General features: G+C 68.4%; 97 protein-coding genes, 4 tRNA genes and 22 pseudogenes (2 of these 123 cut by a window edge). 56 read left to right on the top strand and 67 right to left on the bottom strand.

What is annotated here, in order from left to right; genetic code table 11:
- From F1643_RS22705 to F1643_RS22690, 4 genes and pseudogenes are all read left to right on the top strand, one after another.
- Positions 1-220: pseudogene (locus F1643_RS22705) on the top strand (tetratricopeptide repeat protein); its annotated part reaches 527 nt to the left of the window's first position; the annotation flags it as partial.
- Between the two features lie 862 nt (positions 221-1,082).
- Positions 1,083-1,316: pseudogene (locus F1643_RS22700) on the top strand (hypothetical protein); the annotation flags it as partial.
- A gap of 108 nt (positions 1,317-1,424) precedes the next feature.
- Positions 1,425-2,387, top strand: a complete 963-nt coding sequence (locus F1643_RS22695; protein WP_255542560.1) for a tetratricopeptide repeat protein — start codon at positions 1,425-1,427, stop codon at positions 2,385-2,387.
- Positions 2,348-3,271 carry a hypothetical protein gene (locus F1643_RS22690; protein WP_255542550.1) on the top strand — a complete coding sequence of 308 codons (924 nt, stop codon included), beginning with the start codon at positions 2,348-2,350 and terminating at the stop codon, positions 3,269-3,271. Before F1643_RS22695 ends, F1643_RS22690 begins: the two co-directional genes overlap by 40 nt.
- On the opposite strand, the gene F1643_RS08525 is transcribed toward F1643_RS22690, so the two are convergent.
- From F1643_RS08525 to F1643_RS08505, 5 genes are read right to left on the bottom strand one after another with little or no spacing between them, the layout of a single operon-like run.
- Positions 3,243-4,049 carry a MetQ/NlpA family ABC transporter substrate-binding protein gene (locus tag F1643_RS08525; RefSeq protein ID WP_194912567.1) on the bottom strand — a complete coding sequence of 269 codons (807 nt, stop codon included), beginning with the start codon at positions 4,047-4,049 and terminating at the stop codon, positions 3,243-3,245. The two genes, F1643_RS22690 and F1643_RS08525, sit on opposite strands and share 29 nt — an antisense overlap.
- Before the next feature lie 28 nt (positions 4,050-4,077).
- Positions 4,078-4,746, bottom strand: a complete 669-nt coding sequence (locus tag F1643_RS08520; RefSeq protein ID WP_111069914.1) for a methionine ABC transporter permease — start codon at positions 4,744-4,746, stop codon at positions 4,078-4,080.
- Entirely contained in the window at positions 4,724-5,776 is a 1,053-nt protein-coding gene (locus F1643_RS08515; RefSeq protein ID WP_194912566.1) for a methionine ABC transporter ATP-binding protein, read from the bottom strand. Before F1643_RS08515 ends, F1643_RS08520 begins: the two co-directional genes overlap by 23 nt.
- Before the next feature lie 44 nt (positions 5,777-5,820).
- Positions 5,821-6,600, bottom strand: a complete 780-nt coding sequence (locus F1643_RS08510) for a MetQ/NlpA family ABC transporter substrate-binding protein (protein ID WP_194912565.1) — start codon at positions 6,598-6,600, stop codon at positions 5,821-5,823.
- A gap of 46 nt (positions 6,601-6,646) precedes the next feature.
- On the bottom strand, positions 6,647-6,847 hold the full coding sequence (locus F1643_RS08505) for a hypothetical protein (RefSeq protein ID WP_194912564.1): 201 nt from the start codon (positions 6,845-6,847) through the stop codon (positions 6,647-6,649).
- Between the two features lie 464 nt (positions 6,848-7,311).
- On the opposite strand from F1643_RS08505, the gene hisG reads away from it, so the two are divergent.
- The 4 genes and pseudogenes from hisG (at position 7,312) to F1643_RS08485 (ending at position 10,382) form a co-directional block, all read left to right on the top strand.
- A complete protein-coding gene (gene hisG / locus F1643_RS08500) occupies positions 7,312-8,082 on the top strand; it encodes an ATP phosphoribosyltransferase (protein ID WP_255542559.1) in 771 nt (256 codons plus the stop codon).
- On the top strand, positions 8,066-9,370 hold the full coding sequence (hisD, locus tag F1643_RS08495; protein ID WP_194912561.1) for a histidinol dehydrogenase: 1,305 nt from the start codon (positions 8,066-8,068) through the stop codon (positions 9,368-9,370). The genes hisG and hisD overlap by 17 nt, the downstream gene beginning before the upstream one ends.
- 35 nt (positions 9,371-9,405) lie before the next feature.
- Positions 9,406-9,892, top strand: a pseudogene (locus tag F1643_RS08490) (UPF0262 family protein).
- Between the two features lie 22 nt (positions 9,893-9,914).
- Positions 9,915-10,382, top strand: a complete 468-nt coding sequence (locus tag F1643_RS08485) for a low molecular weight phosphatase family protein (RefSeq protein ID WP_149222877.1) — start codon at positions 9,915-9,917, stop codon at positions 10,380-10,382.
- Between the two features lie 6 nt (positions 10,383-10,388).
- Here the strand turns inward: F1643_RS08485 and F1643_RS08480 are convergent, their stop codons facing one another.
- Positions 10,389-11,582, bottom strand: a complete 1,194-nt coding sequence (locus F1643_RS08480; RefSeq protein WP_255542549.1) for a PepSY domain-containing protein — start codon at positions 11,580-11,582, stop codon at positions 10,389-10,391.
- A 277-nt stretch (positions 11,583-11,859) separates the two neighbouring features.
- On the opposite strand from F1643_RS08480, the pseudogene F1643_RS24600 reads away from it, so the two are divergent.
- The 9 genes and pseudogenes from F1643_RS24600 to F1643_RS08445 form a co-directional block, all read left to right on the top strand.
- Positions 11,860-12,459, top strand: a pseudogene (locus tag F1643_RS24600) (hybrid sensor histidine kinase/response regulator); the annotation flags it as partial.
- A 106-nt stretch (positions 12,460-12,565) separates the two neighbouring features.
- Positions 12,566-14,290 carry an ATP-binding protein gene (locus tag F1643_RS08475; RefSeq protein WP_255542547.1) on the top strand — a complete coding sequence of 575 codons (1,725 nt, stop codon included), beginning with the start codon at positions 12,566-12,568 and terminating at the stop codon, positions 14,288-14,290.
- 114 nt (positions 14,291-14,404) lie between these two features.
- On the top strand, positions 14,405-15,304 hold the full coding sequence (locus tag F1643_RS08470) for a lytic transglycosylase domain-containing protein (protein WP_255542546.1): 900 nt from the start codon (positions 14,405-14,407) through the stop codon (positions 15,302-15,304).
- A complete protein-coding gene (locus F1643_RS22680) occupies positions 15,265-15,558 on the top strand; it encodes a hypothetical protein (RefSeq protein ID WP_255542545.1) in 294 nt (97 codons plus the stop codon). Before F1643_RS08470 ends, F1643_RS22680 begins: the two co-directional genes overlap by 40 nt.
- Before the next feature lie 169 nt (positions 15,559-15,727).
- Positions 15,728-15,946 (top strand): translation initiation factor IF-1, encoded by a 219-nt coding sequence (infA, locus tag F1643_RS08465; protein WP_012977999.1) that lies wholly within the window; start codon positions 15,728-15,730, stop codon positions 15,944-15,946.
- A gap of 25 nt (positions 15,947-15,971) precedes the next feature.
- Positions 15,972-16,601, top strand: coding sequence for a Maf family nucleotide pyrophosphatase (locus tag F1643_RS08460; RefSeq protein WP_194912559.1), 630 nt, complete (start codon positions 15,972-15,974; stop codon positions 16,599-16,601).
- Positions 16,598-17,836, top strand: coding sequence for a ribonuclease E/G (locus F1643_RS08455; protein ID WP_194912557.1), 1,239 nt, complete (start codon positions 16,598-16,600; stop codon positions 17,834-17,836). Before F1643_RS08460 ends, F1643_RS08455 begins: the two co-directional genes overlap by 4 nt.
- 30 nt (positions 17,837-17,866) lie before the next feature.
- Positions 17,867-18,130: a DNA gyrase inhibitor YacG gene (locus F1643_RS08450; RefSeq protein WP_194912556.1), complete on the top strand. Its 264-nt coding sequence runs from the start codon at positions 17,867-17,869 to the stop codon at positions 18,128-18,130.
- A gap of 118 nt (positions 18,131-18,248) precedes the next feature.
- Positions 18,249-18,324, top strand: a tRNA-Phe gene (locus F1643_RS08445).
- A gap of 92 nt (positions 18,325-18,416) precedes the next feature.
- Here F1643_RS08445 and F1643_RS08440 read toward each other — a convergent pair.
- From F1643_RS08440 to F1643_RS08430, 3 genes are all read right to left on the bottom strand, one after another.
- Entirely contained in the window at positions 18,417-19,181 is a 765-nt protein-coding gene (locus F1643_RS08440; protein ID WP_370540526.1) for a DUF3750 domain-containing protein, read from the bottom strand.
- 128 nt (positions 19,182-19,309) lie between these two features.
- On the bottom strand, positions 19,310-20,146 hold the full coding sequence (gene cysE / locus F1643_RS08435) for a serine O-acetyltransferase (protein WP_370540534.1): 837 nt from the start codon (positions 20,144-20,146) through the stop codon (positions 19,310-19,312).
- Positions 20,147-20,202: 56 nt separating this feature from the next.
- Positions 20,203-21,198, bottom strand: a complete 996-nt coding sequence (locus tag F1643_RS08430) for a helix-turn-helix domain-containing protein (RefSeq protein ID WP_194912553.1) — start codon at positions 21,196-21,198, stop codon at positions 20,203-20,205.
- 161 nt (positions 21,199-21,359) lie between these two features.
- On the opposite strand from F1643_RS08430, the gene pobA reads away from it, so the two are divergent.
- The 3 genes from pobA (at position 21,360) to F1643_RS21675 (ending at position 23,575) form a co-directional block, all read left to right on the top strand.
- Entirely contained in the window at positions 21,360-22,559 is a 1,200-nt protein-coding gene (pobA, locus tag F1643_RS08425) for a 4-hydroxybenzoate 3-monooxygenase (protein WP_194912551.1), read from the top strand.
- A 344-nt stretch (positions 22,560-22,903) separates the two neighbouring features.
- The gene (locus tag F1643_RS08420) at positions 22,904-23,314 is read left to right on the top strand and encodes a DUF2000 domain-containing protein (protein ID WP_194912549.1); all 411 of its coding nucleotides are present in this window, start codon (positions 22,904-22,906) and stop codon (positions 23,312-23,314) included.
- 9 nt (positions 23,315-23,323) lie between these two features.
- Complete coding sequence (locus F1643_RS21675) at positions 23,324-23,575, top strand: hypothetical protein (protein WP_206692405.1); 252 nt, start codon at positions 23,324-23,326, stop codon at positions 23,573-23,575.
- A gap of 685 nt (positions 23,576-24,260) precedes the next feature.
- Here F1643_RS21675 and F1643_RS22675 read toward each other — a convergent pair.
- The 13 genes and pseudogenes from F1643_RS22675 to F1643_RS08370 form a co-directional block, all read right to left on the bottom strand.
- The gene (locus F1643_RS22675) at positions 24,261-24,785 is read right to left on the bottom strand and encodes a helix-turn-helix transcriptional regulator (protein WP_370540533.1); all 525 of its coding nucleotides are present in this window, start codon (positions 24,783-24,785) and stop codon (positions 24,261-24,263) included.
- Positions 24,777-24,977: pseudogene (locus tag F1643_RS22670) on the bottom strand (AraC family ligand binding domain-containing protein); the annotation flags it as partial. The gene F1643_RS22675 and the pseudogene F1643_RS22670, both read right to left, overlap by 9 nt.
- Positions 24,978-25,294: 317 nt before the next feature.
- The gene (locus tag F1643_RS22665; protein WP_255542556.1) at positions 25,295-25,672 is read right to left on the bottom strand and encodes a helix-turn-helix transcriptional regulator; all 378 of its coding nucleotides are present in this window, start codon (positions 25,670-25,672) and stop codon (positions 25,295-25,297) included.
- A gap of 72 nt (positions 25,673-25,744) precedes the next feature.
- A pseudogene (locus F1643_RS22660) lies at positions 25,745-26,199 on the bottom strand (AraC family transcriptional regulator); the annotation flags it as partial.
- A 217-nt stretch (positions 26,200-26,416) separates the two neighbouring features.
- Positions 26,417-27,251, bottom strand: a pseudogene (locus F1643_RS08400) (ABC transporter ATP-binding protein).
- Positions 27,239-27,990: pseudogene (locus F1643_RS08395) on the bottom strand (ABC transporter permease). The pseudogenes F1643_RS08400 and F1643_RS08395 overlap by 13 nt, the downstream one beginning before the upstream one ends.
- Positions 27,991-28,021: 31 nt before the next feature.
- The gene (locus F1643_RS22655; protein ID WP_370540525.1) at positions 28,022-28,435 is read right to left on the bottom strand and encodes an ABC transporter substrate-binding protein; all 414 of its coding nucleotides are present in this window, start codon (positions 28,433-28,435) and stop codon (positions 28,022-28,024) included.
- The gene (locus F1643_RS22650; RefSeq protein ID WP_255542543.1) at positions 28,432-29,061 is read right to left on the bottom strand and encodes an ABC transporter substrate-binding protein; all 630 of its coding nucleotides are present in this window, start codon (positions 29,059-29,061) and stop codon (positions 28,432-28,434) included. Before F1643_RS22650 ends, F1643_RS22655 begins: the two co-directional genes overlap by 4 nt.
- A gap of 210 nt (positions 29,062-29,271) precedes the next feature.
- Positions 29,272-29,469, bottom strand: a complete 198-nt coding sequence (locus F1643_RS08385; RefSeq protein WP_255542542.1) for a DUF1330 domain-containing protein — start codon at positions 29,467-29,469, stop codon at positions 29,272-29,274.
- Positions 29,470-29,473: 4 nt separating this feature from the next.
- Positions 29,474-29,560, bottom strand: a pseudogene (locus F1643_RS22645) (DUF1330 domain-containing protein); the annotation flags it as partial.
- Between the two features lie 112 nt (positions 29,561-29,672).
- A pseudogene (locus F1643_RS08380) lies at positions 29,673-31,072 on the bottom strand (NAD(P)(+) transhydrogenase (Re/Si-specific) subunit beta).
- Positions 31,073-31,076: 4 nt separating this feature from the next.
- A pseudogene (locus tag F1643_RS08375) lies at positions 31,077-31,494 on the bottom strand (proton-translocating transhydrogenase family protein).
- Between the two features lie 26 nt (positions 31,495-31,520).
- A pseudogene (locus F1643_RS08370) lies at positions 31,521-32,668 on the bottom strand (Re/Si-specific NAD(P)(+) transhydrogenase subunit alpha).
- A gap of 385 nt (positions 32,669-33,053) precedes the next feature.
- On the opposite strand from F1643_RS08370, the gene F1643_RS08365 reads away from it, so the two are divergent.
- Positions 33,054-33,302, top strand: a complete 249-nt coding sequence (locus F1643_RS08365; protein WP_012973951.1) for a DUF2312 domain-containing protein — start codon at positions 33,054-33,056, stop codon at positions 33,300-33,302.
- Between the two features lie 22 nt (positions 33,303-33,324).
- Here the strand turns inward: F1643_RS08365 and F1643_RS24595 are convergent, their stop codons facing one another.
- The 4 genes and pseudogenes from F1643_RS24595 to F1643_RS08355 all read right to left on the bottom strand — a co-directional run bounded on the left by F1643_RS24595 (position 33,325) and on the right by F1643_RS08355 (position 35,886).
- Positions 33,325-33,456 (bottom strand): hypothetical protein, encoded by a 132-nt coding sequence (locus tag F1643_RS24595; RefSeq protein WP_370540536.1) that lies wholly within the window; start codon positions 33,454-33,456, stop codon positions 33,325-33,327.
- On the bottom strand, positions 33,411-34,397 hold the full coding sequence (locus tag F1643_RS24590; RefSeq protein ID WP_370540524.1) for an ATP-binding cassette domain-containing protein: 987 nt from the start codon (positions 34,395-34,397) through the stop codon (positions 33,411-33,413). Before F1643_RS24590 ends, F1643_RS24595 begins: the two co-directional genes overlap by 46 nt.
- A 61-nt stretch (positions 34,398-34,458) precedes the next feature.
- Positions 34,459-34,791 (bottom strand): annotated as a pseudogene (locus F1643_RS24585) (ATP-binding cassette domain-containing protein); the annotation flags it as partial.
- Positions 34,792-34,899: 108 nt separating this feature from the next.
- Positions 34,900-35,886: a BMP family protein gene (locus tag F1643_RS08355; protein ID WP_194912546.1), complete on the bottom strand. Its 987-nt coding sequence runs from the start codon at positions 35,884-35,886 to the stop codon at positions 34,900-34,902.
- Between the two features lie 270 nt (positions 35,887-36,156).
- On the opposite strand from F1643_RS08355, the gene F1643_RS08350 reads away from it, so the two are divergent.
- Positions 36,157-36,789: a LysE family translocator gene (locus F1643_RS08350; RefSeq protein ID WP_370540523.1), complete on the top strand. Its 633-nt coding sequence runs from the start codon at positions 36,157-36,159 to the stop codon at positions 36,787-36,789.
- Positions 36,790-36,808: 19 nt separating this feature from the next.
- On the opposite strand, the gene F1643_RS22640 is transcribed toward F1643_RS08350, so the two are convergent.
- The 3 genes from F1643_RS22640 to F1643_RS08330 all read right to left on the bottom strand — a co-directional run bounded on the left by F1643_RS22640 (position 36,809) and on the right by F1643_RS08330 (position 40,723).
- The gene (locus F1643_RS22640) at positions 36,809-38,179 is read right to left on the bottom strand and encodes a DUF308 domain-containing protein (RefSeq protein WP_255542540.1); all 1,371 of its coding nucleotides are present in this window, start codon (positions 38,177-38,179) and stop codon (positions 36,809-36,811) included.
- An 87-nt stretch (positions 38,180-38,266) separates the two neighbouring features.
- Positions 38,267-38,953 (bottom strand): outer membrane lipoprotein carrier protein LolA, encoded by a 687-nt coding sequence (locus F1643_RS08335; protein WP_194912542.1) that lies wholly within the window; start codon positions 38,951-38,953, stop codon positions 38,267-38,269.
- Positions 38,954-39,439: 486 nt separating this feature from the next.
- A complete protein-coding gene (locus F1643_RS08330; protein WP_194912541.1) occupies positions 39,440-40,723 on the bottom strand; it encodes a UbiH/UbiF/VisC/COQ6 family ubiquinone biosynthesis hydroxylase in 1,284 nt (427 codons plus the stop codon).
- Between the two features lie 397 nt (positions 40,724-41,120).
- Between F1643_RS08330 and glnK the strand changes: the two genes are divergently transcribed.
- Entirely contained in the window at positions 41,121-41,459 is a 339-nt protein-coding gene (gene glnK, locus F1643_RS08325) for a P-II family nitrogen regulator (protein ID WP_014189833.1), read from the top strand.
- A gap of 76 nt (positions 41,460-41,535) precedes the next feature.
- On the opposite strand, the gene F1643_RS08320 is transcribed toward glnK, so the two are convergent.
- Positions 41,536-42,099, bottom strand: coding sequence for a DUF2239 family protein (locus F1643_RS08320; RefSeq protein ID WP_194912540.1), 564 nt, complete (start codon positions 42,097-42,099; stop codon positions 41,536-41,538).
- A 116-nt stretch (positions 42,100-42,215) separates the two neighbouring features.
- Between F1643_RS08320 and F1643_RS08315 the strand changes: the two genes are divergently transcribed.
- From F1643_RS08315 to F1643_RS22630, 5 genes and pseudogenes are all read left to right on the top strand, one after another.
- Positions 42,216-42,572 (top strand): DUF4258 domain-containing protein, encoded by a 357-nt coding sequence (locus F1643_RS08315; RefSeq protein ID WP_194912539.1) that lies wholly within the window; start codon positions 42,216-42,218, stop codon positions 42,570-42,572.
- Positions 42,572-42,859, top strand: a complete 288-nt coding sequence (locus F1643_RS08310) for a hypothetical protein (RefSeq protein WP_194912537.1) — start codon at positions 42,572-42,574, stop codon at positions 42,857-42,859. Before F1643_RS08315 ends, F1643_RS08310 begins: the two co-directional genes overlap by 1 nt.
- 344 nt (positions 42,860-43,203) lie before the next feature.
- The gene (locus F1643_RS08305) at positions 43,204-44,460 is read left to right on the top strand and encodes an aminotransferase class I/II-fold pyridoxal phosphate-dependent enzyme (RefSeq protein ID WP_194912535.1); all 1,257 of its coding nucleotides are present in this window, start codon (positions 43,204-43,206) and stop codon (positions 44,458-44,460) included.
- Positions 44,461-44,713: 253 nt separating this feature from the next.
- Positions 44,714-45,139, top strand: a pseudogene (locus F1643_RS22635) (DNA translocase FtsK 4TM domain-containing protein); the annotation flags it as partial.
- A gap of 502 nt (positions 45,140-45,641) precedes the next feature.
- Positions 45,642-47,144: a DNA translocase FtsK gene (locus F1643_RS22630; protein WP_255542539.1), complete on the top strand. Its 1,503-nt coding sequence runs from the start codon at positions 45,642-45,644 to the stop codon at positions 47,142-47,144.
- Positions 47,145-47,446: 302 nt separating this feature from the next.
- On the opposite strand, the gene znuB is transcribed toward F1643_RS22630, so the two are convergent.
- Together znuB and znuC are read right to left on the bottom strand one after the other, a co-directional pair.
- A complete protein-coding gene (znuB, locus tag F1643_RS08290; RefSeq protein WP_194912532.1) occupies positions 47,447-48,232 on the bottom strand; it encodes a zinc ABC transporter permease subunit ZnuB in 786 nt (261 codons plus the stop codon).
- Entirely contained in the window at positions 48,225-49,025 is an 801-nt protein-coding gene (znuC, locus tag F1643_RS08285; protein ID WP_206692403.1) for a zinc ABC transporter ATP-binding protein ZnuC, read from the bottom strand. Before znuC ends, znuB begins: the two co-directional genes overlap by 8 nt.
- An 89-nt stretch (positions 49,026-49,114) precedes the next feature.
- On the opposite strand from znuC, the gene znuA reads away from it, so the two are divergent.
- Together znuA and dapB are read left to right on the top strand one after the other, a co-directional pair.
- The gene (gene znuA / locus F1643_RS08280) at positions 49,115-50,083 is read left to right on the top strand and encodes a zinc ABC transporter substrate-binding protein ZnuA (protein WP_194912529.1); all 969 of its coding nucleotides are present in this window, start codon (positions 49,115-49,117) and stop codon (positions 50,081-50,083) included.
- Between the two features lie 75 nt (positions 50,084-50,158).
- Positions 50,159-50,956: a 4-hydroxy-tetrahydrodipicolinate reductase gene (dapB, locus tag F1643_RS08275; protein ID WP_194912528.1), complete on the top strand. Its 798-nt coding sequence runs from the start codon at positions 50,159-50,161 to the stop codon at positions 50,954-50,956.
- Positions 50,957-50,986: 30 nt separating this feature from the next.
- Here the strand turns inward: dapB and F1643_RS08270 are convergent, their stop codons facing one another.
- The 8 genes and pseudogenes from F1643_RS08270 to F1643_RS22615 form a co-directional block, all read right to left on the bottom strand.
- The gene (locus tag F1643_RS08270) at positions 50,987-52,549 is read right to left on the bottom strand and encodes a response regulator (protein ID WP_194912526.1); all 1,563 of its coding nucleotides are present in this window, start codon (positions 52,547-52,549) and stop codon (positions 50,987-50,989) included.
- A 164-nt stretch (positions 52,550-52,713) separates the two neighbouring features.
- Positions 52,714-53,340, bottom strand: a complete 627-nt coding sequence (locus F1643_RS08265) for a LysE family translocator (protein ID WP_194912525.1) — start codon at positions 53,338-53,340, stop codon at positions 52,714-52,716.
- A 197-nt stretch (positions 53,341-53,537) separates the two neighbouring features.
- Positions 53,538-54,005, bottom strand: a complete 468-nt coding sequence (locus F1643_RS08260) for a hypothetical protein (RefSeq protein WP_194912523.1) — start codon at positions 54,003-54,005, stop codon at positions 53,538-53,540.
- 447 nt (positions 54,006-54,452) lie between these two features.
- Positions 54,453-56,219: a glycosyl hydrolase family 17 protein gene (locus F1643_RS08255; protein ID WP_194912520.1), complete on the bottom strand. Its 1,767-nt coding sequence runs from the start codon at positions 56,217-56,219 to the stop codon at positions 54,453-54,455.
- Between the two features lie 361 nt (positions 56,220-56,580).
- Positions 56,581-57,354, bottom strand: coding sequence for a ferredoxin--NADP reductase (locus F1643_RS08250; RefSeq protein ID WP_014189844.1), 774 nt, complete (start codon positions 57,352-57,354; stop codon positions 56,581-56,583).
- Positions 57,355-57,590: 236 nt separating this feature from the next.
- Positions 57,591-58,022, bottom strand: coding sequence for a DUF2083 domain-containing protein (locus F1643_RS22625; protein ID WP_370540522.1), 432 nt, complete (start codon positions 58,020-58,022; stop codon positions 57,591-57,593).
- A 127-nt stretch (positions 58,023-58,149) separates the two neighbouring features.
- Positions 58,150-58,419: pseudogene (locus F1643_RS22620) on the bottom strand (ImmA/IrrE family metallo-endopeptidase); the annotation flags it as partial.
- 475 nt (positions 58,420-58,894) lie between these two features.
- Positions 58,895-58,963: pseudogene (locus F1643_RS22615) on the bottom strand (hypothetical protein); the annotation flags it as partial.
- Positions 58,964-59,338: 375 nt separating this feature from the next.
- On the opposite strand from F1643_RS22615, the gene aceA reads away from it, so the two are divergent.
- The 3 genes from aceA to F1643_RS08230 all read left to right on the top strand — a co-directional run bounded on the left by aceA (position 59,339) and on the right by F1643_RS08230 (position 63,699).
- A complete protein-coding gene (aceA, locus tag F1643_RS08240) occupies positions 59,339-60,616 on the top strand; it encodes an isocitrate lyase (RefSeq protein ID WP_194912519.1) in 1,278 nt (425 codons plus the stop codon).
- A gap of 583 nt (positions 60,617-61,199) precedes the next feature.
- Positions 61,200-61,763 (top strand): DJ-1/PfpI family protein, encoded by a 564-nt coding sequence (locus tag F1643_RS08235; RefSeq protein ID WP_042697580.1) that lies wholly within the window; start codon positions 61,200-61,202, stop codon positions 61,761-61,763.
- 238 nt (positions 61,764-62,001) lie between these two features.
- Complete coding sequence (locus tag F1643_RS08230; RefSeq protein ID WP_194912516.1) at positions 62,002-63,699, top strand: methyl-accepting chemotaxis protein; 1,698 nt, start codon at positions 62,002-62,004, stop codon at positions 63,697-63,699.
- Positions 63,700-63,752: 53 nt separating this feature from the next.
- On the opposite strand, the pseudogene F1643_RS08225 reads toward F1643_RS08230, so the two are convergent.
- Both F1643_RS08225 and F1643_RS08220 read right to left on the bottom strand, forming a co-directional pair.
- Positions 63,753-64,666 (bottom strand): annotated as a pseudogene (locus tag F1643_RS08225) (prephenate/arogenate dehydrogenase family protein).
- Positions 64,667-64,778: 112 nt separating this feature from the next.
- The gene (locus F1643_RS08220) at positions 64,779-65,690 is read right to left on the bottom strand and encodes a hydrogen peroxide-inducible genes activator (RefSeq protein ID WP_194912511.1); all 912 of its coding nucleotides are present in this window, start codon (positions 65,688-65,690) and stop codon (positions 64,779-64,781) included.
- Positions 65,691-65,927: 237 nt separating this feature from the next.
- Here F1643_RS08220 and ahpC point away from each other — a divergent pair, with 237 nt between their 5' ends.
- Positions 65,928-66,491 (top strand): alkyl hydroperoxide reductase subunit C, encoded by a 564-nt coding sequence (ahpC, locus tag F1643_RS08215; protein WP_149222839.1) that lies wholly within the window; start codon positions 65,928-65,930, stop codon positions 66,489-66,491.
- 398 nt (positions 66,492-66,889) lie between these two features.
- Positions 66,890-68,485 (top strand): alkyl hydroperoxide reductase subunit F, encoded by a 1,596-nt coding sequence (ahpF, locus tag F1643_RS08210; protein WP_194912510.1) that lies wholly within the window; start codon positions 66,890-66,892, stop codon positions 68,483-68,485.
- Between the two features lie 224 nt (positions 68,486-68,709).
- On the opposite strand, the gene F1643_RS08205 is transcribed toward ahpF, so the two are convergent.
- The 4 genes from F1643_RS08205 to F1643_RS08190 form a co-directional block, all read right to left on the bottom strand.
- On the bottom strand, positions 68,710-69,075 hold the full coding sequence (locus F1643_RS08205; protein ID WP_194912509.1) for a hypothetical protein: 366 nt from the start codon (positions 69,073-69,075) through the stop codon (positions 68,710-68,712).
- A gap of 99 nt (positions 69,076-69,174) precedes the next feature.
- Complete coding sequence (locus F1643_RS08200; RefSeq protein WP_194912508.1) at positions 69,175-70,146, bottom strand: endonuclease/exonuclease/phosphatase family protein; 972 nt, start codon at positions 70,144-70,146, stop codon at positions 69,175-69,177.
- Between the two features lie 70 nt (positions 70,147-70,216).
- Complete coding sequence (locus F1643_RS08195) at positions 70,217-70,867, bottom strand: chemotaxis protein (RefSeq protein WP_194912506.1); 651 nt, start codon at positions 70,865-70,867, stop codon at positions 70,217-70,219.
- Positions 70,868-71,013: 146 nt separating this feature from the next.
- Entirely contained in the window at positions 71,014-72,495 is a 1,482-nt protein-coding gene (locus F1643_RS08190; protein WP_255542538.1) for a D-alanyl-D-alanine carboxypeptidase/D-alanyl-D-alanine-endopeptidase, read from the bottom strand.
- A gap of 123 nt (positions 72,496-72,618) precedes the next feature.
- Here F1643_RS08190 and F1643_RS08185 point away from each other — a divergent pair, with 123 nt between their 5' ends.
- Positions 72,619-74,481: an FHA domain-containing protein gene (locus tag F1643_RS08185; protein WP_194912500.1), complete on the top strand. Its 1,863-nt coding sequence runs from the start codon at positions 72,619-72,621 to the stop codon at positions 74,479-74,481.
- Positions 74,482-74,485: 4 nt separating this feature from the next.
- Here F1643_RS08185 and F1643_RS08180 read toward each other — a convergent pair whose 3' ends face one another.
- The 3 genes from F1643_RS08180 to F1643_RS08170 form a co-directional block, all read right to left on the bottom strand.
- Positions 74,486-75,733, bottom strand: coding sequence for an MFS transporter (locus F1643_RS08180; protein WP_206692402.1), 1,248 nt, complete (start codon positions 75,731-75,733; stop codon positions 74,486-74,488).
- Between the two features lie 338 nt (positions 75,734-76,071).
- The gene (locus F1643_RS08175) at positions 76,072-76,761 is read right to left on the bottom strand and encodes a hypothetical protein (protein WP_194912498.1); all 690 of its coding nucleotides are present in this window, start codon (positions 76,759-76,761) and stop codon (positions 76,072-76,074) included.
- A gap of 139 nt (positions 76,762-76,900) precedes the next feature.
- Positions 76,901-77,926 carry a sensor histidine kinase gene (locus tag F1643_RS08170; RefSeq protein WP_194912497.1) on the bottom strand — a complete coding sequence of 342 codons (1,026 nt, stop codon included), beginning with the start codon at positions 77,924-77,926 and terminating at the stop codon, positions 76,901-76,903.
- Positions 77,927-78,246: 320 nt separating this feature from the next.
- Here F1643_RS08170 and F1643_RS08165 point away from each other — a divergent pair.
- The 9 genes and pseudogenes from F1643_RS08165 to F1643_RS22600 all read left to right on the top strand — a co-directional run bounded on the left by F1643_RS08165 (position 78,247) and on the right by F1643_RS22600 (position 87,193).
- Positions 78,247-79,268: pseudogene (locus F1643_RS08165) on the top strand (amino acid ABC transporter substrate-binding protein).
- A 212-nt stretch (positions 79,269-79,480) separates the two neighbouring features.
- Positions 79,481-80,638, top strand: a complete 1,158-nt coding sequence (locus F1643_RS08160) for an amino acid ABC transporter permease (RefSeq protein WP_194912496.1) — start codon at positions 79,481-79,483, stop codon at positions 80,636-80,638.
- On the top strand, positions 80,635-81,795 hold the full coding sequence (locus F1643_RS08155; protein ID WP_194912495.1) for an amino acid ABC transporter permease: 1,161 nt from the start codon (positions 80,635-80,637) through the stop codon (positions 81,793-81,795). Before F1643_RS08160 ends, F1643_RS08155 begins: the two co-directional genes overlap by 4 nt.
- 22 nt (positions 81,796-81,817) lie before the next feature.
- Positions 81,818-82,560: pseudogene (locus tag F1643_RS08150) on the top strand (amino acid ABC transporter ATP-binding protein).
- 35 nt (positions 82,561-82,595) lie between these two features.
- The gene (locus F1643_RS08145; RefSeq protein ID WP_194912494.1) at positions 82,596-83,303 is read left to right on the top strand and encodes a response regulator; all 708 of its coding nucleotides are present in this window, start codon (positions 82,596-82,598) and stop codon (positions 83,301-83,303) included.
- A gap of 577 nt (positions 83,304-83,880) precedes the next feature.
- A complete protein-coding gene (locus F1643_RS08140) occupies positions 83,881-86,094 on the top strand; it encodes a methyl-accepting chemotaxis protein (protein WP_194912493.1) in 2,214 nt (737 codons plus the stop codon).
- A 41-nt stretch (positions 86,095-86,135) separates the two neighbouring features.
- On the top strand, positions 86,136-86,549 hold the full coding sequence (locus F1643_RS22610) for a hypothetical protein (RefSeq protein WP_255542537.1): 414 nt from the start codon (positions 86,136-86,138) through the stop codon (positions 86,547-86,549).
- Positions 86,470-86,832, top strand: a pseudogene (locus F1643_RS22605) (transporter substrate-binding domain-containing protein); the annotation flags it as partial. The gene F1643_RS22610 and the pseudogene F1643_RS22605, both read left to right, overlap by 80 nt.
- Before the next feature lie 91 nt (positions 86,833-86,923).
- The gene (locus F1643_RS22600) at positions 86,924-87,193 is read left to right on the top strand and encodes a hypothetical protein (RefSeq protein ID WP_255542565.1); all 270 of its coding nucleotides are present in this window, start codon (positions 86,924-86,926) and stop codon (positions 87,191-87,193) included.
- A gap of 67 nt (positions 87,194-87,260) precedes the next feature.
- On the opposite strand, the gene F1643_RS08130 is transcribed toward F1643_RS22600, so the two are convergent.
- The 6 genes from F1643_RS08130 to F1643_RS08110 all read right to left on the bottom strand — a co-directional run bounded on the left by F1643_RS08130 (position 87,261) and on the right by F1643_RS08110 (position 91,969).
- Positions 87,261-87,974 (bottom strand): ABC transporter ATP-binding protein, encoded by a 714-nt coding sequence (locus tag F1643_RS08130; RefSeq protein ID WP_194912492.1) that lies wholly within the window; start codon positions 87,972-87,974, stop codon positions 87,261-87,263.
- Positions 87,964-88,719 (bottom strand): ABC transporter ATP-binding protein, encoded by a 756-nt coding sequence (locus tag F1643_RS08125; protein WP_194912491.1) that lies wholly within the window; start codon positions 88,717-88,719, stop codon positions 87,964-87,966. The genes F1643_RS08130 and F1643_RS08125 overlap by 11 nt, the downstream gene beginning before the upstream one ends.
- Complete coding sequence (locus F1643_RS08120) at positions 88,716-89,738, bottom strand: branched-chain amino acid ABC transporter permease (RefSeq protein ID WP_194912489.1); 1,023 nt, start codon at positions 89,736-89,738, stop codon at positions 88,716-88,718. The genes F1643_RS08125 and F1643_RS08120 overlap by 4 nt, the downstream gene beginning before the upstream one ends.
- The gene (locus F1643_RS08115) at positions 89,735-90,604 is read right to left on the bottom strand and encodes a branched-chain amino acid ABC transporter permease (protein WP_194912487.1); all 870 of its coding nucleotides are present in this window, start codon (positions 90,602-90,604) and stop codon (positions 89,735-89,737) included. Before F1643_RS08115 ends, F1643_RS08120 begins: the two co-directional genes overlap by 4 nt.
- Positions 90,605-90,783: 179 nt before the next feature.
- The gene (locus tag F1643_RS22595) at positions 90,784-91,032 is read right to left on the bottom strand and encodes a hypothetical protein (protein WP_255542536.1); all 249 of its coding nucleotides are present in this window, start codon (positions 91,030-91,032) and stop codon (positions 90,784-90,786) included.
- Positions 91,033-91,036: 4 nt separating this feature from the next.
- On the bottom strand, positions 91,037-91,969 hold the full coding sequence (locus F1643_RS08110) for an ABC transporter substrate-binding protein (RefSeq protein ID WP_255542535.1): 933 nt from the start codon (positions 91,967-91,969) through the stop codon (positions 91,037-91,039).
- 340 nt (positions 91,970-92,309) lie between these two features.
- Here F1643_RS08110 and F1643_RS08105 point away from each other — a divergent pair, with 340 nt between their 5' ends.
- The 8 genes and pseudogenes from F1643_RS08105 (at position 92,310) to pcaG (ending at position 98,351) form a co-directional block, all read left to right on the top strand.
- Positions 92,310-93,170, top strand: a complete 861-nt coding sequence (locus F1643_RS08105) for a CoA transferase subunit A (RefSeq protein ID WP_194912485.1) — start codon at positions 92,310-92,312, stop codon at positions 93,168-93,170.
- Positions 93,170-93,979 (top strand): CoA-transferase subunit beta, encoded by an 810-nt coding sequence (locus F1643_RS08100; protein WP_194912591.1) that lies wholly within the window; start codon positions 93,170-93,172, stop codon positions 93,977-93,979. The genes F1643_RS08105 and F1643_RS08100 overlap by 1 nt, the downstream gene beginning before the upstream one ends.
- A 102-nt stretch (positions 93,980-94,081) precedes the next feature.
- Positions 94,082-94,225 (top strand): annotated as a pseudogene (locus F1643_RS08095) (3-oxoadipyl-CoA thiolase); the annotation flags it as partial.
- A gap of 212 nt (positions 94,226-94,437) precedes the next feature.
- Positions 94,438-95,235 (top strand): 3-oxoadipate enol-lactonase, encoded by a 798-nt coding sequence (gene pcaD, locus F1643_RS08090; protein WP_194912483.1) that lies wholly within the window; start codon positions 94,438-94,440, stop codon positions 95,233-95,235.
- A 14-nt stretch (positions 95,236-95,249) separates the two neighbouring features.
- Positions 95,250-95,648 carry a 4-carboxymuconolactone decarboxylase gene (gene pcaC, locus F1643_RS08085; RefSeq protein WP_194912482.1) on the top strand — a complete coding sequence of 133 codons (399 nt, stop codon included), beginning with the start codon at positions 95,250-95,252 and terminating at the stop codon, positions 95,646-95,648.
- 19 nt (positions 95,649-95,667) lie between these two features.
- Positions 95,668-97,041 carry a 3-carboxy-cis,cis-muconate cycloisomerase gene (locus F1643_RS08080; RefSeq protein ID WP_194912481.1) on the top strand — a complete coding sequence of 458 codons (1,374 nt, stop codon included), beginning with the start codon at positions 95,668-95,670 and terminating at the stop codon, positions 97,039-97,041.
- Positions 97,042-97,065: 24 nt separating this feature from the next.
- Entirely contained in the window at positions 97,066-97,788 is a 723-nt protein-coding gene (pcaH, locus tag F1643_RS08075) for a protocatechuate 3,4-dioxygenase subunit beta (RefSeq protein ID WP_194912480.1), read from the top strand.
- Positions 97,789-97,793: 5 nt separating this feature from the next.
- The gene (gene pcaG / locus F1643_RS08070; protein WP_194912478.1) at positions 97,794-98,351 is read left to right on the top strand and encodes a protocatechuate 3,4-dioxygenase subunit alpha; all 558 of its coding nucleotides are present in this window, start codon (positions 97,794-97,796) and stop codon (positions 98,349-98,351) included.
- Positions 98,352-98,568: 217 nt separating this feature from the next.
- On the opposite strand, the gene F1643_RS08065 is transcribed toward pcaG, so the two are convergent.
- The 5 genes from F1643_RS08065 to F1643_RS08045 all read right to left on the bottom strand — a co-directional run bounded on the left by F1643_RS08065 (position 98,569) and on the right by F1643_RS08045 (position 104,550).
- Positions 98,569-100,653 carry a methyl-accepting chemotaxis protein gene (locus tag F1643_RS08065; RefSeq protein ID WP_194912475.1) on the bottom strand — a complete coding sequence of 695 codons (2,085 nt, stop codon included), beginning with the start codon at positions 100,651-100,653 and terminating at the stop codon, positions 98,569-98,571.
- 331 nt (positions 100,654-100,984) lie between these two features.
- A complete protein-coding gene (locus F1643_RS08060) occupies positions 100,985-102,004 on the bottom strand; it encodes a TRAP transporter substrate-binding protein (RefSeq protein ID WP_194912472.1) in 1,020 nt (339 codons plus the stop codon).
- A gap of 65 nt (positions 102,005-102,069) precedes the next feature.
- The gene (locus F1643_RS08055) at positions 102,070-103,347 is read right to left on the bottom strand and encodes a TRAP transporter large permease (RefSeq protein WP_194912470.1); all 1,278 of its coding nucleotides are present in this window, start codon (positions 103,345-103,347) and stop codon (positions 102,070-102,072) included.
- A 34-nt stretch (positions 103,348-103,381) separates the two neighbouring features.
- Positions 103,382-103,963 carry a TRAP transporter small permease gene (locus F1643_RS08050; RefSeq protein WP_194912467.1) on the bottom strand — a complete coding sequence of 194 codons (582 nt, stop codon included), beginning with the start codon at positions 103,961-103,963 and terminating at the stop codon, positions 103,382-103,384.
- A complete protein-coding gene (locus tag F1643_RS08045; protein ID WP_194912466.1) occupies positions 103,960-104,550 on the bottom strand; it encodes a gluconokinase in 591 nt (196 codons plus the stop codon). The genes F1643_RS08050 and F1643_RS08045 overlap by 4 nt, the downstream gene beginning before the upstream one ends.
- 347 nt (positions 104,551-104,897) lie before the next feature.
- On the opposite strand from F1643_RS08045, the gene F1643_RS08040 reads away from it, so the two are divergent.
- On the top strand, positions 104,898-105,962 hold the full coding sequence (locus F1643_RS08040) for a LacI family DNA-binding transcriptional regulator (RefSeq protein WP_370540521.1): 1,065 nt from the start codon (positions 104,898-104,900) through the stop codon (positions 105,960-105,962).
- A gap of 37 nt (positions 105,963-105,999) precedes the next feature.
- Here the strand turns inward: F1643_RS08040 and F1643_RS08035 are convergent, their stop codons facing one another.
- Positions 106,000-108,048 (bottom strand): methyl-accepting chemotaxis protein, encoded by a 2,049-nt coding sequence (locus F1643_RS08035; RefSeq protein ID WP_206692401.1) that lies wholly within the window; start codon positions 108,046-108,048, stop codon positions 106,000-106,002.
- A 238-nt stretch (positions 108,049-108,286) separates the two neighbouring features.
- Positions 108,287-109,075, bottom strand: coding sequence for an SDR family NAD(P)-dependent oxidoreductase (locus tag F1643_RS08030; RefSeq protein ID WP_194912465.1), 789 nt, complete (start codon positions 109,073-109,075; stop codon positions 108,287-108,289).
- Between the two features lie 336 nt (positions 109,076-109,411).
- Between F1643_RS08030 and F1643_RS08025 the strand changes: the two genes are divergently transcribed.
- Both F1643_RS08025 and F1643_RS08020 read left to right on the top strand, forming a co-directional pair.
- Complete coding sequence (locus F1643_RS08025) at positions 109,412-109,804, top strand: hypothetical protein (protein WP_194912464.1); 393 nt, start codon at positions 109,412-109,414, stop codon at positions 109,802-109,804.
- A 162-nt stretch (positions 109,805-109,966) separates the two neighbouring features.
- Positions 109,967-111,171: pseudogene (locus tag F1643_RS08020) on the top strand (class I SAM-dependent RNA methyltransferase).
- A 163-nt stretch (positions 111,172-111,334) separates the two neighbouring features.
- Here the strand turns inward: F1643_RS08020 and F1643_RS08015 are convergent.
- The 5 genes from F1643_RS08015 to F1643_RS07995 all read right to left on the bottom strand — a co-directional run.
- Positions 111,335-111,410: transfer RNA gene (locus F1643_RS08015), tRNA-Glu, on the bottom strand.
- A 60-nt stretch (positions 111,411-111,470) separates the two neighbouring features.
- Positions 111,471-111,546: transfer RNA gene (locus tag F1643_RS08010), tRNA-Glu, on the bottom strand.
- 67 nt (positions 111,547-111,613) lie between these two features.
- A tRNA-Glu gene (locus tag F1643_RS08005) sits at positions 111,614-111,689 on the bottom strand.
- A 43-nt stretch (positions 111,690-111,732) separates the two neighbouring features.
- Complete coding sequence (locus tag F1643_RS08000; RefSeq protein WP_194912463.1) at positions 111,733-112,767, bottom strand: low specificity L-threonine aldolase; 1,035 nt, start codon at positions 112,765-112,767, stop codon at positions 111,733-111,735.
- A gap of 18 nt (positions 112,768-112,785) precedes the next feature.
- Positions 112,786-112,955, bottom strand: the 3' portion of a protein-coding gene (locus F1643_RS07995; RefSeq protein ID WP_194912462.1) for a hypothetical protein. 163 nt of this gene lie beyond the right edge of the window; only the last 170 of its 333 coding nucleotides appear in the window; its start codon lies beyond the right edge, outside the window; the stop codon is at positions 112,786-112,788.

The raw sequence follows: 112,955 nt of genomic DNA, 5'->3' as shown, positions 1-112,955 counted from the left end.
CCCCGGCCATGCCACCGCCCTGACCAATCTCGGCGTCGTGCTGAAGGAGACCGGCCGCACCGGAGAGGCCGAGGCCGCGCATCTGGAGGCGCTGCGCCTCGCTCCCGGCGATGCCGAAACCATGGTGAACCTCGCCCTGCTGCGCGAGGCCCAGGGCCGCGGCGACGAGGCGGAAGCGCTGTACGGCCAAGCGCTCGCCCTGTCTCCCGGCTTCGCGCTGGCGCGCTGGAACCTCGCCCTGCGGCTGCTCGGCAAGGGGCGGCTGGCGGAGGGGTGGGACGAGTATGAGGCGCGCTTCGCCTCCCGCCGCGTTTCGGCCGGGCGCAGCTTCACGCTGCCGCCCTGGGACGGTGCCACTGATGATGCAGCGGGCGGGCGCCTGCTGGTCTGGCGCGAACAGGGGCTGGGCGACGAGTTGATGTTCGGCACCGCCCTGCCCGACCTCGCCGCCGGGATCGGGCCGGGCAATCTGGTGGTGGAGGTCGATGCCCGGCTGACCGGGCTGGTCGGCCGCGCCCTGCCCGGTGCGACCGTGCGGGCGCAGACGGCCGATCCCACCGATGCGGACGCTCATCTGGCGATGGGATCGCTGCCGCGGCGGCTACGGCCGGCGCTGTCCGCCTTTCCCGACCGGCGCTCCTGGCTGGCGCCCGACCCGGCCCGGCTGGCGGACTGGCGGGACCGGCTGGCGGCGCTGGGGCCGGGTCTGCGCGTCGGCATCTGCTGGGGCAGCCAGAACACGGCCGGCGAGCGCAAGGCCTCCTACACGACGCTCGCCGATTGGGCTCCGCTGCTGACCCTTCCCGGCCTGATCCCGGTCACCCTGCAATATGACGGGCGCGAGGCGGAGATCACCGCGGCCGAGGCGCGTCTGGGCCTGCGCATCCACCGATGGCCGGACACCGACCTGAAGAACGACCTGGAGGGGGTGGCGGCGCTGATCGCCGGCCTCGACCTCGTGGTGACGGTGGCGAGTTCGGTGGGCGAGTTGGCGGGCGCGCTCGGCGTGCCGGTCTGGCGCTTCGGTCCGTCCGGCGACTGGACGGGCGCTGGGCAGCGCGGTGCGGCCCTGGTTCCCGTCGATGCGGCTGTGGAGCGCGCGGCCCGGCGAAGGGTTGGCGGACGTGCTGATCCGCATGGCGGCGGAAATGCGCCGTCTGGTCCCTGCCCCGCCCATCGCCGACTGGCTGGCCGAAGCGCGGGACCTGCACGGGTCCGGCCGCTGGCCGGAGGCGGAGAAGGCCTATCAGCGCATCCTCGACCAGGGCGGCGAGGTTCCGGCGGCGCTGGAAGGCTACGGCCTGCTCGGCCATCAGGCCGGCCGTCCCGACATCGCCGTCACCCTGCTGACCCGCGCCATCGCGGCGGAACCGACCGCCGGCCGCCACAAGCGCCGCGCCCTCGCCCACCAGGAGATGGGGGCGATGGCCGAGGCCGAGGCGGACTGGCAGGCCGCCGCGTCCCTCGACCCCGACGATGTGGAGGCGCTCGGCAATCTCGGCGCCCTGCGCCTGACCCGCGGGGCGGGTGGTGAAGCGGCGGAGGCGACCGACGCGGCTCTGCGCCTCGCCCCCTTCCATGCCGGGCTGTGGGCCAATGCCGGGCTCGCCCGGCAGGCGATGGGCGGCGACGGCGTGCCGTTCTTCCGGCGGGCGCTCGCCCTCGATCCCGCATTGGCGGAGGCTTGGACCGCCCTGTCGGCCGACGCCCTGCGCGACGCGGCGCGTGCCGTCGAGGCGGAGCGGGCGGCGAAGCGGGCCTTGCGCCTGCGGCCCGGCGACCCGTCGGCGGTCGGCAATCTCGGGCTGGCGGCACTGGCGCTCGACCGCCCGGCGGAGGCGGTGGCGCATCTGCGCCTGGCGCTCCAGGGCCGTCCGGGCGACCTCGGTACGATCGGCAACCTCGCGCTGGCGCTGGAACGCGCGGGCGACGGCACCGCGGCGGGGCTGGCATGGTGGCGGGTGATCCTGCTGGCTCCCGGTATCGGTGCCGGCTGGGCCGGGCTGGCCGACCTGCGCCAACGCCAGGGTCGGTTGGATGCCGCGCTGAAGGGCTGGGGCCGGGCGCTGGCGCTGGAGCCGCGGCGGGCGGAGTGGCGCTACAATCTGGGCAACGCCCTGCACGCCTCCGGCCGGCCGGAGGAGGCGGAGGAGGCCTATCGGCAGGCGGTGGAGGACGACCCGAGCCTGACGCTCGCCGCCTTCAACCGCGGCTATGCGGCGTTGGCGCGGGGGAACTCGATGCCGGCTGGGCCGGGCTGGAGGCCCGCTTTGCCGCCGGGCAAGCCTTGCCCGACCGCCGGTTCCGCATTCCCGCCTGGGACGGCGGCGATCCGGCAGGAAAGACCGTGCTGGTCTGGCGCGAGCAGGGGGTGGGCGACGAGCTGATGTACAGCGCCTGCTACGCCGACCTGATCGCGCGGGCGGGGCGGGTGGTTGTGGAATGCGAAGCGCGGCTGGTGGATTTGTTCGCGCGCTCCTTCCCGCAGGCGGTGGTGCGGGCGGCGACGGCGGATCCGATGGACGCGGATTGCCACGTCCCGGCGGGGTCACTGCCGTTGCGGCTGGGTTGGGGATTGGGCGGCTTCCCGCCGCGGGAGGGATGGCTGCGGGCGGACGCGGCGGCGGTCCGGCGGTGGCGGGGGTGGTTGGGGGGATTGGATGAGTTCGGCAGCGATTGCCCCACCCCTACCCTCCCCCGCTGGGCGGGGGAGGGGATCAAGCGCCTTTTCGGGAGAGCGGTGGCAGTCCCTCCCCGCCCAGCGGGGGAGGATAGGTGGGGGCCTAACTCCGCATTGAATATAGGCCTCTGCTGGCGCAGCGGCCTGCGCAACGCCTTGCGCGACACCAACTATGCGCCGCTGACCGACTGGGCGCCGATCCTCACCCTGCCCGGCCTGCGCCTCGTCACCCTTCAGTACGACGACTGCGAAGCCGAACTCATCGAAGCGGAAGAAACCTTCGGCATCGCCATCCACCGCCCACCGCTCGATCTGAGGAACGACCTGGACGCCGCCGCCGCCCTGACCGCGGCGCTGGACCTCGTGATCTCCGCCGGAACGTCGGTGGCGGAAATGGCCGGCGCGCTGGGAGTGCCGGTCTGGCGGATCGGGCCGGCGGGGGACTGGACGGCGCTCGGCACCGGCTGCCGGCCCTGGTATCCGTCGATGCGGCTGGTCTGCCCGAATGCGGGCGAGACGCTCGGCGACGCGCTGGGCGCCGCCGGGCGTGCTCTCAACAGCCTCAGAACGCGGGAACCACGGCGTTCTTGAACTTGGTGAGGATGAACTCCTTCACCTCGGGGCTGTTGTAGGACTTCACCAGCTTGGCGACCCAGGGCTTGTCCTTGTCGGCCTTGCGCACGACGATGACGTTGGCATAGGGGCTGTCGGCGTCCTCGCGGGCGATGGCGTCCTTGACCGGGTCGATGCCGGCCTCCAGCGCGAAGTTGGTGTTGATGGCGGCGGCAGTCACGTCGTCGAGCGAGCGCGGCAACTGGGCGGCGTCCAGCTCGACGATCTCCAGCTTCTTCGGGTTCTCGACGATGTCGATCGGCGAGGCCTTGAGGGTACCGCCGTCCTTCAGCTTGATCAGCCCCTTGGCCTGCAGCAGCAGCAGGACGCGGCCACCGTTGGTCGGGTCGTTGGGGATGGCGAACTTGGCACCGGCCGGCAGCTCTTCCAGGCTCTTCACCTTCTTGGAATAGATGCCGATCGGATAGACCACCGTCTTGCCGACGCTGACCAGATCGAAGCCGCGGTCCTTCACCTGGTTGTCCAGATAGGGCTGGTGCTGGAAGCTGTTGGCGTCCAGATCGCCGCCGGCCAGCGCCTGGTTCGGGATGACGTAGTCGGTGAATTCCAGGATCTGGATGTCCAGCCCGTCCTTGGCGGCGATGGGCTTCACCGCTTCCAGGATCTGGGCATGCGGGCCGGCGGTGACGCCGACCTTGATGGTCTCGGCGCCAGCAGTCTCTATGGACGCACCGAAGGCGATGGCCATGGTGGCGGCGCCGGCCAGCAGGGAAGCCAGCGAACGGAAGCGCAGCATCTCGAACACTCCTCGGTTTCTTATGGGGTCAGGATTTCAGATTGCGTTTGTTGACGCGGCGGGCGATCAGGTCGCCCGTCGATTGGACGATCTGCACCAGCACGATCAGCACGATGACCACCGCCAGCATCACCTCCGGCAGGAAGCGCTGGTAGCCGTAGCGGATGCCGAGGTCGCCCAGGCCGCCGCCGCCGACCGCACCGACCATGGCGGAATAGCCGATCAGGCTGACCGCCGACAGGGTCAGGCCGGCGACGATGCCCGGCAGGGCTTCCGGCAGCAGAACCTTGCGGATGATCTGGAACGGCGTGGCGCCCATCGCCTGCGCCGCCTCGACCAGACCGCGGTCGACCTCGCGCACCGCATTCTCCACCACGCGGGCGATGAAGGGCGCGGCGGCGACGGTCAGCGGCACGATGGCGGCACTGGTGCCGATGGAGGTGCCGGCGATCAGCCGGGTGAAGGGGATGATCGCCACCACCAGGATGATGAAGGGGGTGGAGCGGGTCATGTTGACCACCGCCCCCATCACCTTGTTGAAGGCGAAGTTCTGCAGCAGCTCGCCCCGGCCGGTGACGGCCAGCATCACGCCGATGGGCAGCCCGATCAGCGTCCCGATGGCGCCCGACACCGCCACCATGTGCAGCGTGTCGATCAGCCCCTTGATCAGCAGGTCAATGATTTGCGGGGAGAGCATGGCCCAACACCTCGACGCCCAGATTGTTCTCTTTCACCAGTGCGATGGCGGCATCGACCTTGGCCGTGTCGCCCAGCGCCTCCACCACCAGCGTGCCGAAGGGGGCGCCCTGGATCTCGTCGATCTGGCCGTGCCAGATGTTCAGGTCCAGGTTCAACTGGCGGCTGATGGCGCTGATGACCGGGGTGGTCGCCTTCTCGCCGGTGAAGGTGATGCGCAGCACCGGGTTGCTCCCCAAGCCGGGCTGGGGCGACAGCCGGTCGCGCAGGCTGTCGGGAATCCCGCGGTTGATGACGGGATCGACGAAGCTGCGGGTGGTCGGGTGCCTGGGATGGGCGAAGATGTCGAAGACCGGCCCCTGCTCGATCACCAGCCCGCCTTCCATCACCGCCACCTTGTGGCAGATCTCCTTGATGACGGCGATCTCGTGGGTGATCAGCACGATGGTCAGGCCGAGCCGCCGGTTGATGTCGCCCAGCAGATGCAGGATCTGCGTCGTCGTCTCCGGGTCGAGAGCGGAGGTCGCCTCGTCCGACAGCAGCACCTTCGGCTTGCTGGCGAGCGCGCGGGCGATGCCGACGCGCTGCTTCTGCCCGCCCGACAGCTCCGCCGGATAGCGGTTGCGCTTGTCGGCCAGCCCGACGAGGTCGAGCAGCGGCTCCACCGTCCGGCCGATCTCCGCCTTGGCCATGCCCGCCAGTTCCAGCGGCAGCGCCACATTGTCGAAGACGGTGCGCGAGGACAGCAGGTTGAAGTGCTGGAAGATCATGCCGATGGAGTGACGGGCCTGCCGCAGTTCCGCCGCCGACAGGGTGGTCATCTCCACCCCGTCGACCGTGACGCTGCCCGAACTCGGGCTTTCCAGCAGGTTGACCGTGCGCAGCAGGGTGGACTTGCCGGCACCCGACCGGCCGATGATCCCGAAAACCTCGCCGCGTCCGATGGTCAGGTCGATGTCGGCCAGCGCGTGGACGGGAGCCCCGCCGCCGCGGGCGGCGTAAGTCTTGCGAATGTTTGTTAGCGTTATCATCTTTTATTCGGCAAAGGGGGACGTCCTGCGTCCCCCCAGCCCCCTCACCAAGTCGGAATGATGGAACCGTTGAAGCGCGTTTCGATAAACTGCCGCACTTCGGGCGAACGATACAGCGCAATGAAGCGCTTGATCGTCGGGTCTTCCATGCGATCCTTGCGGACCGCCCAGACCAGGTTCCATTTGGACTGGTCATCCTCCAGCACCAACGCCTTCTTCGGCTCCAGCCCGGCCAGCACGGCATAGTTGAGGGTGATGACCGACGCATCCACGTCGTCGAGCGAGCGCGGAAGCTGGGCGGCGTCCAGTTCCACCAGCTTGATGCCCTTCGGGTTCACCACGTCGGCGATGGTGGTGTTCAGCCCGGCGCCGTCCTTAAGCCCGATCACGCCGGCCTTGGCCAGCAGGAACAGGGCGCGGGCGCCGTTGGTGGGGTCGTTGGGGATCGACACCGACGCGCCCGGCTTCAGGTCGGCCAGCGCCTTCACCTTGCTGCTGTAGACGCCCATCGGCACCACGACGCTCTTGGCGACGGAGATGATGTCGTAGCCGCGCTGCTTCACCTGGTTGTCGAGGAAGGGCTGGTGCTGGAAGTTGTTGGCGTCGATGTCGCCGGCCTGGAGCGCCGCGTTCGGCATGTTCCAGTCCGTGAACTCGATCACCTGCGCCTCGATGCCCTCCTTGGCGGCCAGCTTGGCGGTGAATTCCAGGATCTCGCCATAGGGGCCGGCCGACACGCCCAGTTTCAGCGGGGCGGCGACTGCGGCGACGGAGGAGGCGAACAGGCCGGCGGCGACGGCCACCGACATCAGGATGCGCTTCATCGGGACTTTCCTCAGGGACGTTGGCGGCAGGTTTCTTGATGCGGGCTCAGCGGCGCCGGGTTTCGGGCAGCCGGCTGTAATGCTGGTGGGCGGCGCGCTGGGCCTGTCCGACATTGCGGAAGACGCGGCGGTCGAGATCGCGGAATGCCCAATCGGACACGAAGAAGGTGAAGCCGCCGCGTTCGGCGACGACGATGCCGGCGGACCGGCCCTGCACTTCGATGGCGTAGGCGTTGGCGTGGGACATGGCGAAGGACTCCCCTCGGCGCGGCAGGCCCTCGACGGATGCGGGGCGGCGGCGCGGATACTCGGATCGGGCGGATGTGCGGGATGGGCGCTGTGTCTTGGGGCCGCGAAATCAGCGGCAACACAGGCCCTGGCGCATCATGCAGGCCGGGAAAGCGGTCCGAGGCACGGATGGGGGAGCGGGAACTCGCGATGTCATTCCGGTCTCTCCTTCTTGAAGAGGTCCACGACCGGTATCGTGGCGCTTTAGCGTTTGGTGACGCGGCGCAAGCTGCAGAAGTCAAATTGCCGCGGGATGCCCCGGTGGGCGTCCATGGGTTTTTATCTACCCTTTCAATGGAGTTTGGTCAAACCCATTTTTGTGTTTTGTGTGAAATTCCTAATTCAGCGCATTTCCTCCGTAAAACCTCCGCGGGGCGACAGCGACAGGTGACGGGCGCGTGGAATGTGCTATCTATCGCGTCGATGGTTCATCCGGGGCCTGCACACCGCCCCGGCGAGCGAAGCGAGGAGAGTGTTTTGTCCGCCGATCCCAGTCTCCAAGGGGTGACGGCCGCCACGGTGGCCGCGCCGGTCGACGACCAGCTGGTGCTGGCCCTGCCCAAGGGCCGCATCCTGAAGGAGCTGCGCCCGCTGCTGTCCCATGCCGGCATCCATCCGGAGCCGGCCTTCGACGACGACAAGAGCCGGCTCCTGCGCTTCGCCACCAATGTGCCGAACCTCAGCATCATCCGCGTCCGGTCCTTCGACGTGGCGACCTTCGTCGCCTTCGGCGCCGCCCATCTGGGCGTGGCGGGCAACGACGTGCTGATGGAATTCGACTATCCGGAGATCTATGCGCCGCTCGACCTCGGCATCGGCGCCTGCCGCCTGTCGGTCGCCGAGCCGGTGGAGATGATGGAGGGCGACGATCCGTCGCGCTGGAGCCATGTGCGCGTCGCCACCAAATATCCGGAGGTGACCAAGCGCCACTTCGCCGCCCGCGGCGTCCAGGCCGAATGCGTCAAGCTGAACGGCGCGATGGAACTGGCCCCGACACTGGGCCTGTGCCGCCGCATCGTCGATCTGGTCTCCACCGGGTCGACGCTGAAGGCCAACGGGCTGGTGGAGGTGGAGCATATCGCCGACGTCACCTCGCGCCTGATCGTCAACCGCGCTGCCTTCAAGACGCGGACGGCCGAGATTTCTCAGTGGATCGACAAGTTCCGGGAGGCGGTGAATGCCCGTCAGGCTTGATATTCGCGACGCGGACTTCGCCGCCGGGTTCGAGGCGCTGCTGCATGCCAAGCGCGAGGCAAGCGAGGATGTCCAGACGCTTGTCGCCGGTGTCATCGATCAGGTCCGCACGCGCGGCGACGATGCCCTGATCGACTACACCGCCCGCTGGGACCGTCAGACCCTGACGGCCGACACCCTGCGCATCGGCCAGGACGAGATCGACGACGCCACGGCCAAATGCTCGGCGGAAACGCTGGAGGCGCTCGACCTCGCCGCCGCGCGGATCGAGGAATTCCACCGCCGCCAGATCCCGGAGGTCACCGACTACCGCGACGCCGCCGGGGTGCGGCTGGGCGCGCGCTGGACCGCGGTCGGCGCCGTCGGCCTCTATGTGCCGGGCGGCACCGCCTCCTACCCGTCCTCGGTGCTGATGAACGCCCTGCCGGCCAAGGTCGCCGGCGTGGAGCGCGTGGTGATGGTGGTGCCGACGCCGGACGGGGCGATCAACCCGCTGGTGCTGGCCGCCGCCAAGCGCTGCGGCATCGACGAGATCTATCGCATCGGCGGCGCCCAGGCGGTCGCGGCGCTGGCCCACGGCACGGCGACGATCCAGCCGGTCGACAAGATCGTCGGCCCCGGCAACGCCTTCGTCGCCGCCGCCAAGCGTCAGGTCTACGGGCTGGTCGGCATCGACAGCATCGCCGGCCCGTCGGAAATCCTGGTGGTGGCCGACGGCCGGAACGATCCGGCCTGGATCGCCATGGACCTGCTGTCGCAGGCCGAACACGACACCTCGGCCCAGTCGATCCTGATCACCGACGACGCCGCCTTCGCCGACGCGGTGGCATCGGCGGTCGAGAAGCATTTGGAGACGCTGCCGCGCACGGCAATCGCCGGCGAGAGCTGGCGCGAGCATGGCGCCATCGTGCTGGTCGGCGACCTGATGGCCGACGCGCCGGCCCTGGTCGACCGGCTGGCGCCGGAGCATCTGGAACTGGCCGTCGAGGATCCGGACGCGCTGGCGGCGAAGATCCGCAATGCCGGCGCCATCTTCCTCGGCCGTTATACGCCGGAAGCCATCGGCGATTACGTGGCCGGGCCGAACCATGTGCTGCCGACGGCACGCAGCGCCCGCTTCTCCTCCGGCCTCAACGTGCTGGACTTCATGAAGCGGACGACCTTCGTCGCCTGCGACGCCGAAAGCCTGCGTGCCATCGGCCCGGCGGCGGTGACGCTGGCGATGGCCGAGGGGCTGGAGGCGCATGCGCGCTCGGTCGCGCAGCGGCTGCCGGGTTACAAAGACTAAAGGCGATAAATCCGGGATTGCGGGGGAGGCGGGGCGTGACGACGGCGAAAAGCAAGCGGCGCATCACCCATGTGACGCTCGACGAGCGGAGTGTCGTCCGCCACAAGCCCGAGGTGGAGCATGAGCGCGCCGTCGCCATCTTCGACCTTCTGGAAGACAACGAGTTCTGTCCCTGCGAGTTCGTGGGAGGACGGGCCGTACCATCTGCACCTGTCGATCGAGGACAACCGGCTGGTCTTCGACATCCGGCGCGAGGACAACAGCGAACTCGACCGGCTGATGCTTCCGATCACCGGCTTCCGGTCGATTGTCCGCGATTACTTCCTGATCTGCGAGAGCTACTACGCCGCCATCAAGCGGTCGACGCCCTCGCAGATCGAAGCCATCGACATGGGCCGCCGCGGCCTGCACAACGAGGGGTCCGAGATGCTGCGCGAACGGCTGGCCGGCAAGGTGGAGATGGACCTGCAGACCGCGCGCCGGCTGTTCACGCTGATCTGCGTCCTGCACATTCGCGGCTGACGGGCACGGGCGGCGCAAGGCCATGGCGGCGACCCCGGTCCTCACCCCCCTGCCGGTGACGAGCGTCCTGTTCGCCTGCACCTACAACATGATCCGTTCGCCGATGGCGGCGGCGATGATGCGCCATTACCACGGCACGCGCGTCTATGTGGATTCGGTCGGCGTCCGCGAGGGCGACGAGGTCGATCCCTTCGCCGTCGCGGTCATGGAGGAGATCGGCATCGACCTGTCCAAGCACCGCTGCCGCACCTTCGAGGATCTGGAAGACACCAATTTCGACCTGATCGTCTCGCTGTCGCCCGAGGCGCAGCACCGCGCCATCGAGATGACGCGGACCATGGCCTGCGATGTGGAGTTCTGGAACACCTTCGACCCCACCCTGGTCGACGGCACCCGCGACGCCATGCTGGAAGCCTACCGGCAGGTCCGCGACGGACTGCTGGCCAAGGTCAAGCAGCGCTTCCCGCTGACCCGCGGACCGACGGTATAACGGCGGTCAGCCGGCTCGCACAGGCCGCGTCCGCTTCTTCTGCCGCCAGCGCACCACCCCGGTGACCAGAAGCAGCGCGGGCAGCAGGCCGGCCACCGCAACCAGGATGCGGCAGCACAGGCCGAAGCATTCGCCGTTGTGCAGCGGATGCTGCCAGCCGAAGAAGGCGTCGCCGAAGGTCCAGCGGGTGGGGTCGCGCAGGTCCAGGATCGTACCGCCGCCGCCGTCCACCCAGACGCTGGTCTTCGGAAAGCGCCAGCCGGGCTCGCCGGCCTGGAACAGGCGGATGTGGTAGGCGCCGCCCGCTTGCGCCGGCACCTCGACCCAGCGCGGCTCGGCCTGCGGGAAGCGGGAGAGCGCCGCCGCCAGGGCGGCGTCCGCCCCCACCTCCGTCCCCGCTGCCCCCGGCGCGACGGCGGGCGCCGGGGTCAGCGGCGACAGCCTCTCGACCATCGGCCTCACCCAGTCCGGCTGTTCCATGACCACCCCGGTGACGATCAGCGGCAGCAGGACGACGAGGCCGTAGACGCCCGCCAGCACATGGATGTCGAACACCTGCCGGACGAAGCCGGAGCGGATGCGGGGCAGCAGGGCCCGCCCCCATTTCCCGGCGGCCGGCCACCACAGATAGACCCCGCTGGCCAGGATCAGCAGGCTGGCGATGCCGCCCGCCGCCAGCACCATCCGGCCGGTGTCGCCGGCCAGCAGCAGGTAATGCAGATCGTAGATCCAGGTCATGGCGGTCCGTCCCCAGAAGCGGGAGGACAGCACCTCCCCGCTGTAGGGGTTCACCGCCACCATCAGCGGGGCGAAGGACTTCCCCGCCGTCTCCTCCGGCTTCATGTAGCGCGCCATGATCGGATGGTCGGGCCCGTGGGGAAGCTCCAGCCGCCAGCCGCCTGTCCGCTGCGGATGGGCCTCGCGCAGTGCCTGAACCACCCGGTCGAGCGGCACCGGGTCCGTCCGCCCATCCCTTTGGCCCGCCGGGACCACCAGCTCCGGCGTCAGCATGCGGTCGATGTCGACGTAGAAGACCAGCAGACTGCCCGTCAGCGCGGTCAGGGCCAGCAACCCTCCGACCACGAGCCCCAGCGACAGGTGCAGGGTCAGCACGATCCGTCGCATCCGCTGTCTTGCCATGCCGGAAGCTCGGCCGGCCGCTCTCGCCGGAGTCATGGCGCAGTCGCTGTGGGTGTGCATCGGGCGGGTCTCCTGACGGATGATCGGCGCAAGGATGAGCAGTGCAGTGGGCGAACCATCCCGGAAGGCCTGCCGGCCGGCCTTGACGGCCGTCAAATGCCGCCGCACGGACACACGGCATGGTCGGTAATAATTTTGGCATTTTGCAACTTTCTGCGTTGCAGCCTGTTCCCATAGCGTCCCGCGCAATGCTATTGAGCTGTGTCATCGCAACGCACTGCGTGCCGGCCTAGGCTCGGGTGTGTCGACGCCCATTCCCGCGGAGAGCCCCTGATCCATGCCCGCCGGTCTGCTGCCCCGCCTTCTCCACGCCTTCAGTCCGCGCAGCCTGCGCGCACGCCTGATGGGCGTCGTGCTGGCGTCGCTGGCGTTGCCGCTGGCGGGCGCGCTCTACCTGGCGGACCAGCAGCTCGACGACCGCATCGATGCGGCGCGCGAACTGGCCCTGCACCTCGCCGACGACGGGGTGGAGCGCCAGCGCGACCTGATCGGGGAGGCGCGCAACCTGCTCGGCGTGCTGTCGCTGGTTCCGGCGATCCGTGACGCGACGCCGACCGATACCGATGCCTGCGTCGCCACCCTGTCGCCGATGCCGCGCCAGCACCGCTGGACCACCGGCGTCTGGCTGACCGATGCCGACGGCAACATCATCTGCGACACCACCGGCCCCGGTGCCGGCATCTCGCTGCGCGAACGCGAGTATTTCCAGCGCGTCCTCGACACGAAGAACTGGGTGGTCAGCGACTTCATCATCGGCAAGCGCTCGCTGAAGCCGCTGATCATCGTCGCCGGCCCGATCATGGAGAACGGACGGATCGTCCGCGTGATCGGCGTGGCGGTCGACCTCACCTGGCTGACGGATCTGGTGAAGGTGCTGAAGCAGCCGGACGCCCGCGTCATGGTCCTGGACCGTCACGGCGTGATCGTCGCCCGCCAGCCGGACCCGGAAGGCTGGCTGAACCGCAACGTCTTCCACATGCAGCATGTCCAGCACATGCTGCGCGAACGCAAACGGCGCCTTCGATTCCGAAAGCGCCGACGGCCGCGGCCGGCTGTGGGCCTTCCGCCATTCCGGCGAGACCGACACCGTCTTCGCCGTCGGCATGCCGACCGCCCCGATCATCGCGGAGGCCCGGCACGACCTGTGGCAAAGCCTGGGCCTGCTCGCCATCGCCGGGCTGGTCAGCGTCATCGCGCTGTGGGTGCTGCTGCGCGCCTCCGTCCTGCGCTGGGTGTGGGAACTGGGAAGCGCGGCCACCCGCATCGGCGACGGCGGCGGCGGCACCATGATCGAGGCCGACCGTGCCCCGCACGAATTCCGCGTCGTCTCCCACGCCTTCAACAACATGTCGCGCCGCCTGAAGCAGCGCGAACAGGAACTGCGCTCCGCCATGGAGGAGGCGCGGGCCGGCAGCCGCGCCAAGGAGGAATTCCTCGCCACCATGAGCCACGAGATCCGCACGCCGATGAACGGCGTGATCGGATTCGCGGAAATGCTGCTGGAAACGCCGCTGACGACCGAACAGCGACGCTATGCCTCCCAGGTGCGCGATGCCGGCCGGTCGCTGCTGACCGTCATCAACGACGTGCTCGACCTGTCGAAGCTGGAGGCCGGGCGGCTCGATCTGGTCAGCGTGCCGTTCCGGCTGGACGATCTGGCCGACCGCTGCGTCGCCATCGTCCGGCTTGCCGCCGAACAGAAGGGGCTGGAGATTCAGACCACCATCTCCGCCACCGCCCGCGGCTTCGTCATGGGCGATCCCGACCGGCTGCGCCAGATCCTGCTGAACCTGCTGGGCAACGCGGTGAAATTCACCGACCGCGGGTCCGTCCGGCTGACGGTGAAGGCGGTGGAGGACGACGGCAGCAGGCTGGTGGGCAGCAAGTCCGGGGGCCGGCCGGGCGGCAGCCGCATCTGCACCTTCACCGTCACGGATACCGGGATCGGCATCGCCGCCGACCGCCAGCGCGACCTGTTCCAGCGCTTCACCCAGCTGGAGCGCGGGCGCGGCGGCACCGGGCTGGGCCTTGCCATCTGCCGCCGGCTGGTGGAACTGATGGGCGGCGAGATCGGCATGGACAGCAAGGTAGGCGCCGGCAGCACCTTCTGGTTCTCGCTGCCGCTGCTGTCCGCCGGCAGCGCCGCGGTCCAGCCCGACAGCACCGCCGTCTCCAGCATCGAGCCGGGCAGCCCCGGCGCGCGCATCCTGCTGGCCGAGGATCTGGCGATGAACCGCGATCTGGCGATGACCATGCTGACCAAGGCGGGGCATCATGTCGACGCCGTGATTGACGGCGCCGCCGCCGTCGCCGCCGTGCAGGAACAGACCTACGACATCGTGCTGATGGACGTGCAGATGCCGGTTATGGACGGGTTGGAGGCCACCCGCCGCATCCGCGCCCTGCCCGCTCCGGTCGGCAGGATCCCGATCCTGGCCCTGACCGCCGGCGTGATGCAGGTGGAGGTCGAGCGCTGCCTGCAGGCGGGCATGAACGCGCATCTGGCCAAGCCGCTGGAGAAGTCGAAGCTTCTGGCCGCCGTCGGCCGCTGGGCCCGCCCCGATGACGGCCACAACGACAGGGCCGACGACAGGTCCGGCGACAGGGGCGGCGGCGAGTTCGGCCATGAGCGTGATGGGGGGCGGGATGGGGCCCGGGATGGGGAGATGCCCGATGCCCAGCGCCCGCAGTTGATCGTACACAGCTGACGAGTCGGTGTTATAGTGCCTGTGCACCGTCCTGACCGCGCTCACGCTCCCGATGCGCGGCCGGACGGGCCTCGACCCCGGCAGGCTCTGCCGGCCTGCAGCGAAGTGTGTGCCATGAAGGTTGCGCAGCCCCCTCTCGCCCCCGTTCCGGAGCGCAAGCCCGACGCCCTTCCGCCGCCGGCCGATGGTGCCGGCGCCGAGCGGTCCTTCCGCGACTCGCTGGCCCAGACCTCGCAAAGCCGTTCGGGGAGCGTTCCGGTGGGTCGGCTCGCCAACGGCCAGAAGGCGCCGCCCCTGCCCGTGGGCAAGCCGGCGGCCCCGGTCCTGCTGGAGGACGGCACCCAGGTTCCCCTTCCCGCAGCGAAGCCGGTGACACCCATCCGGCTGGCCGACGGCACGGCCGTGCCGGTGCCCGCCGCCAAACCCGCGGCACCCGTCCTGCTGGCCGCCGAGGCCGGCCCGGCGACCGCGGGGCCGCCGCGCGCGCCGCTGCCCGGGCTTAAGCCGGCTGTTCCGGCTCCGGTGCCAAGCTCCGCCAAGGTGGCGGATGCCGTGGAGGCGATGACCTCCGACAACCCGACCGCCGCGCGGGTGCTGGTCGCCTCGCAGCAGGTCGCCGGCCTGTCCGGCCACAGCTTCACCGCCATCCTGGCCCAGGCCACCCAGGAAAGCGGGCTGGATGCCGGTGCCAAGAACAGCCGCAGTTCCGCCGCCGGGCCGTTCCAGTTCCTGGACTCCACCTGGCTCGACCTGTTCCGCCGCCATGGCGCCGCCTATGGGCAGGGCGAACTCGCCTCGCACATCCAGGTCCGCAACGGCGTGTCCAGCGTCAAGGACCCGGCGATCCGCCGCCAGATCCTGGACCTGCGCCACGATGTCGACCTGTCGGCCGGCATGGCCGCCCGTTATCTGGCCGAGGGCGCGACGCGCTGGAGAAGCGGCTGGGCCGCCGGGCCAGCGAATCGGAGAGCCGCATGGCCTATGTTCTGGGCTCCGGCGGGGCGGCGAAGCTGATTCGCGCCGCCGAATCGACTCCCGGCGCCGTCGCCGCCGACCTGCTGCCCAGTGCCGCGAAGGCGAATCACAACCTGTTTCACGACCGGTCCAGCGGCCGCGCGCTGACCGCGGCGGAAACCGTGAGCCGCCTGACGCGGCGCATGGAGATCGACCAGCGCGAGATGTTCGCGGCCATCGGCCAGGCGCTGGAACGGCCGCGCCGCCTGGACGAGGGCAGCGCATCGCCGCTCAACCCCCATCAGTCGGTCTGACCGGAGGACCAGCGGAACCGGTGCCGGAGGGCCGTCCGCCCCGCAACGCGGGGCTGCCCCGCGCGGCTGGGCTGCGGCCGAACGCATCGGCAGTGGGAATCCCACTTGACCCGGCGGCTTTGGAAGGTCAGTTATTGCCGCGAAACTATTAGGACGGACATAAGGGCCTATGGCAAAGGAAGATCTGATCGAGTTTTCCGGGACCGTCGTCGAATTGCTTCCGAACGCGATGTTCCGGGTGAAGCTCGACAACGATCACGAGGTTCTCGCGCACACCTCGGGCAAGATGCGTAAGAACCGGATTCGCGTCCTGGCTGGCGACCGCGTCAATGTGGAAATGACGCCGTACGACCTGACCAAGGGCCGCATCACCTTCCGGTTCAAGTAGCATTCTTGCTGCATCGCGGTTCCCCGTGACGATCCCGTCCAAGGCGCCCCGGTTGGTTCTGGCTTCGGCCTCGCCCCGCCGGCTCGACCTTTTGCGCCAGATCGGCATCGTGCCCGACGCGGTCGATCCCGCCGATCTCGACGAAGCGCCGCTGCGCGACGAACTCCCGCCCCAGCACGCCTTGCGGCTGGCGGCGGAGAAGGCGTCGTGCGTCGCCGCGCGCCATCCCGATTCGTGGATTCTCGCCGCCGACACCGTGGTCGCCTGCGGCCGGCGCATCCTGCCCAAGGCCGATCGGGAGGAGGAGGCGCGACGCTGCCTGTCCCTGCTGTCCGGCCGGCGGCACCGGGTGCTGGGCGGCATCGTGCTGCTGGTCCCCGACGCAAGCGGAGAGGGCCACCGCAGGATCGACCGGCTGGTCCGCACCGACGTCACCTTCAAGGTGCTCGACCGGACGGAAACCGACGCCTACATCGCGTCCGGCGAATGGAAGGGCAAGGCCGGCGGCTATGCCATCCAGGGCCGGGCGGGTGCGCTGGTGCGCTGGATCGGCGGCTCCTACAGCAATGTCGTCGGGCTATCGCTCCACGAGGTCGCCGGCATGCTGCACGGCGCCGGCTTCCCGCCCGCTCCCCCTGCCCCGCCTGAACAATGAGCCGGCTTGAGCTGCTGGTCGACCGCGACGGTCCGCTGACGCGGGCGGCGGTGCTGGCCGATGGCCGCCTGACCGACCTGCACATCGACCATGCCGACCGCCCGTCGCTGCTGGGCGCCGTCATCCTCGGACGGGTGGAGCGAATCGCCGCCGGCCTGAACGGCGCCTTCATCGATCTTGGCGGCGGCCTGTCCGGCCTGCTGCCGGCCGCCGACGTGCGCCGCCCCGTCCTCGACGACGACTCCCCCCAATCGCGCTCCCATCCCCGTCCGGGGTCGAAGCCGTCCGCCATCGGCGCGCTGCTGCGCACCGGCCAGCCGGTGGTGGTGCAGGTGAAGGCCGACGCCGCGGGGGCCAAGGGTCCGTCGCTGACGATGGACATCACCCTGCCCGGCCGTTTCCTGGTGCATGCGCCGCTCGGCCGCGACATCGCGGTGTCGAAGCGCCTGGGCACCGGCCCGGAGCGCGCGGCGCTCGCCCGCCGAATCGAGGGGCTGGTAACCGGCGCCGGCTGGATCGTCCGCGCCGGCGCCGCCCAGGTGTCCGACAACCTGCTGGCCGCCGAATCGGAGGCGCTGCACCTGCAATGGCGCGCCATCCGCGACGACGCCCGCGCCGGTTCCACCCCCCGCCTGCTTCATGCCGGCCCCGATGCCCCCACCCGCGCCCTGATCGAGCAGGGCGCCGCGGCCCCCGATTCCATCATTGTCGACGACCCGGCCCCGGCCGGCGCCATCGCCATCGGCGAGGGTCCGCTGCTGTCGGCCTTGCGCGGCTGGTGCGACCGCCACGCCCCCGACCTGCTGCCGCGGCTGGCGGCCCACAAGGCGTCCCAGCGCCTGTTCGACCTGCGCGACCTCGACTCTGCGATCGCGGAGCTTCTGGACGTCCGGGTGCCGCTGCCGCTCGGCGGTTCGCTGGTGATCGAGCGGACGGAGGCGCTGACGGTGGTGGACGTCAATGCCGGGGAGCGCGGCAACCCGGTGGACGTCAACATCGACGCCGCAGCGGAGATCGCCCGCCAGCTTCGCCTGCGCAACGTCGGCGGCATCGTGGTGGTGGATTTCGTCAACATGCGCGGCCGCGGCGATGCGGAGCGCGTGCTGGCCGCCCTGTCGCATGCGGTGGAAAGCGACCCGGTGCAGACCCAAGTGTATGGCATGTCGAAGCTGGGCCTGGTCGAGCTGACCCGCGCCCGCCGCGGCACGCCGCTGGCCGCTCTGCTGCGTTCCTAGCCGCTTACAGTCCGTTACGGAGGCTTCCCCTTGTCCGACTCCCGATTTCCCGGCGCCGAGCAGCGCCCCCATTCCCATGCGCCTTCCCACGCCGGCGCCAAGGTGGGGCCCATCGGCGAGAAAGGCACCCAGTGCCCGATCTGCGGCCGCCCGACCGAACCGGCCACCCGCCCCTTCTGTTCCAAGCGCTGTGCCGACATCGACCTGTCGCGCTGGCTGGGCGAGGGCTACCGCATCCCGGGCTCGGAATCCCCGGTTCCACCCCGCGATTCCGGCGCTGACGACGAGCCGTAAGTGGGTCGAAGATTTTTGTGAATTTTTCTCTGGACAGCCCGTCCGAACCTCTCTAAAAAGCGCCCCACACGACGCGCCGCACCGACCGAAACGGTCACCCACCAAGCGGCGCCGAGATGCCCAGGTAGCTCAGTTGGTAGAGCAGGGGACTGAAAATCCCCGTGTCGGCGGTTCGACTCCGTCCCTGGGCACCATCCTTCCTTCGAAGTTCAAGGTCAGGATGGTGTGTACCGGTCAAACCAACTGACCGACTTCTTCCTCCTCATAGTTTGTTTCTTCGGCTCCTTTAATCCGATCCGGAATCGAACCACCCTACCCGCCCAAGTCCCGGCAGTTTCACTGCAAGGTCCAGCGGGTCGATGCCGATGGTCAGGCCCAGCAGGTTGATCTCCAGCCCCTCCTCCAGCGCCAGCAGCAGGCCGGCGATGCCGAACAGGCTGACCTGCCAGCCGGTGCCGCTCGGCGCCCGTGCGAACAGGCCGCGGCCCAGATAATCCTTGCCCAGTGCGGTGGACGGCAGGTCGAGCCGCAGTTCCGGCACGGCGCGGCCGACCCAGGCGGCGAAGGTGTTGCTGTTCGGGCCGGGCCAGACCCGGTACTCGCCGGCAAAGGGATAGCTGGCGGCGGCAGCGGCGATCTTGGGGATCGCGGCCTCGGCGTCCGCACCGCGCAGTTCCGTCAGCAGGGCAGGCTGGGCTCCGAACCAGCGGCCATCGGGATCGCGGTTGCTGACGGCCACCACCGGCAGGCCACGATAAGCGCGCCAGCCGATCACTTCATAGACGGTGTAGCTGCGGGCGCCGGCCGGCTTCACGGCGAACCAGGGATGCACGCCGAAGGCGCCGCGCCAGGACAGAACGCGTGCGGCATAGACCTGCACCACCGCCTCCGGCGTCGTCGCCGCGTCGGGGGCGAGGCCCACCGGGCTGCGGTCGATGCGGCTCCAGTCGACGGCCGTCGGTACGGCTCCGGACGCAATCAGAAAGGCCGGCCCGGCGAGCAGCAGGACCAGTGTCAACAGAAATGCCAGCAGCACCTTCAAGACCCTCACGCCCTGCCCTCGCGCGCGCTCCACGCCCATCTTCCATGTAGTCACCCGGACAACGGATTTCCGGTGACAGCGGAGAGACAGTGCAAAGAACGGGGCATGGAACACGGCCGATTCAGGCCGCAGGTCGGTCAGATGCTGTAGTCGCCCTGCTGCAGGCTCTGGTCCATGGTCAGCGCCGGGGCCGGCTCGTCGCGGCACCAGCCGACGACCTTGGCGGGCACGCCGGCCACGGTCGCGCAGCCGGGGACGTCCTTCAGCACGACGCTGCCGGCGCCGACCTTGGCGTGGGCACCGATGGTGATGTTGCCCAGCACCTTGGCCCCGGCCGACAGCAGCACGCCGTCGCGGACCTTGGGGTGGCGGTCGCCATGCTCCTTGCCGGTGCCGCCCAGCGTGACGTTCTGCAGGATCGAGACGTCGTTGCCGATCACCGCGGTCTCGCCGATCACCACGCCGGTGCCGTGGTCGATGAAGACGCCGCGCCCGACCGGGACCGCCGGGTGGATGTCGACGGCGAAGGCCTCCGATACGCGGCTCTGCAGGAAGTGGGCAAGGTCGTGGCGCCGGCGCTTCCACAGCCAGTTGGCGACGCGGTGCCATTGCAGGGCGTGGAAGCCCTTGAAATAGAGGAAGGGCGTCAGGCAACCGTCGGCGGCAGGGTCGCGCGCCAGGATGGCGGCGAGGTCGGCGGCGGCGGCATCGACGATGGCCGGATCGGACTCCATGGCGTCGCGCACCAGGGCGGCCAGCCGGTCCTCCGGCATGGCGCGGTCGGCCAGCTTGCGCACCAGCAGCGCCGCCAGCGCCGGGCCGAAGCCGTCGCGCGCCAGCACCGCGTCATACAGGAAAGGGGCGAGGCCGCTTTCCTCATCCGCAACGCGGGCGGCATCGGCGCGCAGGCGGCGCCACAGCGACTGTTCGACCGACTCCGCCGCCTCCCGGATCGTCACGTCCAGGCTGTCCATCGCCATCACCCCTTCCCGCAGGGCGTGCCCAGCCGCCCCACCAAATCCGAAGGATGCTACTGTGGTGAGGCGCCCCCGGTCCGGTCAAGGCCGTTGCCGTCAAGGCTGCCTCCCGCTGTGCCGTTGGCCATATGCCCGTCCTTTGCGTGCGCCCGCCGGAAGGCCTGCGGCGACCGCCCCTCGCGCTTGGTGAAGAAGCGGGAGAAATAGGCCGGATCCTCGAAACCCAGGGCATAGCCGATCTCCGCCATGCCGTGGCTGGTGTAGATCAGCGACCGCCGGGCCTCCAGCATCAGCCGGGCATGGACCAGCTGCAGGGTCGACAGGCCGGTGACGCGGCGGCAGGCGGCACTCAGCCGGCCCGGCGTGACCCCCAGGGCCACGGCATAGCGCTCCACCGGCCAATGCCGGCTGAACCGCTCGTCGATCATCGGCCGCAGCCGGGCGAGCAGCCGGACGTCGGCGGACTGCCCCTGCCCGTCGCGAGCCCCATCGTCGCGCCGGCCGGCCCTCAGCCGCGCCACGGCGACCAGCAGCAGCATCACATGGGCGGCAATCGCGCTGGCCCGGCCGGCATGGTGGGCGCGGAACTCCCGCCGGATGGCGGCGAAGGCATGGGACAGCGCCGCCGCCTCGTCCGAACCCTCGCCCAAATCCCAGGCCAGCGGCAGGGGCGGGGCGTCGCGCAGCTCCGCCTCCGGCGCGGCGGCAAGCACGCCGGCCAGGAATCCCTCCGACATGGTCAGCACATGGCCATCGGTGCCGGGATCGAAGCGGAAGCCGTGCACCACCTGCGGCGGCACGACGATGAGGGCGGGGGCGCGAAAGGCGGTGTCCACCCCATCTGCAGTCAGCCGCCCGCCGCCGCCGGTGACCAGCAGCGCGTGGCTCAGCCCGTCATGGCGGTGGGGCCGGACCTCCCAATTGTACAAGCGCATCCGTTCCGGGATCGTCTCGATATGGACGAAGCGCAGCTCCGGGACGGCCGGCGGTTCGCCGTAGAGCCAATAGCGGGGAATGGGTTCGGCGCTGTGGGCATGCTGGGCGGACATCGCACGGGCTCCGGCGGCCTGACGATGAAAAGTACAAGCCTTTCGCCGGTTCGTCCATGTCCGGCCCTCCGCCTGCGGGAATAGCATGAGCACTAATAATTGGCGCACACAACAATCTGCGGAATCGCGCCGGACCCGGCTTCCCGAAGAGGGCGAGAGACATGCAAACCACCGGAGCGACCCGCACGCAGGTCGCCATCGTCGGCGCCGGCCCGGCCGGCCTGTTCCTGTCCCATCTGCTGCACCGCCAGGGCATCGAGTCGGTGATCCTGGAGCATCGCAGCCGCGAGGAAATCGAGGGCACAATCCGCGCCGGCGTGCTGGAGCAGTGGGTTGTCGACCTGATGAACGACATGGGCCTGGGCGGCCGCATGATGCGGGAGGGCCATTTCCATTCCGGCATCACCCTGCGCTTCGACCGCCGCAGCCACCACATCGACATGGCGGAGCTGACCGGCGGCAAGCGCGTCACCGTCTATGCCCAGCACGAGGTGATCCGCGACCTCGTCTCCGCCCGGCTGGAGGATGGCGGCAGCATCCTGTTCGGCGTGTCCGACGTACAGTTCCTCGACCTCGACGGCAAGGCGCCGCGCGTCCGGTTCCGCCGCGGCCCCGACGCCCCGGTGGAGGAGTTGCGTTGCGACTTCGTCGCCGGCTGCGACGGCTTCCACGGGCCGAGCCGGCAGGCGATCCCCGCCGCCGCGCGCACCGAATACCAGATGATCTATCCCTTCGGCTGGCTCGGCATCCTGACGGAAGCGCCGCCGTCGCACCGTGAGCTGATCTACGCCAACCACGAGCGCGGCTTCGCCCTGCTCAGCACCCGCTCGCCGGAGGTGCAGCGGCTCTACATCCAGGTCGATCCCAAGGACGACATCGCCAACTGGTCCGACGACCGCATCTGGTCGGAACTGCACCGCCGGCTGGAGGACGAGAGCGGCTGGACCCTGAAGGAAGGGCCGATCTTCCAGAAGGGCATCATCGCCATGCGCAGCTTCGTCCGCGATCCGATGCAGCACGGCCGCCTGTTCATCGCCGGCGACGCCGCCCACATCGTGCCGCCCACCGGCGCCAAGGGCCTGAACCTGGCGGTCGCCGACGTGCTGGTGCTGTCCCGCGCCATGACCGCCTACTACAAGTCCGGCAGCAGCGAGGGGCTGGAGCGCTACAGCGCCACCTGTCTGCGCCGCATCTGGAAGGCGGAACGCTTCTCCTGGTACATGACCACCATGCTGCACCGGAACGAGCAGGAGTCGCCCTTCGAGCAGCGCGTGCATCTGGCGGAGCTGGACTATCTCGTCCACTCCCGCGCCGCGATGACGGCGCTGGCGGAGAATTACGTGGGGCTGCCGACGGAGTGAGGGGGAACTGCGGCTGCCCCCTCCCTAACCCTCCCCCACCTACGGTGGGAGAGGGGACTGCCGCCGCTTCGCAAGGCACCCTCTCCCGCGATCGGACCGGCCTTCGGCCGGCCGAGAGCGGGGAGGGTTGGGGTGGGGGCAAAGCCGCTTGGCGCCGAGCGGCATCTTCCTGGCCGACAAGAACGACCGCAATGAGCAGATCTACGTTGTCAACGCGGCGGTCGAGGTCGGCCTCTGAACGGCCGGCCTCTCCCCGCCCTGGGGTAATTTCCTTCAATACCGGCCCCCGCCCGACCCGCGACAGTCCACCGGCCTGACCTTGCTTCAACAAAGGAAAGCCGGACGTGACACGCTGCGCCTTCATCATCGACCATGCCCTGCCGCCGGGGCTGATCGCCAACACCGCCGCCGCCCTGTCGATGACGCTGGGGAAGGATCGGCCCGAACTGGTGGGTTGCGACCTGCGCGATGCCGACGGCATCGGCCATCCCGGCATCACCACCATCGTCATGCCGATCCTGGTTTCCGATGCCGACGGCCTGCGCGCCCTGCGCCGGCAGGCGGTGGAACGGGAAGCCGACGGGCTCCGCGTCATCGGCATGACCGACGTCGCCCAGCGCGCCAAGAGCTACGACGACTACAGCCGGCGCCTCGCCGCCACCCGGCAGGAGGAGTTGCGCTATCTCGGCCTCTGCCTGCATGGACCGGCGGCGCTGGTGCGCTCGCTGACCGGCTCGCTGCCGCTGCTGAAATAGGGCGGGACGATGACGACGCTCTACCTGTCGATGGCCGGCTTCGCGCTGGCCGCCTCGATCTCTCCCGGCCAGCGCGCCACCCTTCGGCATGTAGCCGACGCGACGCTCGGATTCATCCTGCTGCTGGTGCAGCCCAAGTTCAGTCTAGCGGAGCCGTTGCAGGGCTGGCCCGCTGCCGCGTCGCTCACCCGCTGGGCGGGTGCGGCCTTTCAGCCGTGGATGGGCTGGAAACTGTGGAGTGGAATAGCGAACTTCATTTAGTTCGGTTGCTTTGATAAAAATAGTTTGATTAGCGCAACTGCATCCTGTACGTGTTTTAATTCCAATTATATGCTATTATAAGGAGAAAAAATGAAACACTTATCAACCTCTCTGATGTACTTAATATTTGGTCATGCATTAATATTACTTTTCGGAATCGAAGATGCAGTCTTATTTGGTTATGAATTTAGCCAATATCCGATCGTAATATTTCTTGGTGTTGTTTTGTTAATATCCATTATAATTAGCTATATCACAAACAACCCTAAGATTGCTGGATACGGATGCCTCGCACAAGTTGCATTTCTAATTATTGTCGTAATATTTGGATTAATCAGTGGCGCGTATATGGAAATATACGAAAACACCTCTCCTGATAAATATCCATATTTTCTTAGCAGCTTAAAAAAATTCGCTAGCAACTATATTTATAATTCCATATTGGGTTAAATTGACATTTGCTTTACTTGACGACGAAAGCGCAAAATAAGCTAGAAATTGGAATTTCGTTTTGCTTGAATTGGAATGTACATATTGCCGAACGCCCACCAGAAGAAACCGTTCGAATGTCCATGCCCCTAGATTCGGGTACAGGTAGCCCTGTCGGATTGCTAGGCTACACGGAAACACAGCTCCACGCGGTTTTCGCATAACCGGGCAATCTGACTTTCTGTTGCGCTGCTACTCAGCCCCCGTCAACCGCGCCATGGCCGCCTTGGTGACGGTAAGCGCCATTCATATCGGCAGCGCCGCCTGACCGCCGCCCCACCGCAATCGTCGCCTTCACCCCCCGGCGCATGTACTGGCCCGGGGTGGCGGCGACATGCCGCTTGAAGGCGCGCTGGAAATGGGCCTGGTCGGCGAATCCGGCGTCCAGCGCGACCTCCACGATCGGCCGGCCGCGCTGCAGCTCACGCTTGCCGAACTGGATGCGGCGATTGATCTGGTAGGCGTGCGGAGTCAGCCCGTAGCGCGCCTTGAAGGACCGCACCAGATATGAGGGCGACAATCTGCAGGCCGCAGCGATGTCGGCCAGCCGCAAGGGCTGCGTGCAATGGGCGGAGATGAAGTCGGCGGCCCGTTCCAGCGCCGCATGCTCGCCGCCGCCCGCCCCCTCGGCAGGCGTTCCGCCCAGCGCCCGCCGCAGACCGGCGAAGAAGGACCGCACCGCCTCCTCCCTCCCGGCGCTGCCGGTGGCCGGATCGAACAGCAGCCCGAACAGCCGGCCCGGCCGGCCGGCCAGTTCCGAGTCGCGGCACACCGCCGGGGCGAAGGGCCGGAACCGCTCCTCCCCCTCCACCGCCGCCAGCCATGCCGCATCGGCATACAGCATGCGGTAGGACCAGGACTGCCCGCCATGCGGGTTGCAGACATGCGCCTCGTCCGGATTCATCAGCACGACGGTTCCGGCGGAAAATGCGGTGGCAGTCGCTGCCGATGCGGAATTCGCTGACGCCGCCGCTCACCAGCCCGATGGAGAAGGTCGGGTGGCTGTGCCAGCCATAGCAGACCCCGTGCCCGTCCTCGATGCTCCGCGCCTCCAGATGCGGAAGGGCCGGGTCACGCCAGAAGCGGTGAAGGTTCGTCGATGCGCGCGCCATATCCCGCCTGTCCCGCCCAGGGTCCCTTCCGCTTGGAAATGTCCTGGCACCGATCTTATGACAGGTGGATCGCATCCGCCACCGGCACGGGCCGGGATGCGGAGGCCGGCAGGTCCGCTCAGCCCCGCCCTTCGCGCATCCTCGCCGGCGACACGCCGAACCAGCGGCGGAAGGCCCGGCTGAAGGCACTGACCTCCGAATAGCCCAGCAGCGCGCCGATGTCGGCGACCTGGACATGGCGCTGCCAGATGTAGACCGCGGCCAGATCGCGCCGCACCCCCTCCACCAGATCGGAGAAGCTCAGCCCCTCGTCGGCCAGCCGGCGCTGCAGGGTCCAGCGGGCGATGCCGATCCGGTCGGCGATGTCCTCGACATAGGGCGGACCTTCGGGCAGCCGCGCCCGCACCTCCGCCTTCACGCGGTCGAGCAGCGGCGGCGTGCCGGTGCCGCGGGCGATGTCGATCAGCGTGCCGCACAGCCCGGTCAGCCGCGCCATGTCGCCGCCGGGCATGCGGCGGTCGAGATGGCGGTCGCGCAGCAGGATGGCGTTGGTGCGCTGGCCGAAATGGGCGGGCGCGTCGAACAGCGCCTCGTGCTGGCGCCAACCCTCCGGCTTGGGATGCTCGAAATGCACCTCTTCCGGCATCCACTGCGGACCGAGGCAGGCGCGCACCACATTGGCGAACATGCCCATGGTCAGTTCGGCGTCCTGCCGCCGCTCGACGATGCAGCCGTCGAGGATACGGTATTCCAGCCGCAGCAACTCGCCCTCGCGGACGAAGCGGGTCTCCGTCGCCTGCTGGTGGAAGGGAACAGCCGGGCGAGATGGTCCAGCGCCGCCCCCAGCGTCGGGGCGGCCAGCGCGATGGAACCGATCAGCCCCAGCATCTCCGGCTGGAACTGGCGGCCGAACATCAGGCCGAAATTGTCGTTGCCGGTCTCCGCCGCCGCCACTTCCATCATCGCCACATAGGCGCGGAGATCGAGCGCCAGCGTCGGCTCGCCGAGCGCCCGCTCCTCCACGCCCGCGCGGTGGAACACCCGGTCGGGGACAGCCGCCCTGCGCGGCGATGAAGCCGGACACCCCGCAAGCCGCGGCGGCCAGGATGTTGTTCTGCACAGTTCCTGTGCGCTCCCCGCCAAGCTGGTCGGCGGTGTGCCCAAAAGACGGTCGGTGCGGTCCCATGACACAGCCCCTCGCAGCAGGTTTGCCGCAACGCAGCAAACATCATGCCGGAGTTCAGGCTGCCAGAGACTGTTCGTGTAGGAAATTGTACGATGGAGCTATGATCGCCGGCCTTATCCGATCAGATGCTGTAATTGTCGCGATCTCCGACCGCAGCTGCTCCACCTGATCGCGGAACACCGAGCCGTCGCGGCCGGCGCTGTTGCGCACGTCGCGCACCACCCGCGCCGGGGTGCCGCCCAGCACGATGATGCGGTCGGCCAGATGCACCGCCTCTTCCAGGTCGTGGGTGACGAACAGCACGGTCTTGCCGGTCTCCTGGTGGATGCGGCGCAGCTCGTCCTGAAGGTTGTGGCGGGTGATGGCGTCCCAGCGCGCCGAAGGGCTCGTCCATCAGCAGGATGTCCGGGTCCACCGCCATGGCGCGGGCGATGCCGATGCGCTGGCGCTGGCCGCCCGACAACTCGTAGGGCCAGCGGCGGGCATAGCCGTCGAGCCGGACCAGCTTCAGCGCGGCCTCCGCCCGTTGACGGCGCTCGTCGCGGCTGACCGGCAGGCCCTCCAGCCCGAACTCCACGTTGCGGATCACCCGCCGCCAGGGCAGCAGGCGGGAATCCTGGAACACCAGCCCGACCGGGCGGTGGCCGGGACGCTTGTCCTGGTGGATGGTGACGCCGCCGCTGCGCGCGGTGTGCAGACCGGCGACGACGCGCAGCAGCGTGGACTTGCCGACGCCCGACGGGCCGACGATGGCGACGAAGCTGCCGCGCTCGACCGACAGGTTGACGTCGACCAGCACCGGCGGCGCGTCGCTGCCGTAACCGATGGACACGTCCTCCAGGTCGATGACCGACGCGGCGGTGGTCTTCGAGAGGGTCACCGCTGCCATGAGAGCACCCGCGACTGAACTTGCATGAACAGGAAATCCGACACGCCGTAGAGCAGCGCGATGGTGACCATGTAGAGCACGACGATGTGGGTCGCCAGCAGGCCCGACGCCTCCATCATCCGCATGCCGAGGCCGGAGATGCCGAACAGCTCCGCCGCGACCACGGTCATCCAGCCCTGCCCAGCCCGGCGCGCAGGCCGGACAGGATGCCCGGCAGGGCGCCGGGCAGGATGATCTTGAACAGCCGCGGGATCAGCCCGCCCTGGCCGAAGGCATAGCCCAGCTCGATCAGGTCCTTGTCCACCCCGCGCACCGCGGCATAGCTGGCGTAGTAATTGATCCAGAACACCGTCAGCGCGATCAGGAAGGACGCCGCGGCCTCGCTGACGCCGAACCAGATGATGGCGAAAGGGATCCAGGCGATGGCGGGAATCGGGCGCAGCATGCGCACGACCCAGGCCTGGAAGGCGTCCCACTTGCCCCACAACGCCGCCGCCGTGCCGAAGGACACGCCGAGGAAGGTGCCCAGCGACAGCCCGACCAGATAATGCGACAGGCTGGCCATAACCATTTCCTGCCAGGTGCCGCTCTTGAATTCGGTCAGGAAGGCGGCGGGCACGGCGCTCGGCGACGGCAGCAGCCGGGCCGGCACGACGCCGCTGCGCGCCACCGCTTCCCACGCCAGCAGGAAGACGACGACGCCCAGCGCCGACAGGGCGATCTTGTTGGTGGTCTTCATCGGCTTTCCGATATCCCCAGGCGCGCCGCGGTTACTTGGCGACGGCGTCGTAGAAGCTGAAATCGAAGGCCTCGGCCACCGGAACGGTCTCGCTGGCCGAGCCGATCTCCTTGGTGTAGGCCATCATCTTCTCCACCGCCGGCACGACCTTGTGCGGATCGGCGACGAACTTGGAACCCGGACCCTTGAAGGCCGCTTCCAGCGTCGCCGGCTCCATCAGGCCCTTGCCGAGATAGTTGTTCACCAGCTTCGCCGAGGCGGCCGGATCCTTGGCGATCATGTCGACGGCGCGGACATGGGCCTTGACCAGCGCCTTGATGGCATCGGGGTTCTTCTTCAGCACCTCGGCGCGGGCGGCGACCACGGTGCCGGGCTGGTCCGGGAACATCTGGGCGCCGGTGGCGAGCAGGGCGACGTTCGGGTCCATCTGCTGGGTGACGGTCACCGTCGGCTCGCGATGGTGGCGGCGTCGAGCGCGCCGGCCAGCAGGGCCTGCTGCGTCTTCTCGATGCCCATCGGCACCAGTTCGACATCGGCCGGATCGACCTTCACCACCTTGAACAGCCAGTGCTTCAGCACGGTGTCGGGGACGGAGCCCGGCGGCTGGGTGCCGATCTTCGGCTTGCGGCCGGAGTCGGCGGCGAATTTCTTGAAGGATTCGGCGGTCGGGTTGGCGCCCATCGCCTTGGCAAAGGGACCGCGGGCGGCCACCACCATCTCCTCCACCGCCGAGTTGGCGATGACCGAGATGTCGGCGCCCTTGGTTCGGGCGACCAGCACCGGGGCGACACCGGCATAGAGCAGGTCGATCTGCCCGGCGGCCATCGCCTGGATGGCGTGCGGGCCGGATTCGAAACGGGTCAGCTTCAGCTGGATTCCCGCCTCCTTGGCCCAGCCCTGCCCGTCGACGATGAACAGCGGCGACGCGGCCAGGATCGGGATGTAGCCGATTTCCAGCTTCACCGGATCGGCGGCGCGCGCGGTGCCGGGCATGACGGCGACGGCCGACGCGGCAGCCGACGCGAGGGCAACGAGGGCGGCAAGGGTGGAGCGACGGGTCAGGCGGAGCATCGGATCATCCTCGACTGGGGTTCCGACGCTATTTAGCACGATTGCGCGTTAGAGGAAGAGTGATTTTCACACATCGTCGCACGGGAATTTGCGATAGCACATGTTTTTTGTGTCATACATGGTGCGTGACCAGCGGGAAAGCGTGGAAGCCTTTCAGGGAATCGCCTCCGCGCTGCCGCTCCGAACGGATTCCGCCGGTCCTCCGGCGCGTTACAGCCCCTCCACCACGATCATCTTGAAGTCGGCGGCATTGCGCCGGGCCTCGCGCGCCTTGCGGTATTCCGGACTGTGGTAGAAGGCCTTGGCCGTCGCCATGTCCGGGAATTCCAGGATGACGATGCGGTTTGGGCTGCCAATCGCCTTCCAGCACCGCCGTCTCGCCGCCGCGGCTGAGGAAACGTCCGCCATTCCCGGCGATCGCATCGGGGGTCAGCGACTTGTAGACCTCATAGGCGACCGGGTCGGTCACGCGCACGTCGGCGATGATGTAGGCGGCCATGGCTTCCGGATCCTCTCTCGTCTTTTTTCGGCCCAAAGAAAAGGGCGCGGGAAGCTTCGCCCCCGCGCCCTTTCCGGTCAATCGGTTCCGGTCAACCGCAGATGGATGCCGATCAGGCTTCCATCGCCTTCACCACCTCTTCGGTGACCTTCTTGGCGTCGCCGAACAGCATCATGGTGTTGGGGCGGAAGAACAGCTCGTTCTCGACGCCGGCGTACCCCGCCGCCATGCCGCGCTTGATGAAGAACACCGTCTTGGCCTTTTCCACGTCCAGGATCGGCATGCCGTAGATGGCGCTCGTCGGATCGGTCTTGGCCGCCGGGTTGGTCACGTCGTTGGCGCCGATGACGAAGGCCACATCCGCCGTGCCGAAGTCGCGGTTGATGTCCTCCAACTCGAACACTTCGTCGTAGGGCACGTTGGCTTCGGCCAGCAGCACGTTCATGTGGCCCGGGCATGCGGCCCGCCACCGGGTGGATGGCGTACTTCACGTCCACGCCCTCATGCTTCAGCGCGTCGGACATTTCGCGCAGGGCATGCTGCGCCTGCGCCACCGCCATGCCGTAGCCGGGCACCACGATCACCGACTGGGCGTTCTTCATGATGTAGGCGGCGTCCTCGGCCGAACCGGCTTTGACCGAGCCTTGCGGACCGGCCCCGGCCCCGCCCGGCAGCCCCGGCCGCCTCGCCGCCGAAGCCGCCGAGGATGACGTTGAAGATCGAGCGGTTCATGCCCTTGCACATGATGTAGGACAGGATCGCGCCCGAGGAGCCGACCAGCGCGCCGGTGATGATCAGCAGGTTGTTCTGCAGGGTGAAGCCGATGCCGCAGGCCGCCCAGCCCGAATAGCTGTTCAGCATCGAGATGACCACCGGCATGTCGGCACCGCCGATCGGCAGGATCAGCAGGAAGCCCAGCGCCAGCGCCACCAGCACGATCAGCCACATCGCCGCCGACGAGTTCGACTGAACCAGCCAGATGATCAGGATGACGGTCAGCACGCCCAGCGCCGCGTTCAGCGGGTGCTGCATCGGGAAGACCAGCGGCTTGCCGGTGACGAGACCCTGCAGCTTGGCGAAGGCGACCAGCGAGCCGGTGAAGGTGATGGCGCCGATGGCGGTGCCGAGCGCCATCTCGACCAGCGAGCCCTTGGCGATGGCGCCGGCCACGCCGATGCCGTAGGCCTCCGGCGAGTAGAAGGCGGCGAGCGCCACGAAGACGGCGGCGAGGCCGACCAGCGAGTGGAAGGCGGCGACCAGCTGCGGCAGCGCCGTCATCTCGATCTTCTTGGCCACCACATAGCCGATGGCGCCGCCGATGGCGATGCCGAGCACGATCATCCAATAGGACTGGACGATGGGGGAGGCCAGTGTGGTCAGGATGGCGATGGTCATGCCGACCATGCCGTAGATGTTGCCCTGGCGCGAGGTCTCCGGGCTGGACAGCCCGCGCAGCGCCATGACGAAGCAGATGGAGGCGACGAGATAGAGAAGGGCCGACAAGGTTTCCATGGTCTTACTTGCCCTTCTTCTTGAACATGGAGAGCATGCGCTGGGTCACGAGGAAGCCGCCGAAGATGTTGACGCTTGCCAGGATGACGGCGAGGAAGCCCAGGACCTTCGAAAAACCGAAGCCTGCAGGACCGGCGGCGATCAGCGCGCCGACGATGATGACCGAGGACACGGCGTTGGTGACGGCCATCAGCGGCGAGTGCAGGGCCGGGGTGACGCGCCAGACGACGTAGTAGCCGACGAAGCAGGCCAGCACGAGCACCGTCAGGCCGGTGACGAAGAAGTCGCCGTGGGCCGGCGGCCTCGGTGACGGGCTGCGCCGTGTGGGCAACCTGGGCGGCCAGCTGGTCGGCCTGCTGGCTCAGCGCCGCCAGATTCGCCTTGAGCTCGGCAATACGGGCGGACAGTTGGGTCTGGTCCATTGCGGTAAGTCTCCTCTGGCGCCCGGTCAGCCGGCGAAGGCAGGATGCACGATGGCGCCGTCGCGGGTCAGCGCGATGGCCTTGACGATCTCGTCGTCCCAGTTGACGGCCACGCCGGTGTCCTTGCCGTGCAGCGACGTCAGCAGCGCCAGCAGGTTCTTGGCGTAGAGCAGCGACGCGGACTCGGCGATGCGGCTGGCGTAGTTGGCGTGGCCGACGATCTTCACGCCGTTGGCCGTGGTCACCACCTCGCCCAGCTTGGCGCCCTCGACGTTGCCGCCCTGCTCCACCGCCAGATCGACGATCACCGAGCCCGGCTTCATCGACGCCACATGCTCCGCCGTCACCAGGATCGGCGCCTTGCGGCCGGGGATCAGCGCCGTGGTGATGACGATGTCCTGCTTCTTGATGTGCTCGGCGACCAGCGCGGCCTGCTGGCGCTTGTAGTCGTCGGACATCTCCTTGGCGTAGCCGCCGGCGGTCTCGGCCTGCTTGAACTCGTCGTTCTCGACCGCGACGAAGCTGCCGCCCAAGGACTGCACCTGCTCCTTCACCGCCGGGCGCACGTCGGTGGCCGAGACGATGGCGCCGAGGCGCTTGGCGGTGGCGATCGCCTGCAGGCCGGCGACGCCCACACCCATGATGAAGGCGCGCGCGGGCGGCACGGTGCCGGCGGCGGTCATCATCATCGGGAAGGCGCGGCCGTACTCGCTGGCGGCATCCACCACGGCCTTGTAGCCGGCGAGGTTGGCCTGCGAGGACAGCACGTCCATGACCTGGGCGCGGGTGATGCGCGGCATGAACTCCATGGCGAAGGCGTTCACGCCGGCATCGGCGTAGGCCTTCACATGGTCGCGGCTGTTGTAGGGGTTGAGGATGGCGAACAGCAGCGCGCCCTTGCGGAGCAGCGCCAACTCATCGACATCGCCTTCCGCGGCGATCAGCGGACGCTGCACCTTCAGCACGATGTCAGCGTCGGCCAGCGCAGAGGCCGCATCGGCGGCGATGGCGGCCCCCGCCGCCTCATAGGCCGCGTCGGGAAGGCTGGAACCGAGGCCGGCCCGCTCTCCACCACCACGTCCAGTCCCAAACCCTTCAGTTTCTTCACCGTCTCCGGTGAGGCGGCCACGCGAAGTTCGCCCGCACGTCGCTCCTTTGGAATGGCGACTTTCATTAGATAAGACTCCCCTGCTCAGATACGCCGATCCCGGCATCCCCCATGGGTCATCGGCCTAGACGACGGGCATACATGCCGCATCGGTGTGACTTTGTGAAGCCGGACCCCTTCGATGGTAATACCAGCCTATACAGTGCATCGCAACAAAGGGAATGGCTGCGTGAGCCTATCGTACGATTGTTTCAGATAATAAGACAAACCAGCCACGGGCTGTTCAAATCCGCGCGGCGGCGCAGGGTGTACGAAGGAACTGCCGCGACGTGATGACGCAGGCGCAGCCCCGCCCCGTCCGGCCGGGCCGCATCGTCGGCTTGCCAATCCCCCCGCCCGCCGATATTGTCCCGCCCCTGTTCCAGACACCCCCATCGTTTGAGGTTTTGCCATGTCCGACGTCGGCGGCATCGCGGCTGATCGCCTGAAGTCCTTCGTCGAGCGCATCGAGCGTCTCGAAGAGGAAAAGCGCGGCCTGCAGGAAGACATCAAGGAAGTCTACGCCGAGGCGAAGGGCACCGGTTTCGACACCAAGATCATCCGTCAGATCATCCGCCTGCGGAAGATGGACAAGGCCGACCGCCAGGAGCAGGAAGCCATCCTGGAGCTGTACAAGGAAGCGCTGGGAATGGTGGAGTAACGACCTGGGAGCTGACGGCCGGTCAGTTGCAGCCGGCCATCATCAGTCCCAGCGTCTTCTCGTCCGCCTCGTCGGGCAGCACCTCGCCGACGATGTGGCCGTCGAACATCACGACGATGCGGTCGGCCAGGGCGCGGATCTCGTCCAGTTCCACCGAGACCAGCAGGATGGCCTTGCCCTGGTCGCGCAGGGCCGCCAGCCGGCGGTGGATGAACTCGATGGCGCCGATGTCGACGCCGCGGGTTGGCTGCCGACCAGAAGCAGGTCGGGATTCCGTTCGATCTCGCGCGCCAGCACGATCTTCTGCTGGTTGCCGCCGGAGAAATTGGCCGCCGCCAGCGAGCCGTCGCGCGGCCGCGTGTCGTAATCCTCCATCTGGCGAGCGCAGTTGGCGGCAATCGCCCCGCGGTCCAGCAACACCCGCCCGTTCCAGGCCGGATCGTCCTGGAACCCCAGGATCGAGCATTCCTCCGCCGAGAAGCCGGTGACGAGCCCGACCTTCTGCCGGTCTTCCGGCACATGGCCGACGCCGAGCCCGCGCAGTGCGCGGGCGTTGAAGCGGCCGGGATGCCCCACCAGTTCCTCCCCCCGCAGCAGGACGGAGCCGCCGGCAATCGGCCGCATGCCGGCCAGTGCCTCCAGCAGTTCGGACTGGCCGTTGCCGGACACCCCGGCAATGCCGACGATCTCGCCCGCCCGCACCGACAGGCCGACGCCCTTCACCCGTTCCACGCCCGACGGATCGCGCACCCGCAGGCCCTCGACCCGCAGCACCTCGGCCCCCGGATTGGCCGGCGTCTTGTCGACGCGCAGCAGAACCTTGCGGCCAACCATCAGTTCGGCCAACTGTTCCCGGCTGGTGTCGCGGGTGGCGACGTTGGCGACCACCTGCCCGCGGCGCATCACCGTGACGTTGTCGGTCAGCTCCATGATTTCCCGGAGCTTGTGGGTGATGATGATGACCGTCTTGCCCTGCTGGCGCAGCGCCCGCAGGATGCGGAACAGATGGTCGGCCTCCTGCGGGGTCAGCACGCCGGTCGGCTCGTCCAGGATCAGGATGTCGGCGCCGCGATAGAGTGCCTTGAGGATCTCCACCCCGCTGCTGGGCGCCGACCGGCAGGTCGCCGACCGGGCTGTCGAGATCGACCTCCAGCCCATAGTCGCGGGCCAGCCGGGTCAGCTCGGCCCGCGCGCGGGCGAGGCCGCCCGACAGGGTCACCCCGCCTTCCGCCCCCAGCAGGACATTCTCCAGCACGCTGAAGGGGTCGACCAGCATGAAGTGCTGATGGACCATGCCGATGCCGGCGGCCAGCGCGTCGCGCGGCGTCCGGATGGCGGCAGGATTGCCGTTCACCCGGATCTCCCCGCCATCGGCGCGCAGATAGCCGTAGACGATGCTCATGATCGTCGACTTGCCGGCGCCGTTCTCGCCGATCACTCCATGGATGGTTCCGGCCGGCACGGACAGCGGACACGTCGCGGTTGGCATGGTTGGTGCCGAACCACTTGTTGATCGCCACCGTTTCCAGGGCGATGCCGGAGCGGGCGGGCGGCGGGATTTCCTGGGTCATCGGCGGGACCAGCCCCAAAGAGTGTATCAGGGCTTGTACGGCTTCACCGCCAGCGAGCCGGCGATGATCTGCGTCTCGGCCTCCTCCAGCTTGGCTTCCATCTCCGGCGTGATCAGCTTGCGGTTATGCTCGTCCAGCGCATAGCCGACGCCGTCCTCCTTCAGGCCGACGACGCGGTGGCCGGCCTTCCAGCTGCCGTCCTTCGCCGACTTCATGCAGTCATGGACGACGACGTCGACCCGCTTGACCATGGAGGTCAGCACCTTGCCGGGATGGACGTGGTTCTGGTTGCTGTCGACGCCGATGGCGAGCTTGCCGGCATCGGACGCCGCCTGCATCACACCCAGCCCGGTGGCGCCCGCCGCGGCGAAGACCACGTCGGCACCGCGCGCGAACTGGCTCTTGGCCAGCTCGGCACCGCGGCCGGGATCGTTCCAGGCGGCCGGGGTGGTGCCGGTCATGTTGACGAACACCTCCGCGCCCGGCGTGACATGCTTCACGCCCTGCTCGTAGCCGGTCAGGAAGTTGCGGATCAGCGGGATGTCCATGCCGCCGATGAAGCCGACCTTGCCGGTCTTCGACGCCAGGGCCGCCGCCATGCCGACCAGGAAGGAGCCCTCCTCCTCCTTGAAGGTCACGGACTGGACGTTGGGCGCCTCCAGCTTGTCGTCGATCAGGCAGAACTTGGTGTTGGGCGACTCCTTCGCCACCTTCTCCACCGCCGCGGTCTGCGAGAAGCCGACGGCGACGATCACCGAGGCGCCGCGGCGGACCAGCGTGCGCAAGGCCTGCTCGCGCTGCCCCTCGTTGGTGACCTCGAACTCGCGATAGGCGGTGCCGGTCTCCTTCTTGAAGCGCTCGGCGCCGTTGTAGGCGGCCTCGTTGAAGGACTTGTCGAACTTGCCGCCCTGGTCGAACACCACGGCCGGCGAGAAGTCCTGCGCCCGCGCCTGGGGGCCGACCGCGGTGATCGCCGTCATCGCCAGCATGGCGGCAAGGATACGCGTCTTCATGTCCCACCCACTCCGGAAAGCCGAAACTTGACCCAAAGGATAACCGCGCCATCATTCCGCACAACAGGGAAAGCGGACGACAAAGCGGAGGATGGGGTGCAGCGAATCGCGGCGCCCCCGGTTGACGACGGGAACGGGGGCGTTTATCACCCCCGCCGATGGTCGTTGCGTCGAACCGGTGGCGGCTTGCCGCGGCAAGCCGGTCACGGGAACGGCCACGGGAATTGGCGACAGGCATTCGGGGGGCGACGCTCGGTGGATGAAGTCTGGGTGCTTTTGCAGGGAATCGTTCTCGGATTCGCCATCGCCGCACCCGTGGGGCCGATCGGTCTTCTGTGCATCCGCCGCACCTTGCAGCACGGCCCCCTGATGGGCTTCTTCACCGGATTCGGCGCCGCGGTGGCCGACACCATCTATGGCGCCATCGCCGCCTTCGGCGTGTCGGCGGCGCTCAGTTTCCTGCGCGGGCACGAAACGGCCTTCCAGCTGATCGGCGGCATCTTCCTGCTGGTGGTGGCGATCCGCACCTTCCGCCAGCAGCCCGACGCGGAAGAGCGGGAGGCGGCCGCCGCCCCCGACACCAAATCCTGGTTCACCGGCTTCATGACCGGCCTGTCGCTGACCCTGACCAACCCGGCGACCATCATGGCTTTCATCGCCATCTTCGCCGGGTTCGGGCTGGGCGGCACGCTGGGCCGGCTGGAGGCCTCGACCCTGGTGCTGGGCGTCTTCATCGGATCGTCGCTGTGGTGGATGACGCTGTCGATGGGCGTCGCCGCCGTCCGCCACCGCATCTCCGACCGCGGGCTGACCATGCTCAACCACTGCACCGGCGTGGCGCTCGGCGTTTTCGGGCTGTGGGCGCTGGGCATGGCCGCGACCGGCATCGTCGGCATGGCCTGACTCCGTCAGCAGCCGGCCATCAGCAACCGGCTTGCGGCGTGACGGTGGGCGCCTCGTCGGCCCCGCCACCCTTGCGCAGCAGATGCAGGTGCTTGGTCAGCCGCCACAGATAGAGCCCGACCAGCACCACCAGCAGCCCGACGGTGAAATAGCCGATCAGCCGGTGGGCGAAAGGCCAGGTGGACAGCATGTAGCCGGTCCAGGCCAGCAGCGCCGTCCACAGGATCGAGCCGATGCCCGAGGCCAGCGTGTAGTTCAGGATCGACATCCTGCATGCCCCGGCCGGGATCGAGATCAGGGTGCGCACCCCCGGCACCGGCTGCGAGAACAGCACGGCGATGCCGCCATGCCTGGCGAACCAGTCGGTGCTCTGCCGCACCTTCTTCGGATTGATGGTCAGCCAGGGTCCGTATTTCTTCAGAAAGGCCTCCAGCCGGTCGCGGCCCATCATCCGGCTGGGCAGGAACCACACCAGCTGCCCGGCCAGAGAGCCGAGTCCGCCGGCGATGGCGACCCCGACCAGCGTGAACTCGCCGGTCGCCGCCCCGATCCCGGCCAGCGGAATCACCGACTCGGCCGGCAGCGGCGGAAAGATCCGCGCGAGCGCCACCAGCAGGAAGATCCCGATATAGTGGAGGTGGTGCATGGTATGCACCAGCCAGTCCGTCAATCCGCCATCCATTCCGTTCCGTCCTCCCCCACCGGTCGATATGACCCGCATCGGGAAAACGGCCGGCTGCGGCAGACGGTTCCCGCCCCCCTCACGCCGCCTTCGCCATCCCGCCGCCGGAGCCGCTGTTTCCTGATGGCAGCGCCGCAGCCGGAAGGCGGTCACCAGCGCCAGCATGCCGAACGCGATCAGATAGGCCGCCACCCCCCAGGCAAGCGCCAGCAGGCCCAGCGCCGGCAGCACCCACATGCTGAGGCCGAACAGGATCGACAGCACACCGGCCACGCCCCAGGCCCATTTGCCGTGGGTGCGGTCCATGCGCCAGGCGCCCATCACCTCGGCGAAGCCGGTGATGACCGACCAGGCGGCGATCAGGAAGACCAGGGCGAACAGGCTGGCGGCCGGCCACAGCGCAGCGACGATGCCGGCGATCAGGCTGACGACGCCCTCCAGGATGAAGGGCAGCGAGCGTTCATGGTGTCGCGAGGCGCGGATTCCGGCCAGGATGGCGAAGACGCCGTCCAGCAGCAGATAGGCGGAGAAGGTCAGCGCCAGCGTGGCCACCGTCACGCCGGGCATCATCAACGCCAGGATCCCCAGCAGGATGGCCGCCGCCCCGCGCAGCGCCAGCGCCCACCAGTTGCGCGCCAGCAGCATGTTCACGCTGTGCAGGCGGCCTGCAGGCTCAAGCGGCGCCCGCTGTGCCGGATCGTAGGACATGAAACGCCTCCCGCTGCCCGTCTTGCGAAATGACAACAGGAGGCGAAGGGTTTTGTTGCCGGCCCGGTATTGAGGATGCAGGACCGCTCAGTTGCCGCGGCCGAAGTCCGATCCGCGCGCCGGCTCCTTGAAATAGAACATCTCGCGGTCGAAGGTGACGTCGGTGCGCGGGTTCAGCAGGGCGACCTCGGTGGTCATGCCCTGGGCGTCCAGCACCCGCCACTTGCGCAGCTGGAAGGGACGGTCCTCGAACACCAGGGTCAGGGTGCCCTTGCCGGGGTCCTTGGTCTCCAACAGGCTGACCTCGATCACGCCGGGGGCCTGGAACACCTCGGTGACGGTCACGTCGCCCGACAGGCGGATGTTCTTGCGCAGGATGAAGTCGGCCAGCGTCGACCCGATGGGAGCGCTCGACTGCTGGCGCATCTCGCCGTCCCAATAGAAGACGAAGCTGCCGTCGGCGACGATGAAGTCCTTCAGCGGCCGGTCATACTCCAGCCGCATCCGCCCGGGCCGCCACAGATAGAAAGTCCCGGTCGCCTGCCGCCCGTTCGGCGCCACCTGCAGGAACTTCGACTGCAGGGTGGTGATGCCGTTCAGATACTCCTCCACCTTAGCGACGACGGCTTGGTCCTGCGCCGACAGCGACACGGGCGCGGCCGGCGCGGCGACGGCGGACGGGGCGAGCACGACCGGCAGCGGAGCCAGGAGGGCGGCGCACAGCAGGGCGCCAGGAAACAGAGAGCGGGAGAGGCGGCGAAGCACGGTCTTCATCCTTGGTCGTAAGTGCCCGCATTGCTTGGCCGGGCAGTGTGGCGGACATAAGGCGCCTGCGCTCGGCTGCCAAGGAGCACCAAAGGCGGGACCACGGAAATCAGGTGAGGCGGGCCGCGAGATTTCAGGGGCTTCTCCCGGCCGTCATCCCCGCGGAGGCGCTATGGGAGCACAGATCTTGGAGCGACATTAAGCATCTGGAACCAAAGGAGCTTTGCGTCATCCCCGCGAAGGCGCATAGGCGCTAACTTTGAGGACTTTGCCCGTTTCCCAAGGAGTAGGCACTTCTTTCAGCGTCATCCCCGCGAAGGCGGGGATCCAGGCTTGCCCATTGGTTCTGCTTGGAAAACCCTGGATCCCCGCTTTCGCGGGGATGACGGTCGATAAGGGATGGGCTTGGCTTCGACAGCAATTCGACCGGTAAGTCAGCGCCTATGCGCCTTCGCGGGAATGACGGCCAAAACAAGCTCATGATGGGCTCCGATGTCAAAGTGGCTGGCCCCGGATCATCCGGGGCAGGTCGCCGACCACTCCCATGGCGTGCTTCATGAAGAAGCGCTTGACCGGCGGCAGGCGGTTGATCGCCGCCATGCCCAGGTTGCGCGCCAGCTTCAGCGGCGGAATGCTGTTGGAGAACAGGTGGACCAGCCCGTCGCACACCGCCGCCAGCAGCACGGTGTCGAAGCGGCGCCAGCGCTGGAAGCGGGCCAGCACCTCCGGCCCGCCGACGTCGAGGCCGAGACGATAGGCGTCGACCACGACCTCGGCCAATGCCGCGACATCGCGCATGCCCAGGTTCAGCCCCTGCCCGGCGATCGGGTGGATGGCGTGCGCCGCCTCCCCCACCAGCGCCAGCCGGTCGGCGACGAAGCGGTCGGCCAGCAGCACCGACAGCGGCCACGCCTCGCGCTTGGTCAGCAGCGTGATCTCGCCCAGATAGCCGCCGGAGCGCCGCTGCAGCTCGTCGATGAACTGGTCGTCGGGGAGGTTGAGATAGGTGTCGACCAGCGACGTCTTCTCGCTCCACACGATGGAACAGCGGTTGTCGGTCATCGGCAGGACGGCGAAGGGGCCGTTGGGCAGGAAATGCTCGACCGCGACGCCCTTGTTCGGCTCGGTGTGGCGGATGGTGCAGATGATGGCGCTCTGATCGTAGGACCAGCGCCGCACCCTGATCCCGGCGCTGTCGCGCGCCAGCGACCGCCGCCCGTCGGCGCCGACCAGCAGCCGGCCGCGCACCGTGCGCCCGTCGGCAAGCCGCACCGACACGCCGGACCGCGTGAGCTCCACCGCGGTCGCCTGGGCCGGCGCCAGATGCACCAGCCCCGGCAGTTCGGCCGCACGGGTGAACAGGGCGCGGCGGATGTCCTTGTTGTCCAGGATCCAGCCGAAGGGCTGGTGCCTGCCCTCCATCGCCAGTTCGGTGTGGTCGTAATGGATGAACAGGGGCGAAAACTGGTCGGCGATGCGGATGTCCAGCATCGGGCCGGCCTGATCGGCCATGTGGCGCCACACGCCCGCCGACTCCAGCACCATCTTCGAGGCGTAGGAGATGGCGGTGGTGCGGATGTCGAAGCCCTGGCCGCCCATGCGTTCCGGGCTGTCCCGGTCGATGCAGACCACCGGCACGCCGGCGCTGGCCAGCGCCGCCGCCATGGTCAGTCCGGCCAGACCGCCGCCCAGCACCACGACCTCGGTGGTGATGTCGCCGCCGACGCCTCCCTGGGGGGGGACGGTCGCGTTGCCCGATTCGGTGCCCGGTACGGCCATGATGCTCGCTGCCCTCTCGCCTTCTTGCGCCTGCGCTGCGGTGGACCCGCCGGACGTAAGCCTTGCCGGTGCCGCGCGCGGTGAAACAATTGTCGCACGGGGGCGTCCTGTCCAGTCTCCTGTCCCCGGCCGGCGGCCGCCATGCACCGGACAGATTGCCGCTGAGCAATTTTTAGGCATATGCCGCCCTTTTGAGCGCTCAATCAACAGGCATATTCCCATCGTTGCAGCGCATTTCAACCGGCACGATTCTTGTAATCGTTGCTTTTTGCGGTCGACGCGAACAGGCTTGGGCCATCGGCGGGAGGACGGAAGGGCTGTCGGGCCGGACCGGAACCGCAACAAGGCGGCCACAGCCTTTATCCGCGACCGGAACAACGCTTTAAGGGGAAGCCACATGAAACTGGTTATGGCCATCATCAAGCCGTTCAAGCTCGACGAAGTGCGCGAGGCGCTGACGTCGCTCGGGATTCAGGGCCTGACCGTCAGCGAGGTCAAGGGCTTCGGCCGCCAGAAGGGCCAGACGGAAATTTACCGCGGCGCCGAATATTCCGTGAGCTTCCTGCCCAAGGTGAAGGTCGAGGTCGCGGTGTCCGACGACCAGTACGAGCAGGTGGTCGAGGCGATCCAGAAGGCCGCCAACACTGGCCGCATCGGCGACGGCAAGATCTTCGTGCTGGAGATCGCCCAGGCCGTGCGCATCCGCACCGGCGAGACCAACTCCGAAGCGCTGTAAGGCTGCCGGCCCCCAGGCTGTCGGCCCCAAAGCTGCCGGCAATGACGGGCGCGCGTCTGCGCGCCTGTCCGCTTTCTCAGCCGGCGAACGCATCCGCCGCCAGCGCACGCGCATAGTCGCGCAGGTCGGCCGGCCAGTCCGCCGTCAGCGCGTCGAACCGCGCGCAGTCCGCGGCATAGAGCGCCCGAACCGCCTCCTCATAGCCCGGCCGGTCGCCGGCCAGTTCCAACATGACGCGATAGGCGGCCTCCTGCGCATGGCGCACGCGGTCCTTCGCCTCGTTGCCCTTGCGCGCCTCGTCCACCAGCTTGCGCAGCGCCACCGACGCCCCGCCCGGCTGGGCGTTCAGCCAGTCCCAATGACGCGGCAGCAGCGTCACCTCCCGCGCCACCACCCCCAGCTTCGGCCGGCCCGGCCCCCGCGGCGGCGGCGCGAGACGCCACGCGACCTCCGCATCGCTTCCCCGCAGATCGAGGTCGACCGGCTTTCCGGTGGCGTCGTCGAACACCAGCACCGGCGGTCCATCGGGCTCGGCGTCCAGTGCCGCCCGCAACGCCCGCGCAACGCTCAGCGCATCTCCGGCGGCAAGGCGGCGCTCGCCACGAAAGGCGGTGCAGAGAGTCTCGGCGGTGACGGACATGGGCGGAACTCCGGTTGTGCGGAATGGATTTTATCCGGGTGAAATGCCGAGGTCAATATTATCCGGGCTAAATATCCCTGTTTGACCAGCTTGCAATGTATGATTATGATACATATATGGTTGATCCGAAGATTTTTCAGCGCCCTGTCGACCTCGGCCGCGACTTGTTGCGGACTGACGAGGCCGAGCGGGTCATCCGGCAACGCGCGGCGGACACCAAGAACGTCGAATTCCGGCTTCATGCCTTCGACAGGATGGAAGAGCGCGAAGAGCAGGAAGCGCTCAATACTGAAGACGCGCTCGACATCCTCAGGACGGGGTTCGTCCTCGCGGCACCGGAAAAGGCCCGGAATGGCTGGAAATGCAAGGTCGTCAAGAACATCCTGGGCAACCGGGATGCGGGTGTCGTGACCATCATTCTGACAGACAGTGGGGCGCTTCGCATTCTCACGGTCGAATGGGAGGACTGGTGATGCATCACTACACGATGTGCGGTCTCGACAATGTGTATCTGGAGAACGGATACGTCCAGAAAGACACCGAAGACGGGCCGGTCGTCTCGATCGAGGATCTCGACGGCCTTCACCGCGCCATCGCAAACGACATTGCCGACAAGAAAGGGCGGCTGACCGGACGCGAGCTTCGCTTCCTCCGGTCGGTGCTGCGCCTGTCGCAGCAAAAAACTCGCCGAGCACACCGGCTACCAACGCGGAACGGTCACACGGTGGGAGAACGGCGACCCGATCCCGCTGGCGGTTGAGGCGCTGGTGCGCGCCCTCTGGGTCGGGAAATCCAGAGGATGCCCGGTCACCACAGAACTGCTGGACGAGTGGGAGCGTGAGGATACCGAAGCGGTGCGCTTGTCCTATCGCGACACCGGAACCGGGTGGCTTCGCGCGGCCTAATTCACGGTCTCACCCGGAAGTACACGCCTCCCACTTCCCCCCTGTGACCGTTCGGCCACCTGCCGCGCCCAGCCGCAATCAAGGGCTTTGCACGCTTGTGCCCCCCGTGCCCCGCCGATAGGATCGGTCGCTCGCAAGGCGTGGCCGTCTCCCCTAGCCGGGGTGCGGCACCAGGGATGGGAAGAGGGTTGCGGTCGTCATGGTCTCTGCCGATTTCAGCGTCAACAGCGGTGCCGTCTTCACCGAGGCGATCGGCAACGATCGGCTCGACCTGCTGACCGATTATCCCTTCACCCGGCTGTCCAACCTGCTGGCGCCGATCACCCCGCGCGCCAACGTCGCCCCCATCCTGCTGACGGTGGGCGAGCCGCAGCACACCCCGCCCGCCATCATCGAAGAGACCCTGCGCGCCAACGGCGCCGGCTGGAACAAGTATCCGCCGGTCGGCGGCACGCCGGAGTTCCGCGCCGCGGCCGGCGACTGGCTGACCCGCCGCTACGACCTGCCGGCCGGGCTGCTGCATGCCGACAGTTCCATCCTGCCGCTGTCCGGCACGCGCGAGGCCCTGTTCATGCTGGCCCTGCTGGCGGTGCCGACGCGCAAGGCCGGGCGCCAGCCCGCGGTTCTGATGCCCAACCCCTTCTATGCGCCCTATGAGGGGGCCGCGGTGATGGCGGGGGCGGAGCCGGTGTTCCTGTCGGCCACCCGCGAGACCGGCTTCCTGCCCGATCTCGATGCCCTGACACCGGACCTGCTGGAGCGCACGGCGCTCTTCTATCTCTGCACCCCCGCCAACCCGCAGGGCGCCGCCGCCACGCCGGCCTATCTCGCCAAGGCCATCGGGCTGGCGCGGCAATACGGCTTCGTGCTGGCGGTCGACGAATGCTATGCCGAGATCTGGCTTGACGCCCCGCCGGTCGGCGCGCTCCAGGTCGCAACCGCCCTGCCGCACGAGGATGGGAATCCCTGGGCCAACCTGCTGGTCTTCCATTCGCTGTCCAAGCGGTCGAGTGCCGCCGGCCTGCGGTCCGGCTTCGTCGCCGGCGACCCGGCGCTGATCGGCCGCTTCTCCCGCCTGCGCAGCTACGGCTGTGCCGGCATGCCTCTGCCGATCCTGGCCGCCAGCACCGCGCTGTGGCGCGACGAGGCGCATGTGGAGGAGAACCGCGCCGCCTACCGCGCCAAGTTCGCGGCGGCGGAGGCGGAACTGGGCGGGCGCTACGGCTATTACCGGCCGGCCGGCGGCTTCTTCCTGTGGCTGGAGGTCGGCAACGGCGAGGAGGCGGCCAAGCGGCTGTGGGCGGAGGGCGCCGTCCGCGTGCTGCCCGGCGCCTACCTGTCGCGCAGCAACCCCGGCGAGCCGAACCCCGGCGACGCCTTCATCCGCGTCGCCCTGGTGCAGGACGCCGAAACCGTCGCCCAGGCCTGCGCCGCCATCGTCCGCATTCTCGGCTGACCGGTTCCGGCCCGTCCCGGCTCCGACCAGCCAGTCTCTTCGGTTTCTACAGCACGAGGTTTCCGCCCCATGGCCCGACCCGCCGGCCCCACCTCCGCGCGCCCCCCGGCCCAGCCTGGGACGGACCGCCCCCAGCCCGCGCAAGGGGTCGCCCCGCGATAGCGCCAAGGATCTGGGAGCCAAGGATCCGGGGAAGGACCGCCTGCGCGCCGGCCGCAGCCGGCAGGAAAAGCCGCCCTTCTTCTCCCCGGCCATGCGCGCCTTCGTCGTCGCCCGCGCGCGGGAGGCGATGGGCTTCGTGCTGGGGCTGTTCGGCCTGCTGCTGATGGTGCTGCTGGGCAGCTACGATCCGCGCGACGCCTCGCTGAACTCGGTTCCCGCCACGGCGGGGGACACCCACAACCTGTTCGGCCCCCCCGGTGCCTATGTCGCCGACCTGCTGATCCAGTCGCTGGGCTGGGCCGCCTTCGTCATCGCGCTGGTGCCGATGTTCTGGGGCTGGCGGCTCGGTGCCCAGCGCAAGCTGGGGAATCCGCTGTTCCGCACCGTTCTGGCACTGTGGGGGGTGATCCTGGTGTCGATGGCGCTGGCCGGCCTGACCGACCCCTCCAGCGATCCGCTCGCCCCGCTGCCCGGCGGCAGCTTCGGCCAGATCCTGCTGCGCGGCGTCGGCAACCTGTTCGGGGCCGAGCCGATGGTGGCGACCGTCGCCGCGGTCGGCGGTGGGCTGGTGCTGTTCCTGGCGGCCGGTCTGACGATCGGCGAATGGATCGCCAGCTTCCGCGCGCTCGGCCGCGGTACCGTGAACGGCGTCCATCTGATCCGCCACGGTGCCGGTAGCGGCGTCGACGCGCTGCGCCGCCATGGCCGCAACGCGGCGCAGGCCGCTGTGCAGACCGCCTCCATCGCCGTCGACGACGCGCTGCGCGGCGACGGGTCTCCCAGGCGCAAAGGTCCCAGCTTCGACGATGCCGTGCGCGTCGATCCGCTTCCCCCCGCCGGGCTGGACGCCGGCCCGGTGCCGCTGTCGGCCACGCCGTCCGCCGCCGACAAGCCGCTGCGCCCGGTCCCCATCGTCACTCCGCCCAAATCCGCCGCGTCGGAACGCGAAGCCGCCAAGGCCGACCCGCGCCAGACCCCGCCTGCCCCTGGGCGAGGAGGACGGTCCGCCGGGTTACGAGTTGCCGCCGCTCGACCTGCTGCAGGTGCCGCCCACCGGCATCCGCGGCGAACAGCTGGACGAGGCGGCGCTGCAACGCAATGCCGGCCAGTTGGAAGGCGTGCTGGGAGATTTCGGCGTGCGCGGCGAGATCCAGAAGGTCCATCCCGGCCCGGTCGTCACCCTGTACGAACTGGAACCGGCCCCCGGCACCAAATCCTCCCGCGTCATCGGCCTTGCCGACGACATTGCCCGCTCGATGAGCGCGGTGTCGGTCCGCGTCGCCGTGGTGCCGGGCCGCAACGTCATCGGCGTCGAGCTGCCCAACGCCAGGCGCGAGACCGTGCTGCTGCGCGAGCTGATGGCGGCGGAAGGCTTCGACAAGCATGGCGGCAAGCTGGCGCTGGCGCTCGGCAAGGACATCGGCGGCCAGCCGGTGGTCGCCGACCTCGCCCGCTTCCCCCACCTTCTGGTCGCCGGCACCACCGGCTCGGGCAAGTCGGTGGCGATCAACACCATGATCCTGTCGCTGCTCTACCGGCTGCCGCCGGAGCGCTGCCGCTTCATCATGATCGACCCCAAGATGCTGGAACTGTCGGTCTACGAGGGCATCCCCCACCTGCTGACGCCGGTCGTCACCGACCCCAAGAAGGCGGTGGTCGCGCTGAAATGGACGGTGCGGGAGATGGAGGACCGCTACCGCAACATGTCCAAGCTGGGCGTCCGCAACATCGAGGGCTACAACGCCCGCCTGCGCGAGGCGCGCGAGGGCGGCGAGTCGCTGACCCGCCGCGTCCAGACCGGCTTCGACCCCGACACCGGCAAGCCGCTGTTCGAGGAACAGCCGCTCGACCTCACCGAACTGCCCTACATCGTGGTCATCGTCGACGAGATGGCCGACCTGATGCTGGTCGCCGGCAAGGACATCGAGGCGGCGATCCAGCGGCTGGCCCAGATGGCGCGCGCCGCCGGCATCCACCTGATCATGGCGACGCAACGCCCGTCGGTGGACGTCATCACCGGCACCATCAAGGCCAACTTCCCGACCCGCATCAGCTTCCAGGTCACCAGCAAGATCGACAGCCGCACCATCCTCGGCGAACAGGGCGCCGAACAGCTGCTGGGCCAGGGCGACATGCTCTATATGGCCGGCGGCGGCCGCATCACCCGCGTCCACGGCCCCTTCGTTTCCGACCACGAGGTCGAGCAGATCGTCAGGTTCCTCAAGGCGCAGGGCGAACCGAACTATGTCGACGCCATCCTGGAGGACGAGGAGGGCGAGGAGTCCTTCGACGACGGCAGCCTGCCCGGCACCGGCGGCGGATCGGGCGACGATCTCTACGACAAGGCGGTGGCGGTGGTCTGCCGCGAGCGCAAGGCCTCGACCAGCTTCATCCAGCGCCAGCTGCGCATCGGCTACAACTCCGCCGCCCGCCTGATCGAGCGGATGGAGACCGAAGGGGTGGTCGGCAAGCCGAACCACTCCGGAAAACGCGAAGTCCTGGCGCGCAACATCGACGAATGAGTGTTTTCGGGCACCCCGTTGACAGCGGGCGGGTGCAACACCAATATCGGGGGTAGGCGGATCGAGGAATCCTACTCCCCGATCCGCCCGCCCGATCTTAGTGCATCAGAAGGTCAAGCAGCCGCTTGACGATCTCCAGCACCAGGATCAGGAGAGTGAGGAAGCGTTCCATCCTCAAGCCCTCCGTTCGTGCGGCGGCGATGGCGGCCCTTCCGCCATCGCGTCCGCCTGCGGACTATGGCGCAGGCGGACACGTCCGCAAACGGGAAATACACGCAACCGTGTTCTTTTCCTGATTGCAATCAGCGCCGCAAGGGCACCAGCGATCCCAGCAGGAACAGCGCGGCGGCGGCCACCACCACGCTCGGGCCGCCCGGCAGATCCCAGTTCAGCGACGCCAGCAGCCCGGCGATCACCGCCACCACCCCCAGCACCGAGGCCAGCGCCGCCATCCCTTCCGGCGTGCGGGCGAAGCGGCGGGCGGCGGCGGCCGGGATGATCAGCAGCGAGGTGATCAGCAGGATGCCGACGATCTTCATGGCGATGGCGATCACCAGCGCGATCAGCAGCATGAAGGCCAGCCGCAGGGCGTCGACCGGCATGCCCTCCACCCGCGCCAGATCCTCGTCCACCGTCACCGCCAGCAGCCGGCGCCACAGCAGCGCCAGCCCCGTCAGCGCCACCGCGCCGCCGCCATAGATCGCCATCAGGTCGCCATCGGTCACCGACAGGATGTCGCCGAACAGATAGGCCATCAGATCGACGCGCAGCGTCTCCAGAAAGGCCAGGGCCACCAGCCCGAGCGACAGCGAGCCATGCGACAGGATGCCGAGCAGCGTGTCCGCCGCCAGCGTCCGCCGCCGCTGCAGCGCCACCAGGGCAAGCGCCAGCGCCACGCAGACCGCCATCACGCCGACCATCGGGTTGACGCCCAGCAGAAAGCCCAGCGTCACGCCCAGCAAGGCCGAGTGGGCCAGCGTGTCGCCGAAATAGGCCATGCGCCGCCACACCACGAAGGATCCCAGCGGCCCGGCCAGCAGGGCGATGCCGCCGCCGGCGATCAACGCGCGGATCAGGAAATCATCCATGGCAGCAGCCCCCGTCATGGTCGGGCACGACCTTGCCGTCCTCGGCATGGGCGTGGTCGTGGTGATGGACATAGACGGCGAGGTCGCCGGCATGGCCGCCGAACAGCGCATGATATTCCGGATGCCGGCTGACATCCTCCGGCCGGCCGGAACAGCAGACATGGCCGTTCAGGCACACCACCCGGTCGGTGCGCGCCATCACCGTGTGCAGGTCGTGGCTGACCAGCAGCACGCCGCAGCCGCGCCGCTGCCGCACCTGGGCGATGCGGTGGAACAGCTCCGCCTGCCCATGGACGTCCACCGCCTGATCCGGCTCGTCCAGAACCAGCAGGTCGGGGTCGCCCAGCAGGGCGCGGGCCAGCAGCACCCGCTGCATCTCGCCGCCGGAAATGGTTTGCACCGCCGAGTCGGCCAGCCTCGCCACCCCGGCCTCCTCCAGCGCCGCCTCCACCCGGTCGGCGGTCACCGGCCGCCACAGCGCCAGGAAACGCCGCACGGTCAGCGGCAGCGTCTGATCCACCGACAGCTTCTGCGGCATGTAGCCGATGCGCAGGTTCGGGCGCCGCAGCACCCGTCCGCCATCGGGCGCCACCAGTCCCAGCACGGCGCGCACCAGTGTCGTCTTGCCGGCACCATTCGGGCCGATCAGCGTCACCACCTCCCCCGGCTGGACGGCGACGTTGACGCGGTCCAGCACGGTGCGGCGGCCGAAACGGACGGTCAGATCCTCGGTCCAGGCGAGCGGGCCGGCGAAGAGCGCGGAGGTATCCCGGTTTGGGTGAGGTATTGACATGTTACGTTATAACGTGACACCAAAGTGAACGTGGCTTCCCTATGCGCTGAAACCAGCAGCCTGTCCAGCAAGTCGAGAGGATCCCTCCCATGCGCCGATTCGCGCTGTCCGCCACCCTGACCACAGCCCTTGCCGCAGCCGCCGCGTTGCCGGCCCATGCCGAGGTGCCGAAGGTGGTGGTGTCGATCAAACCGATCCACTCCCTGGTCGCGTCGGTCATGCATGGGGTGGGCGAACCGGCTCTGCTGGTGCGCGGCGGCGCATCGCCGCACAGCTACACGATGAAGCCGTCGGACGCGAAGGCGCTGTCGGCCGCCGATCTGGTGGTCTGGGTCGGGCCGGAACTGGAGAGCTTCTTGGAAAAGCCGCTGAAGGCCAATGCGCCCAAGGCGACGCTGCTGACGCTGATGGACCTGAAGGGCCTGACCCTGCTGGAAACCCGCGAGGGCGGCGCCTGGGAGGCACATGATCATGGTCGGAAGGGGGGCCATGATCATAAAGGTCACGATCATAAAGGCCACGACCATGCCGAAGAGCATGAGGAACTGAACAGCCACATCTGGCTCGATCCCGCCAACGCCCGCGCCATCGTCAAGGCGGCGGCGGAGGCGCTTGCCGCCAAGGATCCGGCCGATGCGGAGGCCTACCGGACCAACGCCGACCGCACGCTGCAGCAGCTCGACGCCCTGGACGCGGAGTTGAAGGCCGCGCTGGCGCCGGTAAAGGACAAGCCCTTCGTCGTCTTCCACGACGCCTACCAGTATTTCGAGGCGCGCTACGACCTGTCGGCGGTCGGTTCCATCACCGTCAGCCCGGACCGCCGCCCGTCCGCCAAGCGGCTGTCGGCGATCCGCGCCAAGATCGGCGGGCTGGGTGCGGCCTGCGTCTTCGCCGAACCACAGTTCGAACCGGCGCTGGTCCAGACGGTGGTGGAGGGCACCAAGGCCAGGACCGGCGTGCTCGACCCCGAGGGCACCGAGTTGCCGGAAGGCGAGGCGCTCTACCCCACCCTGCTGCGCAACCTCGCCGCATCGCTGCGCGGCTGCCTTGGCGCTTAAGCCCCGGCCGGGCCTGTGCTAAACCGCTGAAGGCGGGGAAGCCCGGCCGGAAGAGCTGAACAGGGGATTGGCGTCATGAAGATCGGTGTCGTCGGGTGCGCGGGGCGCATGGGGCAGATGCTGGTGCGCGAGATCGCGGCGACCGCGGGCTGCACGCTGGCCGGCGGGACCGAGCGGGTGGGCGGCCCGGCGCTGGGCAAGGATCTGGGCGTGCTGGCCGGGCTGGACCCGCTGGGCGTGACCGCCATCGACGATGCGGTCGCCCTGTTCGCCGAGGCCGACGCGGTGATCGACTTCACCAGCCCGGAGTCGACGGAGCGTCACGCCGCCCTGGCCGCCCAGTCGGAAACCGTGCTGGTCGTCGGCACCACCGGCCTGAACCCGGCGCAGCAGGCGGCCATCGCCACCGCGGCCACCCACACCGCCATCATCCAGTCGCCGAACATGTCGCTGGGCGTCAACCTGCTGCTGGCGCTGGTGGAGCAGGTCGCCCACACGCTGGACGACGACTTCGACATCGACATCCTGGAGATGCACCACCGCCGCAAGGTGGACGCGCCGTCCGGCACCGCGCTGGGCCTCGGCCATGCCGCGGCGGCCGGGCGCGGGGTCAGGCTGGAGGATGTCTGGCAGAAGGTCCGCGACGGCCACACCGGCGCCCGTCCGCGGGGCGAGATCGGCTTCGCCACCCTGCGCGGCGGCGACGTCATCGGCGACCACACCGTGATCTTCGCCAGCGAGGGCGAGCGGATCGAATTGACCCACAAGGCCTCCGGCCGCCAGATCTACGCCAAGGGCGCCGTCCGCGCCGCCCTGTGGGCGCAGGACAAGACGCCGGGCCTCTACAGCATGCGGGACGTGCTGGGCCTCTGACCCTCCTCCCTTTGTGAAGGGGCGGCGGTCCTACACCCCCGCCCCTTCCCGCGTCAGCACGGCCAGGAAAGCGTCGACGACGCGCGGGTCGAAATGGCGGCCCGATTCGGCACGCAGCAGGTCCAGCACCTCGGCGATGTCCCACGCCTTCTTGTAGGGGCGGCGGTGCAGCAGCGCATCGAAGACGTCGGCGACGGCGACGATGCGGCCGGCCAGCGGAATGGCGTCGCCCACCAACCCACGCGGATAGCCGCTGCCGTCGAACTTCTCGTGATGGCTCTCGGCGATCTCCGCCCCCATCGACAGGTAGCCGCGCCGGTCGCCGCCGCAGGCGTCGCGCAGGATGCTGCCGCCGATGGACGCGTGGTCGCGCATGACCGCCATCTCCGCCTCGTCCAGCCGGCCGGGCTTGCGCAGGATGGCGTCGGGGATGCCGACCTTGCCCACGTCGTGCAGCACGCTGGCCAGCCCGATGGTGTCGCAGAACCAGTCGTCCAACTCGTCCGGAAAGTCGCCGCGGGCGTGCAGTTCGCGCGCGATCGCCGTCGCCCAGCGGCCGAGCCGCTTCACATGGTCGCCGGTGACCTCGTCCTTGTACTCCGCCAGCTTGCCGAGCGCATGGACGGTGGCGACCTGCGCCTCGTTCAGCCGCTCGTAGAGCCGCAGATTGTCCAGCCCGACCGCCGCCTTGGTGCAGAGCAGTTCCAGCAGCGGCCGGTCGCCCTCCGCAAACGGACCGCCGAGCAGGCAGAGCGCCAGCGGCGCCGAATCGCGGCCGCGCAGGACGGCCACGCCGTGCTGCGTGCCCCATCGCGCCTGCCCGTCGTACAATGCGGCGGCGATGTCCTCGGCGGCCTCCGTCGGCGGATCGGCCGGCAGCCCGGCTTCGGCGAGGATGGCGACGCCTCCGTCCTCCCCGGCTCCGCACAGCAGGGCGGTGGCGGCGTTGGTCAGCAGGGCCGACGCCCGCCCCACCAGACCTGCCAGGAATTGGGAGCGCGACCGCAGTCCGGCCAGATGGACGGCGGCCTCCATCACCCGCTCCAACCCCTGCCGGCCGCGTTCGATGGTGGCGATGTGCTGGTAGGAGCGCAGGGCCGCGACGGTCGCGGTGTAGAGCTTCTGCGCCGTCAGTTCGCTCTTGGCCTTGTAGTCGTTGATGTCGTAGGCGGCGATCACCTGCCGCTCCGGCGCCTGCCCCGGCTGGCCGGTGCGCAGGATGATGCGGATCTGCCGGTTGCCCATCTCCTCGCGGATGTGGCGGACCAGCTTCAGCCCGGCATCGTCGGTCTCCATCACCACGTCCAGCAGGATGGCGGCGATCCCCGGATTCTCGGCCAGCAGCGACCGCGCCTGCCTTGCGGTATAGGCGGACAGGAAGCGGACCGGCCGCTCCTCGAACGTCATTTCGCCCAGCACGACGCGGGTGATGGCGTGGACCTCGTGGTCGTCGTCGACGATCAGGATCTGCCAGGGCGGATTTTGCCGGCCACCGGCCGCATCGACGGTCTCGGCGGCGAACTCCAACACATCCCCGGCGGGCTCCCGCCGGGCCTCTTCCGCCATTTCGCCCCTGTTGCAGCCATCGGCCATCACCGCCCCCGCGGATCGATTCGCTTCCGCCGGCTCCATGAACGTTACCGACGCGTGCATCACCCATTTCGTCGGCAATTTTCAGAGAAGCTATCTTGCTTTGTCAACAAATCGCCGGGTGCGTGCGTGCGTCGTGCGTCGCCTACCCTTGGGACGCGAGCGCGTCAGGCGGTTCGCTTCCAGGCGACGGTCAGCAGCCCGGCTCCCATCAGCAGCGACCCGCCGGTCCGGTTGACCGCGCGCTGCACCGACGGCGTCCGCACCGCGCGCCGCGCCGCCGAAGCCAGCAGGGCGTAAGCGGCGGCGTTCAGCGTCGCCAGCACCAGGAAGGTCGCCTCCATCACCACCATCTGTTCGGCCAGCGGCCGGGCGGGGTCGAGGAACTGCGGCAGGAAGGCGACGAAGAAGACGATGCTCTTGGGGTTCAGCGCGGTGACGGCATAGGTGTGCAGCATCATGCGCCAGGGCCGGACCGCCGACTCGTCGGCCACCGTCTCGGCCTCCCGGACCGGCGCCCGCCACAGCTTGATCCCGAGATAGACCAGATAGGCCGCACCGGCCCATTTCAGCAGGGTGAACAGCGCCGCCGAGGTCGACAGCAGCACCCCCAGCCCCAGCATCGAGGCGGTCATCGCGGTGAAATCGCCGAGCGCCACCCCCGCCACCGTCGCCATGGCCGACTTCCGTCCATGGCCCAGCGCATAGGACACGACGATCAGCACCGTCGGCCCCGGGATCATCAGCATGACGGCGGAGGCGGCGGCGAAGGCAAGCCAAAGGTCGGGGGACATCAATCACCTTCGCAATGTCATGAACGTTGGATCGGATCGCGTAAAATCGGACCCGATTTGAAGCGTGAATCCGATCGTCAAACAAAGGGTTACAGCTTCGTGCGTTTCATATTAGACGCACGAAGCTGTAAATCATGGAAGAATTTTGCAACGGAACGCTCTACCCTTCATTCGCAAAGCATACTGCAACCGCCACATCAGATTCCGGCAGGTCGCTCGTCAACACTGTTTTCCATGACCTTTTCAGAAAGATCCGACATCCGACTCTTGTTTATATCCTCAACAAGCCACTTCTTCATCAGGTATATTGCGCGTCTCCGGGACTCCATATGGACTGGCGCCTCGATAAAGAGGTAAGGAATTTCTTCGTCCTCGTCTTCACCATCTCCGAAAACGCTTACCCAGCACTTGAACCAAACGGAATCGTCCGACGGAAGGCATTGCTGAATTACAATGCCTTTATTATTCTGTCCTGAATATATGCTGAAAATGGGGGTTCCCTCATGCAGCGGATCGCTTGCCCAAGGTTGCCAGTCCACCCTCTTGGTCCCTAGCGCCTCTTCAAAGGCTTCCAACCAAAATTTACGCGACAAGGAATATTGACGCTCATCGTCACGAAAGCGGCTGAACGGATAAAGCGGGTCTGACTGAGCTTGCACACTCATGGCACGAAAGCCTTTCCTGCACGAACCTCGACATCCACACGGCGTCCCTTCGTGTCGTTCGGCACCGCAAAGGAACGGATGATGGTAGCGTTCACTCCCCCCGCAGTAACCGCACGATCAATATAGTCCCGGACCGCTTGAAAGGCGACTCCCCGATAAGCCTGCTCTGAGGGACTAAGCTTGTTGTGCAGAGCATTGAGTTTGGCGTGCCCGTCCACCCCCGTTAAGGGCAGCGACTGAGCCCATTTTTCCGATTCTTGGACATGGGCACCCTGAGCCTGGAGCCGTCCCCGATGCGGAGGCTTAGAGGTATTATGATTGCTCATCTGCACCTTCTGCGCGCACGTTAGCTGAAAAAACGCTTTTTTTTTACCACACCATGACGCCGTTTCCACAAATTGATGAGCATTCCATTTGATTGGTAAAGGCAAAACTGTTGACCGATCACTACTTTTTCGCGCTCCACACCCCGGCCAGGAAGGGCAGCGCCAGCAGGACCTGCAGGCCGGCCCAGCCCAGCGCCTCCCAGTTGGGCAAGGTCCAATCGACCTCGTGCAGTGCCTCCATGAAGGGAAGCTGGCCGTAGATCAGCGATTCGAGCGGGACGAAGCCCTCCGCCACCACGGTCAGCAGCGCGCCCAACAGCAGCCCGAAGCCCAGCAGCGACTCCACCGGCATGCGGCGGACGGCGCCGCACAGCCCGCGTGGCTCCCCATCGTCCACCGGGACCGCCGGGCGGAACAGGCTGGCGATGCCAAGCACGTTGCGCGTTTCCGTCCCCACCGGCCGGCGGGCGGCGCGGATCAGCCCCAGCGCCGGCAGCGCCACCGCCGGGATCAGCAGGTAGGGGTTGGGAAAATCGCGATACCGGCCGTCGTAGATGATGAGCAGCGACCAGACCAGCGCCGCGGCGCCCAGCGCCACCGCGCTCCACCGCCCCACCCGCTCGGTGCGGGTCAGGGCGGGGCGGGCGTGGCGCAGGCCGACCAGCGGCTCGCGCGCCAAACCGCCGCTCGCCAGCGCGCGGTGGGCGGTCAGCAGCACCGCCAGCACAAGCGCGGCGGTCAGCGCCAGCATGCCCACGGCCAGCGTGGTGTCCTGCCAGTAATGCTTGCCGTGCGCCGCCACGAAGCCGGCGCGGACATAGAGGGTCGACAACGCCTGCGCCAGCAGGATCAGCACCACCCAGCCGGTGCCCGGCAGATGGCGGCGGAGCCCGGCCAGCCCGCCCACCAGAACCAGCGCGATCCCGCTGGACGCCGCGAACAGCCAGGGCCAGGCGACATTGCCGACGACCGGCCCGGCCAGCGAGAATTTCGGCGTGCGGTCGGCGTTGTAGAGCCCCCAATGGCCGCCGACGGTTCCCTCCAGCTTCGCCTTCCATTCCTGGTCGAAGGCCTCGATCACGTTGTAGTCGAAGCCCTCCTGCTCGGCCATGCGGACGAAGGCGTTGACGAATTTCGCCTTGTTGACCAGCCCCGGCACGGCGGCCCCGCGCGAGCGGCCTTGCGTCGGCCAGCCGGTCTCGCCGACCAGGATCGGCTTGCCCGGAAAACGCTGGGCGATGGTGCGGTAGCTGTGGCGGATGCGCTCGGTGGCGCCCTCGACGCCGGCCGGCACGTCCTCCCAGTAGGGCAGCAGATGGATCGTCAGGTAATCGACATGATCCGCGATCTGCGGGTATTTCAGCCACCATTCCCAGACATCGGCGTAGGACACCGGCTGCTTCACCGCCGCCTTGACCCGGTCGATGTAGCCGGTCACCTGTTCCGGCGTCAGTTCGCGCCGCAGCAGCACCTCGTTGCCGACGATGACGCGGGTGATGACGTCGGGATAGCGGTTGGCGAGGTCGATCAGCGAGGCGATCTCCGCCTCGTTCTTCTCGGCCTTGGAGGACAGCCACGCCCCCATGGTGACCTGGATGCCGTGCCTGCGCGCCATCTCCGGCACCACCTGGAGCCCTTCCAGCGAGGTGTAGGTGCGGATGCCCGCCACCTGCGGCGCCAATGCCGCGAGGTCCTCCTCGATCTGTGCATCGGTCGGGAAGACCTGGGTCAGCGGGCTCTGGCCGTCGCGGAAGGGGGCGAAGGACACGCTGCGCAGCTTGCCCCCCGGCGGCGGATCGAGCGGCACCGGGCGGTTCGGCAGGGACCAGACGGCGAGATTCGCGAGGCCGGCGACGAGGATCGCGGCGAGGATGAGGATCAGGCGCATGGGCGGGATGTCTACACCAAAGGCTTGACGGTTTGAACGGTGACCGTCGCACCAACAGGCCGGAGGGTGATTTTATTCACGGATGCGGACAGAAAATGGGCGCGCCCCCCAAAAGGAGGCGCGCCCAGTCGGTCAAGGATTGAGTGACGTGCCTTCGTCACAGAACGGTAAACGTGCGGGAGGGAGAGATTATTCCGCCGGGAGGGTGTGACTTTGTGGGGACGTCAGACCCCCACCTATCCTCCCCCGCTGGGCGGGGGAGGGACTGCCGCCACTCTCCCGCACAAGCACTTATCCCCTCCCCCGCCCAGCGAGGGAGGGTTAGGGTGGGGGTCGAACGCGGCCAAAAAAACACCAAATCTCACCGCTCCACGAACGCCTTCTCGATCACGAACCCGCCCGGCTCGCCGTTGGTGCCCATGACGAAGCCGCGCTTTTCCATCATCGCGGTGGTCTCGGCCAGCATCGCCGGGCTGCCGCAGATCATCACGCGGTCCTTCTCGGCGTCCAGTTCCGGCAGGCCCAGGTCGCTGTACAGCTTGCCGGTCTCCATCAGCGTGGTCAGGCGGCCCTGGTTGCGGAAGGGCTCGCGCGTCACGGTGGGGTAATACAGCAGCTTTTCCTTCACCTGCTCGCCGAAGAACTCGTTCTCCGGCAGGCTGTGGTGGATCAGGTCGTCATAGGCCAGCTCCGCCACGGTGCGGGTGCCGTGGGTCAGGATCACCCGGTCGAACTTCTCGTACATCTCCGGGTCCTTGATGATGCTGAGGAACGGCGCCAGGCCGGTGCCGGTGCTCAGCAGATACAGGTTCCGCCCGGGAAGCAGGTTGTCGGTGATCAGCGTGCCGGTCGCCTTGCGGTTCACCAGCAGCGTGTCGCCTTCCTTCAGGTGCTGGAGCCGCGAGGTCAGCGGGCCGTCCTGCACCTTGATGCTGAAGAACTCCAGCGTCTCCTCGTAATGCGCGCTGACCAGGCTGTAGGCGCGCAGCAGGGGCCGGCCGTCGACCTCCAGCCCGATCATGGTGAACTGCCCCGGCAGGAAGCGGAAGGACGGATCGCGCGTGGTGGTGAAGCTGAACAGCGTGTCGGTCCAGTGGTGAACGGTCAGCACGCGCTCTTTGATCAAGTTGCTCATGGGGGCGTTCCAAAACCTGTCGAGGCCAACTCCGTTGGCACTGTTCTAGCCATTGTCCGGGACGCTGCATCAGGTGGCCGGTGCGCAGACACGCAAGCGGAGCTGCCGCGACGCAACGGCCGAAACCTATCAACAAACCCGGTCGAAGGCCACGGATTTATACCAGTCAAATGACGGGCTTTCCGGCAAACAACACAAACTCCGCCGTACAACATTGATCCCGGTCAATCGCCGCTTCATTCCGCGCTGGGCGGCGCGAACAGGTAGGGCGACAGGCCGCGCAGGTTCTCGTCGACGATAAGCCGATGATTCAGCGGCGGGAACGCCCGCTGCGAGCAGTCCAGCCGCGGGCAGAGCCGGCAATTCACGCCGATCGGCGTCGCCGCGTCGGTGTTGGACAGGTCGAACCCGTCCGCATAGGTGACCTGAGCCGCATGCTGGACGTCGCAGCCGAGCGCGATGGCGAACTGCTGCGGCGGGCTGCGGTGGCCGCCGCCGGCCTTCACCACCGTGCGCGCGATGGAGAAATAGGCGGTGCCGTCCGGCATCTCCGCCATCTGGCTGTGGATCTTGCCCGGCGTGCGGAAGGCGTCGTAGACGATCCAGCGCGGGCAGCCGCCGCCGAAGCGGGCGAAATGGAAGCCGGCGCCGGAAAAGCGCTTGGACACGTTGCCGGCACTGTCCACCCCGCATGAAGAAGAAGGGCACGCCCTTGGCCCCCGACCGGTGCAGGGTGGTCAGCCGGTGGCAGACCTGCTCGAAGGACGCATCGAAGCGCCGACGCAGGATCTCGATGTCGTAGCGCAGCTGGGTCGCCGCCTCGTGGAAGCGGGCGTAGGGCATCAGCACCGCCGCGGCGAAATAGTTGGCCAGCCCGATACGGGCCAGCCGCCGCGCCTCGTCGCCCGACAGGTTGGCGGCGTCGACGATGCCGTTCAGCAGGTCGCGGTGGCGCAGCAGCGCGATCTGGCAGGCCAGCTGGAAGGTGCGTCCCGATGGCGCCAGCATTTCCGACAGCAGGATGCGCCGGCTGTGGCGGTCGAAACGGCGCACGGCATAGCCCATCACCTCCGACGGCAGCAGGCGGACGCGGACGCTGTGCTGGGTGTTCAGCCAGTCCACCAGCCCGCGATAGAGGTCGCCGCGCTCCAGCTTGCCGTCCTGCCACAGGCTTTCGGCCGCCGCCTCCAGATCGGGAAAATGGTTGGAATGGGTCTGGAACAGGTCGCGCACCTCGTCCTGCGGAAAGCCGGCGCTCTGGCACCAGATGCAGCTTCTCGCGGTCGGCCACCCGCTCCGCCAGCGCCTGCAGGTCGTCGCGCGCGCCGCGGAAGCCGCGATAGAGCGCGACCACCGCCTGCCCCAGCGTCGGCGCCACCGCCGCCAACTCGCGGAAATCCTGGTTCTTGATGTCGGAGCCGTCGAACAGCGGGTCGGCGAACACCTCGCGCAGGCCGGCCACCAGCCGGCTTTCCTCGTCCTCGGCGAAGGCCTGGAGATCGACGCCGAACTGGTGACCCAATTTCAACAGCAGAGGCACCGTGACGGGGCGCTGGTTGTGCTCGATGAGATTCAGATAGCTGGGGGAGATGCCCAGCTGCTCCGCCATCTGGGCCTGGGTCAGGCCGTGGTCGCGGCGCAGGCGGCGGACCTTCGGACCCAGCATCGCCTTCTTTTCCATGGTCGCCACGGCATGCCCTTCAGCTTTACAAGATTTACGGATTTACAGGATTGTGAAAACGGCAGTTTACAAACGGACCTTTTTACAAACAAGGGCTTATTGCAACGCACCCGAGGCAGGTTTAACTCTTGATCCACGGCCGCGCTGTAAAGCGCAAGCGGCCACCAAGACGGCAAAGTGCGGTTGATTACGGCGGGAGGAAACGCCGCTGCACATCAGCCGCAGGGACCGACAAAAGGCCCGCCCCGAGACCCAAGTTCCGCCCCGATCAACCGGGCGTACCGGACATAAGGAACCTGACCCATGTCGCTCGATGAAAAGACCAAGGCCGCCATCCACGCCGCCCGTTACGAGGGCATCCGCCGCGACTACACCATGGACGACGTCAAGCGTCTGAGCGGCTCGGTCAAGATCGAGTACACGCTGGCCGAACTGGGCGCGCGCCGCATGTGGGAACTGCTGAACACCGAGCCCTACATCAACACGCTGGGCGCGCTGACCGGCAACCAGGCGATGCAGGCGGTCAAGGCCGGCCTGAAGGCCATCTACCTGTCCGGCTGGCAGGTCGCCGGCGACGCCAACACGGCCGGCCAGATGTACCCGGACCAGAGCCTGTATCCGGTCAACTCGGTCCCGGCGGTGGTCGAGCGCATCAACAACGCCTTCAAGCGCGCCGACGAGATCCAGACCTCCGAGGGCAAGGGCGACACCTACTGGTTCGCGCCGATCATCGCGGACGCCGAGGCCGGCTTCGGCGGCCCGCTGAACGCCTTCGAACTGATGAAGTCGATGATCAAGGCCGGCGCCGCCGGCGTGCACTGGGAAGACCAGCTGGCTTCGGAAAAGAAGTGCGGCCACCTCGGCGGCAAGGTTCTGATCCCGACGCAGCAGCACATCCGCACGCTGAACGCCGCCCGTCTGGCCGCCGACGTCTGCGGCACCTCGACCCTGGTGATCGCCCGCACCGACGCGGAGTCGGCGCAGCTCATCACCTCGGACATCGACGAGCGTGACCATCCCTTCATCGATTTCGACTCCGGCCGCACCACCGAGGGCTTCTTCCGCCTGAAGAAGGGCATGGGCGTCGATCACTGCATCGCCCGCGGCCTGTCCTACGCGCCGTATTCGGACCTGATGTGGTGGGAGACCTCCAAGCCGAACCTGGACGAGGCGCGCCGCTTCGCCGAGGCCGTGCACAAGCAGTTCCCGGGCAAGATGCTGGCCTACAACTGCTCGCCGTCCTTCAACTGGAAGGCCAACCTGGACGACGCCACCATCGCCAAGTACCAGCGCGAGCTGGGCGCCATGGGCTACAAGTTCCAGTTCGTCACGCTGGCCGGCTTCCACAGCCTGAACTACTCGGCCTTCACGCTCGCCAAGGGTTACGCCGAGCGCGGCATGGCCGCCTACTCCGAACTGCAGCAGGCCGAGTTCGCGGCCGAGAAGGACGGTTACACCGCCACCAAGCACCAGCGCGAAGTCGGCACCGGCTACTTCGACGCGGTCGCCACGGCGATCTCCGGCGGCACCTCCTCGACCACCGCGTACAAGGACTCCACCGAGGCTGACCAGTTCCATTGATCGCAGGTTCCGATCATCGGGATTGGTCCGTGATCCGGTGTGCGAGCCGGATCTTTTCGAACGGCTGATGCTTTGACTTGCCGACGGCCGGGGGCCTTCCCCCCGGCCGCTTTTTTGTCTCCGAACGGATTTGAAGCCGTTCATTCGAAATAAACCGTCGGTGAAGCCACGCCCCTATGGTATGGCAGACCTGCGCCGCATCAACCGGTGGTACGGCCCGGCTGGGCCGAAAGTCTTGAACGGGGCTGGAAAATAGCGCCGAATTCCCTGCCGGACAGGGAATCCGCAGGCCGCCGGCCTTGGGTGCGGCGCGGAATCCGTTGTTGACTTGGCACCGCATCGGGACCAATTAAGTTCGCATGCTGAAAACAAACCGATCCGGGACGTAAAGGTCCCACACGCCGGCACCCCGATCTCGGGCCACCGGCGGGCGGAACTGGCCGCCGCGCATCCCCCTGCGCGGCGATGACCGTTTCCCGGCCGCCCCCTGCTCCGGCAGGCCCCCGGCGGGTTCTCCCCTGGCGAACACGCTATCGGAGATGATCCGGCGTTCTTTGGTGAAACGATGAAAGGACAAGACAGTATGGATCAATCGCTCGCAGGAAAGTCCATCGCCATCCTCGTCTCCAACGGCTTCGAAGAAGCGGAGATGACCGAGCCGCAACGCGCCCTGATCAAGACCGGCGCCACGCTGCGTACCATCTCCACCGAGACGGGTCTGGTCAACGGCTGGCACGGCAAGTCCTGGGGCCATTACTTCCCGGTGGACAAGCATCTGAGCGAGGCGCTGGGCGCCGACTTCGACATGCTGCTGCTGCCGGGCGGTGAGCGCAGCGTGGCGAAGCTGCAGCAGTCGGCCCACACCCGCCGCATCGTCGGCCATTTCCTGGATGCCGGCAAGCCGATCGCCGCCATCGACCAGGGCATCCAGCTGCTCGCCATTCCCGGCAAGCTGCGCGGCCGCCTGCTGGCCGCCCCGGAGGCCTACCGTGCCGATCTGACCGCCGCCGGCGGCCGGATCAGCGACGAGGCTCTGGTCGTCGACGACATCACGGTCTCGGCGCTGGGCCAGGACCAGCTGAACGAGTTCGTCGAAGCCGTGGTGAAGCTGTTCACCGAGCTGGGGTCCGTTCGCAAGGCCGCCTGACCTCCATCCTCAGCCGGTCCCGAAACGGCCGCCGCACCAACCGGGTGCGGCGGCCGTTTCGTTTTCGGGCCGGTTCTTTCCCGCACTGTGACCATTGCCCGTCCCCTCCGATTTCCGACGAATTCACTCGCCTTCCGCGTTGATAATTTTAAACGTTCGGATTAGTAAGGTTGAGGGTCGAACAATACCTTCGGGCGGGATGATTCCTTGCCGAAGGCTTGGCGGGGATGCAGGCAAAATGGCTAAAATTCGTGCGTTCGGGCGCCTCACCATCCGCGCCAAGATCATCGTCGCCGTGCTGGGCACCGTGGTGATGGCCGGCGCCTTCGGCCTGTTCACGCTCAGCCGGCTCGAAATCCTAAACAATGCTGCGGAAACCATGCGCAGCCGTTCGCTGCCGGCGACCCAGCTGGCCGGTCAACTGACCTCCGCCGCGCAGAGTCATCGCATCGCCGAAGCCGCCTATGCGCTCGCAACCAACGAGATGCAGGTGAACCAGGCGGAAAAGGGCTGGGCCGACGCGGTGGCCGAGGTCACGGCCCGCCGGCAGGACGCCGGCACCCGCTTCACCGCCGGGGAAGGGGCGGCGCGGCTGGCGGCGTTCGACGAAGCCTGGACCGCCTATGCCGCCGCGGCCGACCGGGTGCGCGCCCAGGCCCGCGACGGCAATGCCCAGTCCGCCGTCAGCGTCTTCAAGCGCCCCAGCGCCGTCGCCTTCGCCCGCGTGCAGGAGGCATTGGACACACTGGTCGACGGCACGATGGCCGATGCCGGTGCCGTCGCCGACCAGGGAGCGGAGGTCTACAACAGCGCCCACGGCATGGTGCTGGGCGGGGTGACGCTTTGCACCCTGCTGGCGCTGGGCTTCGGCGTCGTGCTGGTGCGCGGCATCTCCCGCCCGATCCTCGACGTGGCGAGCGCCCTGGAGCGGCTGGCCGCCCGCGACTTCTCCGCCAGTTTCGAGGAATGCCGCCGGGACGAGATCGGCCGCATGGCGACCGCCGCCCGCGTGTTCCGCGACACCATGCTCGACACCGAACGCCTGCAGCAGGAGCAGGAGCGGCTGAAGACCGCCGCCGCCGAGGAACGCCGCCGCGAGTTGCGCACTCTCGCCGATGGCTTCGAGGCGACGGTGAAGCGGCTGGTCGAAGCGCTGTCGGCCTCCACCGCCGAGATGGCCGCCGCCTCCAGCGCGATGGCGGAGGGTGCGGCCGAGACGGCGCGCCATTCCGACGCCGTGTCGTCCGCCGCCGGCCGCGCCTCGGCCAATGTCGACAGCGTCGCCGCCGCCACCGCCGAGCTGTCGGCCAGTTTCGCCGGCATCGCCAGTCTGGTCGCCGATTCCGCCGGCATCGCCGCCGACGCCACCCGCGACGCCGAACGCAGCACCGCAGTGATGGGCAGCCTCGCCGAAGCGGCGGAGGAGATCGGCAAGGTGGTGGACATGATTTCCGGCATCGCCGGCCAGACCAATCTGCTGGCGCTGAACGCGACCATCGAAGCGGCCCGCGCCGGGGAGGCCGGCAAGGGCTTCGCCGTCGTCGCCAGCGAGGTCAAGCAGCTCGCCGGCCAGACCGCCAAGGCGACCGCCGAGATCCAGGCCCGCATCGTCGAGATCCAGACCGCGTCGGGCACCGCGGTCGACACCATCGGCGCCGTCACCCGCACCATCGCCCGCATCAACGAGATCGCCGCCGAGGTCGCCACCGCGGTGGAGCAGCAGTCCGCCGCCGTGGGCGAGATCGCCGCCAACATCCAGGATGCCGCCGACGGCACCCGCACCGTCTCCGACAACATCGCCGCCGTCACCGCCGCCGCGGCCTCCGCCGAAGAGGCGAGCGGCGTGATGGTGCGCTCGGTGGACACGGTCACCGGCGATGCCGGACGGATGCGGCAGGAGGTGGACGGGTTCCTGGGGGCGCTGCGGGCGTCGTAACTGGCAGGAACGAATCCGCCGAGGATTTCCCTCTCCCCGGGGGAGAGAGGGCTTTAAGCCTGCTTCGCGTCGATGATCCCCGACGCACCGCCCGCGTCTTGGTGAAGTGGTCCTGCAGCTGCTCGCCCTCGCCCCAGCGGATGGAGCGCTGCAGCGCCGTCAGATCTTCCGTAAACCGCTGCAGGATCTCCAGCACCGCTTCGCGGTTGTTCAGGAAGATGTCGCGCCACATCACGGGGTCGCTGGCGGCGATGCGGGTGAAGTCGCGGAAGCCGCCGGCGGAGAACTTGATGACCTCGGACTTGGTGTCCTCCTCCAGGTCCGACGCGGTGCCGACGATGGTGTAGGCGATCAGGTGCGGCAGGTGCGAGGTGATGGCCAGCACCCGATCGTGGTGGTTGGCCTCCATGATCTCCACGGTGGAGCCGACGCGGCGCCACATCTCCGTCACCCGCGCCAGCGCATGGCGGTCGGCGCCGGTCGCCGGGGTCAGGATGCACCAGCGGCCCTGGAACAGGGTGGCGAAGCCGGCCTCCGGACCGGAATGCTCGGTGCCCGCCACCGGATGGCCGGGGATCAGGTGGACGCCGTCCGGCAGATGCGGCCCGATGTCGCGCAGCGTCGCCTGCTTGACCGAACCGACGTCGGTGACGATGGTCCCGCGCTTCAGCAACGGCCCGATGGCCTCGCCGACCGCGGCGAAGCTGCCGACCGGGGTCGCCAGCACCACCAGCTCCGCACCGGCCAACGCCGCCGCCAGATCGGTGGTGGCCTCCGCCACGATGCCCAATTCCAGCGCCTTGGCGCAGGCTTCCGGGTTGCGGTCGGCGCAGACGACCTGCCGCGCGATCCCATATTCCGCCAGCGCCCGCGCCAGGGAGGAGCCGATCAGACCGATGCCGACGATGGCGACGCGGTCGAACAGAGGGCCAGGGACGGAAGCGGTGTCGGTGTCGGTGGTGACCATGACGCAGGGTGTCCCGAAAGCGGGTTGAACGGCAGTGTAGGCAAGGGAAAAACCGTCCCGTTTAAACCACCTCGCACCCGCCGGACCAAGCGATTCTTTCCGGCACCGCCCCTCAGCCGTCGTTGCGCGTCATCTCCGCCCTGAGCGCCTCGGCCAGCCGCTGGAAGGTCTCCTTCCGGCCGGAGGTGCGGCGCCATGCCAGCGCGATGCGGCGGCCGGGGCGGTTGCCGGCCAGCGGATGCACCGCCAGATCCAGCCCGCGCAGGATGCCCGAATCGACCGCCATCTGCGGCAGCAGCGTCACCCCCAGCCCGTTCGCCACCATCTGCACCAGCGTGTGCAGGCTGGTGCCCTGGAAAGCGGTGTTGTGCGGCGTGGCGTCCAGCGCACAGGCGGCCATGGCGTGGTCGCGCAGGCAATGCCCGTCCTCCAGCAGCAGCAAATCCTCCGACGGAACCGCCACCGGTTGAGTCGGGTCGCCGCCGCTCAGCCGGTGGCCGGTGGGGCAGACGAAGGAGAAACGGTCCTCCGCGATGTCCTCCGTCTCCAGGTCGCCCATCGGATAGGGCAAGGCCAGCAGGGCCGCGTCGAGCTTGCCGGCGTTCAGCTGGCCGAGCAGGCGGGCCGTCTGGTCCTCGCGCAGATACAGGCGCAGGCGCGGGAAGGCCTCGCGCAGGGCCGGCATCACGCGGGGGATCAGGAAGGGACCGATGGTCGGGATCACCCCCAGATGCAGGGCGCCCGACATCGGGTCGGCGGCGGAGCGGGTGATCTCCACCAGCTCCTCCGCTCCCTTCAGCAGCTGGCGTGCCCGTTCCGCGATTTCGCGGCCGAGCGGGGTCGGCAGCACCGAACGGCGCGTGCGCTCCACCAGCGTTGCGCCCAGCAGGTCTTCCAATTCCTGCAGGCCGGCGCTGAGTGTGGATTGGCTGACGAGACAGGCCTCCGCCGCCTGCCCGAAATGGCAGCGGTCGACGACGGCGACGAGATAGCGGAGTTGGCGCAAGGTGGGGAGCGGCTTCATGCCGGGATATGTAATCGGATTTATCGATCAGTTCAATTGGTATTTTCTACTTCTCTTGATCACAGATTTCCCGTATTCCTCCTCGGGTCAACGGGACAACGGAACGACGCCTCACCCCAGCCACCTGATACAGCCCCCCTTGTTCGACCCGGTGCGCCGCACTAAGTCGGGCATGTCACGGCCACCGGCCGGGGATTGAGGCGACAACCATTCATCGCACCCCATCGGAGAACACTAATGTCCTTGATCAACAGCGAGATTAAGCCCTTCAAGGCGACCGCGTACAAGAACGGCAAGTTCATCGACGTGACCGACGCCGACCTGAAGGGCAAGTGGTCGGTCGTGTTCTTCTATCCGGCCGACTTCACCTTCGTCTGCCCGACGGAACTGGAAGACCTGGCCGACAACTACGCCGAATTCCAGAAGCTGGGCGTCGAGATCTTCAGCGTCTCGACCGACACCCACTTCTGCCACAAGGCCTGGCACGACACCTCGCCGGCCATCGGCAAGATCGGCTACACCATGATCGGTGACCCGACGCTGGCCATCAGCCGCAACTTCGAGGTCCTGATCGAGGAAGTCGGCCTGGCCGACCGCGGCACCTTCGTCGTCGACCCGGACGGCAAGATCCAGATCGTCGAGATCACCGCCGGCGGCGTCGGTCGCGACGCCAAGGAACTGCTGCGCAAGGTCAAGGCCGCCCAGTACGTCGCCGCCCACCCGGGCGAAGTCTGCCCGGCCAAGTGGCAGGAAGGCGAGAAGACCCTCGCCCCGTCGCTCGACTTGGTCGGCAAGATCTAAGGGTCCTTCGGGAACCCAAAGGATCGGGGGCCGGTTCCGGCCGGCCCCACCCTCCGCCTTCCGGCGGGTGTTCATCGCAGTACCCTTGCCGGCCGGAACGGCCGCAGGGCGGTTTCCACGGGCTGGTTTCAAAGCCCCCCGTGACGGGTTTCGTCGTCGGTTTCCCCATCCCCGCGAAGGCGGGCACCCAGACGCCGCGCTTTTTGTCGCAGTCCTTTCAAAGTCTGGATCCCCGCCTGCGCGGGGAGGACGATGACGTTTCGAACTCTTCACTGTTTCAAAACCGGACCGCCTGCCCGACCGGCTCTTCCGACTCGGGCCACCATTTTCTCCGCCCGGACCGCCGCCATTTCAGGCAGGCGATCCGCCCCGGACACGAGACGTTGGGAAAGAGAGCCATGCTGGACGCCAATCTGAAGACGCAGTTGAAGGCTTACCTGGAGCGCATCACCCACCCGATCACGCTGGTCGCGTCGCTGGACGACGGGGCGAAGTCGCAGGAGATGCTGGGCCTGCTGGAAGACATCGCCTCGCTGTCCGACAAGATCACGCTGGACCGCAACGGCGCCGACGCCCGCCGCCCCTCCTTCGCGATCAACCGCGACGGCAGCGACATCGGCGTCACCTTCGCCGGCCTGCCGATGGGGCACGAGTTCAACTCGCTGGTGCTGGCCCTGCTGCAGGTCGGCGGCCACCCGTCCAAGGAATCCGAGGAGCTGCTGGAGCAGATCCGCAACCTGGACGGCGATTTCCGCTTCGAGACCTATTTCTCGCTGTCCTGCCAGAACTGCCCGGACGTGGTCCAGGCCCTGAACCTGATGAGCGCGCTGAACCCGCGGATCAAGCATGTCGCCATCGACGGCGCGCTGTTCCAGCAGGAGGTCGAGCAACGGCAGGTGATGGCCGTCCCCACCGTCTTCCTGAACGGCGAGCCCTTTGCCCAGGGCCGCATGGACGTGGCGCAGATCGTCGCCAAGCTCGACACCGGTGCCATCGCCCGCGCCGCCGAGAAGATCAAGGCCAAGGCACCCTTCGAGGTGCTGGTGATCGGCGGCGGCCCCGCCGGTGCCGCAGCCGCCATCTACGCCGCCCGCAAGGGCATCCGCACCGGCGTCGCGGCCGAACGGTTCGGCGGTCAGGTGCTCGACACCATGGCGATCGAGAACTTCATCTCGGTCTCCCACACCGAGGGGCCGAAGCTGGCCGCGGCGCTGGAACAGCACGTCAAGGACTATGAGGTCGACGTGATGAACCTCCAGACCGCCACCGCCCTGGTGCCGGCATCCCAGGAAGGCGGCCTGATCGAGGTGAAGCTGGCGAGCGGCGCCTCGCTGAAGTCCCGCACGGTGGTGCTGTCGACCGGCGCCCGCTGGCGCTCGATGAACGTTCCGGGCGAGGCGGAATACCGCAACAAGGGTGTGGCCTACTGCCCGCACTGCGACGGTCCGCTGTTCAAGGGCAAGCGCGTGGCGGTGATCGGCGGCGGCAACTCCGGCGTGGAAGCGGCCATCGACCTCGCCGGCATCGTCTCGCACGTCACGCTGATCGAGTTCGACAGCCAGCTGCGCGCCGACGCGGTCCTGCAGCGCAAGCTGCACAGCCTGCCCAACGTCACCGTCATCGTCTCGGCCCAGACCACCGAGGTGCATGGCGACGGCAGCAAGGTCGTCGGTCTGTCCTACAAGGACCGCACCGGCGGCGAGCTGAAGCGGGTGGATCTGGAAGGCATCTTCGTGCAGATCGGCCTGGTGCCGAACACCGAATGGCTGAAGGGCACGCTGGCGCTGACCCCGCGCGGCGAGATCGAGGTGGACAACCGCGGCCAGACCTCACTGCCCGGCGTGTTCGCCGCCGGCGACGCGACGACGGTGCCGTTCAAGCAGATCGTCATCGCCATGGGCGAGGGTGCCAAGGCCGCGCTGGCCGCCTTCGACCACCTGATCCGCACGGTGCCGGCCGAGGAAGCCGCGCGCGAGACCGTCGCGGCGGAGTGAGCGGGGTTATTGCGAAGCGCAGGCTTCGATTGCCCCCACCTAACCTCCCCGCTGGGCGGGGGAGGGACTGCCGCCCCCTCCCGAACAAGCGCTCAATCCCCTCCCCCGCCCAGCTCTCGCACAAAGCTATGCTTTGTGCTGACGCGGCAGGCGGACCGTAGGTCCGCTGAGAGCGGGGGAGGGTCAGGGTGGGGGTCTATAACGTCGCAAGACTCCAGCACCCCTCACCCCTTCTTCACCGCCGCCTTCTCCCGATCCACCACGTCCAAAATCCGCTGCAGCGCCTCGGTGCTCAGCGGCGACTCCATCGTCAGCCCATCCCCGAACTTGCGCAGCGCGCCGATGGCGCGGCGCCGGGCGATGAAGTCGTCGTCACCCGGCTCGAACGGCTCGACCACCGGACCCTTGTAATAGCCGCCGCGGAAGCCCCACTGGCGGCGCCCGTCGGCACGCCATTCGCTGCCGTCGGACAGCACCATGCAGCGCCCGCCTTCGGTATAGCGCTCCACCGTTGCGGTGGATTGCGGAATGGACTGGCCGCTGCGGATCGTCACGCGGTCGCCGACGCGGAAGCTGGCGGCAGTGAACATGCTGTCTCCTCAAATGGCACTCGCCCTTTCAACCGGGCCGGAGCGCCGCAAAAATCGTGAAGACGCTGTTTTCCACCAGTTGCCCCGGCAAATCCAGCCCTACAACGCGAAACTCGCCACCACCGGCGCATGGTAGCTGACCGGCGAGGGCTCGTCGGCGTGATCGACCTCGTCGGTCAGATCCTCGTTGTGGATGGCGACCTCCTGCAGCCGTTCGGTCAGCCGCGGCGAGGTCATCAGATGGTCCAGAAGCACCGGCGTGCCGGCATGCAGGACGGTGTAGCGCCGCTCGTCGGGGATCGCCTGCTCCAGCGGCTCCAGCACGCGGTTCGCCAGCTCCGGGTTGCCGGTGAAGTCGGGGGCGGCGCGGATGATGCGGACGGCGGTCTGCTCCAGCTCGGCGTTGCAGTCGCCAGCCACCACGATCAGCGCGTCGGGATCGGCGTCGAACAGTTGATCGACCGCCATGCGCGTTTCCAGCGCCTGCCCCGTCCGCTTGATCGAGGCGAGATAGAAGCCCTCCGCCCAGCCGGACGCCGTCTTCCAGGTCTGGGCATCGGCCTTCTGCCCCGGCACCGGGGCGGCGATCGGGGCGCGCAGATGCAGGTCGAAGACATGCAGAATGCGACCGTCCGGCATCTCCACCTCGGCATGCAGCACCGGCCGGTCCCAGCCGACCTCGGTTTCCGTGTCGGATACCGGATCGGCGGTGGCGAGGCGCACGCGGGCCGGCGGCACCAGATGGTGGCGCAGCAGCCGCGCAGCCCTGATCGGCCATCGGCTGACGATCACCGGGTTGTGGCGGTCGGCCGGCGACGGGGCATCACCTGCGGTGACGTGATAATCGGCATAGCGCGTGCCTTCCAGCAGGCGGGTCAGCGCGCGCAAGGTCCGCGGCTCGCTCTTCACCGGGTGCTGGGCGTCGACCTCCTGCAGGCAGAGGATGTCGGCCTCCAGCCGCTCCAGCTGCGGGCGCAGGGTGGCGATCCGCGCCTCGAAGGGCGGCTCGTCGGCATCGTCGTCCAGGTTTTCCAGGTTGAAGGTGGCGATCCGGAACAGCGTGTCGGCCATGAAGGGCTCCGCGGAGGAACGGCGGGTATCGGCGGCGCGGCTGTGGAATGTACGCCGCCGGTCGAGCTTATCAGAACAGCTCGATGTCGCCTTCGATCCGCGTCCGGCCCAGATGTTCCATGTAGGACGACTCGTTGCGGGCGATGTCGTGCAGGGTCTCGTCGCCGATCAGCCGGCGCTGGCTGCGCCCGCTGGTGGGGAAGAAGCGCACGCCGCGGGGGCTGGCGCCGCCGACGTCCCAGCTGACGGTGGGAATGCCTTCCGTCGCCAGATACTCCATCACGAATTCGACGTTGCGCCGGCCGATGTTGGCGGTGCGCAGCGTGGTCAGGTTCACGTTGGCGCCGCCGAACACCTTGGCGCGCAGCCGGTCGCGCCGGCCGGTGACCGCCAGCAGACGGTTGATCAGTTGTTCCATCGCCGTGGCGCCGTAGCGGGACGACAGCGACAGCGCGTCGGTGCCGGCATCGGGCAGCAGGAAATGGTTCATGCCGCCGATCGCCGCCACCGGATCGTACAGGCAGGCGGCGACGCAGGAGCCCAGCGTGGTGGTGATGACGACATTCGGGTCGTCGGTGACGACGCAGCCGCCGACGACGATGTTGACGACCTCCGCCCCCAGCCGCCGGTCGTGATAGCGGTTGGCGGCGACGTCCTGCCGTTCCAGCCTGCGGCGCAGGGCGCTGCGCGCGGTCGAGGTGCTGGAAATGGCTGTCATCATCGGGTCTGGCACTCCCGCTGCCGAGTGGGGACGGATATGGATCGGATGGCCGGGCATTCAATCCGACTGCGGACCAATTCGTATCGAATCCCCTTTGCCTTGCATTTTAACCGACACGTCATAGTCGAACGTATGACCTATGTCAGTCAATAGGTCAAAACCCACCGCTCCAACAGCCCGCTCTGCAACATGCGGGCGTCCGCGGCCCAGACGCGCGCGTCGGACGGGATGGCGGTCACCCGGCGGTCCAGCGCGGCGTCCATCGCCGCCCGGCGCCGGGCATCGGCGATGAACAGAACGAAGCCCAGCCGCCGGCCGCTGGTTGCCGTCAACAGCCCGGCCAAGCCCTTGACATAGGCCAGGGTCCCGGATTTGGCCCGGACGCCGGGCGGCAGCGCCTTGCCGTCCTCCTCCCCCGGCAGCAGGTCCCACAGCGCGGGTCCGCCGGCCCGCAGCAGCGCCGCCATCTGCCGTGGCGTGGCGCGCGACCCGGTGCACAGCCCCGAATGGTTGGCCAGCCGCAACCCGCCCCACCCGGCCCCGTCCAGCGGTTGCCGTGCCAGCAGGCCCTGCAGCAGCGCCGCGGAACGCCCGAGCGTCGCGACGGCCGGATCCAGCCGGCGCGCGGCGGCCAGCCCGATCACCTCCGCCGACAGGTTGTTGGAATGGCGCAGAAGCCCGCGGACCAGTTCCGCCACCGGCAGGCTGTCCAGGGTGGCGACCGGCATCGCGGCGGCCGGCGCCCGGCCCGGCAGGGGCGGCGGCAGGGCGATGCCGGCCTCGGCGGCCAACCGGCGGAACAGCGTGGCGGCGGCCAGTCCCGGCCGGGCCACCGGCACCCAGGCTGCCCCGGCCTCCCCCGCCGAAGGCGGCGTCATGCGCCAGCGGTCCGCCCCGTCCGGCAGCAGCGGAAAGCGGCCGCCCGCCGCCATCGGCAGGACGGTGACGCTGTCCAGCGGCAGCCGTCCGGCATCGGCGACGGTCAGCGCCTCCGGCCCGCCCCGGCCGCCGCGCCCCCAGCTCAGCAGGGCGCGGTTGTAGTTCAGCGACAGCGCCCCGGCGCCCGTGTTGTAGGGCGCGGCCCAGGGCTGGCCGGAATCGATCTCCGCCAGTTCGGGCAGCAGCGTGGCGTCGTAGAGGAAGCGCCCTTCCACCCGGCGAAGCCCGGCGGCACGCGCCCGGTCGAGCAGTTGCAGCAGCCCTTCCGTTGCCAGGGCCGGGTCGCCGCCGCCCTGCAGGATCAGGTCGCCGCGCAGCACCCCGTCGGAAGACGGGCCACCGCCGGTCAATCCGCTGCCGAACAGCCGGGTGGCGAAGCGGTGGTCCGGTCCCAGCAGGGCCAGCGCAGCCGAGGCGGTCGGCAGTTTCGCCACAGAGGCCGGAATGAAGGGGGTGTCGGCCGACCGCGCCTCCACCGCCCGGCCGCTGTCGGGGTCGAACAGGATATAGCCGACCGCGGTGCCTTCGGGTCCCCGACCCTCGAAATCAATGGTTGCGGCATAGGAAGGCCGCGCCACCGCGGGCAGTGCGAGGCAGCCGAGCAGGCCGAGGAACGGACGGCGGCCCAGCGGCATGGCGGCCGGGCGGTGCTTCGAATCGGGGCGGTTGGAATCGGGAAGGACTGTCAAGGGTCGGGTCTTTCCGCTTCTGATGCAGGATTTCATAAAGTATTTTGGGAAAAAATCGCTGGAAATCGCGAACAGGGACGTAGCCGGCAGCAGTCCGACAGGGGCAGGCCGAAGGGGGATGGCATGGCGATGTCCAAGCGGCGCGAGGCGCGCTTCGAGGTGGTGGTCGAACAGGGCGGCAAACCCAACATCGACGGCGTCTTCGATGACGAGAAGTCGGCGACGGAGCGCGCGAACTTCCTGCTGCGCCTTGCCAAGTTCCCGGTGGTGCGGGTGGTGAAGGTCACCGGCACCGGCCGGGAAGAGACGATCTTCCAGAAATCCTCCTCCGGCGGCGCCAAGCTGACCACCATCTCTCCGATCGAAGAGGCCAGCCTCTGCACGAGCGTTCTGCAGGTCTTTTCCTTCGACAGCCGGATGACCCTGCTGCGGCTGCTGCGCGGTTATTGGGACGACCAGGGCGTCATTCCGTCCGAGCAGCTTCACCGCTACTATCCGTTGCGCTACTTCGAGCGGGAGGCATTGCTGTTCAACCCGGCGGTCAGCCGGCTCGCCGCCATCCAGGCGCCGATGCTGGGGCTGAAGCCGCATGAACGCTACGACCAGATCATCCGCCTGTTCGCCGGGCTGAAGGAACTCGCCCAGGCGTCCGACACGCTGGCCCCCTTCGATCAGGCGCTGATGCGCGGCGGGATTTCCGGCCTGCTGCTGGCCGCCGTCGACCGCCCGGCGGAGGAGCGCGACCGCATCGTCACCCACGCCTTCGGCACGCTGCTGGAGCCGCAGCGCGAGTGGGGGGCCAAGCTGGCGGCCGTCCTGCGCCTGCACCGGGAAGGCGACGGCGAGAACAGCCGGCTGGTGGACGAATTCACGGCGGAGATCGTCGACGGGCGGGAGCCGATCCGCGCACTGATCGGCTACGCGCCCGACCTGGGCTCCGCCATCCTGGCGCTGCTGGCCACCCTGCGCGGCGACCTGGACGACCGCCTGCCCCACACCGAACCGCTGCTGGCGCTGTCGAATGTGCTTGGGTCCGATGGAACGACAACCGGCTTTCCGCGGACGCGGGAGGCTCTGCTCAACCGCATCCGCGGCGGGCTGGACGGGCTGACGCCGCTGACCCGCACCGGATTGTCCAGCGACGCCCGCGCCTTCGGCTCCATCGTCGACGGGATGATCGCCTTCGACGGCTTCATGGGCGGTCCGGCCATGGCGGAGTCGCTGACCCGCCGCGGCAAGACCGTGTGGGCGGCCGGCGGCAGCGACCTGCCCTTCGAGGAAACGATGATGCGGCTGGCTGGACGCTTCAACACCGCGGCCGGGCGGCTGGGCTACCTGCTGGACCTCGGCACCAGCGCCTACGGCCACCGCAAGATCAGCACGGTCATCCAGCATGTCGCCGACGAGTTCGGCCGGGTGAAATCGGCCGCCGAGCTTGCCGCCCCCGGCGCCTCGCTCCAGGAGGTGCGGGAGGGGCTGGGCCGCCGCCTGCGTGCCGCCGGCATCCCGCGCGTCCTGGCCGACGGGCTGATCGCCAAGATCGCCGCCATCCCCGACGAGCAGCGGATGTCGGTGACCGGCAGCGGCGTCCTGGCGGGATCGCGCCTCGCGCCTCTGGTGGCGGGGGTGACGGTCGACCTGCAGGCGCCGCCCGCGCCGCGCCTGACGCTGAGCTTCCAGGGCCGGTCGGTCGCCCTGCCCGACGCCGGCGGCGACATCGTGATCGGCCGCGCCGCCGAATGCGGCATCGTGCTGGACCATGCCTCCGCCTCGCGCCGCCATGCGGTGGTGCGGCTGCGCGACGGCGCCTTCACGCTGGAGGATCTCAGCCGCAACGGCACCCGCCTGGTGCGGCAGAACGGCGAACAGCGGCTGCTGAAGCTGGGCGACGTGGTGCCGCTGTCCGGCCGGGGGGAGATCGTCATCGGCTCCCTCGACCTCGGCGAACATCCGGCGCGGATCGCCTGGGACGTGTCGGGACGTTAGGGGATCAATCGCCGGCGCAGGCCTCGGCCAGCCGGGCGTCGGCGGCACGGCTGGCGGCGCGGTCGTCCAGCATCGCCAACGCCCACACGGCCAGACCGCCCAGCGCCAGCGCCGAGCCGACCCAGCCGGTGGAGGTCCAGCCCCAGCCGGCAGCGATCGCCATGCCGCCCAGCCAGGGGCCGAGCGCGTTGGCGGCGTTGAAGGCGCTGTGGTTCAGCGCGGCGGCCAGCGTCTGCGCATCCTCCGCCACATCCATCAGCCGGGCCTGCAGCGGGGTGCCGAGCCCGCCGCCGCAGCCGATCATGAACACCACGACCGACACGAGCCAGACATTGCCGGCGGCGAAGGGATAGAGCGCCAGCGAGCCGGCGCTCCACAGCAGGAGGAATGCGACGGTCGGCATCAGGGCCCGGTCGGCGGCCCAGGCGCTGACCAGCGTGCCGACGGTCATGCCGGCGCCGAACACCGCCAGCACCACCGGCACCGCCGACGGCGAAACCTGCGTCACCTCCATCAGGGTCGAGGCGACGTAGGTATAGACGGCGAACATGCCGCCGAAGCCGATGGCGCCGATGCCCAGCGTCAGCCAGACCTGCCGCCGCTTCAGCGCGCCCAGTTCGCGCAGCGGGCTGGCGTTCGGATGCGGGCGGTCCTTCGGTGCGAAGATCCAGACCAGAAGCACGGTCAGCAGGGCCAGCAGCCCGACCACGCCGAAGCCCCAGCGCCAGCCCAGCGCCTGCCCGATCCAGTTTGCCATCGGCACGCCGACGATGGTCGCCACCGTCAGGCCCAGCATGGTCCGCGACACCGCCTGCGCCCGGCGCTGCGGCGGCACCAGCGACGCCGCGACCAGGGCGGCCACGCCGAAATAGGCGCCGTGCGGCAGGCCGCTCATGAAGCGGAAGACCAGCATCCAGCCGTAGGAGGGCGAAAAGGCGCTGGCCACATTGGCGGCGGCGAAGACCGCCATCAGCCCGATCAGCAGGGTCCGCCGCGACAGCCGCGCCGCCAGCACCGCGATCACCGGCGCGCCCACCACCACGCCCAGCGCATAGGCGCTGATGACGTGACCGGCGGTCGGCTCGTCGATGCCGAGGCCCCGGGCGAAATAGGGCAGCAGGCTCATCGTCGCGAATTCGGTCGTGCCGATGGCGAAACCGCCCATGGCGAGCGCCAGAAGCACCAGCCCGGAACGGGCCGGGGCCGCCTGTGCCCCGGCACGCATGTCGCCGTGATGGCCGGCAGAAGCCATGGTCGTTTCTCCGCTGTCGCCGCTCGATGAAGGAATTCTGGAACCCGGCGGTCAGGGGACGGAAAACGACCGGGAGAGGGTCAGGATATTTGCCGCACCCCCGCTGAGGCAATCCGCCGCAGGCCGCCAATTTCGCAGATGCGAGATGAGCGGCGGGCATGGCTCGGGGAAACAACTCCCTCTCCCGCCCCGGGAGAGGGAAGGGGCCCGCCGCGAAGCGGTGGGAAGGGTGAGGGGTCAGGCACGAAGCCATGCGGTTCGGGACTCTTGCCTTGCCCCTCACCCTCCCCACTTCGTGGGTCCCCTCCCTCTCCCGGGGCGGGAGAGGGCATTCATGCCTACAGCAGATCCTTGAACAGCGGCATTTCCGGCGCTTTCGGAGTCTTGCCCTGTTTGCGCGGGGCGGACTTCCGTTTCGGCTTGTCCTCCGCGCTGGCGGGCTGCTCCACCGGCAGTTCCGGTGCCGCCATCGGCATCGGCAGTTCGGCGGCGGGCTCCGGCGCCTCCTGCGGCTGAGCGGGCACGGGCTCCGGCGCGGCGGCAATCTCCGGCGCCGCCTCCACCATCGATTCCACAGGCGGCGCGGCCACCGGCGCCACTTCCGGGGCGGCTTCGGACGCAACTTCCGGCGCAGCCTCCGCCTCCGGCTTCGCGGCCTTCTTCCTGGACGGCCGGCGCGGCGCGACGCCGACGCCTTCCTTGGCGCGCTGCTTGCCCATGTCGCGCGCCTGGGCTTCCGGCGCGGCGGGATCCTCGGTCAGCCATTTGCGGCGCTTGATGACCTCGTTCACGCGGCCCTGGTTGACGCCCAGCTGGAAGGCGATCTCCTGCTGGGTCATGTTGGTGGTTTCGTGCAGATGCAGGATCTCGGCGGCCAGTTCGGGCGTCATCTTGCGTCCGGTCAGGCGCCGCGCCGGGCGGATGGAGCGCTGGCTGCGGTCGCGCGCCCTCAGGGATTCCAGGATCTCCAGCGCCGCCGTGTTGCCCGCCGCCTTCAGCGCGTCCTCGAATTCCTTCAGCGTCGCCATAAGCTTCCCTCCCCCTGTCACCGGCCCCTGTCGCCGGCCGGTCCCCGCTGCAACCGGCAGGATCACAGATAGTTCGTCCCATGGCGACGGAAAAGCCGCAATGGACATCGAGACAAGCGTGGGCGGGACAAGCGCTGGCTCAGGCGGGAAAGCTCAAGTCGATCCGCGTACCGGCGCCGTCGGCGGGGCCATAGCTCAACTGGCCGGACAGCTGGCCGGCAAGGCTCTGGATGATTTTCCAGCCCAGACTCGGCAGGCGCAGGACGTCGACGCCTTCCGGCAGGCCGACGCCGTCGTCGGTCACCCGCAGGTGCAGATGGCCGGGTTGGTCCGGCACGGCATGCAGTTCGATGGCGACGATCCCGCCGTCGCGGCCGACGAAGGCGTGCTTCAGGGCGTTGGTCAACGCCTCCACGATCAGCAGGGCCAGGGCCAGCAGCCGTTCGGGCGACTGCGGCGCCGCCCCGACCGAGACGCGGCAGGTGACGTCGGGCTTGCCGGCCGCCTCCAGCATATCCCGGCACAGCCCTTCGATGTGGCGGCCGAAATCGTCGCCGGACCGGGGATCGTGCAGGCGCCGGTGCACCCGCGCCATGGTGTCCAGCCGCCGCCCCGCCTCCTCCAGCGCCGCCATCGCCCCTTCCGGCGACCGGCCGACCGACCGCCTCTGCAGGTCGAGGACCGACGAGACGAACTGCATGTTGTTGGCGACGCGGTGCTGAAGCTCGTGGAACATGGTGGTCTGCGCCGCCAGCAGGGACGCGGTGCGGGCACGCTCCTCCTGAAGGCGGGCCAGCGTCACCTGCATGCCGTAGATCAGCGCGATGTCCACCGTGACGATCACCGCATAGAAGGTCAGCGCCAACCCGCTGGAGGCATTCAGCGTGAAGGTTTCGTAGGGCGGAATGAAGAAGTACCAGGCGGCCAGCCCGGAGAGCACCGCCGTCATCACCCCCGGCCCCAGCCCGACGATGAAGGTGGTCAGGATCACCGCCGGGAAGAAGGTGAGATAGGGGAAGCCGGACGGAAGGATGCCGTCGACGGCCCAGCGCAGCAGCAGGGCGACGACAAAGGTCGTCAGCCCCGCGCCATAGCGCAATGCTGGACCGCGCCGCAGCAGCGAAAAGCGCGCCACACGCTGCCAGACCGTCCGAACCGACCCCATCGACATCCCGTTCCCGCAATCCCCGACGCTAGCATATCACCAGCACTCAGCGCTTGTAGGGTCCGTCCGCCGATGACGCACGGAAATTCTCGGGGCAGCCCCGTGACCAGTATCGGGCGAAGCGCAACCGTCGGTTTCGCTGCGGGAGAGGGGGTTTGTCCAAAGCTGTTCACATCTCCGCCACATCCGTTCAAGGACGCGGGGCACTTTGTTCAATCCGCTGAGCGATTGTCGGCCTTGCGCGGCGGCCGGGACCATGCCTCGCCCCGGCGCCCCTAGAATGAACAAGGCTGAAGGAGCCACGCCCCGTGAAGACCCGTCTGAACGCGCTCGCCATCGCGGCCACCCTGTCCGTCTCCGCTCTCGCCCTGTCCGGCACCGCCCAGGCCGGCGCCACCTTCGACGGCGTGAAGCAGAAGGGCTACGTCCAGTGCGGCGTCAATCTGGGCCTCTACGGCTTCTCGTCGCCGGACGACAAGGGCAAGTGGTCGGGCCTGGACGTCGACGTCTGCCGCGCCGTCGCCGCCGCCATGTTCGGCGACGCCGAAAAGGTGAAGTACACCCCGCTGTCGGCGCAGCAGCGCCTGCCGGCCCTGCAGTCCGGCGAGATCGACATCCTCGCCCGCAACACCACCCGCACCCTGACCCGCGACACCGCCAACGGCCTGAACTTCGCGCCGACCAACTACTATGACGGCCAGGGCTTCATGGTGTCGGCCAAGCTGGGGCTGAAGAGCGCCAAGCAGCTGAACGGCGCCACCGTCTGCGTCCTGCCCGGCACCACGACCGAGCAGAACGTCGCCGACTTCTTCCGCGCCAACAAGATGACCTTCAAGCCGGTCGTCATCGAGAAGAACGAGGAGCTGCACAAGGCCTTCTTCAGCGGCCGCTGCGACGCCCTGACCTCCGACGCCTCGCAGCTGGCCGCCATCCGCGCCGCCGAGACGCCGAACCCCGCCGACTACGTCATCCTGCCGGAACTGATCTCCAAGGAGCCGCTGTCCCCGGCCATCCGCCAGGGCGACGAGGAATGGGCGAACCTGGTGACCTGGGCCTTCTACGCCATGGTCCAGGCCGAGGAGAAGGGCATCACGTCGGAAACCGTCGACGCCGCCATGACCTCCCCCGATCCGGACGTGAAGCGCCTGCTGGGCGTCACCGCCGGCAACGGCAAGGCTCTGGGCGTGGAAGAGAACTGGGCCTTCAACATCATCAAGCAGGTCGGCAACTACGCCCAGAGCTACGAGCGCAATGTCGGCGCCGGCTCCAAGCTGAAGATGCCGCGCGCCAGAACGCGCTCTACACCGACGGCGGCATGATGTACGCCCCGCCGATGAAGTAAGGCCGCGCATTGCCCCCACCCTAACCCTCCCCCGCTGGGCGGGAGAGGGAACTCCGCCGCCCCGCGACAGACTCCCTCCCCTGCGAAGCTCACGCACAAAGCTTCGCTTTGTGCTGACGCGGCAGGCGGACCGTAGGTCCGCCGAGAGCGGGGGAGGGTCGGGGTGGGGGCAAGTGTTCGCTCGACTTCACTCCCCCGCACGGAGCATCACCATGACCAACCTGATCCAGGCGCTGAACTCCGCGCGCGTGCGGGGGTGGCTGTACCAGGGGATCTTCCTGGCCGGCGCCCTCGCCGTCGCCGGGTATCTCGTCTCCAACACCCTGACCAACCTCGCCAACCGCGGCGTCGCCACCGGCTTCGGCTTCCTCGAACGCGAAGCCGGGTTCGAGATCGGCGAAAGCCTGATGAACTACGCCGCGTCGGACACCTATCTGCGCGCGCTGGTCGTCGGCCTGCTGAACACCCTGTCGGTGTCGGCCGCCGCCGTCGTGCTGGCGACCGTGCTGGGCGTCGCCGTCGGCGTGGCGCGGCTGTCGTCGAACTGGATGGTCGGCCGCTTCGCCGCCGTCTTCGTCGAGACGGTGCGCAACGTGCCGCTGCTGCTGCAGCTGGTGGTCTGGTACACCATCATGAACCGGCTGCCGAGCCCGCGCGAGGCGCTGGAGGTGGTCCCCCACGTCTTCCTCAGCAACCGCGGCATGAAGTTCCCGGTGCTGGTCGATCATCCCGGCCATGGCTGGACCTTCCTGGCGCTGCTGGCGGGCATCGCCGCCGCGGTCGCCATCGTCCGCTACGCCCGCCGCCACCGCGAGGCGACCGGCAAGCCCTTCCCCACCCTGCCGGCGGCCGTCGCCGCGGTGGTGCTGCCGCCGGTCGCGGTGTTCGTCGCCACCGGCGCGCCGCTGGCCTTCGACGTGCCGGCGCTGGCCGGCTTCAACTTCGAGGGCGGCGGGTCGATCACCCCGGAATTCACCGCCCTGCTGATCGGCCTGTCGGTCTACACCGCCGGCTTCATCGCCGAGATCGTGCGCTCCGGCATCCTCGCCGTGCCGCATGGACAGACCGAGGCCGGTCTGGCGCTGGGCCTGTCGCCGGTGCAGATCCTGCGGCTCGTCATCCTGCCGCAGGCGCTGCGGGTGATCGTGCCGCCGCTGACCAGCCAATACCTGAACCTGACCAAGAACAGCTCGCTGGCCGTCGCCATCGGCTATCCCGATCTGGTCAGCGTCACCAACACCTCGGCCAACCAGACCGGCCAGGTGGTGGAGGCGGTGGCGATGATGATGGCGGTCTATCTCGTCATCAGCCTGTGCATCGCCGGCTTCATGAACTGGTACAACCGCCGAGTGGCCCTGGTGACGCGATGAGCAAGGAAGTCCCGACCAACACCACCGCCTGGGCCGCCTCCTATGAGGAGGAGCCGTCGCAGGCTTCCGTCCCGCCGCAACCCAATGGCGTCACCGCGCTGAAGCCGCTGGGCTGGGCACCGGTCAACTGGGCCAAGGCCAACCTGTTCGACACGCCGCTGAACACGGGCCTGACCGTCCTCTGCCTTGCCATCCTGTGGTTCTCCGTGCCGCCGATGGTGAACTGGCTGCTGCTGAACGCGGTGTGGAGCGGCTCGTCGGAGGCCTGCCGCGAGGCGGCCGGCGCCTGCTGGTCGATCATCGCGGTCAAGCACCGGCTGATCTTCTTCGGCACCTACCCCTACGAGGAGCAGTGGCGCCCGTTCCTGGCCTGCGGCCTGTTCGTGGCGATGCTGGGCGTCAGCGGCGTGCGCGCCTTCTGGCGGCCCGCATTGGCCGTTGCCTGGGCGCTGGTTCTGGTCGGCATGGGCGTGCTGATGTGGGGCGGCGTCCTCGGCCTGACCTATGTCGCCAACGACCGCTGGGGCGGGCTGCCGATCACGCTGATGCTGTCGGTCTTCGCCATCGCTCTCGCCTTCCCGCTGTCGATCCTGCTGGCTCTCGGCCGCCAGTCCTCGCTGCCGGCCATCCGCACCTTCTGCATCGGCTTCATCGAGCTGATGCGCGGCGTGCCGCTGGTCAGCGTGCTGTTCATGGCGTCGGTCATGTTCCCGCTGTTCCTGCCGGAAGGCGTGACGGTGGACAAGCTGCTGCGCGCACTTGCCGGCCTGACCCTGTTCACCGCGGCCTATCTGGCGGAAGCCGTACGCGGCGGCCTGCAGGCGATCCCCAAGGGCCAGTACGAGGCCGCCGACGCGCTCGGCCTGTCCTACTGGCAGAAGACCCGGCTGATCGTCCTGCCGCAGGCGCTGCGCATCGTCATCCCGCCGATCGTCAACCAGTTCATCAGCTGCTTCAAGGACACCTCGCTGGTCACCATCGTCGGCCTGTACGACCTGCTGACCGCCGCCACCGTGGCGACGACCGACCCCGAATGGCGCCCCTACTTCGCCGAGGTCTATGTCTTCGCCGGCATGATCTTCTGGCTCTTCTGCTTCAGCATGTCCCGCTACAGCCAGTGGCTGGAGCGTCTGGCCAACCGCTACACCCGCCGCTGACCGGCCTTCTGGAGACCGTGAAATGACCGAGAACGCCATCATCGAACTCCGCAAGGTCGGCAAGTGGTACAACAGCTACCACGCGCTGCGCGACGTCAGCCTCAGCATCGGCAAGGGCGAGAAGGTCGTCGTCTGCGGCCCTCGGGCTCGGGCAAGTCGACGATGATCCGCTGCATCAACCGGCTCGAGGCGCACCAGACCGGCCACATCGTCGTCGACGGCATCGAGCTGACCGACGACGTGAAGGCGGTGGAGAAGATCCGCCGCAAGGTCGGCATGGTGTTCCAGAACTTCAACCTGTTCCCGCACCTGACCGTGCTGCAGAACCTGACGCTGGCCCCGATCTGGGTCCGCGGCATGGCGAAGTCCGAGATCGAGGAAATCGCCATGATGTACCTGAAGCGGGTGCGCATCCCCGATCAGGCGCACAAGTTCCCCGGCCAGCTGTCCGGCGGCCAGCAGCAGCGCGTCGCCATCGCCCGCGCGCTGTGCATGCGGCCCGAGATCATGCTGTTCGACGAGCCGACCTCCGCCCTCGACCCCGAGATGGTCAAGGAGGTGCTGGACGTCATGACCGAGCTGGCGGGCGAGGGCATGACCATGGTCTGCGTCACCCACGAAATGGGCTTCGCCCGGCAGGTCGCGGACTCTATTGTCTTCATGGCCGAGGGCTCGATCATCGAGAGCGGGTCGCCGGCCGAATTCTTCGAGAACCCGAAAAGCGAGCGCACCCGCCAGTTCCTGGGCCAGATCCTGGAACATTGAGGCGATAGGGACGCTGGAAAGCGGACGAGAGGGCCATGCCGGCGACCATTGCCATCACCGACGACGACGCGGTGACGCGCGAGACGCTGAAGTCCTACCTGACGGACGAGGGCTTCGACGTCCTGCTGGCCCGAAGCGCGGAAGAGCTGAAGGACCTGCTGGTGACCGCCGCGGTGGACCTCGTGCTGCTCGACATCCGGCTGCCGCGCCAGGACGGGCTGACCCTGACCCGCGAGCTTCGCGCGTCGTCGGAGATCGGCATCATCCTGGTCAGCAGCCGGGCGGAGAAGCTGGACCGCATCATCGGGCTGGAGATGGGGGCCGACGACTACATCGCGAAGCCGTTCGAGCCGCGCGAGATCCTGGCCCGGGTGCGGAACCTGCTGCGCCGGCTGAAGGCGCCGGGCGACCAGCGCGACGACCGCCGGCGCCGCTTCTCCGGCTGGACGCTGTGGCTGGACCGCATGCGCCTGACCGACCCGCAGGGCCAGCCGGTGCGGCTGACGGGTGCGGAGTTCGAGCTGCTGTCGACCTTCGTCTGCAACCCCGGCCGGGTGATGAACCGCGACTATCTGCTGACGGCGACGACCCGGCGGAAGACGGACGCGACCGACCGCACCATCGACAGCCTGGTCCGCCGCCTGCGCCGCCTGATCGAGACCGATCCCGCCGACCCGCGGCTGATCGTGACCGTCCACGGCACCGGCTACCTGTTCGCCGGCGACGTGACGCAGGACGGGTGAGGAAACGCGCGCGCCCCGGCCAGAATCCCCTCTCCCCCCCGGGAGAGGGTTAGGGTGAGGGGGTAGCGCGGCAAGGCTCCTCAAGAACCGTGCACCGCCCGCTCGCCACGGAATCCACCCCATGCATCCCCCTCACCCCGCCCCTCTCCCCGGGGGGGGGAGAGGGAGTGAGGCCGGGAGAGGGTGACAGTCTGCCTACCCCGAGCAAACTCCCCCGTCGCAGCAGTCTCGCGGCGGCCACGCGCTCGGCAGCCTGGCCACGGGACATGCGAAAAAATTCGCACGGTCCCGTGGCCTTATTTTTATGCAATTCCCGAGGCCGGCAGCCTATTCCGAAGTCAACGCACCACAGACGGTTGAGTCTCGTCTTGCCCCATTCTCTTTCCGGAAAGTCATAGGCCGTCGAACCGGCATAGAACCCGCCTCATCCTTTGCCCCCGTCCGCTCCGCTTGTCTCAAATCCAAACGAAAAGACACGAACTGTTCACATTTGGACGCTAAACCGTTCAAAGGGCCCTGCGACGATGTGCGCGTAGCAATCCGTGAAACCGTTTTTGTGGCGGCGGGGGGTTTGGGCATGACGGCAATCTCGAAGACGGCGGGCGGCACCCTGGACGACACCGATGCCCGGTATCGGTTCTGGACCCTGCGCCGCGCCATGGTGTCGGTGGTCGGCGTGCTGGTGGCGGCGCTGATCGCCAGCCAGGCCTGGGTGTCGCAACGCTACACCGACTTCGCGCTCGAAACCTTCAATACCAGCGCGGCGGCGACCCTGCGGGTGCTGTCCAACGACCGCATCCGCAAGAACTACACGGACTGGCTCCAGGGCCACGCCAATGAATGGAGCCGCGATTCCTTCCTGGTCGACAGCATCAACCAGAAGGACCCGGCCAAGACGATGCTGGCGTTGAAGAACATCAACGCCCGCCCGGTCGTGGTCGACCGCGAGGTCCGGCTGGTCTCGGTCGCCGTGTTCGATCCCGAGATGAAGCGGATCGCCGCCACCGGCGGTGAGCAGGACAGCGTCGCCACCGTCGCCCCGCTGTTCGAGGCGCTGAAGTCCCGCGACCTCGCCGACAAGCGCCGTCCGGCCAGCCTGCTGTGGCGCGACGGCCAGGGCCGGCCGCTCTACAGCATGATCGTCCCCATCGGCGGCTTCCGCGTCCTCGGCTTTCTGGAGGTGGTGACCGATCCGCTGCCCGCGCTCGCCAGCCTCGGCGCCGTGCTGGACGCCGACATCCGCTTCACCGACGCCAAGGGCGCCGTGCTGTTCGAATCGAAGGGCAGCGCGCCGTCCGACCATGCGCAGATCTCCAGCACCACGGTGGCGCTCGGCGGCGATGGCGGGCTGCCCTGGGCGACGGCGGAGATCTCGCGCGACGTCGCCGAGTTCGTCGGCGCCACGGAGGAACTGCGCAACGACGCCCTCAAGATGGTCGCCGCCTTCGCGCTGGCCGTCGCCGTCGCAGCCGCCCTGCTTCTGCGCGTCGCCGTCTTCGCCAACCTGCGCAAGTTCGCCCGCGCCATGGAGCAGATCGCCGCCGGCGACCTGTCCATCGAGGTCCCCCGCACCGGCCGCGACGAGCTGGCGGTGATGGGAACGGCTTTGCGCGGCCTGCGCGGCAGTGTGGAACAGGTGCTTTTGATGAAGCGGATGGTCGACAGCAGCCCGGTGCCCACCGCCCTGTTGCGAACGGACGGTCAAGTAGGGTTCGTCAACCCGGCCGCCCGCGCCTTCTGCGAGGCGCATGGCATCGACCCGACCGGTCCCGACCTGCTGGCCCAGGGGCCGGGCTTCACCGCGGACTGCACCGATCCCGCCCGCCCGCCGATCCCGCGCCGCACCCTGACCGTGGGCGAGACGACGGTGGAGGCCCATGTCGACACCGTGTTCGACGACCAGGGCAATGTGCTGGGCAAGACGTTGTCCTGGACCGACGTGACTGACCAGATGCGCTCCGCCGCCCTCGCCCGCCAGTTGATGGAGGACGTGCATCAGGTGGCGTCGGGCGTCGCCGCCCAGTCGGGCCAGCTGCGCGAGTTGGCCGACGCGCTGCGCCGGGAGTCGGCCGGCACCATCGACAGCACGGTCAGCGCCGGCAGCTTCGTCGCCGAGAGCAACCGCAACGCCGCCACCTGCAACGACAGCGCGGAAGTGCTGATGGACACCATCGGCAGCGTCTCCAGCCTCGCGACCGAGGCGGCGGGGGTGGTCGGCGCCACGCTGGGCGAGCTGACCGCCGCCCGCGGCGTGGTCGGCCAGCTGGGCGAGAACACCGAGCAGATCCGCCGCATCGTCGACGTCATCACCGGCATCGCCCACCAGACCAAGCTGCTGGCGCTGAACGCCACCATCGAGGCGGCGGCGGCCGGCGCCGCGGGGCGCGGCTTCGCCGTGGTGGCGGCGGAGGTGAAGAAGCTGGCGGAGGAGACCGCCAAGGCCACGGTGCAGATCGCCGGCTCGGTCAACGCCATCAACGGCAGCATCCAGAACACCGTCGGCACCTTCGCCCGCATCTCCGGCTCGGTCGAGCGCATCAACGAGGTGCAGGACCTCATCGGCGAGGCGGTGGCGCGCCAGACCGACTCCTCCACCGACATCCGCAACCGGGTCGGCGTGATCGCCGGCAACACCGGCGAGGTGGCGACGCTGATCGACGGCGTCAGCGCCCAGGCCGCGCGCACCGGCGACATCGCGGGCTCCCTGACCCTGACGGCGAACACGCTGGCCGAGGAAGCCGCGTCGCTGCATAGTCTGCTCGGCACGCTGCGCGCGCAGCAGGCGGCCTGACCACGGCCCGGCCGGCGGCAGCGCCGGGGCCGTTCGAGGAGATGGATTTCGCGATGGGGCTGGTCGGGACCCTCCGGCGCTTCGCTGCCGGGTTGTTGCTGGCGTTGGCGGCGCTGCTACCGCTGGCACAGGCTCTCGCCGGCGACGGCGAAACGCTGGAGCGCATCCACGGCCGCGGCTTCCTGGTCTGCGGGCTGCGCAGCGGGGTCAGCGGCATCTCCTTTTCCGACCCGCAGGGGCATCTGGACGGCTTCCTGGTCGATGTCTGCCGCGTCTTCGCCGCGGCGACGCTGGGCAACGCCCAGGCGATCCGCGTCGTCCGGCTGCCGGAGAAGCCCCAGGAATTCCAGGCGGTGGAGAAGCACGACGGTCGATATCGCGCTGACCACCACCACCTGGACCTTCAGCCGCGACCTGTCGCACGACATCGAATTCCTGATGCCGCTGCTGCATGACGGCCAGGGCTTCGCCATCCACAGCGACGGCACCGCCCCGCCGCTCGACCGGCTGGGCGCGCGCACGGTCTGCGTCAAGACCGCGACCACGACCGTCCGCAACCTGGAAGACCATATCCGCAAATCCGACCTGCCCTGGTCGATCCGCACATTCCAGACCCTGGACGAGGCGCTGCAGGCCTTTCTCGCCCACGAATGCGACCTGCTGACCACCGACCGCACGGTCCTGGTCACCTCGCTCGCCGGCTACCGCAAGGCGGGGATGGCCATCCACATCTACCCCGACGTGATCTCGCGCGAGCCGCTGACCCCCTACGTCGCGCGGGGCGACCGCAAACTGGTACGACATCGCCCGCTGGGTCCTCCACGCCATCGTGCTGGCCGACGCCAAGGGAATCACCGCCGCCGACGTGCAGGCCGGCCGCATCCCCGACGACCCCGAACTGCACCGCATGCTCGGCCATGCCGGCACCGCCGCCCGCAACCTGGGCCTGCCCGACGACTGGGCTCTGCAGGTGCTGGCGCAGGTCGGGAACTACGGCGAGATTTTCGACCGCAACCTCGGCATCCCCTACGGCATGGACCGCGGGCAGAACAAGCCCTGGACCCAGGGCGGGCTGCTCTATTCGCCGCCGTTTAGGTGAAAAACCTCCCGACCCCCCCCCCAAGATCCCCTCTCCCCGGGGGGGAGAGGGGGATTTCACCATCCCCCTACCCCGCCAGCGCCACGCCCAGATGCCGTTCCAGCAGCGCCGCATCCGCCTTCGCTTGCGCGGCCGGTCCGGCATGCACCACCCGGCCGCGGTCGAGGAAGACGACGCGGTCGGCGAACTCCAGCGCGCGGTCGACCTGCTGCTCCACCAGAACGACGGTCATGTCGAGATTCGACAGCGCCGCCATCAGCGTGTCGCAGATCACCGGCGCCAGCCCCTCCAGCGGCTCGTCCAGCAGGAGCACCGTCGGCTTGCCGAGAAGCGCGCGGGCGACCGACAGCATCTGCTGCTCGCCGCCCGACAGCTCGCCGCCGCCGTTGCGCCGCCGTTCGCCCAGCCGCGGGAACAGCGTGTAGGCCTCCTCCAGCGCCGAGCGCGGACGGCCCTTCAGCCCGGTGACGAGGTTCTCCTCCACCGTCAGCGACCTGAAGATGTCGCGCGTCTGCGGGACATAGCCGAGCCCCGCCGCCGCCCGCGCCGAACTGTTCATCGTCCCCAGCTCCACCCCATCCAGCCGGATGCCGCCGCCATGGCGGGTGGTCTGGCCGACCAGCGTCGCCAGCGTCGTCGTCTTGCCCACCCCGTTGCGGCCGAGCAGGGCCAGCCGCCCGCCCGCCGGCACGCTGAAGGAGATGCCGTCGAGGATCAGCGTCTTGCCGTAACCGGCGCGCAGATCCGTGACCTCCAAAGCTCCGGCCGCTTCAGTGGGCATTGGTCCGGCTCCCCAGATAGACCTCGCGCACGCGCGGGTCGGCGGCGATCTGCTTGGCGGTGCCGCTGCACAGCAGCCGCCCCTGCGCCAACACGATGATCGAACTGGCGAAGCGGAAGACGAGGTCCATGTCGTGCTCGATCATCAGCACCGCCAGATCCTTCGGCAGCCGGTCGATGGCGTCGAGGATGCGCTGGCTTTCCGAATGGGGCACGCCGGCCGCCGGCTCGTCCAAAATCAGCACCTTCGGCTTCATGGCGAGCGCCAGCGCGATCTCCAGCAGCCGCTGCTGCCCGTAGGCGAGCGAGCCGACCGCCGTGTGCGCCGCAGGGGTCAGTCCCATGCTGCCCAGCAGCTCCGCCACCTCGTCGGCCAGACCGGCCACCCTGGCGACGTCGGCGAACAGGCGGAAGGTGCGGCGGTCGCGCTGCAGCACGGCCAGCTCCAGATGCTCGCGCACCGTCATCGACTTGAACAGCCGCGCCACCTGGAAGCTGCGGATCAGCCCCAGCCGCACCCGCTCCGCCGCCGACAGCCTGGTCACGTCGCGGCCGTCCAGCCGGACGGTGCCGGCGCTCGGCGGGATCACCCCGGTGACGAGGTTGACGAAGGTGGTCTTGCCGGCACCGTTCGGCCCGATCAGGGCGCAGCGGTCGCCCGCCTTCAGCGTCATGGAGATGTCGGACGCCACCTGGAGGCCGCCGAAATTCTTGGCCAGCCCTTCCACCTCCAGCAGCACCGTCATGCGCCGCCCTCCTTTCCGCGCCGCAGCCCGCCCAGCCGCTCCACCCCCGACACGATGCCGCCGGGCAGGAACAGGACGATGCCGATCAGGAACAGGCCGATGAAGGCCATCCAGTGATAGGGATCGTTGGCGGCCAGGATGTGGTGGACGCCCATGAAGGCGGCGGTGCCGATCACCGCGCCATAGAGCCGCCCCGTGCCGCCCAGCACCAGCATGACCAGCGCCTCCGCCGACCAGGAGAAGCCGGTGCTGTCCAGCCCGACGATGCCGCTGGTCACCGCGGTCAGGGCGCCGGCCACCCCGGCGAACACGCCGGCCACCGCATAGAGCACCACCAGATAGGATTTCGGCGAACCGCCGATGGCGGAAACCCGCAGCGGATCCTCGCTGACCCCGCGGCAGGCCAGCCCGAAGGGCGAGCGCACGATCCGCCGCGCCACCACCAGCCCGACCAGCAGAACCGCCAGCGCGAACAGGTAGGAGGTGTGGCCGAACATGTCGAAGCGGAACATCCCCAGCACCGGCGCCGGATCGATGCCCGACAGGCCGTCGCTGCCGCCGGTCCAGTCGCGCGCCTTGTTGGCGACCTCCTGCACGATCTGCCCGACCGCGATGGTCAGCATCAGCAGGGTCAGGCCGCGGGCATGCAGGATCAGGGCGCCGGTGACCAGCGCCAGCAGCCCGCCGGCCAGACCGCCGACCGCCAGCATCGCGAAGGGGTCGTTGATCCAGTTGACCGCGAGGATGCCGGCGGCATAGGCGCCGGTGCCGAACATCGCCGCCTGCCCCAGCGTGGCGATCCCGCCATAGCCGAGCACGAGGTCGAGCGACAGAACGAACAGCGCCGATGCGGCGATGCGGGTCAGCAGCGCCAGATCGTCCGGCAGCAGCCAATAGACAGCCAGCCCCACCGCCGCGATCAGCGGGATGCCGATCCAATCCAGGTCGCGGCGTTTGCCGAGCGGAGCGGGTCTGGTCATCCGGCCGGCCTTTCCGTCGCGCTCGGCGACGCTCGTCATGCCGTCCTCCCTTTGAAGAAGCCGTGGGGCCAGCGGAACAGGATCAGGATCAGGGCGGCGTAGAAGAAGAACTCGCCGAAATTCGGGATCAGGTATTTGCCGGCGGTGTCGACGATGCCCAGCGCCAACGCCGCCGCGGCCGAGCCGAAGATGCTGCCCGCCCCGCCGACCGCCACCACCGCCAGGAACAGCACGATGTAGCGGATGGCGTAATAGGGCTCCAGCGGCAGCAGCTCCGCCCCCAGCACGCCGCCCAGCGCCGCCAGCCCGGTGCCGAGCGCGAAGGTCGCCAGATAGAGCCGTTCCGTCCGGATGCCCAGCGCCGCCGCCATGGCCGGATCATCCACCGCCGCGCGCAGCCGGATGCCGAAGTCGGTGCGCTCCAGCAGCCACCACAGCCCCAGCAGCGTCGCCGCCCCGGCGCCGATCACGAAGGCGCGGTGGGTCGGGATCGCCTTCGGCCCCAGCTCCACCGTTCCGGTCAGCAGCTCCGGCAGAGGGATGCGCTTCAGCGTCGGGCCGAACAGATAGTTGATGCCGGCGACGATGACGAAGGTCAGCCCGATGGTCAGCAGCACCTGCGCCAGCTCGTTGGCCGATCCGTAGATGCGGCGGTACAGCAGCCGTTCCAGCGGCAGCGTCGCCAGCACCGTCAGCGCCACCGCCGCCACCAGCGCCACCCCATAGGGCAACCCGACGCTCTGCGCCGCATAGGACGCGACATAGCCGCCGACCATGGCGAAGGCGCCATGCGCCAGATTGACCACCCGCATCAGCCCCAGCGTCACCGACAGCCCGACGGAGATGATGAAGAGGATCATGCCGTAGGCGACCCCGTCGACGGCGATCCCGAACATGGTTTCCATGGTGTCTCTCCGTCTGCCCTCTCCCGCCCCGGGAGAGGGAGGGGACCCGCGCCGAAGGCGTGGGGAGGGTGAGGGGTGAGACAAGAATCCAGAAGCGCATGGCTCCGTGCCTCACCCCTCACCCTTCCCGCTTCGCGGGCCCCTTCCCTCTCCCGGGGCGGGAGAGGGATACCCTCCCCTCACTTCCCCACCTTGTACCCATAGTCCGGCTGGTTCGGGAACGCCTCCTTCTCGACGTTCTCCAATTTGCCGTCGATCTTCTCGACGGTACGCAGATAGATCGTCTGGGTGACGTGGCGGCTGTTGGGGTCGATGGTCAGGGGTCCGCGCGGGCTTTCCCAGCTCATGCCCTTCACCGAGTCCACCGCCTTGGCGCCGTCGATCCTGCCGCCGCCACCGTTCTTGATCATCTGGTAGATGACATGCACGCCGTCATAGGCGCCGACCGAGCTGAAAGGTGACGGTATCGGTCGATCCGAACATCTCCTTGTGCTTGGCGACGAAGGCCTTGTTCTTCGCCGAATCATGGGCGCGGCTGTAGTTGAAGGTGGTGGTGATGCCCAGCGCGGCGTCGCCCAGGGCCGGCAGGTCCGGTTCCTGGGTCAGGTCGCCGGGACCGAAGAACTTGATGCCGGCCGCCTTCAGCCCGGTGTCGTTGAAGGCCTTGGCGAAGGCGAGCGTCGACGGACCGGCGGGCAGGAAGGCATAGACCGCCTCCGCGCCGGAATCCTTGATGCGCTGCATGAAGGGGGCAAAGTCGTTGGACTTCATCGGCATGCGGATGGTGTCCACCACCGTGCCGCCATGCTTTTCGAAAGTGGTCTTGAAGGCGGTCTCGCCGTCGATGCCGGGGCCATAGTCGCTGACCGCCGACACCGCCTTCTTGATTCCCTGCTTGGCCATGTATTCGGCCAGCGGCACCGTGTTCTGCCACAGGGTGAAGGAGGTGCGGACATAGCGCGGTGACTTTTCCGTGATGGCGGAGGTCGCGGCGTTGAAGATCACGCAGGGAATGTTCGCCTCGTCGATCAGCGGGGCGACGGCCAGCGCGTCGGGCGTGAAGAAATAGCCGGCGAGGAAGGACACCTTCTCCTTGACGATCAGTTCCTGCGACAGCGCCTTGCTTTGTGCCGGGTTGGCCTGGTCGAGGTCCTTGTAGATGAACTCGACCGTGTCGTTGCCGACGGTCTTGCCATGTTCGGCCTGATAGATCTCGATCGCCTCCCGGAAGGTCTTGCCGACAACGCCGTAGGGTCCCGAGAAGGGCGCGACGACACCGACCTTGATGGTAGCGGCCCCGGCCGAACCGGCCGTCAGCGCCAGACCGAACGCCGCACCCAGCAGCGTGCGCAGAGTCCTCGTCATCGTCCCTCCCACATGTGACCATATGCCGGCGCCGGAACTCGCGACCCCGATCGTTGACTGTTCCGCTCAGCGTACTGAGGGGCAGCCGAACCGTCAAGTGCGATATTTGACTTTTAGTGCGATAAACGCCCAGAACGCGCTTACCGCTTAAATCATTGTTTAGGGCGCAAAAAATCGAAACTTGCGGATTTATCCACCGCGAACTGCTGGTATTGCGCCGCAATATGTGCGCTTATCGCACTTGCACGCTTATATTCGACCTTGACAGCTGAAACACCCCACGCTCAATCTGTGCGTAAAGGCGAGCGCTGGTGCGACAATCGCACAATCGGGAGGTCATATGGCCAAGATCACGCCCCTGCGCGAGGCGGTGGCGAGCCTCGTGCGCGACGGCGACACGGTCGCCCTGGAAGGGTTCACCCATCTGATTCCCCATGCCGCCGGGCATGAGATCATCCGCCAGGGCCGGCGCGGCCTGACCCTGGTGCGCATGACCCCGGACCTGATCTACGACCAGATGATCGGCATGGGCTGTGCGGCGAAGCTGATCTTCTCCTGGGGCGGCAATCCCGGCGTAGGCTCGCTCCACCGCTTCCGAGACGCGGTCGAGCAGGGCTGGCCGCACCGGCTGGAGATCGAGGAGCACAGCCATGCCGGCATGGCGAACGCCTATGTCGCCGGCGCCTCCAACCTGCCCTTCGCCCTGCTGCGCGGCTACACCGGCTCCGACCTGCCGAAGGTCAACCCGAACATCCGCTTCGTCGAGTGCCCCTTCACCGGCGAGACGCTGGCCGCCATCCCCTCCGTCCGTCCCGACGTGACGGTGATCCACGCCCAGAAGGCCGACCGCCGCGGCAACGTCCTGCTGTGGGGCATCCTCGGCGTCCAGAAGGAAGCCGTTCTGGCCGCCAAACGCTCCATCGTCACGGTCGAGGAGGTCGTCGACGATCTGGACGCGCCGCCGAACGCCTGCGTGCTGCCGGGCTGGGCGCTCTCCGCCGTCTGTCCTGTCCGCGGCGGCGCCTTTCCGTCCTATGCGCAGGGCTATTCGGAGCGCGACAACCGTTTCTACAAGGCCTGGGACGCCATCGCCCGCTCGCGCGAGGAGTTCCGCGCCTGGATGCAGCGCCATGTCCTGGACACCGACGATTTCGCCGGCTTCCGCCGCGTGCTGGCCGAAAGCATGAAGGAGGTCGCATGATGGCCACCCCTAAGACCATTGCCGAAACTCTCGACTTCACCGCGACCGAGATCATGACGGTGGCGGCCAGCCGGCTGCTGAAGAACGGCACCGTCTGCTTCGTCGGCATCGGCCTGCCCTCCACCGCCGCCAACCTCGCCCGGCTGACCCATGCGCCGGACGTGGTGCTGATCTATGAATCCGGTCCCATCGGGGCCAAGCCGACTGTGCTGCCGCTGTCGATCGGCGACGGCGACCTCGCGCTGACCGCCGACACCGTGGTCGGCACGCCGGAGATCTTCCGCTACTGGCTGCAGGGCGGGCGGATCGACGTCGGCTTCCTCGGCGCGGCGCAGGTGGACCGCTTCGCCAACATCAACACAACCGTGATCGGCCCCTACGACGCGCCCAAGGTGCGCCTGCCCGGTGCCGGCGGCGCGCCGGAGATCGCCTCCCAGGCCAAGGAGGTGTTCATCGTGCTGAAGCAGAGCCCCAAGGCCTTCGTCGCCAAGCTGCCCTTCGTCACCTCGGCAGGCCATCTCGACGGCGGTGACGCGCGGGCCAGGGCCGGCATCCCCGGTGCCGGGCCGACCGCGGTCATCACCGACCTCGGCATCCTCACCCCCGACCCGGTGACCAAGGAACTGACCCTGACCGGCATCCACCCAGGCGTGACGGTGGAGCAGGCGAAGGCGGCAACCGGCTGGGACCTGACGATCTCGCCCGAGCTGAAGACCACCGAAATCCCGGACGCCGGCGCGCTGGCCGCGCTGCGCGACCTCCAGGCCCGCACCGCCGCCGCCCATGGTCAAACAGGCGGAGAAGGATGACATCATGCGTGACGCCTATATCTGCGACGCCATCCGCACCCCCATCGGCCGCTATGCAGGATCCCTGTCGTCGGTGCGGGCCGACGATCTCGGCGCCGTGCGGGCCATCCACTCGGCATGAGCGGCGCTCGGCTGGCGACCACCGCGGTGTACCAACTCGAACAGTCCGGCGGCCGGACGGCGCTCTGCACCATGTGCATCGGCGTCGGCCAGGGCATCGCCGTGATGATCGAGCGGGTAAGTTAAACCCCCACCTATCCTCCCCACTGGGTGGGGGAGGGACTGCCGCCCCTCTCCCGGACAAGCGCCAATCCCCTCCCCCGCCCAGCTCTCGCACAAAGCTATGCCTTGTGCTGACGCGACAGGCGGACCGTAGGTCCGCTGAGAGCGGGGGAGGGTTAGGGTGGGGGCACCGTCAGCCGACACCCACCCATCGCAACCACCACAGGCGGACCCCCATGCCCTTCATCGAAGCCGCCGGCATCACCCAGCACTACGACCTGACCGGCCCGGACGACGCGCCGGTGCTGCTGTTCGCCAACTCCATCGGCACCAGCTTCCACATCTGGGACGCCGTGGTGCCGCACCTGTCCCAGCGCTACCGCGTGCTGCGCTACGACATGCGCGGCCATGGACTGACCCAGGTGACGCCGGTCAGCGACGACGCCGGCTACGGCATGGACCTGCTCGCCGACGACGCCGCCGGCCTGCTCGACGCGCTCGGCATCGCGCGCGCCCATGTCTGCGGCCTGTCCATCGGCGGCATGATGGCCCAGCGCCTCGCCGTCAAGGCGCCGGCCCGCGTGCATGGCCTGATCCTGTGCGACACCGCCGGGGTGATCGGTCCGCAATCGGTCTGGACCGACCGCATCGCCGCCATCCGTGCCCGCGGCATGGCCGCGATATCCGACGGGGTGATGGCGCGCTGGTTCACGCAAGCCTTCCGCGACAGCCGGCCCGACCAGATCCGCGGCTACACCGCCATGGTCGCCCGCACCACCGAGGACGGCTATGTCGGCTGCGCCATGGCGATCCGCGACGCCGACCTGCGTGCCGACAATGCCGCCATTACCGCCCCCACCCTGGTGATCTGCGGCGAGGACGACGTGGCGACCCCGCCCGACCTCGCCCGCGAGCTGGCGGCCGGCATCCCCGGCGCGCGGTTCGAACTGCTGCCCGGCGCCGCCCATATCCCCGGTGTCGAGAAACCGGCGGAACTGGCCACCCTGATCGACGGCTTCCTGAGGGATCTATAATGGATGACCCTGACATGAAGGACCGGGATCTGTACGACCGCGGCATGGCGGTGCGCCGCTCGGTCCTCGGCGACGCCCATGTCGACCGCTCGCTGGAGCGCGCCACCGGTTTCGACGCCGATTTCCAGGAGTTCATCACCAAGACCGCCTGGGGCCAGATCTGGACCCGGCCGGGGCTGGACATCCGGACGCGCAGCATGCTGACCATCGGCATGCTGGCGGCGCTGGGCAACGATGGCGAACTGAAGCTGCACATCCGCGCCACCCGCAACACCGGCGTCACCCGCGACGAGGTGAAGGAAATCCTGATGCAGGCCGCCGTCTATGCCGGCGTCCCCGCCGGAAACCACGCCATCGCGCTGGCCCGCGCTGTGTACGCGGAGATGGATGAAGAGGACGCCCAACAAGGCTGACACGCAAAGGCTGACCACCATGACCGTCCTCCGCCACGCCGACCCGCTGCTCGATCCGCTCTTCACCAGCGAGGCGGCAGCCGACGCCTTCTCGCCCACCGCAAGGCTGCAGGGCATGCTGGAGTTCGAGGCGGCGCTGGCGCGGGCCGAGGCGGCGGTGGGCGTGATCCCGGCCCACGCGGTTCCGGCCATCGAAGCGGCATGCAAGGCCCATCTCTACGACCTCGACGCGCTGGGGGCGGAGGCGGCGCTGGCCGGCAACACCGCCATCCCGATGGTCAGGCACCTGACCCGTGCCGTGAAGGCCGCCGACGAGGAGTCCTCCCGCTACGTCCATTGGGGCACCACCAGCCAGGACGCGATGGACAGCGGCCTGATGCTGCAGCTGCGCCGTTTCCTCGACGGCCTCGACGCCGATCTCGCGGATCTGGCAGACGGCCTCGCCGATTTCGCCGGCCGCCACCGCGCCACGCCGATGGTCGCCCGCACCTGGCTGCAGCACGCCCTGCCGACGACCTTCGGGCTGAAGGCCGCCGGCTGGCTCGACGCGCTGGACCGCGACCGTCAGCGCATCGCCGCGGCGAGAGACCGCCTCGCCCTGCAATTCGGCGGCGCTGCCGGAACGCTCGCCGCCCTGGGCGACGCCGGCCCGGCGGTGGCGGAGGCGCTGGCGAAGGAGTTGGACCTCCCCCTGCCCGCCCTGCCCTGGCACGCCAGCCGCGACCGCATCACCGAACTCGCCTCCACCCTCGGCATCCTCGCCGGCACGTTGGGGACGCTCGGCCGCGACATCTCGCTGATGATGCAGATGGAGGTCGCCGAAGCCTTCGAGCCCACCGGCCCCGGCCGCGGCGGCTCCTCCACCATGCCGCACAAGCGCAACCCGGTGTCCTGCGCCGTCCTGCTCTCCACCGCCATCCGCGCCCCCGCCCTGGTCGGCGGGCTGCTGGCGGCGCAGGTGCAGGAGCATGAACGCGGGCTCGGCGGCTGGCATGCCGAGTGGCAGGCGCTGCCCGACCTCTGCCGCCTCGTCGCCGGTGCCGCCCGCCATGCCCGCGAGACCGTCGCCGGCCTGACCGTCGATGCGGAGCGCATGCGCGCCAACCTGGACCTGACCCGCGGCCTGATCCTGGCCGAGGCGGTCACCATGGCGCTGGGCGACCGCATGGGCCGCATGGCCGCCCATTCCCGCGTGGCCGACGCCAGCCGCCTCGCGTCCTCCACCGGCCGGCCCCTGCGCGACGTTCTGGCCGAGGATGCCGAGGTGGTGCAGGCGCTGGGCATGGACGGCCTCGACCGCCTGTTCGACCCGCTGCGCTACACCGGCGCGGCATCCCATTTCATCGACCGCGTTCTGGCACTCCACAGGCAGCAACAGCGTCAGCAGAACTGACCGCCCCCCAGGAGGACACCCGAGATGGACACAGCCGTTCACGAGGCGGAAGGCGACTTTGGCCCCCGAGATTGGGCACAACACCCGCCCTACCTGTCGCCGCTCTACAGATCGACGGTTCTGCGCTCGCCGTCCAAACCGCTGATCCCGATGAAGCAATGCCTGTCGGTCCGCACCGGCCCGGTCTTCGGCCATGACAGCGTCGATCCGCTGGACAACGACCTGACGAAGAACGGCCGCGTCAACGGCGAGCCGATCGGCGAGCGCATCATCGTCACCGGCCGCGTGCTGGACGAAAGCGGCCGGCCGGTGCCGCGCACGCTGCTGGAGATCTGGCAGGCCAACGCCTGCGGCCGCTACGTCCACCGCTGGGACCGGCATGACGCGCCGCTCGACCCCAATTTCTTCGGAGCCGGCCGCTGCATCACCGACCAGGAAGGCCGCTATCGCTTCACCACGATCAAGCCCGGCGCCTATCCCTGGGGCAACCACCACAACGCCTGGCGTCCGGCCCACATCCATTTCTCGCTGTTCGGGCCGTCCTTCCTGACCCGGCTGGTCACCCAGATGTATTTCCCGGGCGATCCGCTGCTGCCGCTCGACCCGATCTACAACGGGGTGCCGGAGGGGGCGCGCGAGCTGCTGATCTCCCGCTTCTCCATCGACGTGACTGAGCCGCTGTGGGCGCTCGGCTATGAGTTCGACATCGTCCTGCGCGGACGCCAGGCCACGCCGATGGAGGGTTGACCGCCATGAGCCAAATGCTGAAACAGACGCCGTCCCAGACCGTCGGCCCCTATTTCGCCTATGCCTGGACCCCGGAACTCTACGGCCGCCGCCCGCTGGCGACCAACCGGCTGGCGTCCCGCGGCATGGCCGGCGAGCATATCCGCATCGAAGGCGTGGTCACTGACGGCGAAGGTGCGCCGATCCGCGATTGCGTGGTGGAGATCTGGCAGGCCGGCGCCAACGGCCGCCACGCTCCCGGTGCGGCCGGCTTCGGGCGCTGCGGCACCGACGACGAAGGCCATTATTTCTTCGACACGGTGAAGCCGGGCGTTTGCGACCAGGGTCACGCCCCGCACATCGCGGTGACGGTGTTCGCCCGCGGCATGCTGAGCCACGCCTTCACCCGCCTGCATTTCTCCGACGAAGCCGCGGCGAACGCGGAGGATCCGGTGCTGGCGAGCGTCCCAGCCGACCGCCGCGACACCCTGATCGCCCACCGCGCCGAGGTGCCGGGCGGGGTGGTCTACCGTTTCGATATCAGGTTGCAGGGCGAGGGGGAGACGGTGTTTTTCGATTGTTGAGGGGGGAGCCGTCGGCTGACGATGCCCCCACCTAACCTCCCCCGCTGGGCGGGGGAGGGACTGCCGCTGCCCTCCCAATCAAGCACTTATCCCCTCCCCCGCCCAGCTCTCGCACAAAGCTATGCTTTGTGCTGACGCGACAGGCGGACCGTAGGTCCGCTGAGAGCGGGGGAGGGCTAGGGAGGGGGCATCGTCAGCCGACACCCACACACACCTCTCACCCCTCGCGGATCGTCGCCACGAAGCGCTGCACTTCGGTGCGCAGCTGGGCCGACTGGTGCGACAGCGTGTCGGCCGCCGCGCGGGCCTGGGCGGCCATGCTGCCGGTCTCGCCGGCGGCGCGGGTGACGCCGTCGATGTTGGTCGACACCTCGCGGGTGCCGGCGGCGGCCTGCTGGACGTTGCGGCTGATCTCGCGGGTGGCCGCCCCCTGCTCCTCCGCCGCCGCGGCGACGGCGGTGACCGTCTCGCTGATGCCGAGGATGGTGTGGCCGATGGCCTGGATGGCGCCGACGGCGCTGCCGCTGACCGCCTGGATCTCGGCGATCTGGGCGGCGATCTCCTCCGTCGCCTTGGCGGTCTGGCTGGCGAGGTTCTTCACCTCCTGCGCCACGACGGCGAAGCCCTTGCCGGCCTCCCCGGCGCGGGCAGCCTCGATGGTGGCGTTCAGCGCCAGCAGGTTGGTCTGGCCGGCGATGGACTGGATGAGGTTCACCACGTCGCCGATCTTCTGCGCCGCCTGGGCCAGACCGGCGACGGTGCCGTTGGTCTTCTCGACCTCCCCCACCGCATCGTTCGCCATGCGGGACGAGGCGGCGATGCGCTGGTTGATCTCCTCGATGGAGTGGGCCAGTTCCTCCGCGGCGGCGGCCACCGTCTGCACGTTGCCGCTGGCGACGTCGGCGGCGCTGGCGACGGCCGCGGCCTGGGCGTTGGTCTGCTCGGCGATGGCCGACAGCCCTTCGGAGTCGGTGCGGATCAGTTCGGCCTGCTCGGTCACGCTGGCGACCACGCCGCCGACCGTGCCCTCGAACCGGTCGGCCATCCGGGCCAGTTCCTGCTTGCGCTGTTCGGCGGCGCGCTGCTCCTCCAGGTGGCGCTGCTCCTCCATCTCGGCGACGCGGCCGGCATTCTCCTTGAACAGCTGGAGCGCCTGGTTGATGGCGCCGATCTCGTCGGCGCGGTCGCGGTCGGTGACCTCCACGTCGCGCCGGCCGGCGGTCAGCGCCTGAATGGTGGCGATGATCCGGCGCAGCGGCTGGCCGACGACCATGCGGCTGGTCAGCCACAGCGCCAGCAGAAGCCCGGCGGTCAGCAGCACCGCGCCCACGGCGATGAAGGCCCGCAGTTCCTGCTTCGGCACCTCGATCTTGTTGATCGGCAGGTTGACCAGGATCGACCAGGGCGTGCCGGTGCTGCCGACGACGACCGGGCGGAACAGCTGCTTGACGTCGGTCTTCAGGCTGGCCGACACCGAGAAATGGGAGAAGGGTTTGCCGTCCCGGATGGCGGGCATGGCGTCCTTCAGCCGCTCGTTGGTCTGCAGGATCGGCTTGCCCAGATGGTCGGGGTTGCTGTAGGCCGCCCATGCCCCGCCGTTGGAGATCAGGAAGACCGATCCCGTCTCGAACGGCTTGGCCGTCTTCAACTCGTTCCAGATGTCGTCGGTGGCGATGTCCACGCCGGCGACGCCGATGAACTTGCCGCCGTCCATGATCGGAACCGCCAGCGACACCATCAGCACGTTCTTGCCGGCGACCGTGTAGCTGTAGGGCTCGACGATCACCTCCTTGCCGGTGCGCTTGGCCTGCTGGTAGTAGATGCCGTCCGGTCCGGGATCGTCATAGCCGACCAGCGATTCCAGCTGGACCTTGCCGCCGCCGCGGTTCCAATAGGAGATGAAGCGGCCGCTGGCGTCGCTGCCGGGTTTGTTGGCGAAGGCGGCGTCCTTGCCGTCCAGCGCGTTGGGCTCCATGCCGATCCAGACGCCGATCAGCCCCGTGTTGGCCTCCAGCAGGCTTTTCAGCCAGTCGTTCAGCTTGTCGCGTTCGACGATGCCGCTCCGCTTCAGGCTGAGCAGCGTCGTGCCCATCAGGCGGCTGACGTCCATGGCGTCGTTCAGCCGGCGCTCGACGGTCGCCGCATGGTACTTGCCCAACTCCTCCCCGACCTGGAAGGACAGCTCGTCGGTGTCCGCCCCGCTCTTGACGGAGATCACGACCGAACCGCCCCCCAGCCCGATCGCCAGGACCAACCCGATCGCCAACACCAGCTTTGTCACCAACGGCAACTTCTTGAACATCGACATTCCCCGCGACACATCCGAATGAAGGCACGACACCCCACGCCGACTGTCCCGCGGTTCGGTTAAATTCGCGTAAATTGCTGTCTAAAATATTTGTTGGCCTGAAATACATTGAGAGCCGTTCGCAAATTGAGAACGAAGTCAGTCGAATTCGCATCTTCAGATCATACTTTTGGACCAATACCACAGCTTATTTGAACACGAACAACTTGTGTGCACTGAACTCTCCGCCGGTTGATCCCGAAAGACGAAGGGGGCGGACCGGCTTCCCCGATCCACCCCCATCCGTCCCCTTCGCCCCGTCACAGGGCGTGTGCGCGGTGCAGCGTTACTTCCGGGCGGCGACGATGGCGGCCTGGATCTCCTTCAGGACCTCCGCACCGCCGTCGGCGGCGTACTTGTCGAAGGCGGGCTTGACCATCTCGCGCATGCGGTCCAGCTCGGCCGGGCTCAGCTCGTTGATCTGCATGCCCTTTTCCTTCAGGTAGGACACGCTCTGTGCCGAGGCCTCGCGGCTGTCCTTGCGCTCGAACTCGCGCGAGGCGACGGCGGCCTCGTGAACGATCTTCTTCTCGTCCGCCGACAGGCCGTCGTACCAGCGCTTGCTGGCCAGCACGATCCACGGGCTGTAGACGTGGCGGGAAATGGTCAGGTACTTCTGCACCTCGTAGAACTTGGACGACTGGATGGTCGTGACCGGGTTCTCCTGGCCGTCGACCGTGCCGGTCTCCAGCGCGGTGAACAGCTCGGAGAAGGCCAGCGGCACCGCGTTGGCGCCGAAGCGGTTGAACATGTCGATGTAGACCGGGTTCTGCATCACGCGCAGCTTGATGCCGCCCATGTCCTCGAGCTTGGTGATCGGCCGCTTGCTGTTGGTCAGGTTGCGGAAGCCGTTCTCCCAATAGACCAGCCCGATCAGCCCCTTGTCGTTCAGCGCCTTCAGCAGCTTCTCGCCGAAGGGGCCGTCCAGGACGGCGTCGGCTTCCTTCTCGTTGTTGAACAGGAAGGGCAGGTCGTAGACGCCGAAATCCTTGACGATGCCGACGAGCGTGGCGGTGGAGCCCACCATCATCTCCTGCGCGCCGCCGATCAGGGCGTTCTGCATCTGGATGTCGTTGCCCAGGCTGGCGTCGCCGAAGCCCTTCATCTTGAACTTGCCGCCGCTGCGCTTGGACAGTTCCTCGGCGAAATACTTGACGGCGCGGCCCTGGTTGCTGCTTTCCGACAGGCCGTAGCCGAAGCGGATGATGCGGGTCTTCACCTCCTGGGCGGAAGCGCTGGTGGCGGCGGCTACGGGAGCGAGCAGGGCGGCGGCGATGCCGGTGGCGAGAAGCAGTTTGCGGAACATGGTGTCGGTCTTCCTTCCTTGGGCGTTTCGTTGTGGTTGGCGTTCGGGCGTTTGGCGTTTGGGCGTCAGCGGAAGAAATGCAGCGGTGCGGTGACGATCTCCGGCACGGCGATCAGCAGCCCGAGCAGCACGATGTAGGTCAGCAGGAAGGGCCAGATGCCCTTGGTGGCGCTTTCCAGCGAGATGCGGGCGACGCCGCACACCACGTTCAGCACCGTGCAGACCGGCGGATGGATCAGGCCAAGCGTGCCGACCAGGACGAACATCACGCCGAAATAGGCGGGGTCGATGCCGGCCTTGATCGCCAGCGGGGTCAGGACCGGCCCCAGCACCAGGATGGTCGGCGTCAGGTCCATCACCGTGCCGACGGCCAGAAGCAGGCAGGCGATCGCGAGCATCAGCAGCTTCGGATTGTCCATCAGCGGGGCCAGCAGCTCCGTCATCTGCTGCGGCAGGTCGGCCAGCGTCACCATGTAGGACGACACCAGCGCCGCGGCGCACAGGAACATCACGGTGCTGGTGGTGCGCGCCGCCTGGACCAGCAGCGGCACCAGCTGCGCCAGCGTGACCTGCCGGTAGACGAACAGCGCGACGAACAGCGAATAGACGGCGGCGACCACCGCGGCCTCGGTCGGCGTGAAGATGCCGCCGCGCAGGCCGCCGATGATGATGACCGGCAGGGCCAGCGCCCAGATGCCGTCGCCCAGCGCCTTCAGCCGCTCCCGCCCGCTCGCCTTCGGCTGCAGCTTCACCGTCATGTCGCGGACGACGAACATCCAGGCGCAGACCAGACCGATGCCCATCAGCAGGCCGGGCACGATGCCGGCCATGAACAGCGAGCTGATCGAGGTGTTGGTGGTCACGCCGAAGATGATGAAGGGCATGCTGGGCGGGATGATCGGGGCGATGATGCCGCCGGACGCGATCAGGCCGGCCGAGCGCGGCACCGGGTAGCCATGGTCGCGCATCATCGGGATCAGCAGCGTGGCGAGCGCCGCGGTGTCGGCGATGGCCGAGCCCGACAGGCTGGCCAGCATCACCGAGGCGCCGATGGTGACGTACCCCAGCCCGCCCTTGATGTGGCCGACGAGGCTGACCGCGAGGTTGATGATGCGCTGGGAGATGCCGCCGGCGTTCATCAGTTCGCCGGCCAGGATGAAGAAGGGCACCGCCATCAGCGGATAGTTGTCGGCGCCGCTCAGCATGTTCTGGGCGACCAGCTGGGCGTCGAAGAAATCCAGGTGAACCATCAGCGCGACGCCGGTCAGCATCAGCGCGAAGGCGATGGGCATGCCGAGCAGCATCAGGCCGAACAGCGAGCCCAGGAAAATGGTGAGGGTCATGGCGGAAACTCCGTCCGCAGGTGGTCGTCTGGGCTCAGTGCTTGGCGACGGCGGCGCTGCCGTGCGGGGCGGGGGCCGGGGGCGCCACGGCGGGACCGTGCGAGTCCGGATGGTCCATGGTGGTGTCGGGATCACCGGGGATGCGGGCGCCGGGCTGGTTGGTGACGATCCGCAGCAGGTTCGCCAGCACGATCAGCGCCATGGCGATGGCCGGGAAGAAGCCCGCCGCGGCGTAGAAGGCCATGGGGAAGCGCAGGACGGTGGAGAAGGTCTCCATGCCGATCAGCAGCTGGATCCAGCTGCCCTGCACGAACAGCCACAGGGCATAGAGCATCATCAGGTGGGCGATCACCGCGCAGACGCGGCGGACCTTGGCCGGCAGGCGGCTCTGCACGATCTCCAGGCCCAGGTGCCGCTGGTGCCGCAGCGCCACGGTGGCGCCCAGGAACACCAGCCAGACGAACATCAGCCGCGCGATCTCCTCCGCCGCGACGATGCCGCTGTTGAAGATGTAGCGCAGGACGACGTTGCCGAAGACGAGACCGACCATGATCGCCAGCATCAGCGCCATGATCCATTCGGTGATCCGCTCCAGCAGATCCGCCACGCGTTTCATGCGGTCCTCCCAATATTCTCCCCGCCGGTCAGGCGGGCGCAGGCGTCGGCGACGATGGCGTCCGCCGGCAGCGTCACCTCATAGGACAGCGCGGCCTCGTCGGCGGCAGGCATCTCAAGGTCGGCGAACTGGCTGTCGACCAGGGCGGTGGGCATGAAATGGGCGGTCCGCCCCCCCATGCGAGAAGCGATCAGCGCCTTGTCGCCGTGCAGATGCAGGAAGACGACCCGCTCGCAATCGCCGCGCAACCGGTCGCGGTAGCGCCGCTTCAGCGCCGAACAGGCGACCACCAGCCCGCGCTCTTCACGATGCGCATCGGCGATGAAGCCGGCCAGCGTGGCCAGCCAGCCGTCGCGGTCGTCGTCGGTCAGCGGGATGCCGGACGACATCTTCGCGATGTTGGCGGGCGGATGGTGCGCATCGCCTTCGATGAAGGCATGGCCCAGCGCCGCGGCAAGGCTCTGGCCGACGCTGGACTTGCCGCAGCCGGCGACGCCCATCACCACGACGACCGGCGGTGCCGCGGACAGGCTGTCCGGCGGGCGGGTGCCGGCGGCGGGAGACGGCGAGATGGAGGGACCGTTCATGAGGCTCGTGTTCCCAATTCCCGGTGCAAGGCGGCATCCGCGCCCTCGCAGGTCACGGCGGCCACGCACTACAAAAACGTGTTAGCGCTATCATGTGCGGACCAAAGGCACATCCGTGGCCCTATGGCCCGAATGCACGGATGACGCCGACACGAGATGACGATACTGTTAGCGCTAACCTTGACGGGCGTAAAGAGTTTTGTTTGAGTTGCGGACGAACCGGTTGGCGGGAGCCGCGGGTTGCAGGTGCCGCTTGCCGGCCATGCTACACAACGGTAATCAGCGATCCAGCGTGGCGCTTCGTCGCGCCGGCCTCTTCATAGAGACGATTGGAAGGATGGAGCCCTGTGACGACACGTGGCGATGATCGGCCTGCATCCCCGACGGTCAAGACGCGCAAGCCGCGCTCTTCGCGCACCGGCCGGGCGACGATGGCGGACGTGGCGGAGCGGGTCGGCGTCAGCGCCATCACCGTGTCGCGCGCCTTCAAGCGGCCGGAGCTGGTCGGGCCGGAGCTTCGCCAGCGCATCCTCGACATCGCCCAGTCGATGGGCTACGTGCCGAACCAGGCGGCCAGCGCGCTGGCGTCGGCGCGGTCGATGACGGTGGCCGTGCTGATCCCGTCGATGACCAACATGGTCTTCGTCGAGACGCTGGCCGGCATCCACGACATGCTGCTGCCGCGCGGCTACCGCGCACTGATCGGCGTCACCCACTATTCCCCGGAGGAGGAGGAGCGGCTGATCCGCACCTACCTTCAGTTCCAGCCCGACGGCATCCTGCTGACCGGCACCGACCACACCGACGTCACCCGCACCTACCTGTCGGCACTGAGCAGCCCGACCGTCCACATGATGGAACTGCTGGACGAACCCGGCAGCCTCAGCGTCGGCTGCTCGCAGGAGGAAGGCGGGCGGCTGATGACCACCCATCTGCTGGAGCGCGGCTACCGCCGCATCGGCTTCGTCGCCGTGCAGCTCGACCCGCGCACGCTCTCCCGCCTGGACGGCTACCGCCACGCGCTGGAGGAGGCCGGGCTGTATGACGAGAAGCGGGTGTGGCGCCTGCCCGACCCGTCCTCCATCCATCTGGGCGCGGCGATGATCGACCGGCTGATGGCCGAGAACACCGACTGCGACGCCGTCTTCTTCTGCAACGACGATCTGGCGCAGGGCGCGCTGTTCCAATGCCAGCGCCGCGGCATCCGGGTGCCGGAACAGCTCGCCATCGCCGGCTTCAACGACCTGCCGGCGTCGGCCTGGACCACCCCGACCCTGACCACCATCGCCACGCCCCGCTACGCCATCGGCCGTCATGCCGCCGCCATGCTGCTCGACCTGATGGACGGCAAGGAGCCGCCGCGCCGCCGCGTCGACCTGGGGCTGACCTTCATCGCGCGGGAGAGCACCTGAGCGAAGCTCGCCCAGGCGCCCAGCCGCGGCGGGCGCCTTACGCCGCCCGCACCGTCGCGATGAAGGTCCCGACCTCCCGGCGCAGCCGCTCCGCCTCGGCGGCGAGTTCCTGCGAGGTGCCGCGGACGCGGCCGGCGGCGTCGCCGGTCTCGTGAACGGCGGTGCTGACGCCGGCGATGTTGCTCGACACCTCCTCGGTGCCCTGGGCGGCCTGGGTGACGCTGCTGGCGATCTCCCGCGTGGCGGCGGCCTGTTCCTCTATGGCGGCGGCGATGGCGGTGGTGATCTCGCTCATGCGGCCGATGGTCCGGCCGATGCCGCCGATCGCCTTCTGGGCGCCGCCGGTCGTCTGCTGGATTTCCTGCACCTTGGCCTGGATCTCGTCGGTCGCCTTGGCGGTCTGGGTGGCCAGCGCCTTCACCTCGCTCGCCACGACGGCGAAGCCCTTGCCGGCCTCGCCCGCCCGCGCCGCCTCGATGGTGGCGTTCAGCGCCAGCAGGTTGGTTTGCGCTGCAATGCCGCTGATCAGCTCCACCACCGCGCCGATCTGCTCGGCGGCGGTCACCAGTTCGCGCATGGTGCGGTCGGCGCCGTCGGCATCGGCCACCGCCTGGGTGGCGATGCGGGTGGAGTTCTCCACCTGCTGGCCGATCTCGGCGATGGAGGCCGACAGCTCCTCCGTCGCGGTGGCGACGGTCTGCACGTTGGCCGAGGCCTGTTCCGAGGCGCTGGCGACCAGCAGCGAGCGCTCGCTCGCCTCCTGCGCGGTGGCGGTCAGCGCGGTGGCCGCGTCGCGCATACCGGTGGCGGCGTTGGCGACGGTGTCGACGATGCCCTTCACCGTGCTTTCGAAGGTGTCGGCCATCTGCATCATGGTCTGGCGGCGATGCTCGGCGGCCTTGCGCTCGCTCTCCTCCTGCGCCTTGCGCATGCGCCCCATCTCCAGCGCATTGGTCTTGAAGACCTGGAGCGAGCGGGCGAGTGCGCCGATCTCGTCCCGGCGCTCGTCGTCGGTGACTGCCACGCCGAGGTCGCCTTGGGCCAGACGCCCCATCGCCCCGGTGATGGCGCCGAGCGGCCGGGTGATGGCGCGCGAGATCGCCCAGGCCAGCAGCAGGCCTGCCAGCAGGGCGACCGCGGTGACCGCCGTGCCGCGCGATTCGGCCGCGGCGACCTCGGCGGCGGCGCTGCGTTCCAGCTGCGCCAGGAATTCGGCGGAATTGGAGCGGATCAGCCCGATCTTGTCGCCGATCTCCTTGCCGGCCTTGCCCAGCGTCTGGCTGTTCAGCGACTGCAGTTCGCCGCTCAGCACCGCGATGCGCTCGATCCCCGTGCGGTAGGCGGGCAGCTTGGCGACGGCCTCGGCCAGTTTGGCCTTGACCGGCCCCTCCTCCATCCCGCCGCGCAGCGCCTCGGCCTTCGCGGTGACGTCGGCCAGGTCCTTGCGGATGCGTTCGAGATCCTCCGCCTTGGTTTCCGCCACGAAGCGGGCGACCAGCACGCGGACCAGCAGGAACTGTTCGCTGACCTCGGCCGCGCGCACGGTGCGGTCCAGGTTGCCGCCGTCCTTCTCCGCCTTGACGGTGTCGCTCAGCGTGCGGCGGATGCCGGCGCCCAGCGTGTTCACCACCGACGCGACGATCTGGTCGCGCTCCGTCCGCGCGGCGACGAGACGGTCGAAACCGCCGGTCAGCGTCTGGCGCAGCGTGGCGATCTCCTGCGCCGTCTGGAGGTCGGACGAACGGGTCATCCGCGCGGTGGCGGCGTCCAGCTTCTGGCGGAACGTCTCCACATCGCCGCGGAACCGGTCGGCCACCGCGGGGGAGCCGCTGGCCACGAACTCCTCCGCCGAGCCCAGGGCGTCGGCCATGTTGGTGTCCGCCTCCGCCACCGTCATGGCGACGTGCGACTGCCCCGCATACTGACGAAGCGCATCGTCGCTCGACCGCAAGCCCGTCCAGGACACCGCCCCCAGCCCGACCAGAAGCGCCAGCGTGACGCCGAAGCCGGTGTAGATCTTGGTTGCCGTCCGCAGGTTGGCGAAGGTTCCGGCTCTGGCGGGCTGGTTCCGGCTGGTGGCGTTCATGATGGTGACCCCGGCTTCCACTGGCGATGGAGCGGACTTTGGTTAGGCCGCTGATTGGTCGGTCACATTACAAGAACAATGCCAAGGGACCATTAACGGCAGGATCGCTTTTCTACCCTACGAAAACGCCGCCGATTGCCTGCAAACCCGCCGGCAACCCTTCGCAATTTGCCAAAACTCTTGATAATGCTTTGCAATTTGCCAATTTCACCGCTCCGAAACTGCGAAGCTCCAGCCATTAGTTATAGAACTGTCCCCCATTCACCTCGATAACCTGCCCGGTGATGTAGCCGGCAAGCCGGCCGGAGGCGAGGAACAGGTAGGCGCCGACGCAATCCTGCGCCGTGCCCAGCCGCTTCAGCGGGATGCGCGCCGCGGTCTGCGTCAATTTGTCAGGGGTCGAGTAACGTTGGTGGAAATCGGTGTCGATGGTGCCGGGGGATACGGCATTGACACGGATGCCGTGCGGCGCCAGTTCCGTCGCCAGCGAGCGGGCGAGGCTGGCCTGGAACGCCTTGGCGGCGCTGTAGAGCGACGACCCCGCGCTGCCCCCGGTCCGGCCGGAGATGGAGCCGGTGTTGACGATGACCCCCTTCGACGCGACCAGCGCCGGCAGCGCCGTCCGGCTGGCGATGACGGCGGAGGCGGCGTTCAGGTCGAACTGCCGCTGCAGGAACTCGTCGTCGATGTCGCCCAGCGCCACCCGGCCCAGCATGGTGCCGGCATTGTTGACCAGCACATCCAGGCCGCCGAGCCGGTCCACCGCGCTTTCCACCACCCGGCGGACCTCCGCCTTGTCGGCGAAGTCGCCGGCCAGCGGGACCACTCCCGTCCCCATCCCCGCAGCCGCGGCCTCCAGCGCCGTCGCGTCGCGGCCGTGGATGGCGACGCGGGCGCCGAGCTGGGCGAACGCCGCCGCCACCGCGGCACCGATGCCGCGGCTGCTGCCGGTCACCAGAACCCGCTTGCCGCGGAACTCCTGCGCCAGCAGGTCGGCGGGCCAGTCGGCAAAATCGGTCGCGGTCATGAACGCGTGCTCCCCTGATGGCAGGCCGCCCCGTCCTATGTTCGGAATCGAAAGGCCGCCTGATTGTTCGTGTTCCAATCCGATCATAGGGGGCGTCGCTTCCCCCGGTCAATCCAAGGGCTGGCGACAAGGGGTCGATTGTTGTTTCCACGCGAATAGTGTTGTCGGAACTGCTGGATTTATCCGGCGGGGGCAGACGGTTAACTCTGTGTTCACGGCCGACGCTCCCCGGCGCCGACCGGACGTCAACCTCCAGCCCCGCCCCGCGCCCGGTGACGAATCCCCCGTCGCCGGGCGCATCCCCCGGCAGGGCCGTCTTCGAATAAGGACATCGTCATGTTCACGCAGAAGTTCTCAACCACCGCCGTTGCCGCCGTCCTGTCGCTGTCGGCCCTGACCTTCGCCGCCGGTACTGCCAATGCCGCGCAGGATGCCGGCTTCGACAGCCTGCTGGCCTCCACCTCCGCCGCCGTCGTCCAGGCCGATGCCCTGACCGCCGAGCGCACCGAGCGCGACGCCGCCCGCACTGCCCTGTCGGTCGCCCGCTCACTCGCCGCCCAGGGCGACACCAAGGGCGCCAGCGCCTACCTGAACTTCGCCCGCGCCAAGCTCGGCCTCGGCAGCACGGCCCAGGACAGCGTCGTCGGCCTCTCCGCCTCGGGTGACTCCACCATCCGTACCGACGCCGTCCGCGGCAACGCCATCGCCTCGCACAGCTCCTACCGGTAACCTTTACCGGTAACGCGTACCTGACCTTCCCGAACCTGCCGCGGACGTCCGCCGACCGACATGAGCGGCGGCGCCGCGCGGCGATCGGGACCATCTCCCGCCCACCCGCCGCTTCGCGAGAATCCTGTCGTAGACGGCCGGCCTTCGGGCTATGTAGGCGGGATGAACACCGACCCAGACCATACCGGCCAAGATCACGCCGGCCAAGATTTCGAGATTTTCCTGGTGGCCGCCCCCGGCCTGGAATCCGTGCTGTGCGCGGAGGCCGTCGACCGCGGCTTCGCGAACCCCACCGCGGTGAAGGGCGGCGTGACGGTCACCGGCGGCTGGCCGGAGGTCTGGCGGGCAAACCTGGAACTGCGCGGCGCCACCCGCGTGCTGGCGCGCATCGCGTCCTTCCGCGCCTTCCATCTGGCGCAGCTGGACAAGCGGGCGCGCCGCGTTCCCTGGGCGCAAATCCTGCGCGCCGACGTGCCGGTGCGGGTCGAGGCCTCCTGCAAGGGCTCGCGCATCTACCACGCCGGTGCCGCCGCCCAGCGCATCGAACGCGCCATCGCCGAGGAACTCGGCGCCCCCATCGTCAAGGCCGCCCCCAAGAAGACCGGGAAGTCCGTCGACAAGGACGCGCCCGAGGAGGACACGCGCGCCGTCCAGATCAAGGCGCGCATCGACGACGACCTCTGCACCATCAGCGTCGACAGCTCCGGCGAATCCCTGCACAAGCGCGGCCACAAGGAAGCGGTCAACAAGGCGCCGATGCGCGAAACGCTGGCGGCCCTGTTCCTGCGCCAGTGCGGCTTTGACGGGCGCGAGCCGGTTCCCGTTGTGGATCCCATGTGCGGCTCCGGCACCTTCGTCATCGAGGCCGCGGAGATTGCCGCCGGCCTGAAGCCCGGCCGTTCCCGTTCCTTCGCCTTCGAACAGCTCGCCACTTTCGACCCCGCCGTCTGGCGGAGCCTGCGCGGCGACGCCACGGCCACCGCGCCCGCCGTCCGCTTCTACGGCAGCGACCGCGACGCCGGCGCCATCGCCATGAGCCGCGCCAACGCCGAACGCGCCGGCGTCTCCGCCTGGACCGACTTCGCCCACCACGCCATCAGCGACCTGACCCCGCCGGAGGGTCCCCCCGGCCTCGTCATCGTCAACCCGCCCTACGGCGCCCGCATCGGCGAGGGCAAGTCCCTGATCCCGCTCTACCACGCCATGGGCCAGACGCTGAAGACGCGCTTCTCCGGCTGGCGGGTGGGCATCATCACCAACGAAGCCACCTTGGCGAAGGCGACGGAACTGCCCTTCAAGGAGGGCGGGGTGTCGGTGTCGAACGGGGGATCAGGGTGACGCTGTATCGGACGGGGGTGTTGGGGTAGGCGCCGCCGGTTATTCGCGACCACACACCCGCAGAAGCAGGGGAGAGGCATGCCGATGGCTCCCCCGATGCGCCTTTCAAAGAGATAAGTGATCGTTCGACTGGACGCAAAAAGCCCCGCAAACTTGCGAGGCAACGACGTTCAGACGTGAAGCAGGAAAAAGTGGCGTCCCCGACGGGAGTCGAACCCGTGTCGCCGCCGTGAAAGGGCGGTGTCCTAGGCCTCTAGACGACGGGGACGTTATACCTTCAACTTGCGCTCAAAAAATGCATCCGACTGCTTGGATGGCAGCGCGTGGATGGCGTCCCCTAGGGGAGTCGAACCCCTGTTACCGCCGTGAGAGGGCGGTGTCCTAGGCCTCTAGACGAAGGGGACGTCTGGTCCCGATGTATGAAGCGGCGGTGGAGGCTGCCACCGGCCGCTCGACCCAACCTTGGAAGGTTGGCGTCCCCTAGGGGAGTCGAACCCCTGTTACCGCCGTGAGAGGGCGGTGTCCTAGGCCTCTAGACGAAGGGGACGTCATCGGCGTGGGCGGGTTTCTAACCAAGCCTGCCCCGCCGATCAAGCCTTTTCTTGCAGGCTGCGCAAAATACCCAGCAAGCTGTCCACCGCCGCCGCCGGCGTGTCGAACGCCGTTACGAACCGCGCGGTGCCGTCGTCCCAACGGTAGAAGCCGTAGCCGGCCCCCTCCAGCGCCTCGGCGTAAGCCGCCGGCAGACGGACGAACAGCTCGTTGGCCTCCACCGGGTGGGCCAGTTCGACACCGGGAAGCGCCGTCAGCCCGGCGGCCAGCCGGTCGGCCATGGCGTTGGCGTGGGCGGCGAGGGTCAGCCACAGGCCGTCGGCCAGCCAGGCGTCCAACTGCGCCGACAGGAAGCGCATCTTCGACACCAGATGGCCGCCGCGCTTGCGGCCGAAGCCGAAATCCTCGGCCATCGCCGGGTTGAAGAACACCACCGCCTCGGCGGCGAGGCAGCCGCCCTTGGTGCCGCCCAGCGTCAGAACGTCGACCCCGGCGCGCCACGTCACGTCGGCCGGGGCGCAGCCCAGCCGGGCGATGGCGTTGGCGAAGCGGGCGCCGTCCATATGCACGGCCATGCCGTTGGAATGGGCGGTTTCGACCAGCGCCTCGACCTCCGCCGGCGTATAGACGGTGCCGGCTTCCGTCGCCTGGGTCAGGCTGAGGGCGGCGGGCTGGACGCGGTGGACGACGCCGACGCCGGCCCTGGCGATGTGGCGCGACACCGCGTCGGGCGTCAGCTTGCCATGCTCGCCGGCCAGCGGGACCAGCTTGGCGCCGCCGGTGAAGAACTCCGGCGCGCCGCATTCGTCGATGGAGATGTGGGCCTCGTCATGGCACAGCACGGCGCCATAGGGCGGCACCAGCGCCGACAGCGCCAGCGAGTTGGCCGCGGTGCCGGTGGCGACCGGGAAGACCGCGACCTCGGTCTCGAAGATCGCGCACAGCCGCTCCGTCACCCGCGCGGTCCAGGGATCGTTGCCGTAGGGGGCGGCGGTGCCGGAGGACGATGCTGCCAGCGCCGTCATCACCTGCGGGGCGGCACCGGCGACGTTGTCGCTGCGGAAGTCATACATGATCGCGATACCTGTTCTTCAAGGAGCGGCCTTGCCGGAGACGGGGCCGGCGGTGATGGTGGCGGTGACGGCGCCGTTGCGCGGGTCCATCAGGTAGAGACGGTCCGGCCCCTGCGGCAGGGTCACCTTGAACAGGACGCGGTTGCCGACCACCACGACCTCGCCGATGCGGGAACCGGCCGGGACGT

Source organism: Azospirillum sp. INR13, from assembly GCF_015390205.1.
Classification (GTDB): Bacteria; Pseudomonadota; Alphaproteobacteria; order Azospirillales; family Azospirillaceae; genus Azospirillum.
This window is presented reverse-complemented; position numbering and strand designations above follow the sequence as displayed.

Bases quoted from the DNA above. Each gene is read 5' to 3' on its own strand.
- F1643_RS22695 (WP_255542560.1), top strand. From the start codon at position 1,425: ATGGCCGAGGCCGAGGCGGACTGGCAGGCCGCCGCGTCCCTCGACCCC.
- F1643_RS08525 (WP_194912567.1), bottom strand. From the start codon at position 4,049: ATGCTGCGCTTCCGTTCGCTGGCTTCCCTGCTGGCCGGCGCCGCCACC.
- F1643_RS08520 (WP_111069914.1), bottom strand. From the start codon at position 4,746: ATGCTCTCCCCGCAAATCATTGACCTGCTGATCAAGGGGCTGATCGAC.
- F1643_RS08515 (WP_194912566.1), bottom strand. From the start codon at position 5,776: ATGATAACGCTAACAAACATTCGCAAGACTTACGCCGCCCGCGGCGGC.
- F1643_RS08510 (WP_194912565.1), bottom strand. From the start codon at position 6,600: ATGAAGCGCATCCTGATGTCGGTGGCCGTCGCCGCCGGCCTGTTCGCC.
- F1643_RS08505 (WP_194912564.1), bottom strand. From the start codon at position 6,847: ATGTCCCACGCCAACGCCTACGCCATCGAAGTGCAGGGCCGGTCCGCC.
- hisG (WP_255542559.1), top strand. From the start codon at position 7,312: ATGGTTCATCCGGGGCCTGCACACCGCCCCGGCGAGCGAAGCGAGGAG.
- hisD (WP_194912561.1), top strand. From the start codon at position 8,066: ATGCCCGTCAGGCTTGATATTCGCGACGCGGACTTCGCCGCCGGGTTC.
- F1643_RS08485 (WP_149222877.1), top strand. From the start codon at position 9,915: ATGGCGGCGACCCCGGTCCTCACCCCCCTGCCGGTGACGAGCGTCCTG.
- F1643_RS08480 (WP_255542549.1), bottom strand. From the start codon at position 11,582: ATGCACACCCACAGCGACTGCGCCATGACTCCGGCGAGAGCGGCCGGC.
- F1643_RS08475 (WP_255542547.1), top strand. From the start codon at position 12,566: ATGTCCAGCACATGCTGCGCGAACGCAAACGGCGCCTTCGATTCCGAA.
- F1643_RS08470 (WP_255542546.1), top strand. From the start codon at position 14,405: ATGAAGGTTGCGCAGCCCCCTCTCGCCCCCGTTCCGGAGCGCAAGCCC.
- F1643_RS22680 (WP_255542545.1), top strand. From the start codon at position 15,265: ATGGCCTATGTTCTGGGCTCCGGCGGGGCGGCGAAGCTGATTCGCGCC.
- infA (WP_012977999.1), top strand. From the start codon at position 15,728: ATGGCAAAGGAAGATCTGATCGAGTTTTCCGGGACCGTCGTCGAATTG.
- F1643_RS08455 (WP_194912557.1), top strand. From the start codon at position 16,598: ATGAGCCGGCTTGAGCTGCTGGTCGACCGCGACGGTCCGCTGACGCGG.
- cysE (WP_370540534.1), bottom strand. From the start codon at position 20,146: ATGGACAGCCTGGACGTGACGATCCGGGAGGCGGCGGAGTCGGTCGAA.
- F1643_RS08430 (WP_194912553.1), bottom strand. From the start codon at position 21,198: ATGTCCGCCCAGCATGCCCACAGCGCCGAACCCATTCCCCGCTATTGG.
- pobA (WP_194912551.1), top strand. From the start codon at position 21,360: ATGCAAACCACCGGAGCGACCCGCACGCAGGTCGCCATCGTCGGCGCC.
- F1643_RS21675 (WP_206692405.1), top strand. From the start codon at position 23,324: ATGACGACGCTCTACCTGTCGATGGCCGGCTTCGCGCTGGCCGCCTCG.
- F1643_RS22665 (WP_255542556.1), bottom strand. From the start codon at position 25,672: ATGGCGCGGCTGACCGGGCTGTGCGGCACGCTGATCGACATCGCCCGC.
- F1643_RS22650 (WP_255542543.1), bottom strand. From the start codon at position 29,061: ATGCTCCGCCTGACCCGTCGCTCCACCCTTGCCGCCCTCGTTGCCCTC.
- F1643_RS08385 (WP_255542542.1), bottom strand. From the start codon at position 29,469: ATGGCGGACGTTTCCTCAGCCGCGGCGGCGAGACGGCGGTGCTGGAAG.
- F1643_RS08365 (WP_012973951.1), top strand. From the start codon at position 33,054: ATGTCCGACGTCGGCGGCATCGCGGCTGATCGCCTGAAGTCCTTCGTC.
- F1643_RS08355 (WP_194912546.1), bottom strand. From the start codon at position 35,886: ATGAAGACGCGTATCCTTGCCGCCATGCTGGCGATGACGGCGATCACC.
- F1643_RS22640 (WP_255542540.1), bottom strand. From the start codon at position 38,179: ATGTCCTACGATCCGGCACAGCGGGCGCCGCTTGAGCCTGCAGGCCGC.
- F1643_RS08335 (WP_194912542.1), bottom strand. From the start codon at position 38,953: ATGAAGACCGTGCTTCGCCGCCTCTCCCGCTCTCTGTTTCCTGGCGCC.
- F1643_RS08330 (WP_194912541.1), bottom strand. From the start codon at position 40,723: ATGGCCGTACCGGGCACCGAATCGGGCAACGCGACCGTCCCCCCCCAG.
- glnK (WP_014189833.1), top strand. From the start codon at position 41,121: ATGAAACTGGTTATGGCCATCATCAAGCCGTTCAAGCTCGACGAAGTG.
- F1643_RS08320 (WP_194912540.1), bottom strand. From the start codon at position 42,099: ATGTCCGTCACCGCCGAGACTCTCTGCACCGCCTTTCGTGGCGAGCGC.
- F1643_RS08315 (WP_194912539.1), top strand. From the start codon at position 42,216: ATGGTTGATCCGAAGATTTTTCAGCGCCCTGTCGACCTCGGCCGCGAC.
- F1643_RS08310 (WP_194912537.1), top strand. From the start codon at position 42,572: ATGCATCACTACACGATGTGCGGTCTCGACAATGTGTATCTGGAGAAC.
- F1643_RS08305 (WP_194912535.1), top strand. From the start codon at position 43,204: ATGGTCTCTGCCGATTTCAGCGTCAACAGCGGTGCCGTCTTCACCGAG.
- znuB (WP_194912532.1), bottom strand. From the start codon at position 48,232: ATGGATGATTTCCTGATCCGCGCGTTGATCGCCGGCGGCGGCATCGCC.
- znuC (WP_206692403.1), bottom strand. From the start codon at position 49,025: ATGTCAATACCTCACCCAAACCGGGATACCTCCGCGCTCTTCGCCGGC.
- znuA (WP_194912529.1), top strand. From the start codon at position 49,115: ATGCGCCGATTCGCGCTGTCCGCCACCCTGACCACAGCCCTTGCCGCA.
- dapB (WP_194912528.1), top strand. From the start codon at position 50,159: ATGAAGATCGGTGTCGTCGGGTGCGCGGGGCGCATGGGGCAGATGCTG.
- F1643_RS08270 (WP_194912526.1), bottom strand. From the start codon at position 52,549: ATGGCCGATGGCTGCAACAGGGGCGAAATGGCGGAAGAGGCCCGGCGG.
- F1643_RS08265 (WP_194912525.1), bottom strand. From the start codon at position 53,340: ATGTCCCCCGACCTTTGGCTTGCCTTCGCCGCCGCCTCCGCCGTCATG.
- F1643_RS08260 (WP_194912523.1), bottom strand. From the start codon at position 54,005: ATGAGTGTGCAAGCTCAGTCAGACCCGCTTTATCCGTTCAGCCGCTTT.
- F1643_RS08255 (WP_194912520.1), bottom strand. From the start codon at position 56,219: ATGCGCCTGATCCTCATCCTCGCCGCGATCCTCGTCGCCGGCCTCGCG.
- F1643_RS08250 (WP_014189844.1), bottom strand. From the start codon at position 57,354: ATGAGCAACTTGATCAAAGAGCGCGTGCTGACCGTTCACCACTGGACC.
- aceA (WP_194912519.1), top strand. From the start codon at position 59,339: ATGTCGCTCGATGAAAAGACCAAGGCCGCCATCCACGCCGCCCGTTAC.
- F1643_RS08235 (WP_042697580.1), top strand. From the start codon at position 61,200: ATGGATCAATCGCTCGCAGGAAAGTCCATCGCCATCCTCGTCTCCAAC.
- F1643_RS08230 (WP_194912516.1), top strand. From the start codon at position 62,002: ATGGCTAAAATTCGTGCGTTCGGGCGCCTCACCATCCGCGCCAAGATC.
- F1643_RS08220 (WP_194912511.1), bottom strand. From the start codon at position 65,690: ATGAAGCCGCTCCCCACCTTGCGCCAACTCCGCTATCTCGTCGCCGTC.
- ahpC (WP_149222839.1), top strand. From the start codon at position 65,928: ATGTCCTTGATCAACAGCGAGATTAAGCCCTTCAAGGCGACCGCGTAC.
- ahpF (WP_194912510.1), top strand. From the start codon at position 66,890: ATGCTGGACGCCAATCTGAAGACGCAGTTGAAGGCTTACCTGGAGCGC.
- F1643_RS08205 (WP_194912509.1), bottom strand. From the start codon at position 69,075: ATGTTCACTGCCGCCAGCTTCCGCGTCGGCGACCGCGTGACGATCCGC.
- F1643_RS08200 (WP_194912508.1), bottom strand. From the start codon at position 70,146: ATGGCCGACACGCTGTTCCGGATCGCCACCTTCAACCTGGAAAACCTG.
- F1643_RS08195 (WP_194912506.1), bottom strand. From the start codon at position 70,867: ATGATGACAGCCATTTCCAGCACCTCGACCGCGCGCAGCGCCCTGCGC.
- F1643_RS08185 (WP_194912500.1), top strand. From the start codon at position 72,619: ATGGCGATGTCCAAGCGGCGCGAGGCGCGCTTCGAGGTGGTGGTCGAA.
- F1643_RS08180 (WP_206692402.1), bottom strand. From the start codon at position 75,733: ATGGCTTCTGCCGGCCATCACGGCGACATGCGTGCCGGGGCACAGGCG.
- F1643_RS08175 (WP_194912498.1), bottom strand. From the start codon at position 76,761: ATGGCGACGCTGAAGGAATTCGAGGACGCGCTGAAGGCGGCGGGCAAC.
- F1643_RS08170 (WP_194912497.1), bottom strand. From the start codon at position 77,926: ATGGGGTCGGTTCGGACGGTCTGGCAGCGTGTGGCGCGCTTTTCGCTG.
- F1643_RS08160 (WP_194912496.1), top strand. From the start codon at position 79,481: ATGACCAACCTGATCCAGGCGCTGAACTCCGCGCGCGTGCGGGGGTGG.
- F1643_RS08155 (WP_194912495.1), top strand. From the start codon at position 80,635: ATGAGCAAGGAAGTCCCGACCAACACCACCGCCTGGGCCGCCTCCTAT.
- F1643_RS08145 (WP_194912494.1), top strand. From the start codon at position 82,596: ATGCCGGCGACCATTGCCATCACCGACGACGACGCGGTGACGCGCGAG.
- F1643_RS08140 (WP_194912493.1), top strand. From the start codon at position 83,881: ATGACGGCAATCTCGAAGACGGCGGGCGGCACCCTGGACGACACCGAT.
- F1643_RS22610 (WP_255542537.1), top strand. From the start codon at position 86,136: ATGGATTTCGCGATGGGGCTGGTCGGGACCCTCCGGCGCTTCGCTGCC.
- F1643_RS08130 (WP_194912492.1), bottom strand. From the start codon at position 87,974: ATGCCCACTGAAGCGGCCGGAGCTTTGGAGGTCACGGATCTGCGCGCC.
- F1643_RS08125 (WP_194912491.1), bottom strand. From the start codon at position 88,719: ATGACGGTGCTGCTGGAGGTGGAAGGGCTGGCCAAGAATTTCGGCGGC.
- F1643_RS08120 (WP_194912489.1), bottom strand. From the start codon at position 89,738: ATGACGAGCGTCGCCGAGCGCGACGGAAAGGCCGGCCGGATGACCAGA.
- F1643_RS08115 (WP_194912487.1), bottom strand. From the start codon at position 90,604: ATGGAAACCATGTTCGGGATCGCCGTCGACGGGGTCGCCTACGGCATG.
- F1643_RS08110 (WP_255542535.1), bottom strand. From the start codon at position 91,969: ATGACGAGGACTCTGCGCACGCTGCTGGGTGCGGCGTTCGGTCTGGCG.
- F1643_RS08105 (WP_194912485.1), top strand. From the start codon at position 92,310: ATGGCCAAGATCACGCCCCTGCGCGAGGCGGTGGCGAGCCTCGTGCGC.
- F1643_RS08100 (WP_194912591.1), top strand. From the start codon at position 93,170: ATGGCCACCCCTAAGACCATTGCCGAAACTCTCGACTTCACCGCGACC.
- pcaD (WP_194912483.1), top strand. From the start codon at position 94,438: ATGCCCTTCATCGAAGCCGCCGGCATCACCCAGCACTACGACCTGACC.
- pcaC (WP_194912482.1), top strand. From the start codon at position 95,250: ATGAAGGACCGGGATCTGTACGACCGCGGCATGGCGGTGCGCCGCTCG.
- F1643_RS08080 (WP_194912481.1), top strand. From the start codon at position 95,668: ATGACCGTCCTCCGCCACGCCGACCCGCTGCTCGATCCGCTCTTCACC.
- pcaH (WP_194912480.1), top strand. From the start codon at position 97,066: ATGGACACAGCCGTTCACGAGGCGGAAGGCGACTTTGGCCCCCGAGAT.
- pcaG (WP_194912478.1), top strand. From the start codon at position 97,794: ATGAGCCAAATGCTGAAACAGACGCCGTCCCAGACCGTCGGCCCCTAT.
- F1643_RS08065 (WP_194912475.1), bottom strand. From the start codon at position 100,653: ATGTTCAAGAAGTTGCCGTTGGTGACAAAGCTGGTGTTGGCGATCGGG.
- F1643_RS08060 (WP_194912472.1), bottom strand. From the start codon at position 102,004: ATGTTCCGCAAACTGCTTCTCGCCACCGGCATCGCCGCCGCCCTGCTC.
- F1643_RS08055 (WP_194912470.1), bottom strand. From the start codon at position 103,347: ATGACCCTCACCATTTTCCTGGGCTCGCTGTTCGGCCTGATGCTGCTC.
- F1643_RS08050 (WP_194912467.1), bottom strand. From the start codon at position 103,963: ATGAAACGCGTGGCGGATCTGCTGGAGCGGATCACCGAATGGATCATG.
- F1643_RS08045 (WP_194912466.1), bottom strand. From the start codon at position 104,550: ATGAACGGTCCCTCCATCTCGCCGTCTCCCGCCGCCGGCACCCGCCCG.
- F1643_RS08035 (WP_206692401.1), bottom strand. From the start codon at position 108,048: ATGAACGCCACCAGCCGGAACCAGCCCGCCAGAGCCGGAACCTTCGCC.
- F1643_RS08030 (WP_194912465.1), bottom strand. From the start codon at position 109,075: ATGACCGCGACCGATTTTGCCGACTGGCCCGCCGACCTGCTGGCGCAG.
- F1643_RS08025 (WP_194912464.1), top strand. From the start codon at position 109,412: ATGTTCACGCAGAAGTTCTCAACCACCGCCGTTGCCGCCGTCCTGTCG.
- F1643_RS08000 (WP_194912463.1), bottom strand. From the start codon at position 112,767: ATGTATGACTTCCGCAGCGACAACGTCGCCGGTGCCGCCCCGCAGGTG.